This is a genomic window from Dyella sp. PARNA 12/25 (assembly GCF_055702865.1).
Genome location: NZ_JBVQCI010000011.1, coordinates 1 through 112,164 on the forward strand (window position 1 = coordinate 1; position 112,164 = coordinate 112,164).

The window sequence follows — 112,164 nt, forward strand, 5'->3', positions numbered from 1 at the left end:
CGCGACTGGTTCTATCGCTTCCAGTCTGGCACTTGATGCCGAAGACGGAGAGGAGTCCATCTCATTGCTATGGGTCGGAAGCGGACCTTACAGTTGCAGGCCAAACCGGGCGGCGCAATGCCCGTCCGACCCCAAACAAGTGGTTAGAACGCCAGCGGAACACCCTACACTTGCGACCAGCTGACAACGCCGTGCGCTTGCTACACCATGGCAACCACACTCCGACATGGGAGGTGGACGAGATGACCATCACCGACTGGGTCAGTTATGCGGGTTTGGTGGGAGGTTTGGTCGGCACCGTTACCGGGTGTTTGGCCTACCGGCGCACCGCCCAGCTCAAAAAGTTGGATCTGCGCCTGGAGCTTCGAAAGGCTGATACCGACCTCCGCAACCTAGTGAGCGACCTGAGAGATCTTATCCGCCGCGCCACTGCGTTACTCGAGCGCGTGGCGGCCGGCAAGCTCAGCTACGCGGAAGCCATGGAGCGGTGGCAGGCGTCCGTCGACGCTGACCTCGCCAGGCTGGGCGCCATCGAGGGCGCCCTGCCGACAGCCGAAGTGCCGTACCGTCACAGATCGCCCGAGGCGATCGAATCGCTGCTGGTCCAGCGCCACGAAGCGAGCAGTGAAGTGCTTGCCCTAAAAGCCAAGTACGAAGCGGAACTGAGCGAGGATGGGATCAGAAGCCACTACCGCTTCCGCACGTAGTCATCGCGGCAATCAGTTCACGGTCGCGATGAAGTCGGGGCGCTATGGCCAACCAAGGAGGAGATCTGTATCGACACAAACTCCCCCTTTCATTGCTCTTGGCTTAGGTCCGCTTCGGGTCGGAAGCGGATCTTACGGCTACTGTCCGAAATAGCTGTGAATTAGCCCCACAACCATCTGCCGGTCCTGTTCCGCGCCGGGGGATCGATATTGTTGTGGATCCCGGCTCGCCCAACCATCAACGACCCGGACACCGGCAGCGCAGTCGTCCAGTCTCAGGGCAAAGATGTGCGCACCTGTCCAACTTCGATGGAAGTGCAGCCAGCTGCCCTCGAAATAGATAAACCACCTGTCGTCCATGTCGACCGGGATATGGCCCTCCCTCATTCGATCACCTGTGATGTCCGAGAAAATTTCAGATACCACCAGGGGCTCACGCTTATCGGGCGGCGGCAACGTCTTCCAAGAGGTTCGGGTGGCTTGATCCATTACCTAAGATTCCATACTTAATGACTGCCGCGTTGCTCGGTGTTCGCTCTGGGTCGGAAGCGGACCTTACAACTTTCTCTGCAAATCAAATGGCGTTCGTCGCGAACATCAGGACGATCACCACCAATGGAATGAAGAACAAGAGCACAACGCCGACTGCGCGTCGCTTGGCGGCGTGAAATGCCATTCCCGAGAGCCACACTGAAAACGTCGAGACGGCCAGCCCGACACCCGCTATCAAGGTTGCTCTGGCGTAGTAGGCCGTTTGCAAGTCGCCGGGTGTCGAACTGGCGAAATCTTGTATAGACGCAAAGTACCCGTAGACCATCAACAGCCAGCCCAGCAGGACAAGCATCAAGGCCAAGTTCGCGATGGCGCTCGCTTTCAACGGTACCCCCCCCTTTTTGAAACCCGTTTTGGCTATGCCCCCTTCGGGTCGGAAGCGGACCTAACGAAGGCGCCTAGTGACGCAGGTTGTTGAAGGCGGCAATCGCAACCCATACGACAACAAGCGTTGCAATTCCTACCCATTGGATTCGACCGTGGGATTGTGCGCAATCCTTGCGGGTCGGATAGCGGCCTAGAGTGACCGCAAGCATCACAACGCGGCCCACATGGAAGAGCACGAAGTCCCAGATGATCACCTTGAAGATGAATCTGGCGGTCGCGCCGACTGCGTCCTCGATGGCCTCGCGCATCAATCCCCCTTAAAGAGCTCGCCTCTACGGCGTTGCCACGAACATTATCAGCACTTCCCCGTCTATCCGCCATGTCCGCCTTGGGTCGGAAGCAGACCTTTCGAATTATCACAGGTCAACATGAAGCCACTGCGGGGTGGTTGCGGCGTGGGATAGCCCGCACCTTCTAGGTATCCGTTTCGTCCGCTTCCGGCGTCGCGAGCGTCCTCAGATGACGCTACTAATGCGATCCGACAGGCCAATTCGGCTGCGTATCAGCCGGCAAATCTCCTCACAGTGCCTCTCGATGGCCTCGCCAGTGGGTGGGACCTTATCCAACCATTTGAGGGCCGGATACTTATCGTTTACCAATGCACCGCTGCACATGGCGAGCATTTTGGTCAGTGCCTCATACACCTCGCAATGAAAGAACGGGGCGTTTCGCAAGGTCAGGTCAGCGACTGGCTCAAGCAGTTCAAGCACACGATCCTGATTGAGTTTGATCTCATCCCTTTTCGTCGTGATGGCTGTCAGATTCCGATCATCATCGTCGCCCAACTTTTTGGCCTCATTCGTTAGGTTCCATAGATGCGACCACAGTTCGGTGTAGAGCCCGAATTCCTTTTCGAACTGCTTGCCGTGCGCAAAGGTCAGCCTCGCCGCGTCGAGACGCACTTGCTCAAGTCCCGTCTGGATCTGGCCTTTCGTTTGCTCAAGCCGCGTTTGAATCTGGGCTTTCGTTGCTTCAAGAGCAGCCGACAAGGCGGCGTGCTGGCGCGCGAGCGACCTGGAGTTCAAAAAACCCAGCAGCGCCAGAACCACAACGCCGACGCCCCCGACGCCCAACCGATCCACAACCTCGACGACCAACTCGCCCAGCGACTTAATAGGCATATCGGAGCACTCCGCGGGTTCCAGGTTTGTGTAGCACGGCTCAAGGGCCGGCTCTACCTAGCATTTGGCCGACACACCGACCGGCCACGCGATCACGTGGCTCCTGTGTGACGCAGGCGGGGTCGTTAGTTCGATAGCCGCGGCGAATGCTGCGCCGGGCCTCCTACGAGTCGACCTTGGACCGCTGTTCTGACCGGGGAACCTAGCTTCCGGACGATCGCCCGGCACCACCCTTGCTGTCGAACAGCCAAAAAGAAGGGTGTCCGGCATCCAGTGTGGAGTCGGGCAATAGCTGCCGGGCGAGCCACATGCTGAAACTCGGCTTCGAATGACCGTAATAGCTGAACGAGATTCTGACCTGCCTAAAGGGACCGGTTAGGTCCGCTATGGGTCGGAAGCGGACTTTAGAAAGAGGCATCCCAAAGGGCCTCAGCGGTGGCATTGCCTGGAATTCTCAGGCGGACTGATTTTGCAAAGTCGTCGAAATTTTCAATACCACCTTCGAAAATTCCAACGCGTCGCTTACCCGAGAAAAACTTCAAATTGATCCCATTGTTGAGGCGGTAGTAACTGATGCCGGTTACCGTCATGAGATCGATGCGGCTAAGCCAGACAGCGCCATATCGAATCTCACTTCGTTCTAGCTCGATCCTGTAGAGCTTCAAGTATGTCCAAGCTCCGAGAAACACCGCGCAAAAAGCGCTCGGACCGATGTAAGTAAGAGCACCAGTGCCGGTACGCATGGAGGGAGTTAGGAGAAACATGGCTGGGAGTAAAAAGGCGAAAAGGAGGATCAGCCAAAGCATCCCCTGCGGATAGCGATATACCCTGCCCCCTTCAGCCGAAGGTGCGGCACTCTTCTCTTCCATCGACTCGCGAGCCAGACGTTGGCTATACAAACGCACAGCAATCGCCCCGCCAATGAATGGCGCCAAAGGCGCCAGGCTATATCCAACGTGCATCTGCCCTCCCTTGACAGTAACTAAGGTCCGCTTCGGGTCGGAAGCGGACCTTGCCACGTCTTTAAAAAGCTAGCGCTCTGTCTGCACCGCAACCACTAGACACTCACAGCCACCAACGTCTATCGATTTCCGCCAGACGTTTGTCCTGTTCGGGATAGGCGCAAACTCTCCACGATAGGCCTTGGAAACTAATTCCTTGTGCAAGCTGGGCGTCAACTCGGGCAACACGCCAGGAGGGATGTTGCTGCACCAAGTGGATATAAAACCCTTGAAATTGCTGTGGCTGCCCTGCGCGATGTGGCTGGAGCCTTTGTAAGACACTACATATGTGTAGAACGGCATTTTCTTCCCTTGCCTCTTTGTCCGTTGTCTCGCGAAGGTCCGCTACGGGTCGGAAGCGGACCTTATATCAGACCGTTCCTGGTTGCCCAATGAAAGATTTCCTGGTGGATTGCCGGATCGACTAATATGCCTGCAAGGCTCAAATGTCAGTCAACCATTTCTGCGCCGTGCCCCTCGCCGCCATTGTCGAACCTGGGCATATGGTTGGTTGCCTCAGAGGCGGGGGAGGAGTGATCAAAATCCTTACTGCCAAGCAGTCTTCGCAGCTAGCCCTCGGCGGACTGGCGTACTACCTGTGCGCACGCTTTGGCATGACGCTGTTTTCCCTTCAACCTAGCAATATCACCCTGCTCTGGCTGGCCTCAGGGGTCGGCTTAGTGCTGGTGCTCCGCGTTGGCGCTTTGGCGTTGCCGGTGATTTTTCTTGCCAGCCTGCTGGCAAATTTCCCAGGCATGAGGCATGTCGGCGCGCTCGGGCAGTCCTGGCACGTATTGATTGCCGCTGCCGCCGACACTTTGAGCGCCTTTCTCGCGGCGCGCTTTTTTAACTGGCAGCTACCCCATGGCCTGCAGCGCGCGAGTGACCTGGCGCGCTTCATCTTTTATGTGTGCTTCTTGCCTACCGCAATCAGTGCCACGCTGATTGTCCTCAACCTGGCGTGGGGAAGCTATATCCGATTGGCCGAGATGGCGGGTTTGCTGCGCAATTTGATTCTGTCCGACAGCCTGGGGATATTGCTGATCTACCCCTTGTACCAAGCTTGGCCCGCTCAGGTTCCGCACGGTCGCGAGTGGGGTTGGGTCCTGGCAGCCCTGCTGTTTTGCGGGGTGCTTCTGGCCTTGGACATCGTTGGCGTCAGCGGCTGGTTCTATTTCATCCTGCCGGGTCTGTTGGTCCTGGTCTTCAGGGTGCCGCCGGGCGGCGTCTACCTTGCATTGTTGCTAATCGTGGGGGCGATTGTGGCGCTGAGCGCCGGACAACTTGGGCCCTTTGGTGGCTTTAGCCCTGAGGAAGCGCACTTCAGGCTGCTGAGTTTTGTCTTCGCCACGACCTTTGTCAGCCTCAGTCTGGCCTTGAAATACCATCAGTTGCTTGAGGCCCAGGCGTCTGCGGAGCACTGGTATCGTCAGGCTCTGCGCGATCCATTGACGGGCCTGCTCAACCGTCGCGGCTTTACTCCCTTGCTGGCCAGCGAGCATCAACGAGTCAAACGCAGTCTGCGCCCGAGTGTGCTGGCGCTAATTGATTTGGACCATTTCAAGAAGCTCAACGACCGCTATGGTCATGCGGAAGGCGACCGCGTGCTGCAAGCGCTGGCGCAGGTCTTGAAAGCGCAGTTGCGCGATATCGATAGCCCGGCGCGCGTTGGCGGTGAGGAGTTCGCCGTCTTGTTCCCTGAATCCGATTCCGCGCAAGTGGCAGAAGCGCTGGAGCGAGTCCGGCAGCACCTGGCGGCGCACCCCCTGTGGCTGGGCGGCGAAGCGGTCATTGTGACATTCAGTGCTGGCTACGTGGAGTTCGCTGGTGGAATCGAGGGCATTGAGCAGTTGTTCGAGGCGGCTGATCGAGGCCTGTATGCTGCCAAGGCCGGCGGCCGCAACCGCAGCGTGGCGGCTACCTAGTGTAGAAACTGATACCTGTTGCTATTCCCGGCGTGATTAGCCGCCAGGAAATGCTGGAGATGCTGCAACATCTACTGCAGCCGAAGCGAGGCGAACTCCGGTGTGCATTTTGGCTTGCTTGTAAGGTCCGCTTCGGGTCGGAAGCGGACATTAGAAAGAGGCATCCCAAAGGGCCTCGGCGGTGGCATTGCCTGGAATTCTCAGGCGGACTGATTTTGCAAAGTCGTCGAAATTTTCTATACCACCTTCGAAAATTCCAACGCGTCGCTTACCCGAGAAAAACTTCAGATTGATCCCATTGTTGAGGCGGTAGTAACTGATGCCGGTTACCGTCGTGAGATCGATACGGCTAAGCCAGACAGCGCCATATCGAATCTCACTTCGTTCTAGCTCGATCCTGTAGAGCTTCAAGTATGTCCAAGCTCCGAGAAACACCGCGCAAAAAGCACTCGGACCGATGTAAGCCAGAGCACCAGTGCCGGTACGCATGGAGGGAGTTAGGAGAAACATGGCTGGGAGTAAAAAGGCGAAAAGGAGGATCAGCCAAAGCATCCCCTGCGGATAGCGATATACCCTGACCCCTTCAGGCGAAGGTGCGGCACTCTTCTCTTCCTTCGACTCGCGAGCCAGACGTTGGCTATACAAACGCACAGCAATCGCCCCGCCAATGAATGGCGCCAAAGGCGCCAGGCTATATCCAACGTGCATCCGCCCTCCCTTGACAGTAACTAAGGTCCGCTTCGGGTCGAAAGCAGACGTAAGAATCTCATCGCCCCTTCGGCTTCCAAAGCACCCTTGGCACGTAGGGAACCCGTCCTGTCCCATCATTGACGGTGATGACTTTGTGTCCGAAACACTCCAAAAAGGCCACCATGCAACCGGTGCCGCCGAACGGGTAACTTTGCGGATTGAATAGTAAGTGATGGCTGCGTCCGCGATCCTCGATGGTCATCAAGTCGTACTCGCCATCGGCAAGGGAATCCAGCATAGATCCGAGATCCCACTGCGGCCCTGGAAGCAAGTGGCGTTGACCCGGTGGTGTTCCGAACCACATCGCCGACCATTCCGCTCGCTCCTCTTCCGACGGACTCCAAAAGAACGACCTTTCTGCATCAGTTAGCTGTGCGGAGAACACCGAGTCGTCCAAGGTCGCCCCTCCTTGTTTCGAGGCTCGAATTTGTTCGAACAATACCGTTGTCCTGGCCAGAACGGCGGTGTCGACTGGCACGAATTCGACCGAACAGCAGTCCATTCTCTCCCCCTGTTAGATCCGCTATGGGTAGGAAGCGGACTCTACTGTTGCCACCGTGTAAACAAGGCGGCAAAGAAAGCCGCGCAAACCATAGCGGTGGCCGCGAAAGCATAGACTGGCCAGACCTCTTTACCTCCGTCGGCCGCGTCAACGTAGAGAAGATAGGTTGTGATGACCTGCATTACGGCCAGGATCGCCCCAACCATCCACATTGCGCGACTCGGTGGTGGTAGTGCACTGGTTGCTGAAACAGAAGGGAATTGCCCGACAGACTTCGCCGCCCGGAACAATTTCAGACTGCCAAGTATGGCGAGCAAGCCTGCAGAGCGAATGACGAAGTTGTGCTGGCCCAACAGCAGAGCCGCCACCGCAATCAAAAACAGAGCGATAGCTGACCCATAAAACAACCGTCGCTTGGACGAATCTGCGAATGCCATGGCCGATTACCCCCCCCTGAGGCGTGAATCCGGCAGCGCTCAAAGTGCACGCAATTGGACGATACCGTAACTGTCCGCTTTGGGTTGCGACTTCAGCCGGTCAACGCAACACATTGAAGAAATCGTTTTGCGTGGAATATCAACCTACTACGCGCCAAGGACTGTCCGACTAACGATCCCGCACTGCCAATAAGCTAGATCGCCTCTGCTAGCTCCGACAGGGTGCTGCCCCAGGTGTCCGTTCCAGCTGGGCTTGCTCCCGCGTCCAGCAGCCGCAGAATAATGTCTTCACCCCAGCTGCCAAATACCAGGCTCTCACCTTTGAAGGATTTTGCCCTGGCGTCAGCACCATGTTCTAGCAGGACGTTCAGGAGCTCCAGGTCTTCCACGCCGTACAGTGTCGTTCGTCCCAAACTGTCACGATGGTTGGGATCGGCTCCGTGGGCAAGCAACCGTTCGGCTGTCTGTACAGGCAAAGCTCCGTCGCCATTGCAGGCCTGCGTCAAGTTAGCGAGTGCCGTGCGGTCCTTAGCCTCAGGAGTGGGACCGCTACTGGTGGGCATACCGACGTCGATATCGATGCCGGCGTCGGCCACGGCGTCCACCATCGTCGGAAAACACCCGGCGGCAGACGCTGCAAACAACTCCGCGACGTTGGCCTTTCCTGCCCGATCCAGCCATCCATCTTTAACCACGCGTTTGAATACGTTGAGATGGACTCGCCTCATCGAATAACGGATGAGTGCAACGCCAGCCATCTCTGTTTGCGGTGGTCCGGGATATGGGATGCCTACCGGGGAGTCCAGCGGCGCACCGCGGTCGATCAAGGCGAGAACCATGGATTCGGGTGCCTGCCGCCCCTCCCCAGCCGCCGCTATTTCTGCAGCCTCGGCAGACCGGAAGTTGAATCCCGACTCCTCAAGCCAGGAGATGAGGTCGGCATTGCCCATGATCCAGCGATCCGTGCCAGCGACCTGATCAATGGCATCCTCGAGATTACGAACCGCCTGAGGCATTCCGACTTCAACACCCGAATGGTCCACGACCGTCTTCGTTCGTGCCCCCACTCGCAAGCTGACAACATAAGTTGGATCGTCGACGGACATCTGTCGGTACGAGTGCTTCAGACGCCAGAAGTTAGCCGCATCAAACCGCCTGACCAGCGACGCGACTGCTTCGGGTGGGACCTTGGCCTCGTGCATACCCGGTACGAGAACCCCATTCCAGCGAGACAGTTTCCGATAACCGTTCTCTGGCGTCGTGTCCGCCGTGAACTGCACGCGGCCGTCACCCTGGATCGTCACCTTGTACTCAGGGCACGGACCCAGACATCCTGTCCGCTCCAGGGTGACGAGAACGCCGCCCTTTTCGACAGGCGCCGATTTCAAAGTCCACACGCAAGTCGCCAGTACCCCGACGAAGGTCATTTTGGCAAGGCTGGCAAAATGCCATCGATGGTTCATGACTTGAGTCCCCTCCTTTAAATGCGCGTACAGAGTCTCTCCTGACTCGCCCATTCCATAGACAACCAGCCCATTCCCAGCCCTCTTAGACCCTACGCCTTTAAGGTCCGCTCTGGGTCGGAAGCGGACGTTTCCAGTGCGCCTCAGCCTTCTTGCCTGACGCCTCGACGCCAGATGCCGACGTACAGTACCAGCGAGGTTAACGTGCTTGCGCCGGCCCCGATTAGCGCCCCTTTAAAGAAAAGGCTGGTGTCTTGCGCCGGCCCAAAAAGGTAGTTGCTGATTGCGTAGATAAGCGAAATCGGAACACAGAGAATGAAGAGGATTCCCAGGCCACCGGAGATACTCGCCAAACTATGAAGCTTCGTAGATCGCTCATCTCCAGCTCGAAGTGCGCCTACATTGATCGTGACCATCAACGAGGCGATAGCGAGACAAAGTAGTGATCGCCACATGTCGTTTTGCTCCGAATGCGCTGAGGTCGTGCCAGGTGCGGATTATGTCTGCTTCGGGTCGGAAGCGGACACTCCCAGCATCGCAATCTCTTCAAATGTGAGCAAGCTGGTGTGGCCCATTGCGGGCGGCGAATATCCGTTCGTCGCGGCGGTCCAGGCGCATCAATCGACGGCGACGATTGAATTGCATGACAGCTTCTTGATCTCACCGCTCTTCTTCATCAGATAGCAGTCTTTGGCCGAAACGGTGTATCCGCCTGCAATCTTCTCGAAGCGACCATTGAACACCTTGAACACCAACTCACCAGACAATGTACGCACCACCTCGTCTGGTGCCCCCGGGAGCGCCCGAAACGATGTGATCGATGGAACGGATCCAGACGAAGCGGTTACGAGGTAGGTTCCACCGACGTTACTGCGCATATGCGCCAGCCCGGTGAACACAACCACACCAAATGGCATCCGAAAGATGCCATGCACATTTCTCTTCATGAGGAGATGGGTGGCCCCTTCCTGATCGCGAAACATCAACTCGCCACCAAATTCACCGCGATCGTCGCCCATCAATTGTCCACCAAAGGCGCCCAATCGATATGACGGAACCACATCAATCACTTTGACCACCGGCCCCATTTCACCGAGGCCCTCAATCTGGGTCTGATAGCCGAATGGCGACGTTCGGTCTTCAAAGTGAGACATAGCGGCCGCAGCCGCGCGCTGAGCATCAGCGCGTCGCACCTCTACTTTCTCCTCATGACCCTGGCAGGCGACAAGGGCAAGCGCGAGTAGTGGCAGAACGCGACGTCCAATTTGCAGGGTGAAGCATTGCCTCCGCGCTACTTTCTCACCCATTGACCTTTCCCCTTGGACGCTTGCGAACCACACCCATCGATGTCCGCTTCGGGTCGGAAGCGGACATTGCGGTTAGACCCGATCGAAGTAAAGAACTTAGCCTGAGCGACGCTCCTTGAATGCCTTCACAGTCTCTTTCACGACAACATCACCCAGGCAAGAGCTGATCGCTTGATGTCGAGACGTGGTGCTACTTCTGCGCAGATGATTCGGTAGTGGAGGCTCCCCGCTGAGCGGCTTCGCGCGATTTCGCTTTGAGATAGAACGCCTTTGCAAACAAGCGTTGCATCTCTTCGTTCGACGTATCCTTTTGCACGAAGATGACTTCACCATCACCGGAGACTTGAGCCACGCCATCTGAAGGCTTGGCCAGCATGACGATTTGAAGTGTCGCTGGGTCGTCGTCTCCGTGAAAGCTCTCCACATTGAGCCCGGTTCCATCCACGGCGACGACCTTGGAATGGATGGCTATGTCTTTCATGACAGCTTCAAGATCTTTACTGATCTTTACCTCTTCGGCCGCAATGGCAAAGGTGAAACTGAAGAATATTGCCATGACTACGGCAAGCTTAAGCGCATTACGCATCTTTTCCCCTTTTGGTTCGGATAGGCTCGGCACAACTGTCTGCTTCGGGTCGGTAGCAGACGTTTTGCCTTGTGGGCGGATTTCGGGGTAGTCACGGCTTTTTGCCGAACAAGCGCTGTAGAATTCCCGGTTTAGGTGGGTCCGGATTCTGGCCAGACGATAGAAATCTGCCGCCAATCTTGCCTAGAGTCCGCATGTCATCGTCTTCGGACATACGTCCGGCCAGCACTTCCCGCTCAGTCACGCGCGCCAGCAAGTCCGGCGCTACGTTGCCTTCCTGGTCCACCACTTCGCTAATCAAGAGGAAGTGATAATCCCGTGCTCGTGCCTCGCGCAGCTGTCCCAACTCCTCTGGATTGCTCAGCTGGCTTTCCAGACGATCATTGAGATCACGGTGCAGGTCGAGCAGCTTTGAGCGCATTTCGTCCGTGGTCGCGAGTGCATATTGGGCATGTATCCATTCGCGCACTTCCAGCAGCGTTCTCGGTTCGGACATGGCCTCCTCCCTTCGTGGTCACTTGGACAGCTGCGCGCGATAACTTAGTGGCAATGGCTCAACGAGAGAAATGCTCGATTGATGCCGGCTCGCCGACGAGGAATGGATTGCTCCACTTTGAGCCGATATTTCCTGCGATACCGTGATTCGTCACAACCAGATACGGTCGCCCGGGGAATATAGCCAGAACAATTGCTGGATCGGATAACGTGGTTTTCCGCTCAGTCGTAATGCCACCCGAACGAACCGTTTGGATTCGAGATCCCGTCATCGACTCGCCGACTGTAGCGGTCCACACCTCGCCGTTGTGCTTAAAGACGATTGAGTAGACACGGTCCGCTACATCAGGAACTGCGCATTGCGCAAAGCGTGCAACACTAGCGAAATCACTTTCCAGCGTCTCTTCCGTTGATGCCGGCAAGAAGAACTTTGGCGCGTCGCTCATTAGCTACCTCCATGATTGGCGCTATCGCGACTGCAAATCTCTGATTTAGCGGGACGCTTCACACCGGTTGCGAAATGGCTGCTCTGGGTGGGGAGCGGACGCTAAAGTTGCATGCGGTCGAAACTGTGCCGTTGAACGCTGGAATTAAGCGGTGGCGTAGCCGTCCGCTTGGATGACTGATTAGGCGACGACCGCCAGTTGTACGCCGTAAAATACTAACTTTACGACTAGCCATGTGCCTATGAGGACGGCCCAGCTGATGCCTCGGCGACGCTGCTTATTTAAGGTGTTTTGCAGAAGTGTGAAAACGACGGCACAGACTAGGCCGAAGAACAGGCCAAACGTCAATTGTTGCAACTTGACGTGCAAGAAGTAGCCATCGGGCATTGCGCCATTTGGCCCTGGGCCATCGACAGGAATTACAAGCCCGGCAAGCGCTCCAAAAAGGAGCCAGCGCCACAGGTATGTTCCGAATCGATAGAAAAGACTCGGCGAAGAAACTGTTGTTGATTTCATCGATGTCCCCTCTTGAACTTGCCACTTGCAGCCTACTGCTGGAATTTGGCGGGCGCGGAGCCGTCCACTGGGAAGACTGTTTAAATGCCGACCCAGACCGACACCGCTCTAACCGCCTTTGCGATACCGAATACGGTGGTGCCGGCGCCGAACAGAATGAAGGCGGCAGGTACGCAGCAACCGGCAGCCCTACCAATTTTTCGTTGGCGGCCCGAGCGCGTGAGAGGAATGCCCAGGCTACGAGAAAGCTTTCCCTTGGCACTGGAAAGGCCAATTGCCCGCTTCCACGAAAATGAAAGGCCAGGTATTCCCCGTTTGCGGCCCATGCTTAGCCCTGCATCTAACTCTAAGTAGACCCCAAAAGAGGGGTATTGCACAAAGTATGCGGCCCTGTTCCTGACCGCACAAGCGGCGAATTCCCGCGGCAGAACAGGTACTTGTTAAGAACCTAACCCGTTATGTCTGCTGTGGGTCGAAAGCGGACCTTACGATCAGGTCCAATCCCAGCTAGTGCTGGTGTATTTGGACCCACCAAAAGCCATACGCGAGTACGTAAATTATTGAGAAATAGAACCGGTAGCCCCAAGGGTGTTCCGCGTATTTCAGGACACCGCCTCGCGCAAGCACATCGACTTTCCGTGAATAAAGGCTCGACAGAAACACTTGCAGAGCAAGAAGTATCAGCGTCAGTCCAACTTTGAATTCTATGGACGTCGCGCCAAGCAAAGCCCACGAAAGACCCAGTGTCCCGAACCCCACCAACAGGGATGCAAAGAGAACGAGCTTTGTTACATGCGACATTCTCTGGCCTCTTTTTGGTGTCCGCTTTGGGTCGGAAGCGGACCTTACCCTGCCCATCCTACTGGCAGTTATAGGACGCTGCTGTCTGACTGACCACGACGCGGCAAGACTTGGGATGCCAAGCCCCACGCACTGAAGCCTCGATGTTGGAATCTGGCAACGTACTTTGGACGATGAAGCCGACTTTCGATTGGCCGCGAGAAGGGGCCGGCTTGTCCCAGCCAACGAACTTCCAGCCCTTCGCAGCAGGTAGCTCGTAAAGCACAGGCGTTTCGCCAAGGTCACCCGATGACACCGTGATGAAGAGCCGAACGTCGGGGCAGGAATCCACCCTGCCATCGCATTCGCCGATGAAGTCCGGCGCTACGTAGACGCGTACAAATAGGGGGAGTTCGGAAGCCCGGGACTTCGGAGTTATTTCCTCTGAGAGCCCCAGGACTGTCGCGAGACGAGCGTCCTTAACGGACTTCAGATTAGCGGACAACACGGGTAGCGGCGCCACGGCCAGCGTGGCGAACAAGAGTATGGATTTCACGAATCCCCCGTTACTCAACGACGTCCGCTCCGGGTCGGAAGCGGACATAGGACGGCACTTGTTATCGGTTGGGCAAGCCGCGTTGTGTGCGCTGCGCCCTAATCTTGTCGGCATTTGCAACGTTCCAATCGCGCAAGCCGGCTAGACCCACGCGGAGTTCATTCCACTCCTTCGCGTGCTGCTCTTTCGAAGTAAATTCATTAGGGTGGTCTTTGTCCCAGCCCAGCGCCTTATCGATCTGGGCTGCTAAGGCAATGGGGTCACCACCTGCCCATTCGTTGAGCGCTTTTCCAAGACCTGCGTTGAGTGAAGCCATCAGGGCGGGCTCGCCATCCTCCGGAAGACCGGGGTTCGACAGCAAGTAGAAGCGATATCGCAGTTGGCCGATGTAAAACCAGCGCACTGCGTCATCCTTATGTCCTTCGCTGAATAGCCGCTCCGCATAGACGTAGTACATGGCTGGATGAGCCTTGGGGAGCGCCGCCTCAACCTGGGACTTTGGCAGCACACGCACGTTGTCCGCGTTAAGTGGATCGGCTGCCTGCGCTGCAGAGGGTAAGAAGCCAACAGCAAAGACCATCAAGCAGGCAAGCAAAAAGCGCATGGATCACTCCGTTATAAAGTTGGAATCTCGTAAGTGAAGTGTCCGCTTCGGGTCGGAAGCGGACATCACGCAAATCCTACTTGGCAGTCCGTGGCCTGGCCATGGCTCAGAAGACTTTGATCAGCGCCGGCGATCAGGGCAGCACGTCGAACCGCTTCGCTTGCGCTCAGGCACGCCGGGACGAGACTTCCATACCGCGTAGCAAGTGTTCGGCCAGCACCTTGGCGGTTGCGGCCGGGCGCACGGGGGCCCCGTTTACATGGACTACCCGGGCATGCTGCATCATGGCGCCCACCACGATAATCGCCGCCACCGCTGGATCGACATCGGGCCGAATCCGCCCGGCAGCCTTTTCCCCTTCAATCATCCGTCGCGCCAGCGCGGGAATATTTTGGGTCTGCAGATCCTTCGGCAGCTTGGCCCAGTCCTTGCGCACGTTCTCCACAACGTAGTGAAACGCCTCCGGTACTTCTTCGACCTCTTGTAGCGCGACGGTGAGCCACGACTGCAGTCCGGCCATGGCCGCCGGCGTCGCCAACGTGCCACTGAGGCGCCGGTAGCAGACTTCGAACAATACGGTGGCCAACTCCTCCTTGCTCGCGAAGTGGCGAAAGAGCGCTGGGTTGGTGAAGCCCGTGGCCGCGGCGATGTCGCGAATGCTGACGGAGTCGACACCGTGCGTTGCGAACAGCTTGAGCGCCTGCTCCAGGATCGCGCGTTTTGCGCGGGGGGCGTCTTCAAACTCCGCGAATAGAGCCTTCAACTCAGCCATGGCCAACCTTTGCGGATCATCTTGCCGGGGACCGAGCGATGTTAGCACTTGATAACTAAGTTAGCATTTGCTAACTTTGGCCACACTCGTTGCAACCCAGCCCTCCTGGACCGTCATCCTGAGGAGCATTGGTCCCATGTTTGAAATCAGACTCCAGATAGACCGACCGCCGGAGGTCGTCTTTGCCCATCTCGCCGACATCGAAAGTGCTCCGCGTTGGTACGAAGCCCTCCGGCATGTGGACAACCCGACCGGCAGGCCCGTTGAACGCGGCACACATCTGACCTTTCACCGCCGGATTGTCGGGCTGGAACTCGTCAACGATGTCGAGCTCAGCGAATTCCGCCCCGATAGCTGCATCTGCTTCACGACCAGGGAGGGGCCAACGCCCTTCACCTATCGCTATGACCTGCAGCCAGTCGGCGGCGGTACGGAGCTCACCCTCAAAGGCGAAATCTCGGGCGAGGGCCTGCCTGGCCTGCTCGCTCTGTTCGGCCCGCTGGCCGAGCGATCGTTCGCGCGTGGAATGCGCATCAACCTCGAAGCGCTGAAGCGGTGGATCGAAAGCGCCTGATGGCGTGCCACCTCAAAGCCAAAACCAAAGTCATAGGAGAGTAAAGATGTTCATCGGACACTACGCGCCAGCGCTGGCGACCAAGTCCATGCGCCGCCCCCCGTCATTGGCGGCGGCGTTCATCGCGGTGCAGTGGATGGATTTCGTCTGGTCCGCGCTGATCCTAGCCGGCGTCGAGCACGCCAGCGTCGTCCCGCATGCCATGGCGATGTCGAGCCTTGTGCTCTACGACATGCCCTACGACCACTCGCTGCCCGGCGCACTTGTGCTGTCCGCGATAGGCGCACTGATCTACCGGGTGCTGGACCGCCAATCGGGCTGGGCTGCGGCCATCGTTATCGGGGCGCTCGTCTTCTCCCACTGGGTGCTGGATTTCCTGGTGCACGCACCCGACCTTCTGCTCTACCCGGGCGGACCCAAGGTTGGGCTTGGCTGGTGGAATTCACCGATGCTCGCCATTGGCTCGGAACTGGGCATTCTCATTGTCGGCTTCGGGATCTACCTGTGGAGCACCGTGCCGCGGAACCTAGCGGGCCGTATCGCCCCGTGGGTGACCGCAGCCCTCATGCTTGCCGGTCTTGCGTTCGACAAGCTCGGTCCGCCGCCGGCCAACATCAAGGGCGAAGCCGCGTTTGCGCTCATCGCCTACGTAGCTTTCGCGGCGTTGGCATTCTGGCTGGATGCCGTTCGTCAGCCCGCGCCAGCAACCGCACCGGTAGGCGCTTCCACCTAACCGCTCCCACGCACGTCGAAAAACCTTCAGCGGGTGAGCATATGACACCGGGCGATCAGCGCGCGCCCGGTGGTTAGCACCGCCGATCTCGTCGCTGGCTCTTCCTTCAACGCCACCGGCGCTCCTTTCCGGGCTCGCGGGGAGTGTCTGCTTTGGGTCGGAAGCAGACATTAGCGAACTCGTCTAACAGAGCGCCACAACAACTTCTTGGCGCTCCAACAAAGCCGTCTTGCATGCGGCGACAAGGTCTGTGACGCAATAGAGCCGCCACCCCTTACCCAGGCCCCACTTTGCCTTTACTGGGTCCAAGCCAGCCTTCTCGTCGTCGACCGTCGCGCGTCGCCAATCGTCATGACCAATCTCGCGGATCAGGGCTTCCCTGTAGTCAGCAAGAGCAGGCAAAAGCACTTCCGCCTGGGCCACGCTTATCAAGACAAACTCAGACGCATCAAATCCGGACGTAATGGAAAGCACCAGATCCTCAGGAACACTTCCGAGCGCATGCAAGACAGCTTCAAAGGCTGATCCTGACTTGTCGTCACCCGAAAACGTGCCGCATGAGATATGTAGGCCTGCCATTTTCTCCCCTTTATTGGGTCCGCTTCGGGTCGGAAGCGGACATGGCGGAAAACTCCCATGATCCCGCTACCGCTACCTAATTGGCGCGTGAGCCAAGGCCCACGCTATCCACACAAGATTGACAACAAGAAGCCCGGCATAGCTTGCGAGATTGGCTTGAAATACGGCTCGCCGCACTTGAGTTTTAGGAAGTTGCCGTTGGAAGCGAGCCACGATCGGAGCTTCAATGAAGTACGACGCGAAGAAGAACGGCACAAGAAGTACCAAGGAAGCAACGGGAACCATCCAGTAGAGCTGATCCCCATGGGGAAGCAACCATGGCGCCTGCCACGTTACAGCGAGAAACATGCCCAGAGGCCTTCCGAGTTGATGATAGGTGTCCCCGCCAGTAGCCCATTGCAGAAGAACCAAGGCCACCCAGGTTAGGGGGACGCCAACGATGGTCGATGCGACGTTAGCAGTAGCTGCCGACGTCGCAAGAGAGACTGCCTTCCGCTGCAGCACTCGGCTCAAAACTATCGATTCCAACAAGATTATCGGAATCAGGGCTAGAACCATTGCGGGAAACGTAACGAACAACATAGGCACGCCAGCGTCGGCGTTCGCACTCTCCGCGAAGACTGTCAGTGACACTCCCAGCGCCAAAAGCCGCGCCCTCCAAACTCGATCCATGTTGGCGATCCCTTGTGCGTAGTCCCATTTACACCACGAAATGATGTCCGCTTTGGGTCGGAAGCGGACAGTTCATACCGCCTATTCAAGGTCAATCACGACCAGGCGCGTCGCCTGATCGGGAGGGCCATACCTCTTCGCCACTCGCGCACCCTTCATGAAAGGCGCTGTCGCGAGCACCGGCTTAATCACCTCAAGCAGCCTGTCAGCGTCCTGGCCATACATGTAGAGGTAGCCATCATGTCCATCGGTAGCCACCTCATCACCATCAAGATCCCCAACGCCAGCGCCTTTGATGGCCGCTTCGAGCTTGTCCTCCAAGGCATATAGCGGCTTGAGATCCGTCGAGCCATACCTGAAGTGGACAACAACCTCCTGTTGAGCAGAGCGCGCTTTGTCACCGGCGGATGCAGGGAGCGACAGACTAACCAGCACCCCCACCAGCAATATCCGTATGGCTCTCATTCTGTCTCCAGTGCTGGCTGAAACTCTCGGGACTTTCATGTCGGCGGGCTTTGGCTCAAGTGTCCGCTTCGGGTCGGAAGCGGACCTAAAGCGTGTGCTCAATCAATTCAAACATACATTCAAGAAGACGGGGGCTGCCAAAGCAGCATCTTCTTCTGGTTGTATCTCTTGGCATAACGCAGTGACGTGGCGTTTAGCTCACGCTCCTCCGCAGAGCACGAAGTATCCGTTCCTTCGACAACCCAAAGACCATATCCCGAAGTGTCTGGATTGGTGTCCAGTCCAGGCACCGTAAGTCCAATGCCACTATGGACCCCTAGTAGCCGGTGGTCCCCGTTCTTGCTATCGCGAGCTGCGTCGTCTTCCGCGCTTTCCAGCTTCAACGCCCGCATCGCCGGCAGGTCGCTCTTCGGCATGCAACTGGCAGGATCGACCTTCTGACTACATGCCACCGTAGACAGAACTATCACGCCCACCAAACAGGCGATTCCGGCTTTCATGCTGGTTCTTCCTTGTATGCAAGGTCCGCTTCGGGTCGGAAGCGGACCTTAGGCTCTGCGATCGCTTGGCGTCTCAGCCTTCGCGTACTTTCAGAATATTCGCAAAGCTCATGGAGAAGCCCCGTTGGAATCGGAACCAAGCCGCTATGACCAAATTTTGTTGCCACAATTGGTGAAGCACCAGGACCCACGGCGAGGCGGTGCCACCCGGGCACATGGTCTTCGCTTGCGTGCTGGAGCGTGTCCAATTTCAAATCAAGGATCGATCCTAGACGCAACCCCGATCCGAAGCCGATTCTCAGCATCAGCTGGAGCTCTACGCTCGCCCGAGCATCAGCAAGTTCAAGAACCTGCTTCATCCCCGTGCTTGAAAGTGGCATTACGCCGTCCTCCAAGCCAATGGCGCCGGCGACTGACGCGCTAGGAATCGCCAAGTCGGTTGTCACGACATTGAGTGTGTGCTCAAGCCCAAATCCATTTGACAGCCGGATACCGACCTGACGCTCTGCCCACATTGGCCACGATGTCGACAGCAATCCGTTGTGCATCAACCAGCGGTAAAAGCGGATGACCGTTGACATACGCACTGACGCTGTCGACGCGGCGACTATTCCGCGGTCCCGCATAAGGATTAATTGCCCCCGAAATCGTGTGAGGCAACGCTCGGACATGCGCGCCGGAAAATCCCACCAGTGAACGCTTTCATTCTCGAGCCAATTCGCGTAACCCAGAAGGTGATGCATTGCCGAACGGACTGTTTTGATGTTTCTTGTCTCAGCCAGCTCGAGCGACCAAAGATTCGCCTCGCCCCATGTGCTGTGGTCATCCCAAAACAGCTGAGGTAGTTGTTCTAAAAGTCTTCCTTCAGCGGCCCAGCCGATCTCATGCCCAAGTAAGACCGGCTGTCTTTTAGGCACACGCACGTATTCAAGAGTTGCCATTTGAGCCCCTGCAAGTGATTTCCGGCACCCCCTGATTCCGTGGCACCGCCTCTGGAACGTCTGTTTACAGGCTCCCCCTCGGCCGAACATGTCACCAGTTCACACCTAACGGTTGCGCGGACTTGTAACGCATGTAACGTGTAAACATGGGTTGCCCGGCCAAAAAGGTCTGCAATGTGTGGTCGGGCTCTGCGCTGCTGCAAGATGAACCGCTGGTCGCGCGCATTGTGAAGGCCGTGGTGAATGCGGTGGATGTGCCGGTGACGCTGAAGATCCGCACCGGCTGGGATCGTCAGAACAAGAACGCACTGACTATTGCGAAAATCGCCGAGGACGCAGGCATTGCTGCGCTCGCCGTGCATGGCCGCACGCGTGCCGACAAGTACGAAGGCGAGGCCGAGTACGAAACGATCGCCGCCGTGAAGGCAGCCATCCGCATTCCCGTGCTCGCCAACGGCGACGTGCTCACGCCGCAGCAGGCCAAACACGTACTGGATGCCACCGGCGCCGATGCGGTGATGGTGGGCCGCGGTGCGCAGGGTCGGCCGTGGATCTTCCGCGAGATTGCGCACTACCTCGCCACTGGCGAGACGCTGCCCGAACCGACGCCCGCCGAGGTGTGCGAGATCCTGGTGCACCACCTGGAGCATCTCTACGCCTTCTACGGCGAGCTGCAGGGTGTGCGCATCGCACGCAAGCACCTGGGCTGGTATGCCAAAGATCGCGCTGAGAACGCCGCGTTCCGGCATGTGGTGAACCGTGCGGAATCAGCTACCGATCAGTTGCAGCTGACGCGTGATTATTTCGCAACGCTGGCTGATGGGGCGCGGCTGGCAGCCTGAATACCCGTCCAGGGCCTCCGAATAACTTCGGTGTTTCCTCACCGTCATCCCCGCGAAAGCGGGAGGTGCTTTTCAACAGCCGAATGGCTGGTCATCCAGTGTCTTTCCATCGGAGCGCAAGCCTGAAAGTCGCTGGATCCCCGCTTTCGCGGGGATGACGGTGAGGGGCAACAAAGGGACGTTTGCGGACTAAGGCAAGGGTTCCTAGCCGCTCAGGCGTAAACCCTTGCGCAAAGACCTGAGGCATCATCGGCCTCTCATGGTCCGCCGGTCATGCCGCAGCGATGCCGTCTCGCCTTCCCCGCCCGCGCTTTGCTTTTGCCCGCCATGGCCGGTGGCTATGGATAGGCGTGGCACTGTTGCTTTCCGGCTGCGAGGCCACGCTGTTCGCGGGCCTCAACACCACGGACCAGCACCAGGGCATAAATGAGCAGCAAGGCATCGTGTTCGATGCTGACCACCACCTCGCGCTCGACGTCTACACACCCACCAACGCGGAACACGTACCCGTCGTGGTGTTCTTCTACGGTGGCGACTGGGCACGCGGCGAAAGGGCGTGGTACCGCTTCGTCGGCACGACACTCGCTGCCCATGGCGTAGCCGTAGTGATTCCCGACTACCGCAAAGTGCCGCAGGTGACATTGGCGGGTTTCATGCAGGATGCGGCAGACGCCGTTGCGTGGACGCATGCCCATGCCAGCGATTTTGGTGGTTCCGCTGACGATATGTTCGTGATGGGCCATTCAGCGGGTGGGCAGATCGCAGCGTTGCTGGCCACCGATGCGTCATGGCTCGGTGCGCACGGCATGCACCCGGATGATCTCGCCGGCTTCATTGGTCTGGCTGGTTGTTATGACTTCGTGCCGGTGCCCGCTGAAGACAAGGACATGATCGCCGCGTTCGGCGCGACGCCCGACCAGCAACGCCGGGGACAGCCGGTTTCTTTCGTGCACGGCGCCGAGCCACCCATGTTGCTGTTGCAGGGCGTCGACGATCACGAGGTCGAACCTTCCAACGCCATTTCACTGAATCGCGCGATGGTCTCGCAACATGAAGACGTAACCATGAAGCTCTATCCCGGCCTGGGCCACGAAGCCTTGCTGTTCGCCCTGTCCCGCCCGGTGCGCGACGATGCGCCGACGCTTGGCGACATCCTCGCTTTCATCGAAACGCATCCCATGGCTCAACCGCCAGACAAGACCAGCACCGCCTCGCGCTGATCGCGACCTTCCTTCGACGCGGGTCGGCGTAGGGTTGCCATTGCCATCGCAACTCGAGCGCAGGTTTCCTGCCATGAACAGCATCGTCACCGGCGAGTTTCCGTACATCCACGGCTTTTCTTCGGAAGAACAATCGCGACTGATGCGTCAGGCGCGCATGTTCGAGACCAAAATGTTCAGCAACATTGACTACAGCGAGGCGACACGTTTGCTCGAAGTGGGTAGCGGGGTGGGGGCGCAGACAGAGATCCTGCTGCGCCGCTTTCCCAATTTGCATGTGACCGGCATCGATCGCTCGGCCGCCCAATTGGCCGCAGCGGAAAGGAACCTCGCCGATACCGCCTGGTGCACCGCGCGTTACACGCTGCAGCTGGCCGATGCTACCGACTTGCCTTTTGGCGACCGCAGCTTTGACGCGGCCTATTTGTGCTGGGTGCTGGAACACATGCCCGCACCTGCCCGTGTACTGAGCGAGCTGCGCCGCGTGCTGGCGCCGGGCGCGGTGGTCTATGTGACCGAGGTGCTCAACACATCGTTCTTCCTCGACCCCTACTCGCCCCACCTGCTTCGCTACTGGATGGCCTTCAACGATCATCAGTACGACAGCGGCGGAGATCCCTTCATTGGCGCAAAGCTGGGCAATCTGTTGCTGGCTGGCGGCTATACCAATGTGCAGACCGAGGTGAAAAGCTTCCACCTGGACAACCGCCAGCCCGGTAAGCGCAAGCAGATGATCGAGTTCTGGGAGGAACTGCTGCTGTCGGCGGCCGAGCAACTGGTCGAGACCGGCAGAGTGGATGAAGCAACAGTCACCGGTATGCGGCAGGAGCTCCAGGCCGTGCGCAACGATCCCAACGCCGTTTTCTTTTTTGCATTCGTGCAGGCGCGAGCCACGGTTTATTGAACAGCCGTGGCGGCGAGCACTGGAGCGAGGGCGGCTTCATCCATCTGGCATGAACGCCCTCGCACCAACCCGTGATTTTGTTGCGACGGCGATCAGAGTCTGTATTGCATGCCGAGTGACCACAGCACGCGCGGCTCCAGCTGCAAACCGTTCACGCGGCGATAGATCGGCACCTGCACGAAAGCAAACGCATCAAGCCGCCGCGTGAACTTCACGCCAAGGCCCGGACTGATATAAGCCAGCGTCGCGCCGCTGTTGGCCACATCGGCCTCTGCGCCGCTTTCGCGCTGCTCGCTGTGAAGATTGAGCTGGATTTGCGGCGTGAACATGCCTGCATCGAGATAGCGCAGGCCGAAATTCACGTTGAGCGAATTGCCGGGTCGAAAATGCTCGCGCGAATCCAGCGCGACCTGCGCCATGGCCTGGCCGAAGTAACCGATGGATTCGCTGACGTAGCCGAACTTGTAGATGCCCAACAACGCGTCGGTCGTACCCGTACCCAGCTGCAGGCCACGATCCAGCAGCTGGCCCGCTTGCGGACCCGTGTCGAATTCCTGAGTGAACTTGCCGGTGGGGAGCTTCAGACCGAACTGCAAGCCGATGCCGGCGTCCTCGCTGAAGCCCTGGTAGCGCGCCACCACGCGCAAGTCACCTATACCGCGCGCATCGGAGGTGGAGACGCTGGTATCACCCGCCGCGATCGTCGAATGAAAGCGGTCCGTATACGGCAGCTGTACCGACACCCCCCAATAACGCGAAAAACTATAGTCGGCGCCCAGCAAGGTGGTGCGGTTGATGGTTGTCTGCTGAACTTCCTGATCCGTGGGAAATTGAAAGGACGAATGGCTAACGGTATCCGTGCCGCTCACCAGCTGGGATTGATTGAAGTAATCCTCACGCACGCTGAGGTGCAAGCCGGTCGAGGTCGCGTAACCCTGGCTGGACCAGTCGGAATTGAGCGAACAGCCGCAGGTGGAACAGGCACTCGCAACGCTGGGCACGAGTGTCAGCAGCGCAAGCGCAGCCCCTGCGATCAGGGGTTGCGCCATGCGCAAGGTCGGGCACGCAGCAACGCGCGTGCGGAAAGCAAACAGAGACATAGTTCTTCTCGAATATGGGCAGCACGGAACGACACGACCTGACGTGTCGACGGAATGGATCAGGTGCGTTCGATATCCGGTGGGCCGCGTGGCGCGGCAGCAAGCGATGACAGACGTGTCCAGGGCGGCGCCACTGCCCCGTAGGGCGGCATGGCTGCCAGGGGAGGCAATACGGCAGGCAGCCAGGCGACGCTGGCCAGCGTCGGGCTCTCGCTGAGCAAGCCGCAGTACCCGCACTTGTCCAGCAAATGATCGGGGGCCGATGGCGCTGGTGGGGTCGTGGCGTCGTAAGCGTGGCCGCCACACCAGGGGCCGAGATCGGGCATGGCCCACGCGGCAGGCAGCGTCTGCGAGATCACGGGCGCAACGATGGTCAGCCAAATGGCGGCCGTGGCCAGCCAGGCAATCCACCGACGATGTGTGCGCCAACGTGACACCTTCACCCCTTTGACCGCCAGCCGGGTCGCCCGGCTACGGAACATGGGGATTATGGCGCAATGCGGCGGCATGGGAGCCGCTGCGTCACCTCACCGCGCTCACCCCGACGCCGGGCGTCCCGCGCTTGGCGCCGTTGCGACCCCTCTGGGGTATGCTCCGGCCACCCCGCCAGCGCGCACATGGCCTGGAACCGGCCTTCAGCAGCTCCGTGAGAGAGCCGCAAAGCCGTCCAAATGGCTGAATCGGCATGAAATCGTCATGTCCGGCCACCATGCTGAGGCTGCAAAGCGGGGACACCCCGTGTATCATGCCCCACCTCTTTCATCTTTCTATCCGTAAGGAAGGATATATACCGCGATGAGCAACTTCCTCTTCACCTCCGAGTCGGTTTCCGAAGGCCACCCGGACAAAGTCGCCGACCAGATCTCCGATGCCGTCCTCGATGCGATCATCGCGCAGGATCCGCGCGCGCGCGTGGCCTGCGAAACGATGGTGAAGACGGGCGTGGCCATCGTGGCCGGCGAAATCACCACCAGCGCCTGGATCGACCTGGAAGCGCTGACCCGCAAGGTCATCACCGACATCGGTTATGACTCCTCTGACGTCGGCTTCGACGGCGAGACCTGCGGCGTGCTGAACCTCATCGGCAAGCAGTCGCCGGACATCAACCAGGGCGTGGACCGCAAGAAGCCGGAAGAACAGGGCGCTGGCGACCAGGGCCTGATGTTTGGCTACGCCACCAACGAAACCAAGGACTACATGCCGGCGGCGATCTACTACTCGCATCGCCTCGTCGAGCAGCAGGCCAAGATCCGCAAGAAGAAGAACTCCCCGCTGTCGTGGCTGCGTCCGGACGCCAAGAGCCAGGTCACCCTGCGCTATGAAGACGGCGTGGCAACGGCCATCGACGCCGTGGTGCTTTCGACCCAGCACGATCCGAGCGTGAAGCAGAAGGACCTGATCGAGGCTGTGCGCGAGTACATCCTCAAGCCGGTACTGCCTGCCAAGCTGCTGCACAAGGGCACCAAGTTCCACATCAACCCGACCGGCAAGTTCGTCATCGGCGGCCCGGTGGGCGACTGCGGCCTGACCGGCCGCAAGATCATCGTCGACACTTACGGCGGCTGGGCCCGTCACGGTGGTGGCGCGTTCTCGGGCAAGGATCCGTCCAAGGTCGATCGTTCGGCCGCCTACGCCGCCCGCTATGTGGCCAAGAACATCGTGGCCGCTGGCATCGCCGACCGCTGCGAAGTGCAGGTGAGCTACGCCATCGGCGTGGCCGAGCCGACCTCCATCTCGGTCACCACCTTCGGCACCGGCAAGATTGCTGACGAGAAGATCGAAAAGCTGATCCGCAAGCACTTCGACCTGCGTCCGTACGGCATCATCAAGATGCTCGACCTGGTGCACCCGATGTACCAGCAGACCGCGAGCTACGGCCACTTCGGCCGCACCCCGCAGGAAGTGAAGGGTCCGGACGGCAAGGTCTACACCACGTTCTCGTGGGAGAAGACCGACAAGGCCGAAGCGCTGCGCGCCGATGCCAAGCTGAAGTAAGCCAAGCTTGCTTCATACGAAAAATGGGCCGCGAAAGCGGCCCGTTTTTTTTGGCTCACGTGATGACATCTCATTTGAGACGGCGAGGCTAGATTGCCGCCTCACCCCAGCCATCTCCCCGGAGAGTAGAGGGGGGAGCGACGTTAATCACAGACTCCCATGGCGGCACCGAAGGAGCGCAGCGACGCTCCGCTTTAAGTCCTCTTCGCTATGGCGCGTTGCGGGGTAGCCGCGAGGTATGTCGGACGATCATGTCGATCAGGGCTCCACAACCGCCAAGGCTCTTATTCAGCACGGCGCTATGAGCCCTTGAAGGCCGTTTTCTTTGGGTTACTTTTCTTTTGGGCCAGCAAAAGAAAAGTGACTCGAGCGTCGGCAGACGATCGAAACGCCCGCCGCGTAGGCGGCACGCTGGCCGAATTGCCACAACCAAGCGCAAAGTCGCTGGGCCCCGGCCTACGCCGGGGTGACGGTAGACCTAAAAACTGAGGGGAAGGCCAGTGGCCCCAACGCGCCGAAGGTTTTAAAGACACACTCCCTAAGACATCCCCCGTCTACGTACACCCCAAAAAACAAAAAGGGCCACCTCCCGGCAGCCCTTCATCTTCACCAACGCAATCGCCCCAAACTCACTTATCCGGCGACCCCGCCGAAGCCACCTTCTGGCCGCTGGTCGCCACCTTCTGCGCAGAGCGCGTGGTGGTCGCTGGGCAGGTCGCCGCCTTCTTCTTCTTGGAACAGGTCGCGGTGCTGGCAACCGTATCGGCCTTGCCGCGGCGATGATGGCGACGCGAAGCCGGCGTGGCATCGGCAACCGCGGTCGCCTTGCTGCGACGGCCCTTCACGCCGGTAGCAGGCACTTCACCCGCCTGGGCCACCACATCCATCGGCGTTTCCTGATTGTCGAACCCGTCATCAAGCAAGCGGGCCATCAGTCGATCGCGCGTCGAAGCCGTACGGCCGCCCATCACCACGCTGAAGAGGCGACGGCCGTCTTTTACGGCGGTCGAGGCGAGATTGAAACCCGAAGCGTTGGTGAAACCGGTCTTGAGACCGTCCATGCCCGGGTACTTGTCCATCAGATTGTTGTGACCGCGCACCAGGCGACCGCGGAAGTTGAAGTCCTTGGTCGAGAAATAGTGCGAGAACTGCGGGAAGTCGTGGTACAGCGCCATGGCCAGCTTGCTCATGTCGCGGGCGGTGGTGGTGTCGTCCGGATCAGGCAGGCCCGATGCGTTGGCGAAACGGGTGTTGGACATGCCAAGCAGCTGCGCCTGGGCATTCATCATTTCGACGAAATGACCCTCGGAACCACCGAGGCCCTCGGCCACCACCGTGGCGGCATCGTTGGCCGACTTGGTGATCATGCCGAGCACGCAGTCTTCCACCGCGATGGTCTGGCCGTTGCGCAGATCGAGCTTGGTAGGAGCCTTGGACGCAGCCCATGAAGAAACAGGCAGTTCCTGATCGATCTTCAGCGTGCCGTTCTGCAGCGCCTGGAAGGTGAGGTACAGCGTCATCATCTTGGCAAGCGAGGCCGGATGATTCGCTTCGTCGGCGTTGACGGCGGTGATGACCTGACCGTCCGTTTCATTGACCACGATGGCCGCGTAACCGGCGTGGGCCGCGCCTGCAAAACTGGCGGCAGCACATAGCACCCATGCACAAAGGCTCTGGCGCCAGGTCACTCCCCTGGCCGGCGTAAAGGACTTGATAGCCACCCCGTTTCCTCGCTTCCGGCACGCCGCTCACCCGGCGTTGCAGATCCTGAACTGTGACGCCATTGCTTATGGCATAGACAATACTTGAATTAGCTCACATAAGTCCATGTTTTGATGGACGATAAAACAGTGACGGCGCCATTGGCGCCGCCTGAACGTAAATTTCACAGTGAAAGTTCTGTCTACGTTTCAAGGGAGTTTGCCCGCAAACAGTGATCAGCGAAAGGCTTTTTTGCTGTGAGTTGACACACTTATTCCATGAATTGCTGAGCCGCGAGAGCCGCTTCGCCGACAGCATGGGCAAGGCGCTGCGCGCGCATTCCCCGACCTCGGCGAATCACCCGTCGGTGCGCACAAAATAAAGATCAGATGCTGCGTGCGAAGACGAACGTGGCGGCGCATCCCCTACAATAGGCGGATGTCACTGATCCAACTTCAGCGCGTCGACTTCAGCATCGGCGGCCCTCTCCTGCTCAAAAATGTCGACCTCTCCATCGAGGCGAACGAGCGCGTGTGCATCGTCGGTCGTAACGGCGAAGGCAAATCCACTCTCATGAAGCTCATCGCGGGCGAACTGCACGCCGACGATGGCGAAGTGCGTGTGCAGAACGGCGTCGTGGTAGCACGCATGGCGCAGGAAGTGCCGCAAGACACGTCTGGCAGCGTGTTTGACGTGGTGGCGCAAGGGCTTGGCGATCTCGGCCAATTGCTTGCGCGCTATCACCATCTGCTCGCCGAGGGAGATTTCGACGCACTGGGCGATGTGCAGGCGCAGATCGAAGCGCGCCATGGCTGGGATCTCGACCGCCGTGTCACCGATGTGCTCACTCGTCTGGAATTGCCCGGCGACACCGACTTTGCCGCCCTCTCCGGCGGCATGAAGCGTCGCGTGCTGCTCGCGCAGGCCCTGGTGCGCAAACCGGATGTGCTGCTGCTCGACGAACCCACCAACCATCTCGATATCGAAGCCATCGGCTGGCTGGAAGCGTTCCTTCGCCAGTTCGAAGGCAGCATCATCTTTGTCACGCATGATCGAAGCTTTCTTCGTGCATTGGCCACGCGCATCGTGGAGATCGATCGCGGCCAGCTCACCGATTGGCCGGGCGACTACGACAACTATCTGCGCCGGCGTGAAGAGCGCCTGCACGCCGAAGCGCAAGCGAACGCGCTGTTCGACAAGAAGCTGGCGCAGGAAGAAGTGTGGATTCGCCAGGGCATCAAGGCACGCCGCACCCGCAACGAGGGTCGCGTGCGCGCGCTCAAGGCATTGCGCGTCGAGCGCGGCCAGCGCCGCGAGCTGTCCGGCAACGTCAGAATGACGTTGGCCAATGCGCAGGCCTCGGGCAAGAAGGTGATCGACCTGGAACACGTGCACCAGAGCTACGGCGGGCGCGTGCTGATTGACAACCTGAGCACCACCCTCATGCGCGGCGACCGCGTGGGCATCATCGGCCCCAACGGCGCCGGCAAGAGCACATTGCTCAAGATCATGTTGGGCGAGCTCAAACCGGAACGTGGCCATGCCACCCTCGGCACGGGTATCCAGATCGCGTACTTCGACCAGCATCGCGTGCAGCTCAACAATGAGCTCAACGCACTCGACAACGTGGCCGAAGGCCGCGAGTACATCGAGCTCAACGGCAGCCGCAAGCACATCATCGGCTATCTGCAGGACTTCCTGTTCTCGCCGGAACGCGCACGTGCCCCGATCACCCGGCTTTCCGGCGGCGAACGCAATCGCCTGCTGCTCGCCAAGTTGTTCGCACAGCCATCCAACCTGCTGGTGATGGACGAGCCCACCAACGATCTCGACGTGGAGACGCTGGAGCTGCTCGAAGAACTGCTGACCGAGTATCAGGGCACGCTGTTGCTCGTCTCGCATGACCGCGAGTTCCTGGACAACGTCGTGTCGAGCACGCTGGTGCTTGAGGGCCATGGGCAGGTCGGTGAATACGTGGGTGGCTACAGCGACTGGCTACGCCAGCGTCCGTCGCCCACGGCGGCCACTATCAAAACCGCAGAAATAAAGGCCATCGCCCCAGCGCAAGCAGCAGCGGAAGCCAAACGCAAGCTGAGCTACAAGGATGCACGCGAACTGGAACAACTTCCGGCACGCATCGAAGCGCTTGAGACGGATATCGCGACACGTACGGATGCGATGAACGACCCGGACTTCTTTCGCCAGGACAACGCTGCCGTCATGAAAGCGAACGAGACGCTGGCTGCACTGCAGCGTGATCTTGATGCGGCGTATGCGCGTTGGTCGGAGCTCGACGGGTAATTCCTATCTTGTGGGAGCGCACCTTGTGCGCGACATGCCAACCGCAACAGCTGTCGCGCACAAGGTGCGCTCCCACACAAATGTCGTCGGCAAACAATCAACCGGTGTTTTGCAAACCCTGCGACACACCGTTGACACAGGCCACCAGCGCCGTCAGCAGCGATTCGTCACTTTCACCGCCTTCACGCCACCGCTTGAGCAGATCCACCTGCAACAGACTCATCGGATCGACATAGGGATTGCGCAGGCTTATCGACACGGCCAATCGCGGTTCGTTCTGTAGCAGGCTGTCGCTTCGCTTGAGTCGCATCAGCCAATGGCTCGTACGCTCAAATTCTTCGCGGATCATGTCGAAGAATGGCTCATGCAACGGCCCGGCGAGCTTGGAGAAGGCTTCGGCAATGCCAAGATCGCACTTGGCCAGCACCATCGACACGTCATCGAGCATATTGGCGAGAAATGGCCAGTCGCTGGCCATGTCGGCCATGGCGTCCTCCCCGAACTCGCCCGCACCGAACTCGAGCGCGGTACCCAGGCCATACCAACCGGGCAGGATCGAGCGGCACTGGGTCCACGCGAAAACCCAGGGAATCGCGCGCAGATCCTGCACGCCCCGCATGCTTCTGCGGCGCGATGGACGCGAGCCCAAGGTCATGCGCTCGATCACATCGATGGGTGTAGCAGTGCGAAAATAATCGACAAAGCCTTCGCGATCCACGAACGCACGATAGTGCTGGCGACTGCGCGCCGAGAGCTGACTCATGCGTTCGCGCCAAACATGTTCACGCGGCTCCTCCGTGCGAGGACGCAAAGATGCGCGCAATACCGCCCCCACCGTCTGCTCCAGGTTACGCAATGCCAACGCGCGTATGCCGTATTTGCGATGAATCACCTCGCCCTGCTCGGTGACACGTAATACGCCGGCGACTGATCCACGTGGTGATGACATCAAGGCCGGCGCAACGCGTGCACCGCCACGACTGGCCGAGCCGCCGCGACCATGGAAGAACGAGAGCCTGACACCAGCCGCCGACGCCACCTCCAGCAGCTCCACCTGTGCACGCTGCAAACCCCAGCGCGAGGCCAGCGTGCCACCGTCCTTGCCGCTATCCGAATAGCCCAGCATCACCCATTGCCTGCCACCTCGCGAGGCGAGATGTTCCCGGTATACAGGGTCTGCGAGCAACGCTTGCAGGGTGGCCGGTGCGTTGGCGAGATCGTCGACGGTTTCGAACAGCGGTGCGATATCGAGCGGCACTCCGCCCTCGACCGCCAAGCCGCCGTAACGCGCAAGCGCGAGAACAGCCAATACGTCCGCCGCCGAACGCGCCATGCTGATGATGTAGAGGCCAAGCGCTTCGGCGCCGTAGCATCCTCGCGCTTCACGCAAGGTGGCGAACACGTCGTGCAGCGCCACGACCGCGGTTTCCTCGTTGAGCACGAAGCTTTGTTCACCGCCGGCATACGAGCGCAATCGCATTGCCTTTTCGCCGACTTCACGCGCCGACCACTGATCGTCACCAAGGAGCAGCGCCAGTGCATCGTCATGCACGCGCGAATCCTGGCGCACATCGAGACGGGCGAGATGAAAGCCAAAGGTTCGCACGCGCCAGATCAGGCGCCGCACGGCGTATGCGCCTGCATGCAGGCCGCGATGATCGATCAGGCTGGCGGCGATCAGACGCAGGTCGCCGAGCAACTCGTCGACCGAGGTGTAGCCTTCCGGATGATCGTCGTCATGCGTGGCTTCGAGGCGAGCGCCAATGATGGTCAGCAGGCTGCGGTAAGGCATATCCGCATGGCGCGGGCGTACCTGCGCGGCGGCGCCGGGAAAGCGTACGCGGTAGTCGAACAACCGACGCGCCAGGTCGCTATCGACGTCTACCCGATCCTCGGTCTGGCTCAACAGGCGTGCCAGGCCAGCGATATCTTCGACGTAGTGTTCCAGCACATGTGATCGCTGGGTGGCGAGGCTGGTTGCGATGGTGGCCGCACCCACGTTGGGGTTGCCATCCATGTCACCGCCCACCCAGGTAGCGAAACTCAGCAGACGCGGGATGGGTACCGCCACGCCGTAGACCGTCTGCAACGCATCGGCCAGCGACTCGTACAGCGCCGGCACGATGCGATAGATGGGATTGGCCAGATAAAAGCCGACGTGATGATGCTCGTCCTGCACGCTGGGGCTGATCGGCGAGGCTTCCGCGGTCTGCCAGCCAGCGCTTAGCGCCATGAAGATGCGGTCGTCGTCCTCATTGCGCTCCTGCGGCGTGCGCGTGGGGTCGAAATTATCGACCAGCGCGCGAACGATGGATTGCTCTTTCTCCAGCAGCGAACGGCGCACGGCTTCGGTGGGATGGGCCGTGAAAACCGGCTCCACCTGCAACCGTTCCAGCCACTCGATCAGTTCGGCCGCCTCGACGCCTTGCGCCTTGAGTCGTTGCAGCACATCCAGCAGGGACTCAGGCTGCGGCGCTCCGCCTTCGCGCTGGTAGTCGCGGCGACGGCGGATGCGGTGAATGCGCTCGGCGATGTTGACCGCCTGGAAATAGGTTGCGAATGCGCGCGCCAGCGCTTCGGCGTGGTCAGTCTTGAGTCCAGTGAGCAGTCCAGCGAGCACATCCAGTGACGCGTTCTCCTGCCGGCGCTCGATGGCGGCCAGGCGGATGCGCTCCACTTCGCTTAGGAAACCCGGAGAGATCTGCTCGGCCAGCATGTTGCCGACCAGGGTGCCGAGACGGCGAACGTCTTCGCGCAAAGGCGCGTCGTGCGGGGCGAACTCAGGACTGCGGTGCTGGTTCATCGATGCCACGTTGCCGATGTCTGGACGGCCAAGACTACCCCAAGCGAAACGGTTTTGTGCACTGCCGCATTAGTTTCAGGCGACACCAATGAAAACGGGGCGCCATGCGCCCCGTTTCCTTGTCGCGATGACGGGCGATGTCAGTGGGTGGCCGCAACACCCGCGTTCGCAGGCTTGGCCTGCTTCACATACGTTTCCAGCCAGTTATTCATCTCGGCCAGCATCTGCATGATCGACTCGCGCGCACGGTAGGCATGCGCTTCGTTGGGCAGCAAGACCAGCCGCGAGGTGCCGCCAAGGCCCTTGATGGCGGCGTACATGCGTTCACTTTGAATCGGGAACGTGCCGGAGTTGTTGTCCTGCTCGCCGTGGATCATCAACAGCGCGTCCTTGATGTGGTCGGCATAGTTGAACGGCGACATCGTCTGATAGACGTCCTGCGCCTGCCAGAAGTTGCGCTCCTCCGACTGGAAGCCGAAGGGCGTGAGCGTGCGATTGTAGGCACCGCTACGCGCGATACCGGCCTTGAACAGGCGCGTGTGGGCCAGCAGGTTGGCGGTCATGAACGCCCCATAGGAGTGGCCACCCACCGCGATGCGGTTGCGATCGGCCACGCCACGACGCACCACTTCGTCGACTGCGGCTTCCGCACTCGCCACCAGCTGCGGAATATAGGTGTCGTTCGGCTCCTTGTCGCCCTCGCCCACGATGGGCACCGCGAAGTTATCCAGCACGGTGTAGCCCATGGTCAGGAAGGCCTGCGGGCCCCAATAGCTGATGCGGTTGAAGCGATAGGGCGAATCCTTCACCTGACCTGCCGCGTCGGCCGATTTGAACTCGGCCGGGTAGGCCCACATCAGCATCGGGCGCGGGCCATCCTTTTTGGGGTTGTAGTTCGGCGGCAGATAGAGCGTGGCGGTCAACTCAACGCCGTCCTTGCGCTTGTAACGGATCTGCTCCTTCTTCACGCCCTTGAGTTGCGGCAGTGGATGCGGAAAGTGCGTCAACGCCCGCCAGTTGCCATTGGCAGCAAGATCGCGCACATAGAAGTTGGTCGGCTCCGTGGGTGACTCACGCGAAATCAGCGCACGCTTGCCCTCGTCGTCCAGCAACATCTGCGGCGCTTCGTAGTAAGGCGCCTGTGAGTGGAACAGGCGCGTGCTCTGTCCGCTACGCAGGTTCACCTTGTCGATGAAGGGGCGATCACCTTCCGGCGATGCGCCGTCACCGAGTCGGTAAATGCTTTCACCGTCGGTCGCGACCAGCAGACGCGACTCGCCATGCTCGTCGACCACGGTCGCCGGTGTGCCGGGGTTGTGATAGCGATCTTCCGAGGAGCCTTCGCGCACCAGTGCTGGTGCTTGCGCCGGGTGGTCTGGCGTCACGCGCCACTCCTTCACCTTACGGGTCTTCCACCAGAATTCGTCGATCAGCGCCAGTTCGCCGTTGCCCCAGGTGGCACCGGCATAGCGACTGCCGAGCCTGGCCAGCGTGACCGGTGCCTGGTCGAACGGCGCAGCCTGCATCTGCACGATGTCGCGCACGTCCGCCGACCGCGCCGGATCACCACCATCCTGCGCTTCCGCCCACACCAGTGTGGCGGGCGCATCGGCGCGCCACTCGATGTCGCGCACACCGGCAGGCACCGCATCGTTGCCGGTCGGCAAACCTTCCACCAACGGAAGATGCGCGATGTCCTTCACCAGTTTGCCATCGCGATCGAGCACTTCGATGCGGCGCGGGAAAGCATCCACCGGTACCAGATAAGAGAACGGGCGCTCCACGCGCTGGCGCAGCAGATAGTGGCCATCGGGAGACGCCTTGATCGACAGCGTCAGCGACGGCTCACCGATCGAGGTGACCTTGCCATCCAGACTCACCAGCGCGGTCTGCGAGCGCAGATAGTGTTCGAACAGGCGCGCGTCCTCTTCGTTGCGCAGCAGATCCTGATAGGTACGAATCGCCTTGACGCCAGCGCCCACCTGAGTCTGCTGCGTGTTCGGCCCCGTGGGGATGTCATTGGCGACCGGCGCCGCACCCTGCCCTTCGGGCTGCAGCTGTACCAGCAATTGCTGGCTGTCAGGCATCCAACGGTAGCCGCGACCCGCCACGGTGTTCAGCGGCAGCGTGATCAACCGGCGTGCGGAACGCGCAGCTACGTCGACTACCCACAGTTCATTGCGCCCCTGCTTGGCGTCGACCTGGTTGAAGGCCAGATAGCGCTGGTCCGGCGACCAGCTGGAACTGGCAATCGACAACGGCGCCGGCAAGCCTTGCAGGCGAATCTCCTTGCCGGTTGCCACGTCCATCAACCACAGGTCGCTGCCAAACGCGAAACGGCTTTGCGCGTAGGTGCGTGGATTGATGCGCATGCCGGCCAGCTTCAGTTCGGGCTGCGCCACCACATCAATGCCAGGCAGGGCCGGCGTCTGAGTCAGCGCAAGCAGATCGCGATGCGGACTGATCGAGAGCTGCGGCGGACGCGGCGCATCCACCAGAGCCTGCAAGGGCGCCGGTGGCGTGAGGTAGCCCGTCGCGGGTGCAACTACCTGGCTCGGCGGCGGCTGGTCCGCCATGACCAACGGCGGTACGGCCAGCAACAAGCCGATCAGGGCAAGGCGTCGGAGTGAGATATCCATAGGAGGCAACTACCTGTGTCGTAATACCTTGCGACATTAGCGCCTTGGTCGCCCGCCGACCCCGGCCATCAGTCATGTGCGAGCCGGACCCGACCGGGTCTGAGCCCCGCGAAACGGTCACCGCGTGACGCTATACTGCTTAATCCCGTCGAGGGGCGCTGCGACCGTTGGCTTGCTGAATCCATGCGTGATTCCGCGACCCCGGCCAGGCTCGACGGATTTTCTTTGTAACGGCGCCCGGTTAACGATGCGGCCTGCTGGTCGCAACACCCGGAGCTAAGCCAAATGAACGCAGTCACCAAGGGCCCTGCCCACCAGGACTTCAAAGTCCGCGATATCTCCCTCGCCGACCTCGGCCGCCGCCGCATCCGCATGGCGGAAGAGGAAATGCCGGGCCTGATGCAGATTCGCGCCCGCTACGCCAAGGAAAAGCCGCTGAAGGGCGTACGCTTGTCCGGCTCGCTGCACTGCACGAAGGAAACCGCCGTGCTGGCCGAAACCCTGCGTGAGCTGGGTGCATCCGTGCGCTGGGCCTCCTGCAACATTTTCTCTACCCAGGACGACGTGGCGGCAGCCCTCGCCGCCGGTGGCCTGCCCGTGTTCGCCTGGAAGGGCGAGACGCTGGAGGAATATTGGGAGTGCACGCTCGACATGCTCACCCACCCGGGTGAACTCGGCCCGCAGCTGATCGTGGACGATGGCGGCGACGCCACCCTGTTCATCCACAAGGGTGTGGAACTCGAAGACGGCAGCAACTGGGTCAACACCCCGAGCAGCAACCACGAAGAGCAGGTGATCAAGGATCTGGTCAAGCGCACCGCGTCGGAGCGCCCGGGCTGGTTCAAGAAGATCGCCGCCGAATGGAAGGGTGTTTCCGAAGAGACCACCACCGGCGTGCATCGCCTGTATCAGCTCGCCGAAGCCGGCAAGCTGCTGGTGCCGGCTATCAACGTCAACGACTCGGTGACCAAGTCGAAGTTCGACAATCTGTACGGCTGCCGCGAATCGCTGGCCGACGGCATCAAGCGCGCGACCGACCTGATGGTCGCCGGCAAGGTGGCCGTGGTATGCGGCTATGGCGACGTCGGCAAGGGCTGTGCGCACTCGCTGAAGGGCTTTGGCGCTCGCGTGATCGTCACCGAGATCGACCCGATCAATGCGCTGCAGGCTGCGATGGAAGGCTTCCAGGTCACCACCATCGAAGACACGCTGGGCCTTGGCGACATCTACGTCACCACCACCGGCAACAAGGACATCATCACGCTCGAGCACATGGCGGCGATGAAGAACAACGCGCTGGTGTGCAACATCGGCCACTTCGACAACGAGATCCAGATGGATCGCCTGAACACGGCCAAGGACGTGACGCGCGAAACCATCAAGCCGCAGGTGGATCGCTACACCTTCAGCAAGACGGGCCGCAGCATCTACATGCTGGCCGAAGGCCGTCTGGTGAACCTGGGCTGCGCCCATGGCCACCCGAGCTTCGTGATGTCCAACAGCTTCTCCAACCAGACGCTGGCCCAGCTTGACCTGTGGGCGAACAAGGACAAGTACGAGAACACGGTCTACCGCCTGCCCAAGAAGCTGGACGAAGAAGTGGCTCGCCTGCACCTGGAGCAGATCGGCGTGAAGCTGACCAAGCTCACCCAGGAACAGGCCGACTACATCGGCGTCCCGGTGGAAGGTCCGTACAAGCCGGATCATTACCGCTACTGAGCAACGGGCCAAGCGGCCGATGCATCCAACGAAAAGGCCGCCTCCGGGCGGCCTTTTTTGTTGCTGAACGCTGCGTCGCGCACAGGGTACGCCTCGTCAGGCAAGCACCCTGTGCGCGACCGCGTCCCTCCTCAACGCATGCTCGGCCCGCACCCCATCGCGCCGAGGACACCGTGCAACGCTGGCACGTGCATCAACCATGGCGCCGACAAGGTCATCACACCGGCAAACAGGATAAACAACGCGGCACCGCGCCTCGGACCTGGCCGCTGCAGCCAGCGCCCGACTCGCGCACCCGACCAGGTGAGCGGCAACATCACCGGCAAGGTGCCCAGGCCGAACGCAGCCATGGTCAACGCGCCATTCAACGCGCTCGCCTGCAACCACGCAGCGGCGAGCATCGTGGTGCTCAATCCACAGGGCAGCCACCCCCACAACACGCCTGCCGCCAATCGACGTCCCACGGTATGAGCAGGCAACAAACGCTGCTGCAGCGGTTGCAGGTGACGCCAGAGCTTTGCGCCGGGGCGCCCCAAAAAGTTGAAGCGGCCTTTTCGATCCAACAACCGCAGCGCAGCAATGACCAACACCGCGCCCATCATCACGCGCGCAGTGACGGCAAGCGCATGCCATTCGAACACGCGCAGCAAACCATCACCCACACCACCAACGATCGCGCCAGCCAGCACATATCCAAGTACGCGACCAACGTTGAGCTGCAGCGCGCCACCCCAACCGTTCCGTGGCGACCACGCCGAGAAGCCCGTCGCAATGCCACCGCACATGGCTGCGCAATGCACGCCGCCAAGCAGGCCACTCAAAAGGGCCGCGGAAAGCGCGAGCACATTAATCGGCATCGCAACCTCCGTCCACGCGTTTGCTCGCCACGATGGATGGCGCGTCGTCATGCAGAATGTCCAACGCTGGCGTATCCATATCGTCAAACTGGCCTTTGCGGACCGCCCAGACCAATGAGCCGACGGCCAATGCCAGCAACATCAGGCTGAGCGGAATGAGCATAAGCAGGATGATCATGACGCTTGCCCCTTGGTGGATACGCGCATCAAACGCAACGCATTGGTCGTCACGATCAACGACGAAGCCGCCATGCCCAACGCTGCAACGGCAGGTGTCACTTCGCCGGTGATAGCCAGTGGCAAGGCGAGCAAGTTGTAGCCCACCGCCCAGGCGAAATTCTGGCGGATGATCTTTTGAGTACGACGCGCCAGCTGCACCGCAGCCGGAATGCGCAGCAATGACGGCGCCGTGAGCACCATGTCCGCGGCGCGTTGCGCCAGCGACGCGCCCTCGCCCATCGCAATCGAAACATCGGCGCCAGCAAGCACCGGCGCGTCGTTGAGGCCATCACCCACCATCGCCACGATGCAGCCTTTCGCTTGCAGGTTGCGGACCAGGGTCAGCTTGTCTTCCGATGTCTGCCGCGCATGCGCTGCGCCTATCGCCAGTTGCTTCATCAGGCGCTGAACGGGCTCTTGGCCATCGCCACTGGCCAGATGGACGCGCAGACCAAGCTCGCGCAGCGCTTGCACGGCGTCGGGCGCATGCTCCCTCAGACTTTCCTGCAAGCGGAAGCGCGCGACGGTGTGCGCACCATCGCCCAGCCAAAGCTGGCCGTCATCGTCACGCCCGCAAGCAAATGATGCCTGCCCCAGCCGCCAGACGGTGTCATTCACTCGCCCCGTCAGGCCCTGACCGGCAACAGCGCGCACGTCGGTAGCCCGTAGTGCCGTATGCACGCTGGCGAACGCCGCAGCGATTGGGTGATGACTGTCGCGCTCCAACGCTGCTGCAATCGCCAGAGCGTCGTCAGGTGATCGGCCATCAAATGTCCTTACGTCACCGACCACCAGCTGCACGCGGGTCAGCGTGCCGGTTTTGTCGAACACCACGTCGGTTGCCTTGGCCAGGGAGTCCAACCCCTCCGCCCGAATGGAAAGCACGCCCAGCTTTGCCAGGGCACCATGACTCGCCGCGAGCGCCGCGGGCACAGCCAAAGACAGTGCACAGGGGCAGCTGACAACCAGCAACGCCAAGGTGACTTCAAACGCACGCGAAGGGTCGTGAATTCGCCAGCCGACATAGACCAGCACAGCGACAATCAGCAACGTCCCCACAAACCAGCTGCCCACGCGATCAGCCATACGCGCAATCGGCGGGCGATGCGCCTGCGCCTGCTCAACCAGTCGGGCCAGCTGCGACAAGCGGGTGGAACTGCCAACCTGAGAGACCTCGATACGCGCGGGCGTCTCGCGGCAGATCGTGCCCGCATAAATGGTCGCCCCCTTCAGCCGGCTGACCGGGCGGGATTCGCCCGTGAGCAGGGCTTCTTCGAACGAGGCCTCGTTATCAAGCAGACAACCGTCCGCGGGTACCGCTTCGCCGACAGCGACGCAGGCGATATCACCCATCTGCAATGCAGTCAGCGGTACGGATTCACGACTACCGTCGGCACGCTCGCGCACCGCCAGCGTAGGCCTGGCGCGCGCCAGCGCATCCACCTGTGAACTGGCAATGCGGCGCGCCCGCTGCTCCAGCATGCGCGCCCCCAGCAACAGGAACACGAACATGGCAGCCGCGTCATACCAAACCAGCGCACCGCCACGGACGGTTTCGACGGCGCTCGCCAGGTAGGCAAGCAACGTAGAGCTGGCGATGAGCGTGTCCATGCCAAGATGGCGCTGGCGCAGTTCGCGCCAGCAACCGGAAAGAAACGGCCAACCCGCATAGAACACCACGGGCGTGCACACCAAGAACGTCACCCAACGGAAGAAATCCCGGGTGGAGATGGCCATGTGATGATTGAAGTCGAGGTACAAGGCCTCGGACAACATCATCGTCTGCATGGCGCCGAGTCCGGCTATGCCTAGGCGCAACAGCCAGCGTCGACGCTCGGCAACGCGTTCCCTCTCGCGTGCGGCACCACTGGCCAGATACGGCCGATAGCCAAGCATGGCCAAGCGTTCCAGCAATTGGGACAAGCGAACCTGCGATGGGTCCCATCCGATGCGTATACGCCCGGTGACTGCATTGGCACTGCTGTCGAATACGCCGCTTTCGCGCTGCAGCGCGCGATCGATCAACCAGGCGCAGGCGGCACAGCGCATGCCGTCCGTAAGCAGGGTGATCTCGAGCCCACCCTCGACGGGAAAGGCATGCTCACTCAACAGGTCAGTGCGATCCCAACCGGCGAGATCGGGCGCGTCACCCACACGCATCCCCGCCACGTCGCGAAGACGGTAGTAGTCGCCAAGATCCGACTGCCGAATCCATTCGCCTGCCGCAGCACAACCATGACAACAGAACCCCTGAACCGCCCCGTCGATATCGAGCGACACGGCTCCCTGCGGCAGGGTTTCGCCACAGTGGTAACAGGTCCGCATAGCGGCCCCTGCCATGAAGTCGATTGAGCAGTCCACGATCAGGGCATCAGTCGAATGGAGCGTGCCTGTGCTGACCAATGTCCATGTAGCAACCAGGTGGCGTTATCCGGTGCGAGCTGCACCGTCCATTCGCGGTCGCCATCCAACGACCCCACACCACGCCAGCCGAGTTCACTGGGCGAAAGCTGATAGGTGTGCTCACCACCGACAGCATCCGATGCGATCAGCTTGAGGATCAGCTTGCCGCCACGTGGAAACTCGCCATCCATGGGGACGGCCTCGATCATGTCGCCCTTGGTGCGCAGCACCAGGCCCCGCGTTTCCACTTCGGCGGAGGGCGCGGCATCGGCGGACACCAGCATTCTGCCGACCTTCGTGGTGTTGCGGACGGTCTCCGCATCTTCCTTTCCGGGATGAACGGCGGCGAACAACAGCGCGAAACCGATCACAACTGACGCAAGGGGAAGCCCCACCAGCATCCATACCATCGGCTCACGCCAGGTACTGCGTGTCTGATTCATGGCGTAGGTCCAAAGAAACTACTGTTGATGGTGGTTTCGGCATCGTTGTCGACACCGTGCACCTGAAACTGCACATCGTGACGGCCAGTGACATCCGGCGACGCGCTGACGGTCACCGGCACCGAGACCACTTCACCGCCCTGAGCCTCGACGGTCTTGGGTCCGTCGCGAAGCACTGCACCCTGGATGTCTTTGGCGCGCACATCAATCACGAAATGACGCGCTTGCTGTTCCTTGTTGACCAGCTTCACCGTGTAGCTGTTCTCGATGCGCCCATGAGGCCCCTGGCTGTACATGGCATTGCGGTCACGCAACACCTCGGCGATCAGCGGACTGCGATGGGTGACGCCATAGAACCAACCGCCCATCATGGCCGTCAACAGACAGGCATACACGATGACGCGCGGCCGCAGCACATGCACCGGCTTGTTGTCGATCTGGTTCTGCGTGGTGTAGCGAATCAACCCGTTGGGATAACCCAGCTTGCCCATCACATCGTTGCACGCATCGATGCAGGCGCCACAGGCGATGCATTCGTATTGGAGACCGTTGCGAATGTCGATGCCGGTAGGGCACACCTGCACGCAGATCGTGCAGTCGATGCAGTCACCCAGTTCTTCCAAGGCAAATTTTGGCAAAGGCTCCGCCGACGCGCCCATGTCGGCCAGGGCAATGGTGCCTGCAGCCTGAGCGCGATCGTCAGCCGCCGACGGATGTTGGCTGGCACGGAACACGTAATCGTACGCCGTCACCTTGTCGAGCAGACCGCGCGCACGCGACAACACGCTCTGCAGGCCGCGCTTGCGTGAGCCACGCGGTTCGCCGCGCATGGGGTCGTAGGCGATGATCAGCGTGTTGCGGTCGAACATTGCACTCTGGAAGCGCGCATAGGGGCACATGTACTTGCAGACCTGCTGGCGCAGGAACCCTGCATTGCCCCAGGTGGCAAAGCCATAGAACAGAATCCAGAATGTTTCCCAACCACCCCATTCAAACGGCGTGCGCCGGGCGAGATCGGCGATCGGACTGAAGAAGCCCACGAAGGTGAAGCCCGTCCACAGCGAGAACAGTGCCCACAGCAGGTGCCGGGACCCTTTGCGCAGGATCTTCTCGCGGTTCCAGGGACCGGCATCAAGCTTCATGCGCTTGCTGCGGTCACCCTCGCACAAGCGCTCGATCCACAACGACACTTCGGTCCACACGGTCTGCGGACAGGCATACCCGCAAAACAGGCGCCCGGCCAACGCGGTAAAGAAGAACAGCGCAAGCGCGGCAATGATCAGAAGGGTGGAGAGAAACAGGAAATCCTGAGGAAGAAACATCCACCCGAACACGTGGAACTTACGCGCCGGCAGATCAAGCAACACCGCCTGACGCCCCTGCCAACTCATCCATGGAAACAGATAGAACATCCCCAGCAGCCAGATGACGGCGGCGACACGAAGCCGGTTCAAGGGACCGGCCACGTCCCGGGGATAAACCTTGCGTTCACTGACGTAGTAAGAGCTGCTGCCGTCATCGACCACTTGCAGGGGGATGCGCCGACTCATGATTTGTTACCAGAAGAGAATCCGCGCCTGACCTGCTGAGACGTGCGCAGCAGGATCCACGTGAACAGGCTGGAGGAGGATGTCGCCAGCCAAAATAGAAAGAAGCCCAGGGAGTACCCCTGCACACGGCTCACCTGCAGAGAGGGAAACGTGATGTCCCGTAAGGCTTCGGGGTCGACAATGGCGAAGAACACCGTCGTGATGACGCCAGCGACGAAGAAACTGGGCCAGAGAATGGCGCCGGCGCGCTGCAATGATGCATGCGCCGGCTCTAGTTCTTCTGGAGGTTTTGCAGATTGCGGGCCCACTACTCGGCTACCACCGCGCCAGCGGGCGGCGCGTCCTTGTGCGGAGACAAGGTCCACACATAGGCACCCACCAGTCGTGTACGGGTATCGCCCAATACCGGCTTCCATGCCGGCATGACGCCCTGGCGACCTTCGGTCAGCGTCTTGTGCAGCGATGCCTTGCTGCTTCCGTACAGCCAGTAGCTGTCCGTGAGATCCGGCGCACCCATCACTTGGTTACCCTTGCCCTGCGGACCGTGACATGCGGAGCAGATGCCGGCGAACAACTTTTCACCACGCTCCGCTGCATCCTTCGGCTGATCAGGTATGGACAGCGAGAGCACGTAGGCAATCGTGTCATCCACTGCGGTAGGGCCACCCTGCGCGGTCAACGTCGTTGCCCACGCCGGCATCACCGCATGACGGCCTTCCTGGATGGTTTCCAGCACGCGATTCGGCGTGCCGCCCCAATGCCAGATGTCGTCGGTCAGATCGGGGAACCCAATCGCACCGTGACCGGTCGAGCCGTGACACGCGGCGCAATTGTTGATGAAGATCGCGCGACCAATCGACACCGCACCTGGATCCTTGGCGAGCTGGTCGATCGGCTTGCCGGCGTAGAGCTTGAGCGTATCGTCGAGACGCGCCTCTTCCGCTGCCGTCTCCACTGCCCACTCGGATTTCGAACTCCAGTGGCCGTAGCCCTTCAGAGTGCCCACGCCGTACCACACCAGATAGCCCACCGCGAAGACGAGGGTGATGTAGAACAGATTGATCCACCACTTCGGCAGCGCCTTGTTGTACTCGGTCAGGTCACCGTCCCACACATGCCCGGTTTCATCAGGCTTGGGATCGTTGGGACCGCGCTTGATATTGCCTCGTAACAGCCACAGGCAACCAAGCAGGTTCAGCGCCGTTATGGCGACGACGTACCACGTCCATCCCGAAGTCATGCGGTTCCCTCCTTTTCGTCATCCAGGGGCATCTGTGCAGCCGCATCCAGCGCGGGCTTGTTGCTCGGCCGCCAAAGCCAGATGCACCCCCCGACAAACAACAGCAGCAGTACTGCGGTAATTACGCCTGGCACCATGTCACTCGACTCCCTCTGCCACTTGCATGTCGGTCTGTGACACGTGCGTACCGAGGCTCTGCAAATAGGCCACTACGGCATCAAGCTCGGTCTTGCCTTCAACAACCTTTGGCGCCTCGGCGATCTCGGCATCGGTGTACGGGTCACCGATGCGTTTGAGGGCGCGCATGTGCTGAGCGACTTCGGCGCCATCCAGCTTGTTGTTTTCCAGCCACGAATAGGCCGGCATATTGGATTCAGGCACCACATCGCGCGGGTTATGCAGATGCGCGCGATGCCAGTCGTCGGAGTAACCACGCAGGCCCACGCGGGCCAGGTCAGGCCCGGTGCGCTTGCTGCCCCATTGGAACGGGTGGTCGTAAACCGATTCGCCAGCCAGCGAGTAGTGGCCATAGCGTTCCGTCTCGAAACGCAGCGTGCGCACCATCTGCGAGTGGCAGTTGTAGCAACCCTCGCGGATATAGACGTCGCGCCCGGCCAGCTCCAGAGCGGGATAAGGCTTGATGCCCGGTAGCGGCTTGATGGTTTCGGCCTGGAACATCAGCGGCACGATTTCCGCCAGACCACCGAAGGACACGGCAACCGCGACCAGGATGCCCATCAGGCCAATGTTCTTTTCGATTTTTGCGTGTGTTTGGCTCATGTCTGTTCCCTCAGGCACGCGCATCGGCTGCATCGGGCGGCAGCACGGGTTGGGGTGCCGTGCTGGCAGCCGCCAGGCGGAAGGTCTTGAACACGTTCCAGCCCATGACCAGCATGCCGCTCAGCACGATCACGCCGCCGACGACGCGGAACAGGTAGTAAGGCTTGGTGGCGACGAGCGATTCGACGAACGAGTAGACCAGCGTGCCGTTTTCCGGATCGGTGGCGCGCCACATAAGCCCCTGCATCATGCCCGCGATCCACATGGACGCGATGTAGACCACCAGGCCGATGGTGTGCAGCCAGAAGTGCGTATCGATCAGCTTGATCGAATACATCTTCGGCAAGCCCAGCAGACGCGGCAGCATCGCGTAGATGGAGCCGATGGAGATCATTGCCACCCAGCCGATAGCGCCGGAATGCACGTGTGCGATAGTCCAGTCGGTGTAGTGACTGAGCGAGTTGACCGTCTTGATGGACATCATCGGTCCCTCGAACGTGCTCATCATGTAGAACGAGAGCGAGACGATGAGGAACTTCAGGATCGGGTCGGTGCGCAGCTTGTACCAGACGCCGGACAGCGTGAGGATGCCGTTGATCGCACCACCCCACGACGGCGCCAGCAGCACCAGCGAGAACACCATGCCCAGCGACTGCGCCCAGTCAGGCAGCGCCGTGTATTGCAGGTGATGCGGGCCGGCCCACATGTACACCGCGATCAGCGCCCAGAAGTGCACGATCGACAGGCGATACGAATAGATCGGGCGACCGGCCTGCTTGGGCACGAAGTAATACATCATGCCGAGGAAGGCGGTGGTCAGGAAGAAGCCCACGGCGTTGTGGCCGTACCACCACTGCACCATGGCATCCACCGCACCCGAGTAGACCGAGTACGACTTGAACGCGCCGGCCGGAATGGCAAGGTTGTTGACGATGTGCAGCAACGCGATGGTGATGATGTACGCGCCGAAGAACCAGTTGGCGACGTAGATATGCTTCACCTTGCGCTTGGCGATGGTGCCGAAGTACAGCACCGCGTAGGCGACCCACACGATGGTGATCAGGATGTCGATCGGCCACTCGAGCTCGGCGTACTCCTTGCCCTGGGTGTACCCCAGCGGCAGGCTGATAGCCGCGGCGACGATGACCAGCTGCCATCCCCAGAACACGAACGAGGCCAGCTTGTCGGAAATCAGCCTCGCGTGGCAGGTGCGCTGCACGACGTAAAGGCTGGTGGCGAAAAGTGCCGAACCGCCGAATGCGAAGATCACCGCATTGGTATGCAGCGGACGGAGACGGCCGTAGCTGAGCCACGGCACGTTGAAACTGAGGTCCGGCCAGTACAGCAGGGCGGCGATATAAACGCCGACCAGCATGCCGACCACACCCCAAACCACGGTCATAACGGCGAATTGCCTTACGACCTTATCGCTGTAATTCCCCTCGACGCCTACCATGAGGCCCACTCCTAGGCATGACTAAACGCCAAAAGTTTGGTGGGCACCCCGTAAAACACGATTGATCTAGATCAACGACCACCGAGCGCGGTTTGTCGCAGGTCAAGACTGGAGGCTATGGGCGGATGGCGATTGAGTAACAAATATCTCTATATCGCGAAAAAGAGATATATACTCTCGAAATAGTCAACTCAGGGACCGTTGAGATGCCGTCCATCAGCTTTGAGTTCTTCCCGCCCAAGACCGACGAGCAGCGCGCGCAGCTCGACAACGCCGCCAGGCAGCTCAAATCGCTGTCACCGGAATACGTGTCGGTCACATTTGGCGCGGGCGGCTCTACGCTCAGTTACACCGGCGAAACGGTGCATCGCCTGCATAGCCAACACGGGCTCAATGTGGCGCCGCACCTCTCGTGTGTCGGCGGCACCCGGGCCGAGCTGGCTCAATTGCTGGACGCCTACCGAGCTGCCGGTTATCGGCGCATCGTGGCGCTGCGTGGCGATCTGCCCTCGGGCATGGCCACACCCGGCGATTTCCGCTACGCGGCCGAACTGGTTCGCTTTATCCGCGAGCACTCGGGCGACCACTTCCATATTGAAGTCGCGGCCTACCCGGAAACTCATCCGCAAGCCGACGACGCCCTGGCTGACCTGAGGCACTTCAAAGCCAAAGTGGACGCTGGCGCCAACGGCGCCATCACCCAGTACTTCTTCAATGCCGATGCCTACTTCCGTTTCGTGGAGGATGCGCAGCGCATGGGCGTGCAGGTACCGATCGTGCCGGGCATCATGCCGATCTCCAACTTCTCCCAGCTGAAACGCTTCTCCGACGCCTGCGGCGCCGAAATTCCGCGTTGGATCGTCAAGCGCATGCAGGCGCATGGCGACGACGCTGCCGCCATCCGCGAGCTGGGCGCCGACGTGGTGGCACAGCTTTGTCGCCGACTGCTGGACGGTGGCGCCCCGGGCCTGCACTTCTATACGTTGAACCGGGCCAAAGCGACTCAGGCGATACTCGACCGACTGCACGGTTAACTATCGAGGGCGAGCGTATGCTCGCCCCATGCTGCCACGATGCGCCCTGCTACTGATGCTGTTCCTCTTGTCCGCCAGCGCCGTGGCTCAGGGCGGCATTCATCGTTGCATCGGGCCTGATGGGAATCCGCTGTTTACCGACCAGCCTTGCGCGGCCTTGCAGGCCACGCCGGTGAGCGCGCCAAGCGAATCGACTCCGGCCGCGCAGACTCCAGCCACGGCAGAGCCACCACCGATACTGTGCGCCGCTAGCGTGGCGGAACTCCGCCAAAGCGTGCTGGACGCGTTCGCCAGCCGTAACCCCAATCGACTGGCCGGCCTGATGCTGTGGGGCGGCTACGGGCGCGACGCGGTCGTAGCCGACATCCGCTCTATGAGCGCCCTGATGAAGCAGACTTTGCTGGAGGTAGGAGAGGACGCGGACGATCCGCCCTCTGCTGCTTCCTCCCCCGCTTCCTATCCTGGCGATATGCCGGCGCCAACGCCGCGCACGCCCGCCAACCCACGCATCGTGGTGCGCACCGTTGCCGATGACGGCAGCGGCTCCGCCCACGAAACGCACTTCAACGTGGTGCGCCGATCCGGCTGCCTCTGGCTGCGCAACTGAAGCTGGGCCCCTGCGTCTTGAGAAGCAACTCGCCCCTTCTGGGCGGCCGGTGAAGCCGGTCCAGCTCGCGCCGGGTTATCATGGCGCGATTTTGTCCCCGGAGAATCACCATGGCGCAGCAGTACCCCGACTGGATCTGGCAGAACGGAGCCATCAAACCCTGGCAGGAAGCAACGACCCACGTGATGGCGCATGCGCTGCACTACGGTTCGTCGGTCTTCGAGGGTATTCGCAGCTACGCCACCCCGGATGGCGCCGCCATCTTCCGCCTGACGGACCACCTGAAGCGCCTGTACCAGTCGGCCAAGATCTACGACATGGCCGTGCCCTACACGCAAGACGAGCTCGCGGCAGCATGTCGCGAAGTAGTGCGCCGGAATGGTCTCACCGCCGCCTACCTGCGGCCGGTCGCTTATCGTGGCCTCGGCGGTTTCGGCCTTTCCGCTGAAACCCCGATCGACGTCGCGGTGGCGGCATGGCCGATGGGTCCGTACCTTGGCCCCGAGGCGCTTGAAAACGGCATTGAAGCTTGCGTGTCGAGCTGGCAGCGTTTTGCGCCCAACACCATCCCGGCTGGTGCCAAGGCTGGCGGCAACTACCTTTCCGGTCAGCTGATCGCCCGTGAAGCGCGCCGCCTGGGCTTTGGCGAGGGCATCGCGATGGCGTCCAGCGGCCTGCTCAGCGAGGGTGCCGGCGAGAACCTGTTCCTGGTGTTCGATGGCGTGCTGCATACGACGCCAGCCAGTGCCTCGATCCTCACCGGCATCACGCGCGACACGCTCAAGACGCTGGCGCACGAAGACGGCATCGAGGTGGTGGAGCGCGACATTCCGCGCGAATACCTCTACCTGTGCGATGAGCTGCTGATGTGCGGCACGGCGGCGGAAATCACGCCGATCCGCTCGGTCGACGGCAAGAAGGTCGGCAGCGGCAAGGCCGGTCGCGTTACCCGTCGCCTGCAGGAACTGTTCTTTGGCCTGTTCAACGGCAAGACCAACGACCAGTGGGGTTGGCTGGAGCCGCTCTGAACACCTGACCAGACGGATAGCGGGGCTTCGGCTCCGCTATCTGGAGTCACCGCTTCACTCAGGCGAATACGATGCTGGCAATGGCGCCATTGGTATCGGTGCGCGGACGCATCGACACCTCCCAGCCGTAGAGTTCGCAAAGCCGGCGCACGATAGCCAGGCCCAGGCCGGCGCCGCTACCGCCAGCGCCCTCGCCGCGCACGCCACGCTGGAACAGGCGTTCGGCATCCTCGGGCTTGATGCCCGGGCCGGTATCGATGATTTCGATGCGCTTGTCGCCCACCTCGACCGTCACCGTGCCTTCGAGCGTGTACTTGATGGCATTGCCGATAAGGTTGGTCAGCGCCACCGACAACACGGAAGCCGGTGCATTCACGCTGAGCGGCTGCTTGACCACCAGTTCAATGCCCAACGGCTTGTCACGCATCTGCGGACGCTGGCTCTCGATCACATCGGACGCCACCTTGGCCACTTCCGTGGTTTCGCCACGCGTAGGGCCGCGACGTTCCGCGCGGGAAAGCAGCAGCAGCGCTTCGATCAGCTCCGTCGCCTGACGTGAAGCACGCTCGATACGCTTCAAGCGCTCGCGCAACTTGTCGGTGAGGTCAGGCGAGCCCTGCAGCAACTCGGTGGTGCTGGCGATCACCGCGAGCGGCGTGCGCAACTCATGGCTGACGTCGGAGTTGAATTCGCGGTCGCGCTCCACCATCGCGGTGAGTCGCTGCGAATACTCGTCCAGCGCCAAGGCCAGCTCGCCCACCTCGTCATCAGCAAAATGCGGTGCCAGTGGCTCAGCTTTACCGTTCTTGCGGAAGTCGCGCAAACGACGCGCGAGGTCGCTCACAGGCTTGAGCACCTTGCGCGAGAGCCACACGCCCAGCACCAGCGACAACAAACCAAACAGGAACACGGCGCCGATCACGCTGATCAGCAGCTGCTGCTTGCCCAGCTCTTCGCGCGACACGTCATAACGTAGGAAGCTGATGATGCCGTTCTCACGAAACACGGCCAGCTTGTAGTGATGGCGCTGACCGTCCTTGTCGGTCTCGTAGATGTCGTGCACACCGCTGTCCAGGTTCTGCCAGGTCAACGGTGCCTTATAGAGCGTGCGATCACTGAGCACGGTACCTGTGAGCAAGCGGGAACCGCTCGCTCCGCCGGGGTGCTCATGTGCCTGCTGATTAGCCCACCGCGCATCGTCCAGCAGACTGGCGTTGACCAGCTGGTCTTCCACCCTGCTGCGGATGTTGAGCGCCGCAAAAGCAAACAACGCGCTGAGGCCGAAACCGAACAGCGCGAACGAGACGATCAGGCGAAACCTGAGCTTACGCCTGGACTGCATCCGGTTCGACCATCCGATAACCAATGCCGTGCCGCGTGTGGATCAGCGGCTTGTCGAACGGCTTATCGATCGCGGCGCGCAGACCGTGGATGTGCACGCGCAGCGAATCGCTGTCAGGCAGCTCTTCGCCCCACACGCGCTGCTCCAGATCCTGTCGCGTCACCACCGACGGGCTCGCCTCCATCAGCGCCTGCAACAGCTTCAGGCCGATGGGGTTGAGCTGGATCGACTTGCCTTCGCGGGTCACGGTGAGCGTGTCGAGGTTGTAGGTGAGGTCACCCACCTTGAGCACGCGACTCTGTGGTCCCTTGCCCCGACGCGCCAGCACCTCCAGGCGTGCCGCCAGTTCCTGCAGCGCGAAGGGCTTGGTCATGTAGTCGTCGGCGCCCGACTCAAAGCCTGTGAGCTTTTGCTCCAGGGCGTCGCGCGCGGTCAGCATGAGGATCGGCGTCTGCTTGTGCGCCTCGTGTCGCAGCTTGCGCGCGACATCCAGGCCATCCATGCCCGGCAGGGTCAGATCGAGCACGATCACGTCGAAATCATGCACCACAGCCAGGTGCAGGCCGGTGACGCCATCGCCGGCAAAATCGACCACATGGCCGCGGTCTTCCAGATAATCGCCGATGTTCGTCGCGATATCGCTGTTGTCTTCGATCACCAGTACGCGCATGCGTCCTCCATACGCAGCCGACATAAGGGCCGGCCGTGGCAGCAAGCTTAACAAGCTGCGTCAGGGAAAAGGGGCTCCCGGCATGCACAAAGCTGAACGGGATGGGTCGCAGGCAAGAAAAAAGCCCAGGCAGCCCGACTTATCGTCGCTTTGCCTGGGCCCAAGCTACTGCCCCGATACCGTAATCTGCTGTCACCATACCTTGCGGGAAGTGCCAAGCAAATTGCAGTGGGGCCTTTATAGGGACGCCACAGTTACATGGTGGTTAACCAGTACTCACATGGGCGTTAACCATCCCAGCACTCGTTACTGACCACCCTTCGGCTGGGGGACTTGCTGGATCTTCTGCAGGTACTGCTTTGTCTGGTCGGCATCCGCGTTGATCTGGCGCTGCGTACGGCAAACCGTCTTGGGGATGTTGCTGCCCATCGGCTTGACGTGCTCGCAGATTTCACGATCACCGTCATTGCGAGTCAGAATCGCATTGACCTCTGACTGGTTGTTGTAAAGGTCGAGCTTGGACGCCTGGTCCATCGCATCGACAGTACCGAATCGGTCGTAGAGCGACTGCATATTGCTCAAATCGCGATTCACCGTCGCCTGCTGGTTCTTGTCCACCACGTCAAACCTTCCGCCTGGTGCCATCTGCTGGCGGACGTGATCGGCCACAGCGGCGAACTCGTCCTTGGTGGTTGCCTTGACGTCAGGCTTGGCTTCCTTCGCGCATACGGTCGCCGCTTGCAACAGCATCAACATCGCCGCCGACAACGGCAGCCACTGCTTGTACTTCATCCTTTTTCCTCCGAACCTGCTGCATCCCCCCTCGGGAAGCACCCTGCAGGAGCGCCCAATCGTATGTGCAAGCCGCTACGAGGGCAAAATGCCAGTCGCTTTAATCGACCTGCTGCAAATAACGGCGGCCTTGCGACACCGACAGTCGGGATGTCGATGCAAGCAACCCAATAACGGCGGCCACGGCATCACCCGCGGTGGCCGCCTTGTCACTCATTGCTTGTCTTTCGGCGCCGCTACTGCCTGATTTCTCATGGTGTGGTTCTCAAGGAACGCCTTGGATTGATCGGCGTCCATGTTGATCTCACGTTGAGTGCGGCACACCGTCTTGGGAATGTTGGTCCCCATCGGCTTGACCTGCTGGCAGACTTCACGATCACCGTCATTGCGGGTCAGGATCGCATTGACCTCAGACTGGTTGTTGTAGAGCTCCACTTTGGATGCCTGGTCCATGGCATCGACAGTGCCGAATCGGTCGTACAGCGACTGCATGTTGCTCAGATCGCGACTGACCGTCGCCTGCTGGTTCTTGTCCACCGCGTCGAACCTTCCGCCTGGCGCCATCTGCTGGCGGACGTGATCGGCCACAGCGGCGAACTCGTCCTTGGTACCTGCCTTGACGTCAGGCTTGGCTTCCTTTGCGCATACAGTCGCCACTTGCAACAGCATCAACACCGCCGCCGACAACGGCAGCCAGTATTTGGACTTCATCCTTTTTCCTCCCAACCTGCTGCATCCCCCCTTGGGAAGCACCCTGCAGGAGGGCCGATGCTAGGCGCAAGATTATGCAGAGGTCAAAGTGCCAATCGGTGTAGTCACGTTCAGCAAGCGGCCGCGCCAACTGGCGAGATTCCGTTTTCACTAACCAATTAACGGCGGCCGCATTGCAATTTATTGGACCTTCGCTTTTACAGCCTGAGCCCTCGTTTCGTGGCTCTCAAGGAAGGTCTTCGACTGGTCAGCATCCATGTTGATTTGACGCTGAGTGCGGCACACGGTCTTGGGAATGTTGGTTCCCATCGGCTTGACCTGCTCGCAGATTTCGCGATCACCGTCATTGCGAGTCAGGATCGCATTGACCTCAGACTGCTCGTTGTAGAGCTCCACTTTGGATGCCTGGTCCATGGCATCGACAGTGCCGAATCGGTCGTAGAGCGACTGCATGTTGCTCAGATCACGATTGACCAACGACTGCTGATTCTTGTCCACCGCGTCGAACCTTCCACCTGGACCCATCTGCTGGCGGACGTGATCGGCCACAGCGGCGAATTCGTCCTTGGTACCTGCCTTGACGTCAGGCTTGGCTTCCTTCGCGCATACGGTCGCCACTTGCAACAGCATCAACATCGCCGCCGACAACGGCAGCCAGTGTTTGTACTTCATCCTTTTTTCCTCCCAACCTGCTGCATCCCCCCTCGGGAAGCACCCTGCAGGAGCGCCCGATCCTAGGCGCATGCCATAGAGAGGTCAAAATGCCGATCGGTCTATTCGACCTTCTGCAAGCGACGGCGACCTTGCGGTGCCGGCTGGCGAGATTCCGTTTCGAGTAACCGAATAATGGCCGCCGCCACATCCACCCCGGTGGCCGCCTCGATGCCCTCCAGACCAGGCGAAGCGTTGACTTCCAGGATCAACGGCCCGCGCTTGGAACGCAGCATGTCCACGCCCGCCACCCCCAGCCCCAACGCTGCCGCAGCCTGAACCGCAATGCGACGCTCCTCGGCGCTGAGCGTGGCCGCCTGGGCGGTGCCGCCGCGGTGGAGATTGGCGCGAAATTCGCCTGGACTGGCGTCGCGCTGCATAGCCGCGACCACCTTCTTGCCCACTACGAAACAGCGGAGATCGCTGCCCTTGGCTTCGCCTATGAACTCCTGCACCAGGAAGTTGGCGTAGAGACCGCGAAACGCTTCGATCACGCTTTGCGATGCGCTCTTCTTTTCCGCCAACACCACGCCGGTGCCCTGGCTGCCCTCATTGAGCTTGATGACATGCGGCGGATCGCCAAGCATGGCCAGCACGTCGGCGGTGTCGTCCGGGTTGTCGCCGAACACCGTCGCGGGCATATCCAAGCCCTTGGCGGCAAGGATCTGCAGACTGCGCAGCTTGTCGCGGGCGCGCAGCACGGCGTCGGACGTATTGGGGGTGTACACACCCATCATTTCCAGCTGCCGCAACACCGCCGTGCCATAAAACGTGCTGGTAACGCCGATGCGCGGAATCACCGCGTCGATGCCCTTGAGCGCCTTGCCCTTGTAGCGCAGCGACATGTTGCCGGGCGCAATGCGCACATAGCAGCGCAGGGGGTCGAGCACGCGCACCACATGCCCGCGCTCACGCGCCACGTCGACCAGGCGCTGTGTCGAGTAGAGACGGGTGTTGCGCGAGAGAATTGCAATCTTCATGAAACACCCAGATTGCCAGGCATCACTGGCCGTGGCTGTGAATAGGAAAGGGCCGGATCCACCGCGAACCGCCCGTGCAGCGCCGTGCGACCCAACAGCATGGGAAACAGCATATGGCGCCGATCAGTCAAATTAATGTCGACCTCGAATCGATCGCCCGCCAGCAACACCTCGGTACGAATAAACCATCGCAGCGTGCGGCGGCCACCGGTGTCTGTAACCGCGCGCCGATCGAGCGCCGGGGCCTCGCAAACAACGGCAACACGGTGACGGCCGCCCACACTCACGGCAAAGCGCAACCACGTGTCGCCTTCACGATCGAAGTGCTCCAGCGCATCCACGTGCAATGAGCTGCTGCGCGCGCCGGTATCAAGCTTAGCCTTGAGTAATGGAATGCCTAGAGTCGGCAAAGCAAGCCGCTCTCGCCAGCCGAGGGTGATCACATCCGCCATAAATGCTGGGTTACGTGAAAAAGCTCGGTGGGAGTCGGGGAGTGGAGCGGGTGAAGGGAATCGAACCCTCGTCAGTAGCTTGGGAAGCTACAGCTCTACCATTGAGCTACACCCGCAACGCCGGGCGATGGTAACCCGGGATCGCCGGGTTTTGGAACCCAACACCGGATAAACCATACATGGCGGCCGGCTGAATCATCGGCGCGTTTGACCATCGCGGGTTCTTGCCGACGCCCGCGCCCTCATCCGCATAATGGTGCCGTCGGCGCCGATGCCTCACCAAGCGTTTTTACGGATGACGACAGCGTTTCGCGCAACGACCAGCGCGCTTAGAGCCTGTTCAAGGTCTTCATTCCGGAGAATCCGATGCGTGTGCCTTCTGCTTTCCACCTGTTGCCGCACGTCCGGCGATGGATGGTGGCGGCTCTGTTGATCTGCGCCGCTGGCTTCTCGCAGGCGCAAACCCAGGCGCCACCTGACGACAATGGCGCCGGCGATCCGCCTTCACGCGTGGCGCGCCTGTCCTACCGCACGGGCGATGTGGGCCTGCTGCCTGCCGGCGAAAAAGACTGGGGTGATGCCAGCCTCAACCGTCCCATGACCACCGGCGATCGCCTGTCGACGGGCGACGGGGCGCGCGCCGAGCTGGAGATTGGCGGCGGCACCCTGCGCATCGCTGACGATTCCGACTTCGGCTTCCTGACCCTCAACGACCAGCTGGCTCAGGTGGAGCTGACCAAGGGCACGCTCAATCTGGCCGTACGCGGGTTGGCTGAAGGCCAGAGCTACGAGATCGACACACCGACGGTGGCGCTGGTAGTGGATCAGCCCGGCACCTATCGCGTAGACATCAGCGACAACGGCAAGTCCACGCGTGTCATCGACTTCAACGGCCGCGCCACCGTGTATGGCGAAGCGGGCGCCCAGCGTCAGGTAGCCGCCGGACGCAGCTACGAATTCTCCGACTCGTCGCTCAACAACGTGACAATCAACGACATCGACGGCGGCGACGATTTCGACGCGTGGAGCAACAGCCGCGATCAGCGATATGAACGTCCCGAGTCAAGGCAATACGTCTCCGACGAGGTCGTGGGTTACCAGGACCTCGACCAGTACGGCAGCTGGCAGAACAACCCGGACTACGGCCAGGTCTGGTATCCGGCCAATGTGGCGGTGGATTGGGCTCCCTATCGTGATGGCCACTGGGCCTACGTCGGCCCCTGGGGCTGGACCTGGGTGGACGACTCCCCGTGGGGCTTCGCCCCTTACCACTACGGCCGCTGGGCCCACGTGGGGGATCGCTGGGGCTGGGTGCCCGGCCCGATCGCCGTGCGTCCGGTCTATGCACCGGCACTCGTGGCCTTCGTCGGCGGCGCTGGCTTCAACATGTCGGTGAATGTGGGCAGTGGACCGGTCGGCTGGTTCCCGCTCGGCCCACGCGAGGTCTACAACCCGTGGTATCGCGCCAGCCGCAACTACTACACCAACGTCAATGTCACCAATATCTACGTGCGTAACGATCGCAACGTGGTGATCAACAACATCAACAACCAGTACAACTACTACCACGCCGGACGGCCCATGCCGAACGAGCGCTGGGCCAACCGCGACGTGCCGCATGCCTTCACCGCCATGTCGGGCCAGGATTTTGCCGCCGCCCGCAATGCACAACGCCATATGGTGTCGGTCGATCCGCACCGGTTCGCCACCGCACCGGTGATGCCGCGTGGCATCGACATGCAGCCGTCGCGCGCCAGCTTTGTCCCACCGCGCGCTGCATCCGCCCGCGCTTTGCCCGCAGGCGGATTCCAGCGCGAAGTCGTCGCCCGCACCGCCCCGGCTGCCGCGTTTGCCAATCGCAACCCCAACCCGGCCGGCATGCCACGCGCGGCGCAGGCACCGGGCAACGTACGCATGCTCAATGGTCCAGGCCCCGCGATGCGTGCGGCCAACCCGGACCGGCAGGCTGGCATGCCGGCGATGCAGCAGCAGGCACCATCGATGCGTAACGGCGCCCCCAGCGAGACGCCGCGGCCCTACGGCAGGCCGGACAACGGACAGGCCGCCATGCGCCCAGGCGAACTGCCTTCGGCCCGCTTTGCCCGCCCCTATGCCGATCCCCAACAACAGCCGAACCGCGGCAATAATCAGCCCCGACCGGGCGTGAGCTACATCCCCAATGCCGAAGCGGATCGGACCCGCGGCCCACAGCCGCAGGGTACGCTGCCCAACGTTCCCCGCTTCGAGCAGGCACCGCCGCAACAGGCGCCGCGCCAGCCTGTGAACCAGGACAATGCGGAACGCTACCAGCGCGACAACGCCATGCAGCGCCAGGCCGCGCAACAGCAGGAAATGCAACAACGCCAGGCAATGCAGCAACAGCAGGTGCAGCAGCGCCAAATGCAACAGCAGCAGGCGCAGCAACAGCAAATGCAGCAACGACAGGAGACGCAGCAGCGCGAGGAGGCGCAGCGCCAGGCCATGCAACAGCAACAGGCGGCCCAGCAGCGCCAGGCCATGCAGCAACAGCAAATGCAGCAGCGACAGGAGATGCAGCGCCAGGCGGCGCAGCAGCAACAGGAAGCGCAGCAGCGCCAGGCCATGCAACAACGCCAGGAAATGGAGCAGCGCGCCTACCAGCCACCACAACCCCAGCAGCGACCCGAGAACAGCCAGCCGCGCCCCCAACAGGCCAACCACGACGACCACCGGGCACCGCCGCGCAAGGACGAGCAGCACAACTGAGGCCCCGCAAGGCCTCACCGCCCCAAAGGCCCGGCCATTGCCGGGCCTTTTTCCATCCAGGGGCCGGCATCGACGCCGTCAGCCGCTACAATGGCTGGATGCACATCACGCTCAATGGCAGTCCGCGCGACTGCGCCCCCGCCGCCACCGTCGCCCAGTTGCTCGAAGAAGCCGGTTACGGCCAACGCCGCGTCGCGGTGGAAGTGAACCACGAGATTGTCCCGCGCAGCCTGCACGCCAGCCACGCGCTGGCCGACGGCGACCAGGTTGAGATCGTCCATGCCATCGGTGGCGGTTGATCGCCCCGGCATCCGCTTTCACGCGGCGCCACGCGGCGTCGCCTGCAGACTGAAGACATCCCCATGAACACCAAGACGTTCGACTCCACCGACCCGCTCGTCATCGCCGGCAAAAGCTACGGCTCGCGCCTGCTCACCGGCACCGGCAAGTACAAGGATTTCGACGAAACCCGCCGCGCCACGCAGGCCGCCGCGGCCGAGATCGTCACGCTGGCCATCCGCCGAGTGAACATCGGCCAGGACGCCAGCCAGCCGAACTTGCTCGACGCCTTGCCGCCCCACGAATTCACCCTGCTGCCAAACACCGCCGGCTGCTACAACGCCGTCGAAGCCGTGCGCACCTGCAAGCTCGCACGCGAACTGCTGGACGGCCACAAGCTGGTGAAGCTCGAAGTGCTCGGCGACCAGCGCACGCTGTTCCCCGATGTGGTGGAAACGCTCAAGGCCGCTGAAACGTTGGTGGCCGACGGCTTCGACATCATGGTCTACACCAGCGACGACCCCATTCTCGCCAAGCGCCTGGAAGAGATCGGCTGCGTGGCCGTGATGCCGCTGGCCGCGCCGATCGGCTCGGGCCTGGGCATCCAGAACCGTTACAACCTGCTCGAGATCATCGAAAACGCCAAGGTGCCGATCATCGTCGACGCTGGCGTGGGCACAGCATCGGATGCCGCCATCGCGATGGAACTCGGCTGTGACGGCGTGCTGATGAACACAGCGATTGCCGGCGCGAAAGACCCCGTGTTGATGGCCCACGCAATGAAGCTGGCTATTCAGGCCGGCCGCGCCGCATTCAAGGCCGGCCGCATCCCTCGCAAACGCTTCGCCTCGGCCTCGAGCCCGATCGACGGCACCATTGGTTGACCCCATGAGTGACGAGCACGACAACGACGGCGAACACGAAAACGCCGAGCATCCGCATTTCATGCGTCGCATCCGCAGCTTCGTGCTGCGGGAAGGCCGCATGACGCCTGCACAACAGCGCGCCTTTGACGATCACTGGGCGCGTTTCGGGATCGACTACACCGGCACACCGCAGACATTCAGCGCCCGCTTCGATCGCACGGCGCCGCTGGTGCTGGAAATTGGCTTCGGCAACGGCGAAGCGCTGGCATGGGCGAGCGAACACGACCTCGCGCGTGACTTCATCGGCGTGGAAGTGCATGGCCCCGGTGTCGGCCGACTGATGAACGCACTCGCGGCACGTGACGCGAGCAATGTACGGCTTTACAAGCACGATGCCGTGGAAGTGCTGGAACATGAGATTCCGCCGGGCACGCTTGCCGAGGCGCGGATCTGGTTTCCCGACCCGTGGCACAAGAAGCGTCACAACAAGCGTCGCATCATTCAGCCTGAATTCGTTGCGATGCTTGCTTCGCGCATGGCGCCCAATGGCCTGCTGCACCTGGCCACCGACTGGCAGCCTTATGCCGAGCATATGCTTGAGGTGATGGAAGCAGCACCGGATTGGCGCAATGACCTTGGTGCGGGCCAGTACGCTGAGAAGCCGGACTGGCGCATCGAGACGCATTTTGAGCGGCGTGGGTTGAAGCTCGGGCACGGCGTGTGGGATTTGCTTTATCGCAAGGTGTGAGTTTGCGGTGCTGCGCTCCCTCTCGCCTTCGGGGAGAGGGATGGGATGAGGGGCCACGATGGCCTCAGTACACCCATTCCCAATTCCGAATCTGCTGATGAAGAGCTCGCCCTAAGTCATCACATCGCGAGCACCCACCCCTCACCCCAGCCCTCTCCCCGGAGGGGAGAGGGAGTTAAGAGCAACACCACCGTGCTGCTTTAAGCCCTCTCCGCGATGGCGCGTTGCGGTGTAGCCGTACCGCGCGTCGGGCGATCGTGATGATCCGGGTTTCGCGGACGCCAAGGCTTTTATTAAACACGACGCTACGACAACCTCGCTTTTGAGGCCGTTTTCTTTGGGTTACTTTTCTTTTGGGCCAGCAAAAGAAAAGTGACTCGAGCGTCGGCAGACGATCGAAACGCCCGCCGCGTAGGCGGCACGCTGGCGGAGACATTAGGTCGAGGGCGAAAGTCACTGGATCCCTGCCTTCGCAGGGATGACGGTGAGGGGGAAGGCGACGGTGAGGGGAACACGCGTTCCGTCAAACACCGGCTCAATACCTCAACCCACTCCTGGAGTGGCAGATGGCGTAGGAGGCTCGCACAGTTCCACAGTGTGGAAACGGTTCACCAGCCCACCGCATGACCCGCTTATACTCCCGACTCAAACAGGGACGAGTCATCGCAGCGTGAAGCTTCCACTGCCCATCCAGATCCATCGCCAGGACCCCCGGCAAGGGAACGTGCGCTAGTGGGTCTGACGCTCACCCCCGAAATGATCCTGGTCCTCGGGCTGGTGGGCTTCACCATGCTGATGCTGGTGCTGGAGTGGATCCGCGCCGATATGGTGGCGTTGCTGGTGGTGGTGGTGATCGGCCTCACCGGTCTCATCCCCTCCGAACGCGTGTTCAACGGCTTTGCCGGTAACGCCGTCATCGCGATCATCGCCATCATGATCATGGGCGCGGGCCTGGACCGCGCCGGCGTACTCACCCTCACCGCCAGCTTCGTGATGCGCATGGCGCGCGGCGTTGAGTCGCGGCTTGGCCTCGTCATCAACCTGGTCACCAGTCTGTTCAGTGCGGTGATTCCCAGCCAAGCGCTGGCGGCCCTGATGATTCCCGTGACGAGCCGTCTCGCCGCCCGTACCGGTGTGCCGATCTCTCGGCTGCTATTGCCGATGGCGTTCTGCATTCTTACCGCGACCAACACCACGCTGATTGCCAACTCGCCGCTGATCGTGCTCAACGACCTCGTGGCCAGTGCGAACGCCAACCTACCGGCGGGCGCGCATACGATTCCGAAGTTCGGCCTGTTCAGCGTCACACCGGTGGGCCTGGTGCTCGCGTTGGCCGGCGTGGGCTTCTTCTACTTCTTCGGCAAGAAACTGCTGCCTGAGCGCGAAGATGAGCGCCTGAAAGTCACCCCGGGCCGCACCGAGAGCTATTTTGCGGACACCTACGGCATCGTGGGCGAAACCGCAGAGCTCACGGTGACCGCGGAAAGCCCGCTGGTGGGCATGAGCATTGGCGAAGTGGAGCAACTCTATGGCGCCCCGCTCATCCTCGCTATCAAGAGCGGTAACGACTCACGCATGGCGCCGCCAGCCGATCACGTGATCTGGGTGGGTTCCGTGCTTGGCGTGTTGGGGCCGCGCGAGCAGTTGAGCCATTTCGCCAACAATCAGTTGTGCAAGCTGTCGCCGCGCATGCGCCAGCTGGGCGAGCTGTTCAACCCGACGCGTGCAGGCATTTCCGAGGCGGTGATTCCACCCAGTTCGCGCTTCCTCAAGCAGACGGTGGGTGATCTGCGCCTGCGCAAGCGCTACGGCATTTCGGTATTGGCGGTGAATCGTGGCGATCAGGTGTATCGCGACGACGTGCGCTCGGTGAGTCTGCGGGCCGGCGATACGCTGGTGTTGCATTCGAGTTGGCGCGACCTTGGGCTGGCGACCGAAGACAAGGATCTCGTCGTCGTTACCGACATCCCGAAGGAAGAGCAGCGCCCCGGCAAGATCTGGCAGGCCGTCGGTTTCTTCCTGTTGGCCAAGTGTCTGGCTCTGTTCACTCATCTCGACCTGTCTGTGGCGATGATGACCGGCGCCATCGGCATGCTGCTTACCGGCGTGCTGAACATGGACGAGGCCTATAAGGCGATCAACTGGAAAACCATCTTCGTCACCGCCTGCCTGATTCCGTTGGGCTGGTCGATGGACGCCACCGGCGCCGCGGCGTGGTTGGCGCAAGGCGTGCTGCAGCATCTGGGCCACACCTCGCACTGGGTGCTGCAACTGTCGCTCGCCGTGCTCACGCTGCTGTTCTCGCAAGTGATGTCGAACGTGGGCGCCACCGTGATGATGGTGCCCATCGCCATCAGCGTGGCCGTGGCCACCGGCGGCAACCCGTCGGCGTATGCGCTGATCGTGGCGGTGTCGTCGTCCAACACCTTCCTGCTCAGCTCGGGCCATCCGGCGTTGATGATGGTGGCTGGCCCGGGCGGTTATCGCGGCAAGGATTTCCTGCGCGTCGGCCTGCCGCTCACGGCCATGGTGCTGGTGCTCACCCTGGTGGTGATCAACCTGATGTATCGCTAATCGTCGAGCCAGACTTCCCCATCGGCCACCCGCACACCCACCGAGCGCAAATGCTCACCTCGGCACGGGCCGCCCACGCACAGACCGTCGCTGTCATTGAACGAAGCCCCGTGGGCCGCGCAGATCAGCAGGTTGTCCTTGATGAGGAACTTGCCCGGTGCCCAGTCGAGTCGGCGACCGGCGTGCGGACAGATATTGAGGTAGGCACGCACCGCGTTATCCCGACGCAGCACGATCACGCTCTCTTCACCGTCGCGAAGGGCGGCATCGACGGCAATCGCGCCGCCATCGGGAATGTCGTCCAGTCGGCAAAGCGCCTGGTCGGGAGTTGCTGTATCCATCGTGGCACTTGCCTCTTTGGCCGTAAGGCCCCATCGTTACGCACGTAAGTCGTTGATTTTACCACACGGATTTTTAACACATGCGTTTTTCGCTGCCGATGCCACGTCGCTCTCGCCATCCGCTGGTCCGTGCCCTGTCCCTCCTCGTGGGGTTGGCGGTGGTGGGCGTACTGATGGTGTTTGGTCTGATGGTGGCCGGCGTACTGCTGGTCGGTGGCGCCTTGGTGTTCGCGCTGCGCCAATGGTCGCGTAAGCGCGCCACGATGTCGCCTGCTGGCGCTCACGTGCATCAGCCCGAGGTGATCGAGGGCGAATTCGTGGTGCTGCAGCAGACGCGCCACGCCGCGCGCTGAAGCCAGTGCCCGCGCTGCGAGGCCGCGGCGCAAGAACCGGATGGTGGTGGTGAGGGGGCGGCACTAGGCTGAGCCCATCGCTTCACGGATATCGCCCATGAACGCCCGCCACACCACCGAGTCCACCCTGGAACAGGTCCGCCTGCTGCTGGAGCGCGCCGACGAGGCCCCTACCCTGCAGGCATTGGCCGAGTCCGCCCAACTCAGCCCAAGCCATCTGCAGCGCGCGTTTCGCCGCCGCTACGGCATGAGTCCCGCCGAGTATCACCGCGCACGTCGTTTCGGCCAGCTGAAAACTGCCCTGCGCAACGGCGCCGCCGTGACCGACGCGGTGTATGACGCCGGCTTCGGCTCCGGCAGCCGTGTCTACGAGCACAGTGATCGCCTGCTCGGCATGACACCTGCGAGCTATCGCGCCGGTGGCGCGGGCGCCAGCATCCGTTTCACCACCACGGGAACACCGCTGGGCCGTCTGCTGGTCGCCACCACTACGCGCGGCATTTGCTCGGTCACACTGGGCGATACGGATGCGGAACTCGAAACGCGCCTCGCCGATGAATTCCCTCACGCCGCCCTCGATCGCGTTGATGCAGGGCGCGAAGAGTGGCTGGATGCAGTCATCGCACGCATCGCCAGCGAGCTTGGCTGGAGTGATGCAGCCGCCCCCGATCTGCCGCCGCTGGATGTCGCTGCCACAGCGTTTCAATGGCGTGTCTGGAATGCACTCACCCGGATCCCCAGTGGCGTCACCAAGAGTTATGGCGAGCTGGCCGCCGAATTGGGCATGCCCAAGGCGGCCCGCGCGATTGGCAACGCCTGCGGCAACAACCGGTTGGCGCTGATCGTGCCTTGCCATCGCATCGTGCGCGAAGACGGTTCGCTGGGTGGTTGGCGCTGGGGCGTGGAGCGCAAACGCGAACTGCTGGCCAGCGAACAGGGCAATGACACCGCGCGCAGGAAGCAAGCCGTCGCCGCCTGACCGGGCTCAAGGCTTGAGCGCGTCTCAAGTCTGCCTTGCAAAGGCCTCGCTAGTGGCCCAAACACTTCCGATCTATTGTCATGTCCGCGGTAAACTATGACGAGCATCGACCCCGCGATGCTCCTTCAGCGCTCCCTGCCATGACCGACTCAGCTTCGACATCCGCCGTTGCCGCGGCCCCAGCCCCTGTTGCCGACACCCGCTTGATGGTGCCGTTGGCGATGTTTGCGCTGTACATCATCTGGGGGTCGACCTATCTCGGCATCCGCTACGCGCTGGAAAGCTATCCGCCGTTCCTGCTTGCCGGGGTGCGCTTTCTTGGCGCCGGCATTCTGATGTTCGGATTTCTCCGCTCGCGTGGCGTTGCCATGCCGACAGCACGGCAATGGCGCAATGCTGCCTTCACGGGCGTGTTGTTGCTCGGCTTTGGCAATGGCCTGGTGTGCTTTGCGGAGCAACACGTAAGTTCCGGTATCGCTGCTGTCGCGGTGGCCAGCATGCCGCTGTTCGCGGCGCTGTTCTCCGGCATGTATGGGGAATGGCCCTCGCGCAACGAAACGGTGGGCCTGGTGATCGGCTTCGCTGGCGTGATCGTACTCAACCTGGGTACTGGCCTTTCCGGTTCGCACATCGGCGCCATCGCGCTGCTGGTCGCAGCGGCGAGCTGGGCTTTCGGCGCCACCTGGAGCCGTCGTCAAGATATGCCCGCTGGCCCCATGAACACTGCAGCACAAATGCTGAGCGCCAGCGTAGCCCTGTTGCTGGTCGGCTTCGCCACCGGCGAAAAGCTGCCCGAACACCCCACCATGCGCGCCACGCTGGCGGTGGTGTATCTGGGCTTGTTCGGCTCGATTATCGCCTTCAGCGCCTTTCTCTACGCGCTCAAGCACGCGCGCACCGCGCTGGCGACCAGCTACGCCTACGTGAACCCGCCCGTCGCCGTGCTGTTCGGCGTGATGCTGGTCGGCGAGACCGTGGGGCCGTATGACATCGCCGGCATGGCGATCATCCTGCTTGGCGTGGGCGCTATCGCCTTTGCCCGGCAGAAGCGCGCTCACTAAAGCGCCTACGCTTGCCGAGATAGTCGCCGCGCCTTCACCATGGACCCGATCCTGCATCGGGGCATGCCCATGAATGAAGCGAACGAAGGTCTGATGGCCCGCGCCGCCCTGCGCAGCGCGGCATGGTCGGAGAGGTGGTTCCCGGACGCATGGGTGTTCGCCGCGCTGGGCGTGGTCATCGTGGCACTTGCGGTGCTCGCCTTCGGCGCGACGCCCGCCGTGACCGTGACGGCTTTTGGTGACGGCTTCTGGAGCCTGATCCCCTTCACCATGCAGATGGCGTTTGTGGTGATCGGCGGCTACGTGGTGGCCACCGCGCCGGTGGTAGCCCGCTTTATCGAGCAACTGGCGCGCGTTCCCAAGACCGGCCGCGGTGCGATCTGCTACGTCGGCCTGGTGAGCATGCTCGCCTCGCTGCTCTCCTGGGGCTTCTCGCTGGTATTTGGCGGATTGCTGGTGCGCGCACTGGCACGCCGCAACGATCTGCGCATGGACTATCGCGCCGCGGGCGCAGCGGCTTATCTCGGCCTTGGCGCCGTGTGGGCGATGGGTCTTTCCTCGTCGGCAGCGCAATTGCAGGCCAACCCCAAGAGCATGCCGCCGGGCCTGCTCTACATCACCGGCGTGCTGCCTTTCAGCGAAACCATCTTCCTGTGGCAGTCCATCGTGCTCACTGCGGTATTGATCGTGGTCTCGCTACTGGTTTGCTGGCTTACATCTCCTTCGGATAAGAACGCTCTCACCGCTGCAGATTTCGGCGTAACGGAAACACCGACGCCGGCGCTTCCCCCACGACAGCGCCCGGGCGAATGGCTGGAATACAGCCCGCTATTGTCGATCGTGATCGGCCTGCTTGGCCTCGGTTGGCTCGGCTACGAATTCACCACCAAGCCGGTGGTGGCGGCTATCGCCAACCTCAATACCTATAACTTCCTTTTCCTCACGCTTGGTCTGCTGCTGCACTGGCGACCGCGCAGCTTTCTCAACGCGGTGGCGCGCGCGGTGCCTAGCACTGCAGGCGTGCTTATCCAGTTTCCGCTGTATGGCGGAATCGCCTCGCTGCTGACGCATGCGCCAGGCTTTGGCGACGTGACGCTCTCGCACCGACTGTCTGGCCTGTTTGTGCACATCGCCACCGCCGACACTTTCCCGCTGGTGATGGGTGTCTACTCATCAGTGCTTGGCTTCTTCGTGCCATCGGGCGGCGGCAAGTGGCTGGTGGAGGCACCGTATGTGATGCAGGCAGCGAACGATCTGCATGTGCACCTGGGTTGGGCGGTGCAGGTGTACAACGCGGCTGAAGCGCTGCCCAACCTGATCAACCCATTCTGGATGCTGCCCCTGCTAGGTGTGCTGGGGCTGAAAGCACGCGATGTCGTGGGCTTCACCTTCATGCAACTGCTGGTGCATGTGCCACTGGTGCTGGGCTTGCTGTGGGCGCTGGGTCTCACGTTGACTTACATGCCACCGGTGATGCCCTAACACTGAGGAAACCTAGTCGCGCACAGGGTGCGCTCCCACCTGGTGATCGCAACACAGTGGGAGCGCACCCTGTGCGCGACAGGGGCGCGGCCATGCCGCGCCCCTCAACCACTTACAGTTCGCGCAATGCCGTGGTCACCGGCAACCGCGCCGCGCGCATGGCCGGATAGATGCCACCGATAAAGCCGATGGCCAAGGCCCATTTAAGCCCGGTCCATAGCAGCGCCGGCGTGACGCGCAATTCAAAGCTGAGCTTGCCGACCGTACCGGCCGCCAGCGTTGACGCGCTGTAGCCGTTGAACAGCAACCATGCGATCAGTCCGCCAAGCACGCCACCGATCAACGCCAGCAGCATTGTCTCCAGCATCACCGCCACCACCACCGGTAATCCGCGGAAACCGATGGCACGCAGCGTGGCGATTTCGCGGGCACGCGATGCCACGGCAGCGAACATGGTGTTGAGCGCACCGAACATGGCGCCGATCGCCATGATCAGGCCGACGGTGATGCCGATGCCCTTGATCACCTTGCTCATGCCCTCGGACTGCTTGGCGAAGTAGTCGAGCGTGGTGCTCACATCCACCTTCAGCTGCGGATTGCCATCCAACTCGGCCTTGAACGCGTCATAGGCTTTAGGGTCGGTGAGCCGCACCACCACCGATGCACGGCTGCTGCCTCGGCGGTAAGTATCGGCTACCACGCTGGCGTCGCCCCACACTTCCGAGTCCATCGCGTCACCGGAGGAGAACACACCCACGACGTTCCATTGCTGGCTGCCGAGACGGACGGTGTGGCCCGGTGCCAGATCCGCGAACTGTTTTGCGGCACCCTTGCCGACAATCAGCTCACGCATGCCCGGCTGGAAGTTGCGCCCTTCGACGATTTTTACGTTGGGTCGCACCGCCCAGGCTTGTTCGCTCACACCACGCACCTGCACGCTACCCTCGTCATCCGCTTTGCCACCCTTGAGCGGCAAATTGGCGGCAACCACCAGCTCCGGCGATGCGATGGGTTGCCCCTTGGCATCCTTGGCGATACCTGGCGCCTGCGGGATCAACGTCACGCTGTCGTGATCGAGTACTGACATCACTTCCGAGGCGGAAGAGCCACGCATCACGATCGCCGTATCGGGACTGCCCGTGCTGCGCAGGGTTTCGGAGTAGCCCTCACCCATGGCGAGCAGTGCCACCAACACGCCGACGACGCCCGCAATGCCAATCACGATCACCGCGGATGAACCGATGCGCTGACCCAGCGTGCTGACGCCAACGCTGGTGACCGACGCAGCCTGCTGCCCGCGACGGGTAAAAACCATCCAGCCAGCAAACAGCAGCACAAGGGCCAGAACACCCTGCCAGGGCAAGGCGATCCACGCCACCAGCACAACGACAATAAGGATGAGCAACGCAAAGTTGATAAGAAAGTTCATAGTGGGCTCCTTAGCGTCCTGCCAGCGCGTCAACGATGTTCAGACGCATGGCGCGCAGTGCCGGCAGGGCACCCACCAGCAATCCGATCACCACCATCAGCACCAACCCCAATACCCAACTGCTGGCGCCCACACTCGGCAGGTTCAGCATGCCGCCGCTGTTTGCACTCACGGCCGGAATGATCAGGCTGGCCAGCCCAAGGCCTATGACGCCACCAAGCAACAGCAGCAGTACCGACTCAGCCAGCACGATGCCAAGCACCGCATGATTGGAGAAGCCGATCGTCTTGAGCACAGCCAGCTCGCTGGTCCGCTCGCGTACTGCCTGCATCATGGTGTTGCCCGACAGCAGCAGCAGCGTGAAGAACACCGCGCCCATAATGGAGCCGACAATCAGGCCGATATCGGCAAGCTGCTTCATCCAGTTGGCGGTGGCCGCCTGCTCGGTTTGCGTGCGCGTTTCATGGTCGGAGTTGGCCGAGATGGCATCGATGGCCTTGGCCACGCGATCCGCCTGGTTCACATCGGTCACACGTGTCACGTACCAACCCACCGTGCCGCGATTGAACGGCGTGGTTTCGTCGAAGTACTTCCAGTGCAATAGCAGCAACTGGTCGTAGAAGCCGCTGGCTTTCTTGTCCTTCGAGTGCATGATACCCATGACGTCGAAGGTCCAGTTCTTGCTGCCCTGGTGGTTGGGGAAGATGGTGGACTGCATCGGAATCTTGTCGCCCACTTTCCACCCAAAACGCTGCGCCAGCTTCTCGCCCACCAGCACACCCGTGCGAGTGTCATCGAATGCCTTGCGCTCGGCGGGGCTGACCTCGATCTCCGGATAGAGGTCGATGTAGTTCGGTTCCACCGCGAAACTGAAGACCTGATTGTGCGGATCCTGGTAGGCGCCGCCAAACCAATTGGCGTACGTCACCAGCTTTACGCCTGGCACCTGCGCAATCTGCGACTCGAGCGATTGCGGCAAGGTCTGGATGAAGGACAGTTTCGAGCCGGTCTGCAAACGCTGCGCGCCGTTGGCGCTCTGGCCTGCCTGGTTGAACGAGGTACGCACAGCGTCGAGCATGCCGAACAGCAGGAACGCGGCGATGATCGAGACCAGCGTCAAGATGGTGCGGGCTTTGCGCCGGAACAGCGCCGCCCAGATGAGATGGAGATATTTCATCGTCGCATCCTCACGCTATCGCCTGTTCGACCAGGGTGCCCTTGTCCAGATGCAATGTGTGATTGGCGTACTCGGCGGCCTTGGGGTCGTGCGTCACCATCACAATGGTCTTGCCGTGCTCGCGGTTGAGTACGCGCAGCAGCCCGAGGACTTCTTCAGCGGACTGACGGTCCAGGTCGCCGGTGGGCTCGTCGCACACCAGCAGAGTGGGGTCGGAAACGATGGCTCGCGCTATCGCCACGCGCTGCTGCTGACCGCCCGACAGCTCGCTGGGCTTGTGCGAAGCGCGTTCGCCAAGTCCTACCAGCTCCAGTGCAATGCTGGCGTTCTTGCGGCGCTGCGCGGCGGACAGTTTGGTTAGCAGCAGCGGCAGTTCAACGTTGCGCTGCGCCGACAGCATCGGCATCAGGTTGTAGAACTGGAACACGAAGCCGACGTGCGAGGCACGCCACTTCGCCAGCGCACCGCCGCTCAGCTGATCCAGCCGCTGGCCAGCCACCGTGATGGAACCGCCGGTGGGCGTATCCAGACCACCGATAAGGTTGAGCAAGGTGGTCTTGCCCGAACCGGAGGGCCCCATCAACGCCAGGAAGTCACCTTCGGCGATGTCGAGGTTGATGTGATGCAGCACTTCCACTTTCTGCCTGCCGCGCTCGTATACCTTCGAGAGGTCGCGGGTTTCGATCAATGTGTTCATGCCTGAGCTCCTGAATCGTTGTCCCTGGCATCGCCGTTCGCGATGCGCCCAATCACGCGATGTGCTTCACCATCATTTCGACTTGGCCGGCGACGCGACGCGCGTGCCGTCCTGCAATACCGCTGGCGGCGACACCACCACCGTCTCACCCATCTGTATACCGGCAGGCACTAGCCGCTGATCGCCGAACTTCGATGCCGCCGGCGACACTGTGCGCTGCTGCGCGACATCGCCGGACACGACGAACACGACGTCGTGTCCGTCACGCTGCACGATGGCAGACGAAGGCACCAGCACGCCCTTCGGCACCTGCGCTTCCTCGTGCGACTGCTTCTGCTCCAAGAACGACACGCGCACGCCCATATCGGGCACGATCCGCGAGTCCTTGTGCTCCAACGCCACGCGCACCTTCACCGTGGCCTTGCCGCGATCCGCCGCCGGCACGATGGCGATCACATGCGCGGGGATCTTCCAGTCGGGGTAGGCATCCAGCACGGCTTCGGCAGGCATGTTCGGCTTCACGCGACCGATGTACGCCTCGTTGACGTCCACGTCCACCTCCAGCGAATCCATGTCTACCACGGTGCCGATGCCGGTGCGGGTGAAGCCACCGCCTGCGGAGAACGGCGACACGATCTCACCGACCTGTGCGTCCTTGGTGGTTACCACGCCATCGAAGGGTGATCGAATCACGCAATAGCCGAAGTTGACCTCTGCCGCCGCAACCTGTGCGTCGGCCGACGCCGCATTGCGCTGCTGCGACACCAGCTGGGCGCGCGTGCTGTCGACCAGGGTGCGCGACTGCTCAGCAATCTGTTTGGCTACCAGGCCTTTGACCGCCAGCTCTTCATTGCGCACGGCGTCGCGCTGATTCTGCGCAAGCTGCACCTGGTATTGGGTTACCAAGGCATGCGTGGCCGCTGCCTGGGTGCGCGCAGCATCCAGCGCCGCCTTGTATTGTGCATCGTCGAGACGGGCCACGATCTGTCCTTGCTTGACGTGGTCGCCTTCCTCGATCAGCACCTGCGTTAGCGTGCCGGTAATCTGGGCCGATACCGTGGCCTGTCGCCGAGCAGTCACATAACCCGTTGCCTGCAGCACCGCACCGGCCGACGCGTTGCTCGCCGGCGATTGCGCTTGAGCGGTTTGCACCTCGACGGCGCGCTTGCCCATCAGCATCCAGCCACCCAGGCCCGCCAGCACCACCACGACCAGCACGCCGGCCACGATCCAGGGCCAGCGCCCTGCTCCGTGCCCATGCTCCTCGCGCTGGTGTTTCTCGATGCGTAGTTCCTTCAGCAAATCCGAATTCGCCACAAGCTCTCCCTGCCGGCCCGTCGCCGGTCCTACGTTGCGGTACACGATGCTGGAGCGGCCTTGCCGCCGCCAGAGGCCCGCATCAGTCGTCGGCGATGACAGCTGTCATCTTCGCGGGCCAAGTCGGCCCGGTTTTACCTCCAAGCCTCGGCCGAGGATAGCTGACGTGACAACCGACTGGCCCGTGCCGCTGGCAGTGATACTCTTTCCCGATGTCATATGCCATCGCACCTCCCGTGGTTCCGAGCCTGCCCATCATCGGCAGCGATCAGCGCTTCCCTGTCCGGCGCATCTTCTGCATCGGGCGCAACTACGCTGAACATGCCCGAGAGATGGGCGCCACGGTGGACAAGGACACCCCATTGTTCTTCTGCAAGCCGGCGGATGCCGTGGTGACCGACGGCGCGGACGTGCCGTTCCCGCAGGCCACGCAGGATCTGCACCACGAGGTGGAAATGGTGCTGGCGCTGGGTGGCGGTGGACGCGATATCCCGGTCGAGCGGGCCGCGTCGCTGATCTGGGGCTATGGCGTGGGGTTGGACCTGACCCGTCGCGATCTGCAGGCCGTTGCCAAAGCCAAGAGCCACCCATGGGATGTGGCCAAGGCGTTCGATCATTCGGCACCGGTATCGGCCTTGCGCCCTGCCAGCCAGGTGAAGCTGGATGCTGACACCACGCTGACACTCAGCATCAACGATCAGCAGCGTCAGCAGGGCCGACTGGGCGATATGGTGCACGGCGTGGCGGAGATCATCGCCATTCTGTCGACGCTGTTCGAGCTGAAAGCGGGTGACCTTATTTTTACCGGCACACCCGCGGGCGTGTCGGCGCTGCATCGTGGCGATCGCTTCCATGCTGAACTCGCAGGCATCGCGACGTTGGAAGGTCAGGTCGCGTAGGCATCGCAAGAGTTTGCCGCCCTTCTCTCTGTTTGGCGTTGCCCTGTTACTCTTACGGCGTCCGGGGGCAACGCTAGGGAGTGAAGCATGAGCATGCTTAAAGAGTTCAAAGAATTTGCCATGCGTGGCAACGTGATCGACCTCGCCGTCGGCGTGGTGATCGGCGGTGCATTCGGCAAGATCGTCACCTCATTGGTCGAACAGATCATCATGCCGCCGATCGGCTATATCACCGGCGGCATCGACTTCTCGCAGATGAAGTGGGTGCTCAAGCCGGCCGACAATACCGATCCGGCCCATAAAGTGGCCGAAGTGGCTATTGGTTACGGCAACTTCATCAATACCCTGATTCAGTTCCTCATCATTGCCTTTGCGATCTTCCTGGTGGTCAAGGCCATCAACAAGCTCACTCGCCGCCAGGAGGCCGCGCCTGCGCCGCCGGCAGCGGATGTAGTGCTGCTTACCGAGATCCGCGACTTGCTGAAGTCGCAAAACCAGAAGTAAGCGTTGAGGAACAACGCGCGAATGAGGCGCCGGTGGGCGCCTTTTTCGTTTCATGTGTTCTCGGTCTGCCTCACCATGACTTCTGGCCTAAGCAGCCGCATGAGGGCACGCCATAATCGTCGTTTCCGCCCGAGGAGTTTCCCCATGCGCCGCCTGCCTCTCTCCCTGCTCGCCGCCAGCCTGATGCTTGCCATCGGCACGGCAAACGCAGCGACCCAGACCACCATCCCCGCCGCAGCCGTAAAGACGGCCGAACAGCTGCGCGACAAGGCGATGAACGACAATACGGGCTATGAGATCGTGTCGTCGCTGACCACCGAAGTGGGCGCACGTATCGCCGGTAGCCCCGCCGATGAGCGTGGTCGCGAATGGGCGATCGCCAAGTTCAAGGCGCTTGGCTTCGACAAGGTCTTTACCGAGCAGGTGACCTATCCGCTGTGGGAACGCCGCAGCGAACACGCCGAGATTGTCTCGCCGTTTCCGCAGACGCTGGACCTGATCGCACTGGGTTACTCGGCCGGCACGCCGAAGGGCGGCCTCACCGCTCAGGTGGTGAGGTTCGACAGCCTTGATGCGCTGAAGGCGGCCGACCCCGCCAGCGTGAAGGGCAAGATCGTGTTTGTGGACGCGCACATGGAGCGCCACAAGGATGGCCATGACTACGCGATCGGTTCGTCTGTCCGCGTGGGTGGTCCCGTCATCGCCTCAAAGATGGGCGCCGCCGCCTTCCTGCTGCGCTCGGCCGGTACCGACGCCAACAGCCGCACGCCTCATACCGGCGTGACCGGCATCAGGGATCCCAAGGAAGCCATTCCGGCCGCCGCCCTCTCTAACCCCGATGCCGATCAGCTGACGCGCGTGCTGGCTTATGGCAAGCCTGTCAGCGTGAAGCTGGATCTCGATTGCGGCATCGTCGGCTCCTACACCGGCGCCAACGTGATTGGTGAAATCACCGGCAAGAAGCATCCGGAGCAAGTGGTCGCCATCGGTGGCCATCTGGATTCGTGGGATCCGGGCACCGGCGCCATCGATGACGGCGCTGGCGTAGCCATCGCCATGGCTGCCGGCAAGCTGATTCACGACATGCCGCAGCGCCCCGACCGCACCATCCGCGTGATTGCGTTTGCCAATGAAGAGATGGGCCTGTGGGGCGGTCGCGCGTACGCCGACAAGCATGGCGCAGAGGTGGCCAAGTTCCAGCTCGGTACGGAATCGGACTTTGGTGCACGCAAGGTGTGGCGCATGAGCGCCAGCGTGAAGCCCGAAGCGCGCGGCGCCATCGAGCAGATCGCCAAGGTGTTGGCCCCCATCGGCGTCGACTATGACGCCAAGATGCCGGGCGGCGGCGGCTCCGACCTCTCGCAGATGCATGCGAAGGGTATGGCCGCGCTGTCGCTGACGCAGGACGGCACCGACTACTTCGACTATCACCACACCGCCAACGACACGTTGGACAAGATCGATCCGAAGGAGCTGGCACAGAACGTGGCTGTGTACGCCACGTTCTCCTACATGGCCGCGCAGGCGGATGGCGATTTCGGCTCGAAGCCAGGCGCATTCGCGAACGACGGCGCGGGGGAGTAACTCCTGGCGTCATGAGGAAAAAGGGCGGCCATTGGCCGCCCTTTTTTTGTGCCTCATCTGCAAAGCACTTTGTAGCAGCGCACTTGTGCGCGACAAGCCAGCGAAACGGAAAGGTCAAACGCTGCGGTCGCGCACAAGTGCGCTCCTACAGCAAGCTCAATGCGCGGTTTCTGCACCGCCCACTCGGCGCTTGCGCGAGAAGCGCTCGTGCAGGCGATCGAGGTACAGGTAGATCACTGGAGTCAGGTACAGGGTGAGTACCTGCGAAACGAGCAGGCCGCCAACCACCGCCAGACCTAGCGGGCGACGCGTTTCCGCACCCGCGCCAAGGCCAAGGGCAATCGGCAGTGTGCCGGCAAATGCAGCCATGGTGGTCATCATGATGGGGCGGAAACGCACGTGGCAGGCTTCGACAATCGCCAACGCGGGCGCCATGCCCTCACCACGCTGCTTTTCCAAGGCAAAGTCGATCATCATGATTGCGTTCTTCTTGACGATGCCAATCAGCATCACGATGCCTACGAAGGAGAACAGATCGAGCGGCGCGCGGAAGATCATCAGTGTGAGCAGTGCACCCACCGCAGCGGACGGCAGACCCGAGAGAATCGTCAGCGGGTGAATGAAGCTCTCATACAGAATGCCGAGCACCAGATAGATCACGAACACCGCCAGCACCAGCAACAAGCCCATGCCCTGCATGGAGTCCTGGAATGCCTGCGCCGTGCCCTGCACGCTGCCAGTGATCGAAGGCGGCAGGTTGATCTGCTTCATCGCGCCATCGATGCTGGCCACGGCCTCACTGAGGCTCACGCCCGGCGCGAGGTTGAACGACACCGTTACCGCCGGAATCTGCCCCTGATGGTTTACGGTGAGTGCCTGCGGCTTGCGTTCGAAGCTTGCCACGGCATTGAGCGGCACCAGCGTGCCGCTGTCCGACGTCACATAGATCTGCGATAGCACATCCGGATCATTCTGCAAGGCGTAGTCCACCTGCAGGATCACCCAGTACTGCGATGACGCGCCGTAAATGGTGGAGATCTGACTGGCGCCAAACGCCGAGCCCAGCGCCCGTTGCACCTGCTCCATGCTCAGGCCCAGCGTGCCGAGTTTATCGCGATCCACATTGACGACCATCGAAGGACCATTGAGGTCCAGGTCACTGGTGACGTCCTGGAAGCCGTGCAACCTGGAGAACGCCTGCATCACCTTGCCCGACCAGCTGTACAACGCCTCCGTGTCGATGGACTGCAAGGTGTATTGGTACTGCGCCTTCGATTGACGGCCACCGACCTGGATGGACGGCGGATTCTGAATATAGGCGCGAATACCCGGAATCTGCGCGAACTTCTTGCGCAGCTCCTGAATGATGCCGTTGGGGTCCAGTGATCGTTCGCTGGCTGGCTTCAGTCGAAGCATCAACGAACCATTGTTGGTGGTGGTGCGCGCACCGCCCGCCCCCACCGACGACATGTAACCCTCGATGTTGGGGTCTTCGGCGACGATCTTTGCCAAAGCCTGCTGGCGCGCCGCCATGCTCGCCACCGACGTGTCGTCCGGCCCTTCGACGTTCACATTGAGCTGCCCCGAATCGCCGGCGGGAATGAAATCCTTGTCCACCACCATGAAGAGCAGGCCGGTAAGCAGAAGGCTGCCGAGGAACGCGCCAAGAATCGTGCGGGGGTGGTTCACCGCCCATCCCAATGTGTGCACGTAGCCACGACGCACGCGCTCGAAGCCCGCATCAAACCAGAGCACGACCCGTGCTTTTTTCTCATGCTCGGCATGACGAAGGAAGCGACTGCACAGCATCGGGGTGAGCGTGATCGACACGAAACCCGAGATCAGGATGGCGACACTCAGGGTTACTGCAAACTCATGGAACAACCGGCCAACGATGCCGCCCATGAACATGACCGGCAGGAACACGGCCACCAGCGAGAGCGTCATGGAAAAGATCGTGAAGCCAATTTCGCTGGCACCCTTGAGCGACGCCTCGTACGGGTCCATGCCCGCCTCCACGTGACGCACGATGTTCTCGAGCATCACGATGGCATCGTCCACCACGAAGCCGACCACCAGGGTCAACGCCAGCAACGAAAGGTTGTCGAGGCTGTAGCCCAGGGCGAACATCGCGCCAAATGTGCCGACAATGGAGACCGGCAGAGCGAGGCCGGGAATCAGCGTTGCCGATGCGTTACCCAGGAACAGGTAGATCACCAGTACCACCAGCACGCCGGCCAGCAGCAGGGTGAACTGCACATCGTCCACCGAAGCGCGAATCGACTCCGAGCGATCGTAAAGCACGGCCAGCTTGATCGATGGCGGCAGCGTCGCCTCGAAGGTCGGCAACACGGCGCGAACGCGATCGATGGTCGCCACGGTGTTGGAACCCGGCTGGCGCTGAATGGCGAGCACGATCGCGCGCTCGCCGTTGTACCAGCTGGCCACCTGATCGTTCTGTACGCTGTCTTCAGCCTTGCCCAGATCGGACAGCCGCACCGGCGCGCCATCGCGATAGGCCACGATGATGTGGTTGTAGAGATTGGCGCGTTGCAGTTGGCCGTCCGAACGGATCTGCAGCAACTGCCGGTTGCCGTTAAGCGACCCGGTGGCGAGATTGACGTTGGCGCCCGCGACCGCGTTCTGCACGGTATCGATGCCGATGCCACTGGCAGCCAGCTTCTGCGGATCGACGCTGATGCGCACCGCGTACTTCTGCGCGCCGTACACGCTCACCTGCGCTACGCCGTCGATCATTGACAGGCGCTGCGCCAGCTGCGTCTCGGCATAATCGTCCACCACCGACAACGGCTGGGTTTTCGAGCGCAGGGTGAGAAAGAGTATGGGGGCGTCAGCCGGATTGACCTTGCGATAGGTCGGCGGCGTGGGCATGTTGGTGGGCAACTGGCGTTGCGCCGATGAGATGGCTGCCTGCACATCCTGCGCCGCGCCATCGATATTGCGATTCAACTCGAACGTCAGCGTGATCGAGGTGGAGCCCAGCGCACTGGTCGAGGTCATCGACTGGATGCCAGCAATGGTGGATAGCTGGTTCTCCAGCGGTGTAGCCACTGCGGTCGCCATCGTCTCCGGCGCTGCACCCGGCAGGCTGGCATTCACCGTGATGGTGGGGAAGTCGACATTCGGCAGTTCATTGACTGGCAGCTTCGGATACGCCGCGATGCCGAACACCAGCAACGCGACCATCAGCAAGGTGGTCATCACCGGGCGCCGGATACAGAGAGCGGGCAGATTCATGCGCTACGTGTCCAGGCTCAACCGTTGTCCGTGACGACGTTCACGTGCGTGCCGTCTGCCAGCAGCAGCTGGCCATCGGTCACCACTTGCTCGCTGCCGGTGAGTCCCTTCTCGATCACGATCTGGGCGCCACTGCTGGGGCCGGCAGTGACCATCCGCTGCTGCACCGTGCCATCTGCATTGACGACGAAGACGAAGCTGCCCAAGGGGGAGTTCTGCAGGGCGACCACGGGCACCGTCACCACGTTGCTGAGACGCGTGGTGGGCAGCACGACCTCAACGAACTGGCCGGGCGTCAGCTCATCACCGCTGTTGGCATAACGCGCCTTGAGCTGGATGGTGCTGGTGGCGGCATCCACCGCGTTGTTGATGAATTCCAGCTCGGCCTGCATCGGCGCTTGCTTGGTGCCGGGAATGCTCACCGTCACGGGCACCGCTTGGCGCGCCATGCTGTCCTTGATGCCGGCCAAGCCGGTTTCAGGGATCGAGAACGTGACGCGGATGGGGCGAATCTGGTTCAGCACGACGATGGACGTGTCATTCGCCGTCACCTGCGCGCCCGGATAAATCAGCGGCGCACCAGCGATGCTGTCGAACGGCGCCTGGATCTGTGCGTAACTCAACTGCGTGCGTGCCAGCTCCACCGCCGCCTTATCGGCTTTCACCGACGCGGAGTAAACACCTTCATTGGCCTTGTAGCTGTCGTAGTCGGCCTGCGCCACATAACCCTTGCCCATCAGTGGCTGGTAGCGCTTGAGTACGGTGCGGGCGTTGTCCAGCTGGGCCTGATCCTTGGCGAGATTCCCTAGCGCCTGATCAAGCTGCGCCTGCAACAGGCTGGGGTCGATGCGGACGATGGTGTCGCCCTGCTTGACGTGTCCGCCAGGAGTAAACATCAGCTTTTCCAGCTGACCGCTGACGCGCGCCTGCACATTGACGCTGGAGAATGCCTCGGCGCGCCCGATGACCTTCAGGTGGAGATCCAGATCGCCACGATGGGCACTCGCTACCTTCACCGGCACTGACACCGCAGCGACCGGACTCTTCGCTGATGCGCGCTCACGGCCGCGGAACAGCGGCACTGCCACCACCACGGCGACAAGCAGCACTGCGAGCATGACGAACTTCTTACGGGACGAGCGCTGCATGATTTCTCCAACCGTCGACAGCAAGCACGATGCCCGCCATGCGTCGGGATGCCACGAATTCGACTGCAATGTAGGTTTAGGGATGCGCCGCCCTGGCTCCACTCCGGTGCGCCGCACCGGGCATTGTGAAGCAGGGGGCACGCATGACCCGCACGACCGACAGCACTTGGCAAAAGGCTGGGCGTCGGGCAGGCGTTATAGGAATCGCAACATAGTGTGGCCGCACGATGACGCGCATCTGCCAGAGGCCACATAGGAGGGGTGAAGCGCAAGAAACGCGCCGGTCGCTCAGGCCTCGCTTTCGTCGCCAGCGGCGCTGCCATCCAAGGCCTGCAGGTTTTCCTTGATGCGGTTGAGCACATCCATCGCCTGCTGCAATTCCGTCAGCTCGATCCCGCGCGTGGCGTCCTTGCGCAGCCCCTTGCCGATCAATTCCATATCGGCGATGACGGCGCGGGCCTGATCGGTGACGTACAAACGCCAGGCGCGGCGATCCTTGGGATCGGGACGACGTTCGACAAACCCTGCGGCCTGCAATCGATCGATGACGCGACCTACGGCGATCGGCTCCATTTCCAGCTGCTCGGCGAGCTCCGTCTGGCGCAACCCTTCGCGGTAATAGAGCATTTTGGTGGCCCGCCATTGCGCACGGGTCAACCCGAATTTCACGGCGCGTCTGTCGAAGTGCTTGCGAAACAGCAAGGTCACGTCATTGAGCAGATAGCCGAAGGAGATGTCTTCCACCTTAGTCATAGCTGTCAGGTCTGGTTGTACGTGCCAAGTTTAGGAGCCCGCGCCATGCCGACTCCCCGCGCGAAGATCGAGGACATACTTCAGGGCCAAGCATACGTCGCAATATCTTGCGGATCCAATACCTATGCACATTGAGCTCATCACTGCTGACATCACCCGCCTCAAGGCAGACGCCATCGTCAATGCCGCCAACGTCAGCCTGCTTGGCGGCGGCGGCGTGGATGGTGCCATCCACCGTGCCGCAGGCCCCGGGCTACTGCAAGCCTGCCGCGCCTTGCCGGAGGTCAGCCCCGGGGTGCGCTGCCCCACCGGCGAAGCTCGCATCACGCCGGGATTCAGCCTGCCCGCCCGCTACGTGATCCATACCGTCGGCCCGATCTGGCGCGGTGGCGAACAGGGGGAGCCAGACCTGCTAGCCAGCTGTTATCGGCAAAGCCTGCTGCTGGCCTATGAGCATGGATTGGGCTCCGTGGCGTTTCCGGCGATCAGCTGCGGCGTGTTCGGCTACCCGCCGCAGCTGGCGGCCCCCTTGGCACTGCGTAGCCTCAGAAGCGTAGAGCATGGAGCGACGCCGATGCAGGTGCTGCTGTGCAGTTTCGACGACACGATGGCAGCGATCTGGCGATCCGCTCTCACGGATGCAGGTTGAATGGATAGAGCGCCGGTAGTGGTGAGGTGTTGGATGCGGCCTCACCCTGCCGCCATACAAAACCATCGCGGAAAGCCGCTGCCAAACGGTCACCCAGCCCCGATTCGTTGGCACCGGCATAGTGGCTGCGTTGCAGGGCGGCAATGGCATCCGGCTGCGTCCCGGGTGCCAGGGCGGCAGCCAACTCACTCAGATTCTGCAGTTGCGGTCGCTCGGCGCGCGCCCATGCCAGCAACGTGCCGGCCTGGCCAGCCACATCCGCGCCGCGCGCTGCGGCCAGAAAGACAGTGCGCAACCGGGACACTGTGGACTTAGCGTCTGTCGATGACGCCGCGGCGCGGGCAAGCGGCTGCCGACGACGCCACCACAGCCACGCGAGCAGGCTAATCACCCACAGGCACAGGCTGCCGATGGCCATCCAGCGCCAGGGCGTACGGGCGCTGGCACCAGGCAGCGCTGCTATCGGCGCCGAAGGCGCAACGCTCGGCTGTGCCGCCGTAGCGGGCGTTGCCGGAGTCACGCTTGGCGCACCGATGGCGGGCAGCACGGTGAACGTTTGTGCCGGAATGCGCGCCACCTCGAGACTGTCGCTCACCACATTCCACCAGGTGAGGGTGGTTTCGGGAATGGTCAGCGTCCCCGCCCGGCTCGGCACAATGGCGAAACCCTGCTGACGCCGCCCCACCTGCCACTGCCCTTCGATGCGCGTGCCCTCGACCGGCTTGTCCGGATACACGGTGGCGCCTTCAAGCGTGGGCAGACTCAGCGCCGGCAGCGCCTCGTAAGGCAGGCCCGTCGCCTGCAGGCTCATCACCAGATTGACCGGCATCCCCACGCGTAGTTCGCCCTGGGCCGGGCCGCCATCGAGGTGCAATGCAAGGTCACGCGCAGGTAGCCATGCTCCTTTGGAAGCCTGCGTGGGTGCGGGCCGCACATCGATGGATACGGGCGGCGAGGATGCCGACAGGGGTGTCCCATTGCCGAAGAAGGCATCGGGCTCCGCGAGATTGACCATCTCCCCCTGGAACGCCACAGGCGGTATCACCAGTCGGCCCACGCGTTGCGGCGTCACCGCATAGCGGCGTTCGATGACGTTGTAGCGCCGACCGCCGCGTTCCGCTTGATAGTTGACCTCTTCGCCCAGACGACGGACTTCCACGCCCGCCAGCTGTGGATCTTCCAGTGCGCCACTGGAGAGGTTGGCGACAAAGAAAAGCCGCACGGTATAAACCAACTGCTGTCCAACATAGCTGCTGGCCGGATCGATGCTTGCCTCGAGAAAGACGTCTTTACGTCCGGCTGCTGCGTCCGCTGGATTGGGGGCGACTACCTCCAGCTGTATTGGCGCAGTCGTGCCGCCTGCGAATGACAGGGCAGGAATCTGCAGAGTGCCCGCGTGCAATGGCCGCAAGGCCACGCCCACCGTGACCTGAGACGAGCGCTTGCCGTTGACAATGCTGAGACTGGTATTGCTGGAGCTGCCCAGCACGGCGAAGTCCTGCGACAGCGGCCGCAGGTCCGGCGCCTGCACCATGCCGCTGCCTTCGGCACGCAGATTGAGTGTCACCGTTTCGCCCAGCTCCACCTGCGTTCGATCCAACGTCGCCCGCACTTCAGCGGCTAGCGTCGACATCGGCCACAGACACAGCACAAAGCACCAGAAAATCAGCAGGCGACGCAGGCTCACGGCGAATCATCCTCCGCCGGCGCGCCACCGTGACGCTGCCGGTATTCGAGATCAAACTTGCGTCGCAGCAGTGCACCCGGGTCATCCGGCACACGCTGCAAAGCCTGGCGCACGTCCGCTGGCAATTTCGACTGGGCATCGTCCGCGGCGATGGCACCCAGTTCGTGCGTGGTGGGCTGCCGTTTCGAGCCGGGCTTGCCCAGCGCCTGGTCCATCTGCTTTTGCAGTGCTTCTTGGGCCTGTTGCGCACGAGCGCGCTCTTCGGCTTGCTCTTGAGGTGTTTGCGGCTTAGTCCCCGACGATGCATCGGCCTGCTGACCCGGCGTCTGCTGCTCGCCTTGCGCGTCCTTCTCGTTACCGTTGCCTTGCGCGTCGCCGTGCGCCTGCTGGGACGGCTTGCCCTCGCCGTCGTTCTGCTGCGAGCCGTTCTGCTGCTGGGCGGATTGTCCCTGCGAATCCTTGGGAGGCGTGGTCGACGGCCCCTGCCCCGACTTGTTCTTGTCGTTGCGCGCCCCGCCGCTCTGAGGCTGCTGCTGTGGTTGTTGACGCATCCAATCTTCCACCGCTTTGCGATTGGCTAGCGCATCGGCGTTGGCGGGATTCGCTTTGAGCGCGCGGTCGTAAGCGTCGAGCGCCGCCTGGTAGTTGCCTTGCTTGGCCAGCGCATTGCCTAGGTTGTACTGCGCGTCCGTACCCGGCAGATCGTGCAGCGCGGCGCCAGCCGCTGCATAGTCGCCCGCGCGATAGGCAGCAGCACCACGCAACGCCGGATCACGCGCCAGCTGCTGCGCTTGTTTGGCATTGCCTTGCGCAAGTGCCGCGGCGGCCTGCTGATCGGGGCGACGCCACAGATCGCTCCAGCTGCCAGCGCGTGCGTTGCCCGGCACGCCCGGAAGCAGGGCCAGCGCCAGCACTATCAGCCAGCCCCGGCGAAACGACATCGCGGCGAGCGGCAGCAAGGGCAGGAGCAGCCAAGGCCCACGATCCTGCCACTCATCACCATGCAGGTCCGCTGCCAACGTCGCGTTGCCATCGGTACTGAGTTCGGCGCGCAGCGCGTCGATATCGCGGCGATCATCCGTCATGGGAACAAAGCGCCCGCCACCCGCCTCGGCGAGTGCGCGCAGGCTCTGATCGTCTCGCCGCGCCATGGTCAGATCGCCTTGCGCGTCGCGTTGAAAGCTTTGGTCCGAGAGTGGCACCGGCCCGCCCTGTGGCGTACCCACGCCCAACACGGAAACGCGCACACCTGCCTCGCGCGCTTTGCTCGCCGCTGCGCTTGCGGCGGCATCTACCGTATCGGTCACCAACACCAACGAGCCACCGCCGACCTTTGCGTCGCGAATCAGGGTCACGCCGCGCTCGATCGCCTGTGCCGCGTTGTCACCATCCACCGGCATGGTGTCGGGCGCCAGCGCATCGAGCAGATCGTTGAGGCTGGACGCATCGGTAGTCAGCGGCGCAACCACAAAAGCCTCACCCGCATAGGCCACCAACCCATTGAGTCCATCGTGATTGGCGGCCAACAGATCACGTACCTTGTAGCGCGCACGATCGATGCGACTCGGCGCCACATCGCGCAGCCAGCATGCGCTGGGAAAGCGAAATCGCCACGACTTGTGCCGCGCGCTTGGCATAAAGCGGCTGGGCGACATGACTCCAGGTCGGGCCTGCCATGGCTAACGTCGCCAGCAACCATCCGGCCGCCAGCAGCAACACCGGACCACGGCGACGCGGCTCGTTGCCCTGCAGCAGATGAGGCAACAGCTCGGCATCGACCAGTCGCGCGAGTGCCTCACGTGCGCCGCTTCGACGCGAGGCGAAGGCGAGCAGCAAAGGAAGCGCCAACGAAGCAAGCAACCACCAAGGCCGCAGAAAGTGAAACTGCTGCAGCGCCTCGCTCATGCCACCATCTCCAGGCGCCGCGTACGTGGTGCCATCGCCACCAACCACGCCAGCACCGCCAGCGCCAGGGGCCAACGGAACCATTCATGGCGCGGCCGCAGCGAAGGGCCTTGCTGCGGCATCGGCTCCAGCGCATCGATGGCTCGATACGCATCGGCCAACTGTTGGGCATCGGTCGCACGGAAATAGTGGCCACCGGTTTGTGTGGCCATGGCGCGCAGCATGCCTTCGTCCAGATCTTCCGAAGGATTGACGATGTGTGAGCCGAACAGGTCGGGTACCGTCATCTCGGTGGCGCCGATGCCGATGGTGTAGATACGCACACCGGCCGCCTTGGCAGCGCGTGCAGCATCCAGCGGCGCAATGTTGCCGGCGTTGTTCACGCCGTCCGTCAACAGCACCACGACACGCGCCTGCTCCGGCAAACCGGCGAGGCGCTTTACCGCCACCGCAATGGCATCACCGATCGCCGTTTCGGTGCCGGCCAGACCCACCGCAGCACCTTGCAGCTGAGCGCGCACGGCATTCAGATCGTAGGTCAGCGGCGTGACCAGAAACGCACGACTACCGAACATGATCAGCCCCATCTCATCGCCACTGCGGCGCGCGATGAAATCACCCGCAATCGCTTCCACCGCGCCAAAGCGGCTGACGGGTCGACCGCCCAGCTCCATGTCGTTGGTACGCATGCTGCCCGACAGATCGACGGCCAGCATCAAGGCGCGTCCGCTGCGCTGCTGCGCTTGCGGCGGACCCACCCATTGCGGACGCGATGCCGCCACCAGCAGACATACCCAGGCAAGCACCAGCGCCCATGTACGCCATTCGCTTCCGTTACGGCGCTCAGCAACTTCCAGGTGCAGTCCAGGATGTGGCAAGTGCAGCGCCTCGCCGGGCTGTGCGGGTCGCAGCCACCAGCGCAACAGCCACGGCAAAGGCAGCAGCAGGAACACCCAGGGCCATGCGAACTCAGGCATGACCGGACTCCGTTGCCGTGCGAGCTACTGACGCCGGAGAGATGGTGTTGGCCTTGATGCGACGGCGCCATGCGACGATCAACCAGCGCCGTGTCGCCTCCACGGCCGCATCGATATCAAAGGATGCCGTGGGCCGATACAAGGCTGTTTCCAATGCCACCAGTGTTTCCACGGTACGTGCATCGACAGGTACCGACGCCAGCGTTTGTCGCCAATCTTCACCGTGTTGGCGAATGGCGGTTGCATCGAGTCGTCGCGCCGCCCGCCGGAGCAGTTGATGCAAGCCTGCAGCTAGCTCCTGTGGTTTCCCCTGCGCGTGCGCAGCCAACGAATCCAGTTCCGCCAGCATGGCTTGCTCAGCGCTCTGTCGCCGTTGCCGTCTGCGCCACCACCAGAACAAGCCGATAGCAGCGACCAATACGAGCACGGCCACCATCCACCAGCCAGGTGCCGGTGGCCACCACGCTGGCGAAGGAGGGAGATGAATGTCTCGCAGATTCGGCCCTGCCGCGGGCGGCGACGTGTTGGACACTGCCATCATCGGCGTACTCCCGGCGCCAACAGCGACATTACAGCATCGAGCGGATCGTTGGCCGTATCGATAGTAACGTGCGGCAGGCCCAGACTTTGCGCCATCGCATTAAGTTTGCTCTGCCCTGCGCCGAGACGCTGTTGAAACTCACGTCGCTGACGTTCACCAAACAGTACGACATCGCGTCGCACGCCTTCGTGCTCAAGAGGATAGCGTCCCGGTGGCGGAAGCCCCAATTCCAATGCATCGGCGACCACCAGCACGCGGACACCCGCCTTGCCAGCGAGATCAAGCAGGCGGCCACGCGCCGCGTCGTCGCAACTCAGACCATCGCTGATCAGCACGACCCGATTGGCGCCGTGCATGAGGCGCGTAGCGCGAAGCAAAGCCTCGGATAAAGGCTCGCGCGGCGATGACAGCTGGCGGGCATCCCACTCGGCAAGCGCACCACAAACCGCCAGGGCGCCGCGCGTGCCAAGCTGGGGGCGAAGCAGGCGTTCGCCGCTACCGAATTCCATCAAGCCAACGCGCTCACCGGCCCGCACCGCGTACCAGGCAGCCAGCGCCGCAGCGCGTGCTGCCTGCACCGATTTCAGGCGCACGCGAGTACCGAAGCGCATGCTTTCATGGGTATCGAGCAGGATCAGCAGGCGTCCTTCGCGTTCCTCCTGGAATAGCTTGGTATGCAACTTTCCACTGCGGGCGGTAAGTCGCCAGTCGAGGCGGCGCACATCGTCGCCGGGTTGGTAGACGCGCGATTCGGCGTAGTCCATGCCACGACCGTACAGGCGGCTGGACTGCTGGCCCGCGTGCATCGCTCGGCTTTCGAGCCGCGGCAGGGCCGCTTTGGCCACGCGGCTGCGCAATGCCACCAACTCGGCGAGACGAACGCGAACGCGCCCGTCACCCTCGTTCCTTTGATTCGGCACAGCACTCACGGGAGCGGCACGAGATCCAGCACACGACGGATGACCTGGTCACTGCGCACACCTTCCGCCTCGGCCTCATAACTGAGCAGCACGCGATGACGCAGCACTTCATACGCAATCGCGTGCACGTCTTCGGGCAAGGTGTAATCGCGCCCTGCCAGCCAGGCGTGCGCGCGTGCGCAACGATCCAGGGCGATGGTGCCTCGCGGACTGGCCCCCCACGCGATCCAGCGCTTCAGCTCTGGGCCATAGGCACCAGGGTTGCGCGTCGCCAGCACAAGTTGCGTCAGGTACTCCTCGAGAGCCGGTGCCATGTGGACCGCGAGCACAGCATCGCGCGCACTGAACACATCTGCCTGGCTCAGAGTTGCCCTGGCGGCAGGCACCGGATGCAGGCTGCGTCGCGCCTGTTCGCGCGCGAGCTTGAGAATGGCAAGCTCGGCATCGGCATCCGGATAACCGATGGTCACGTGCATCACGAAGCGATCGAGCTGAGCCTCCGGCAACGCGAAGGTGCCTTCCTGCTCGATGGGATTCTGCGTGGCCATCACCATGAACAACTCAGGCAGGTGCCAGGTGCTGCGCCCCACGGTGATCTGGCGTTCGGCCATGGCTTCGAGCAGCGCCGACTGCACCTTGGCCGGTGCGCGGTTGATCTCATCGGCCAACACGATGTTGTGGAACAGCGGTCCGCGCTCGAACTCGAAATTGCCCGACTGCGGGCGAAAGATGTCGGTACCCGTCAGGTCGGCCGGCAACAAATCGGGGGTGAACTGGACGCGGTGAAAATCGGCCTCAATGCAACCGGCCAGCGCCTTCACCACGGTCGTCTTGGCCAAGCCCGGCGCCCCCTCGACCAGCAAATGCCCGTCGGCGAGCAAGGCCACCAACAGGCAATCGATCAGATGCGGCTGGCCAATGACGCCGCGCTGCAGCTCATCACGAACGTGTAGAAAAGCCTGCTGCAGGCGTGACGCGGGCTGGGGCTCGGGCATGTCCATCGGGTATTCCGTCATGGTTTGGCGCTATCACAGACCGTGAAGTGTCCCAGAAGTTTAATGCCCATGACTTCCGGCCCCCAAAACACCCACTGGCTGCGACCGATTCAGACATGAAAAAGGGCGGCCTGGGCCGCCCTTTTTCGTCTTGCTGGCGAGACCGCTTACTGCAGGCTCTCGCTGAGGATGCGCGGCGTCACGAAGATCAACAGCTCCGCCTTGTTGCTTTCGCGCTGAGTGCTGCGGAACAGGATGCCCACGCCCGGAATATCGCCCAGGCCCGGCACCTTCGAGGCGGAGTTCTGCTTGGTGATTTCGTAGATGCCGCCGAGCACCACGGTCTGTCCGTTATCGACCAACACCGAGGTGTTGATCTCACGCGTATCGATCGTGGGTACCTGGCCACTGCCCGGCACGGTGATATAGCCAGCCAGCGCGTCCTTCTTCACATTGATCATCAGGTACACGCGGTTGTCCGAAGTGATCGTCGGCGTGACCTTCAGCTCCAGCACCGCGTCCTTGAACGCCACGGTGGCGGTGCCGCTGCCACTCGCGCCGGTCGCGCTGTTCTGATAGGTGACGTAGCCGATTTCCTGACCCTGACGGATGACCGCTTCCTGCTGGTTGGCGGTAATGACGCGCGGGCTGGAGATCACTTCACTGCGGCCTTCGGTCTGCCCTGCCTGCAGCTCCAGGTCGATGGCGTAGTTCTTGCCCAGGATACCGAGCGCAAAGCTGCTCGTAGCGGGATCGACCGTCGGCAGGTTTACGTTGATACCACTGGCCGTACCCTTGCCGCTGGATGTGCCGCCCGTCGAAAGCTGCTGCTGACTCGGATTGGTAATCTTGCCCTGCAGGCCGAACTTGGCACCCAGCTCACGCGTGAAGGTGTCCGTGGCGATCACGATGCGCGACTCGATCAGCACCTGCTGCACCGGACGGTCGAGCACGGAGATCAGTTCGCGCAGCTCACGGATCTTCTGCGGGTTGTCGTTGATCAACAGCGTGTTGGTGCGCTCGTCGAACGACACGCTGCCACGAGCGGACAGGAATCCGCGAGAGGCCTTATTCGCACCGGCGGCGCCGCCGCCACCGCTGTTAGATGCAGACAGGCTACCCTGCGTCAGCAACTTGGCGATGTCCTTGGCCTTGCCATAGCTGATCGGCACGTAGTCGGTCACCAGCTCGGCATTGTCTTCCGCCTTGACACGGGCATCGGCAATGCTTTCCTCGTACTTGGCCAGCTCTTCCTGCGGCGCAATCCAGATCACATTGCCATTGCGACGCTTGTCGAGACTCTTGGCGCGCAGCACGACGTCCAGCGCCTGATCCCACGGCACATTGACCAGACGCAGGGTCACGCTGCCACCCACCGTATCCGACGCCACCAGGTTCAGGCCGGAGATATCAGCCAGCAGCTGCAGCGCCGAGCGCACCGGGATGTCCTGGAAGTTGAAGGTCACACGATTGCCGTTGTAGACCGGATCCTGACCCTTCGTCAGCTTCGGATCACCGCCCTTGGCGTCCTTCTTCTTGGGCGCAATTTCGACCACGTACTGGTTGCCACTCTGGTAGGCCGAGGTTTCCACCTCACCCTTGGTGCTGATTTCCATACGCGCGCCGCCGCGCACCCCCGCCTTGGTCGCGATGGTCTGCACCGGCGTGGCGAAGTCGAGTACGTCAAGGCGCTGAGCGAGATTGCTCGGCAGGGTGGCGTGGTCGATATCCACCACGACCTTGTCGCCCTGATGCTTCATGTCGGCACTGGCACCCGCACCGCTGAAATCAATCAGCACACGGCCTTCGCCATTCGGGCCACGGCGGAAGTCGATGTTGGACACCGAGGGGCCATTGGCCATCGAAGGCAGCGCCTTGGAAGGATCAATGGTCGCGGCTGTCGTCGTGGTCTGGGCATCGGTACCGTTGTTCACGGTCAGCACCAGGCTGTTGCCTTCGACGCGCGAGCGATACGTGGATTCACGCACCAGCTCCACCACCACGCGGGTCCGGCCGCCGGCCGCCACCGCTGACACGCCGGTAGTCGCCCCCTTGCCGATGTCGAGATGACGCGGCGCGGCGTTATCAGTGTCGGCAAAGTCGACCGCAATGCGCGGCGGATTACCGGTAGAGAAGATCTTCGGCTCCGGAACCGGCCCCTGGGCGAAATTGAGGTGCAGCTCGACACGGCCACCTGGCAGCGTGTCGAAGCTGATGTCCTTCAGGGTGCTGGTCGCGGCAGCCGCGGCGTTCGACCAGGCTGCGCCCAGCGTCAGCAGGCCTACCACCATATAACGGCTAGCCTGGCGCATGACACGGCCCCGAACAGTTTTGAGTTGCTTGGTCATTGCATCAGCCCCTGTTTCTTATTTCTCGCTGAGCGCGATGCTGGCGGAACGTTCCATCCAGCCACCATTGCCGTTGGATACCAGTTCCACCAGGTCGATGTGGTCCTCGCCAATCGCGGTGACCCGACCGTAGTTCTGGCCCATGTATTCGTTGCGGTGAACGCGATGGATCACGCCCCCCGGATCCTTCACCAGTACTTCCATGCCTGCGCCTGCACCCACGGTGCCGACCATCTTCAGGCTGTCCAGCGCGAACATTTCCAGCGGTTCCTTGGACCGGTTCTGGTCCGGACGGGGGCCCGCATTGGCGCCGTCCTGCTGCAACTCGGCGGTGCTCGGAGAGAACGGATCTCGACGTTCCTGATCGTTGTATTGAAAGGTCTCAAACGTCTTGATGACCGGCAACGGCGGAATCGGCGCACCCTTCTTTTGCTTTTCCTGCGCGACCCACTGGTGCAGATCGTCCTGCCCGCTGCAACCGGCCAGCGTCAGCATGGCGCAGCACACCAGCAAGGCTTTCACCGTGGTGGCGGGCCTGATGGCAACCCTCTTGCTCATTTCTGGCCCCCTGTCTTTGCCGGCGCCTTGCCCGTAGCCGACTTGGCGTTGGCGGCCTTGGCCTCAGCGCTCTCGTCTTCTTCCAGATAACGGTAGGTCTTGACCGTGCCCTGCAGCACCAGCATGCCACCGGTGGCAATACCAGTTTTGGCGTCCTTGCTCTTCGGCGTCAGCGACACATCGTGCATGGTCAGGATCACCACGCGCGGCAGCGAGGCCACACCGCTGATGAAGGTGCCGAACTGGTGGTACGTACCCACCATGCGCAGCTGAATCGGCTTCTCGGCGTAAAAGTCCTTCGGCGACTCCGCACCCGGCTGGAACAGCTCGGTTTCCAGGCCCGCTGAAAGTGCCGTCTGTGAAATGTCCACCAACAGCTCGGGCATTTCGGTCTTGCTGGGCAGCTGGCGCAGCAGCTGGCGCAGCATGTCCTGCATTTCGTCAAGCTGCTGCTGCAGAGTCTCCAGATTGACCGACTTGGCCTGCTTCTGGGAGAACTCCTGCTTCAGCTGCTCTTCCTTGGCTGCCGCGGTGTTGAGATCGTCCTGCTGGTCGCTGATTTTCAGACGCCAGCCCAGGAACACGACAAGTCCAAACACGAGTGTGCAAAAGAACACCTTGATCGAGATCGGCCAACCACCGATGTTGTTGCGATCGAGGTTCCGCAGGTCATTGAGGAACTTCATGGCTTCGCTCCTCTATTGCCTGCAGGGCTGGTGGGCTTGCTAGCCCCAGCCGTGGTGGCGGCGGTGGCCGGCTTGGCCGGCTGCGAAGCACCGGACGCCGCTGGTGCCACCGGGGCCGCTGCCGGGCTCTGCGCCGTCGAGCTGGACGCTGCCGGCAAGATCGGTGAGTGGTCGTCGTCGACACCCTCACCGTCCTCAGTGGACTTGGGCCGGCTCAATGCCACGTCCAGGCCAAAGGCGTATGGCATACGGCTATCGCCATGCGTGTTCTCGGTCTTGCGCAGATCCGCATGACCCATCCACTGCGACCCCTCGATATTGCGCATGTACTCGGCCACGCTGGCGTTGGACTGGGCCACGCCTTCCAGCGTCATCGATTCACCGACCTGCTTGAGTCCGCCCAGGCGCGCGCTGGCCGGAATGGTCTTCACCAGCTCATCGAACAAATGGACCATCTGCGAGCGATTGGCCTGCAGCTGCTCGATGATCTGCTTGCGTGCCAGCAAGCGTTGGCGGACCTTTTCCAGGTCCTTGATCTTGGCGATGCGCTCATCGAGCTGTTTGATCTCGCCTTGCAGATAGGTATTGCGATCGTTCTGGGTATCGATGCGCTCGCCCATCCAGACCGACCACAACAGCAGCACCAGCACCGCTGCGACAAAGGCGGCGGCCAGCTGCATGAAGAACTCGCGCTCGCGCTGCTTGCGGCGCTCGGTGCGCCACGGAAGTAAGTTGATGTGTGCCATCAGTCAAAGCTCCTCAGCGCGAGGCCGACCGCAATCATCAATGCGGGGGCGTCCTGTGCCAGCGACTGGGCCTGCACGCGAGGCGACAGCGACATGCGCGCCAGCGGATTGGCCACCACGCACGACACGCCGAGCTGCTGCTCGAGCATCTGGCCAATGCCTTCGATGGAGGCGCATCCGCCGGCCAGTACCACCTGGTCGACCTTGCTGTACTCGCTGCCTGCGAAGAAGAACTGCAGCAGGCGACTGATCTGCTGAACCAGCGAATCCTTGAAGGGTTCCAGCGCCTCGTTCTCGTAGGAGTCCGGCAGGCCACCCTTGCGCTTGGCGCGGCCCGCCTCCTCGTAGGAGAGGCCGTAGCGGCGCATGATCTCGTCGGTGAGCTGCTTGCCACCGAACACCTGCTCGCGCGAGTAGATGGTGCGCTGATTGCGCAGCACCGACAGGGTGGTCATGGTGGCGCCAATGTCGACCACGGCGACCAGCGCATCGCGGCCGACGTTCAGCTGATCGGCCACCATCGCGAAGGCGTTCTCCATCGCGAAGGCTTCGACATCGACCACCTTGGCGGATAGCCCACCAAGATCGAGCGCGGCGACGCGCATGTCCACGTTCTCGGTGCGCGAGGCAGCGAGCAGCACATTGTTCATTTCAGGGTTGTCGCGCACCGGACCGAGCACCTCGTAATCGAGGCTCACTTCTTCGATCGGGTACGGGATGTACTGGTTGGCCTCGACCTGGATCTGGCCTTCGAGATCATCCTCGGACAACTCGCTTGGCATCGGAATGATGCGCGTGATCACGGCCGAACCGGCCACGGCCGCCGCCGCGTGCTTGAGCTTGGAGCCCGAGCGCGCCAACGCACGACGAATGGCCTCGCCCACCGCCTCGACTTCGACGATGTTCTTTTCGACCACTGCATTGGGGGGCAGTGGCTCGACCGCGTAGTGTTCCACGCGATAGCGACCGCCGGCCTGACTGAGCTGCAGCAGCTTGACGGCAGTCGAACTGATATCGACGCCAACAAGCGGCGGCTTCTTGGGTGTAAAGAGCCCCACGATTTTCCCCCTTGCCCCTGGGCGCCCGTGCCTTGGAGTGGCACAGTGCGCGTCGGCATTTAATCCAAAAATTAACGTATTGGCAACGGCCTACGAGCTTTTTCTCGACTCATTCGCGTGACGGCATCCACAGGTTGGGCGAATGGGCCGGTGGCCTGTTTTTTGCTGTGACGTACTCGGTTCATGCCGTGGATACTGCTACATCTATACTCTGTCTTGTTTTGACTCAAGTCTCGCAAACACCCAAACCATGCAAATTCTCACGCGGTTCCTGCGCTGGATCCTGATCCTGGCCTTCACGGGTTTGCTGCTGGGTTTTGCAGCGATAGGCGTGGCCTACTGGCTTGTTTCCCCTCGTCTTCCTTCGGTGGCCGTGCTCAAGGACTACCATATGCAGGTGCCCCTCAGGGTGCTCTCTGCGGATGGCAAGCTGATTGCGAGCTTCGGCGAGACCCGCCGCATCCCCGTGGCCATCAGCGGGGTTCCCGACCGCCTTAAGCACGCCGTGCTGGCTGCGGAGGACGCCGGCTTCTACCAGCACCCTGGCGTGGACTGGCACGGTATCGCCCGTGCCGGCTGGCACGTCATCGTCTCGGGTGGCGACAAGGGCCCGGGCGGCTCGACCATCACCCAGCAGGTGGCGCGCAACTTCTTCCTGAGTCCCGAGAAGCTGTATTCGCGCAAGATCACCGAGATCTTCATCGCCCTGCGCATGGAGAGCGAGCTGACCAAGGACCAGATCCTTGAGCTCTACCTCAACAAGATGTTCCTGGGCCACCGCTCCTACGGCGTGGCCGCGGCTGCCTCCTATTACTACGGCAAGACGCTGGACCAGCTGACGGTGGCCGAAAGCGCCACCCTGGCCTCCACCTTCCAGCTGCCCTCGGTGGTCAACCCGCTGAACAACCCCAAGCGCATGATGGCCCGCCGCAACTGGGTGCTTGGCCAGATGCTGGAGAACCACTACATCAGCAAGGCGGAGTACGAGCAGGCGATCGCCGAGTCGAACAACGCCTCGCCGCATGAGCCGCCGATCGAGGTCGATGCGCCCTATCTGGCCGAAATGGTCCGCCTGCAGGTGCTCGACCGGCTGGGCAACGATGCCCTGACGGAGGGCTACGTGGTGAAGACCACCATCCAGAGCAGCCGCCAGCAGGCGGCCGTCGACGCAGTGCGCTCCGGCCTGGTCGAGTACGACCGCCGCCATGGCTGGCGTGGCCCTGAAGCCCACCAGGAGCTGGCCGCCGATGCCAGCACAGAGGATTTCGAGCGCGCCCTGGCCGGCTACACCGACATCTCCGGCATGCAGCCGGGCATCGTGACCGAGGTGTCTGGCAATGAGGCAAGCATCAACCTGGCCAGCCGCGAGCCGGTGAAGCTGGGCTTCGAGGCCGTCAGCTGGGCACGCCCACGCATTGACGATACCCGCGTTGGCGCGACGCCGAAGAACGTGGCCAGCGTGCTCAAGCGCGGCGACATCGTGCGCCTGTCGCGCGATGAGAAGGGCCAGTGGCAATTGACCCAGATCCCCGCAGCACAGGCAGCCCTGACCTCGGTCAACCCGGAGGACGGCTCGCTGCAGGCACTGGTGGGCGGCTTCAACTTCCTGCGCAGCAAGTTCAATCGTGCGGTGATGGCTGCCCGCCAGCCCGGCTCCAGCTTCAAGCCGTTCATCTACTCGGCGGCCTTTGAGCGCGGCTTTACACCGGCCTCCATCGTCAATGACGCCCCGATCTCTTTGCCCGACCCGTCCCGCCCGGGCGGCCTGTGGACGCCATCCAACGACGACGACAAGTTCGACGGTCCCATTCCCCTGCGCGAAGCGCTGGTGAAATCCAAGAACCTGGTGTCGGTGCGCCTGCTGGATGCCATCGGCGTGCGCTTTGCGCGCGACTACATCACCCGCTTCGGCTTCAGCCTCGACTCGCTGCCCCCCAACCTGTCGATGGCGCTGGGTACCGCCTCGGTGTCGCCGATGAGCATGGCCCGCGGTTACGCCGTGTTTGCCAACGGCGGCTATCTGGTGACGCCGTACTTCATCAGCGAAATCGATGATCGCGACGGCAAGCCCGTGTATCAGGCCAACCCCGCACGCGCGTGCCGCACGTGCGCCGAGCGCCTGCTCGACACCCGCCCGCCCGGCCCGCCACCGGCAGGCACCACGGCGGCGCCCGCCAACGCCGTTGCCGCGGCGGCAACGGCCGGTGGTCCTGCGGCGCCCAACAGCGTAGGCGGGGTCGGCGACGCTGTGCTCCCTGCGGACGCCCACGGCGACGGCGCGCACCCGCCCGTACTGGCCCCACAGGTCATCGACGGTCGCAACGTCTACCTGATCACTTCACTGATGCAGGACGTGATCAAGCGCGGCACCGGCGCTGCCGCCATGGCCCTGGGTCGTGACGACCTGGCCGGCAAGACCGGCTCCACCAATGATCACCGCGACGCGTGGTTCTCCGGCTTCAACGGCACCCTGGTGACCACCGTCTGGGTGGGCTTTGACGATTTCAGCTCGCTCGGCAAGGGTGAGTTCGGCGCCAAGGCGGCCTTGCCGATCTGGATGTCGTATATGGGTGCCACCCTGAAGGATCAGCCGTCGGCTACGCTGCCGATGCCGCCAGGCATTTCGACGGTGCAGATCAATGGCAAGTCCGAAATAATGAAGGTCGAAGATGTGGACCGCATGAGACAGCAGGCCAATCAAGAACAGGAGGACCAGGATCAGCAGCACGCCTACGACATCTTCTAATCGTCGGCAGCGCGGATCTTCTCTGTTGTCCGTTCTGCCGCCCGCGCCCGCCATGTCGGGCGTTAGATCGCCGGAGGAATGAGGCATGGCACGAGGTCAGCACCATCGAATCCACGCGCAGGACCGTCTTCAGCGCAACCGTCTGCGCGTCGCCCAGGAGGCGGCGCGATTGATGAGCGAACACGGCATCCGCGATTTCCACCACGCCAAGGTCAAAGCCGCCGAGCGGCTGGGCATCGTCGATGCGCAGGCCTTGCCGCGCAACAACGAGATCGAGGAAGCGTTGCGCGAGCATCAGCGCATCTTCCACGCCGAAACCCAACCTCAACTGCTACAAGAGCGACGCGAAGCGGCCGTAGAGGCCATGCGCTTCCTCGATCGCTTTGAACCACGCTTGGTCGGTGCAGTGCTCGAAGGCACCGCCGATGCACATTCGGCGGTATGCCTGCATGTGTTCAGCGACACGCCCGAGTCCGTAGTGCTGTTTCTGCAGGAGCGCGGTGTACCCCTGACACAGCAAACGCGTCGCCTGCGTATCACCCGTGACGAGCAGGCCGAGTACGCGGTACTGCTATTCGCCGCCGATGGCCTGCCCTTCGACATCACCGTGCTGCCGCTCGACTCGCTGCGGCAACCACCACTGGATCGCATGGACGAGAAGCCTATGCGACGCGCCTCTTTGGCAGCCGTTGAAGAATTACTTTCGGAAGCAGAGAACGACGACGAGTTCGAGCGCATGTTGTCGTCGGCACTGAAGTGAGCTCAGGAGTGAGTAAAGACAAGTGAGAAGTTTAAGAGAGCTGCTTTCTCTCACTCCTCACTTCTATTTTCCAGGCTCCCAATAAAAAACGCCCCGGCATGCCGGGGCGTTTTTCTGTACGAAGCCTACAACGCTTAGCGCTTGTCCGCTGGCGTGTAGTCACGCACATTGGCGCCGGTGTAGATCTGGCGCGGACGGCCGATGCGAGCACCTGGGGTTTCGTGCTGCTCGATCCAGTGCGAAATCCAGCCGGCGGTACGGGCGATGGCGAACATCACCGTGAACATCTCGGTCGGGATACCCAGCGCCTTGTAGATGATGCCCGAATAGAAGTCGACGTTCGGGTACAGCTTGCGCTCGACGAAGTAGTCGTCCTTCAGCGCCGCCTCTTCCAGCTTCATCGCCACATCGAGCAGCGGGTCATTGATGCCCAGCTCGTTCAGCACCTTGTGGGTCATCTCGCGGATGATCTTGGCGCGCGGGTCGAAGTTCTTGTACACGCGGTGGCCGAAGCCCATCAGGCGGAAGTTGTCGTTCTTGTCCTTCGCGCGCTTGACGGCGGTTTCGACCTTGTCGGCTGTTCCGATCTCTTCCAGCATCTTCAGCACGGCTTCGTTTGCACCACCGTGCGCCGGGCCCCACAGCGCCGTGATACCGGCAGCCACGGAGGCGTACGGGTTGGCGCCGGTCGAACCGACCAGACGCACCGTCGAGGTGGAAGCGTTCTGCTCGTGGTCGGCGTGCAGGATGAACAGTAGATCCAGTGCCTTGGCAGCCACCGGGCTCAGCTCCAGCGGTTCGCTTGGCACTTCGAACATCATGTGCAGGAAGCGATCGACGTACTCGAGGTTGTTGCGCGGATAGCGGAACGGCCAGCCGATCGAGTAGCGGTAGCAGGCGGCGGCGATGGTCGGCATCTTGGCGATCAGGCGGATCGCGGCCAGCTTGCGGTCTTCCGGATTATCGACGTCGATGTCGTCGTGGTAGAAGGCCGACAGCGAAGCCACCGAGGCGGCCAGCATGGCCATCGGGTGCGCGTCGTGGTGGAAGCCCTTGAAGAAGTCCTTCAGGGACTCATGCATCATCGTGTGATGCGTGATCTGATGTTCGAACTGGGCGAATTCCGTTTTGGTCGGCAGCTCGCCATTGAGCAGCAGGTAAGACGTCTCGAGGAAGCTCGACTTCTCCGCCAGCTGCTCGATCGGGTAACCGCGGTAAAGCAGCACGCCCTCGTCACCGTCGATATAGGTGATGGCGCTCTTGGTGCTTGCGGTGCTGCCGTAACCCGGGTCGTAGGTGAAATGGCCCGTGTCCTTGTACAGCGTTCCGATGTCGATGCATGCGGGACCCAGAGTGCCGCTGAGCAGAGGCAGTTCACTGCTGCGGTTGGTCGACTCATCCACCAACTTGACGATCTTGGAATCGGACACGGAAAACCTCCTTCACGAAATGTCGTCGCCAACGTATCGCCCCTATGGACGATGCCGGCGAGGTAGGGTTGATGTCGCAGCGGGGAAGACTGCGACACCTCGCCGCTCATTATCGCATATCGCCTTACCAACATGCCCTAGCGGATGGTCGGATGGCACGCGCAAAAAAACACGGGGCGAGCCATGCTCGCCCCGTGTGATATGCATGCGAACGCTGCGTGGCCGCAGCGTTACAACAAGCGTGTCGCGCGATTACTTCTGCGCGTAGCGCTTGCGGAACTTGTCGACGCGACCACCGGTGTCCAGCGTCTTCTGCTTGCCGGTGTAGAACGGATGGGAGTGGCTCGAGATATCCACCTTGATCAGCGGGTACTCGTTACCGTCTTCCCACTTGACGGTTTCCTTGGTGGCGATCGTCGAACGCGTCAGGAACGCGAAGTCCGACGACAGGTCCTGGAACACCACCGGGCGATAATTCGGATGGATATCGGGCTTCATGACTGACTCAAAGCGGCGGGTGAAAAGAGCGGCATTTTAACCACCATTCCCGCCCATTGGCAAGTCCATCAGTCACTTGGGCCGCTCAGGCCGCTTTCGAGGTCGTTTCAGGCCCCCAATGCGCCTCGCACCAAGGCCCCAAAACGCTCCTGATCCACCGCCATGACGATGCGCGCGTTGGCCGGACGACCAAGCCGGGACGTCCAATCCACCACTGTGGCGCCACGAGTAAGACGACCATCCAGCTCCACCGCCACATGACGCTCTTCGGCGCGCGTAACGATAGCCGGATCGATCGCCACCGCCATCGCCAACGCATCAGCAGCGATCACGCCGTGCCGACCGCGCTTGGCATTGAACGCACGTGCCGTGCCAAACACCTGCGCGAAGAATGTCGCGCGCTGATCGCCAGCAGCTAGCCAGGCGTTGAACGCCTCGTCATCGAACGCATGGCGAAGCACTACTTCCCAATCAACCAGATCGAACTTCGGAAACGCTTCGAACACGACATGTGCCGCTTCCGGATCAAAACCGATATTGAACTCGGCAGGAATCTTGCCGGTGTTGCCGAGCCCGGTGACGGCGCCACCCATGATCACCAACCGCTTCACACGCTGCGGCAAGGTGGGGTCGAGGCGCACTGCAAGCGCCAGATTGGTGAGCGGCCCCAGGGCCACCAGGGTGAGATCAGGCTGTTCGTGCGTCATGCGCAGGATGGCCTGCACCGCGTGCTCATCGGAGGCCATCGCCTTGGGCTCGGGAAAACCGACATCACCCAGGCCATCCGCACCGTGCACGTGCACGGCATCTTCCTCAGGCATGCGGACCAGCGGCGTCGGACACCCCGGGAACACCGGCGTGTTCATCCCCACCAGATCCACCAGCGTCCGCGCATTGCGTACCGTGTGGGCTAGGCCGACGTTGCCCGCCGCAATCGTCAGCCCGCTGACGCGCGCATGTTGGTGCGCCATCAGGATGGCGAGCGCGTCATCCACGCCCGGGTCGGTATCAATCAAGAGTTGCGGCTTGCTCATGATGCGTCGTCGTTGTGTTTGAACAGCCAAGCATAAGAGCTTGCGACGCGCGGGCAAACCCCAAAACAGCTAGGCATGGGCGTAACGGGCCGCTCCGCCAATCCAGCGCACAACGAGCTGCTCGGTCTGCTGCGGATAGTGCGCCAGCAATTGTGCCCCTACTTCCTGCACCGCCGGCAGCAGGTGCGCGTCCCGCGCGAGATCGGCGATGCGGAAACTCAGCTGCCCCGTCTGGCGCGTACCCAGTACTTCGCCGGGGCCGCGCAGCTCCAGATCTTTCTCAGCGATACGGAAGCCATCGTTGGTTTCGCGCATCACCTGCAGGCGCTCCTGCGCCAGCTGCCCCAGCGGCGGCTGATACAACAACACGCAGTTGGAGGCGATCGCGCCGCGCCCCACCCGGCCACGCAACTGATGCAACTGGGCAAGACCCAGCCGCTCGCTGTTTTCGATCACCATCAGGCTGGCGTTCGGCACATCGACACCCACCTCGATCACCGTAGTGGCGACCAGCACCGACAATTCGCCAGCCTTGAACGCATCCATGACGGCCTGCTTTTCCTTGGGCTTCATGCGCCCGTGGATCAGGCCAATACGGCAATCCGCCAGCGCCACAGACAGCTCTGTATGTGCCACCTCGGCCGCCTGCGCTCGCAGCTGCTCCGACTCCTCGATCAGCGTGCAGACCCAATAGACCTGCCGCCCTTCCAGGCATGCCGCATGGATACGGTCGATGACTTCGGCACGACGCGCGTTGGAAATGGCGATGGTCTGCACGGGCGTGCGCCCCGGCGGTAACTCGTCGATGGCAGACACGTCGAGATCGGCATAGGCGCTCATCGCCAACGTGCGTGGAATCGGTGTGGCCGTGAGCACCAGCTGATGTGGCACCAGCCCGGTGTTGTGATCCGCTCCCTTGTCGCGCAGCGCCAGGCGCTGCTGCACACCAAATCGATGTTGCTCGTCGACAATGACCAGCCCCAGCTGCGCGAACGCCACACCCTCCTGCATCAACGCGTGCGTACCAATAACGACCTGCGCTCCTGCCGCGACGCGCTGCAGAGCCTGCTGACGCGCCTTGCCCGCCACCTTGCCGGCCAGCCACGCCACTTCGATACCCAATGGTGTGAGCCAATGACGGAAGTGATGCAGATGCTGCTCGGCCAGCAACTCCGTGGGCGCCATCAGAGCCACTTGATAACCCGACTCGACCGCAGCCAACGCAGCGAGCGCCGCCACAATGGTTTTGCCACTGCCCACATCCCCCTGCACCAGCCGCAACATGGGCTGAGGCTGCGCAATATCGCTGGCGATTTCCGACGTGACACGCTGCTGGGCGCCAGTGAGACCGAACGGCAGGCTGGTCAGCAATTGCTTCCTCAGCGCGCCAGTGCCGCTCAGTCCTGGCGCATGGCGACGACGCACCGCCGCGCGCATGCGCTTGAGGCTCAGGTGCTGGGTCAGCAACTCTTCAAAGGCGAGCCGCTGCTGCGCGGGATGACGCCCCGTGGTGAGCTGCCCCAAGTGCGCATCCGGCGGTGGCCGGTGCACGTATAGCAGGGCATCGCGCAGCGAGGTCAAACCATGCGCCTTGCACAGCGCCGGCGGTATTAGCTCCAGCTGCGCATCAGGCGGCAAAAGGGCCAGCGCTTTTGCAATCACACCGGCAAGCCGCTTCTGGCCCAGACCTTCGGTGGTCGGATACACCGGCGTCAGCAGCTCGTCCACCGTGACAGGCTCATCGCCGGTCAGCCGCCGGTACTGCGGATGCACCATCTCCAGTCCATGCGTACCCTGGCGCACTTCGCCGTAGCAGAGCAGACGCGCACCGGATTGGAGCTGATCCGCCTGACTGCGATTGAAATGGAAGAAGCGCAGCTGCAGGGTTTGATGCGAGTCATCGCCAATCGCCACTTTCAGCTGCGGGCGATAGCGAAAGCCGCGCTCGACCGCCTCGATAATTCCTTCTACCTGTGCGCGATCCCCCGGCCGCAGGTCGGCGATCGGCGTGACACGGGTTTTGTCTTCGTAACGAAGCGGCAGGTGAAACCAGAGATCCTGCACACGCTCAAGGCCCAGCTTGGCCAGTGACTCGGCGAGCGCGGGGCCCACACCTGCCAGCACCGATACCGGCGTAGCGCCGGGATCGGTCAAAGGGGCAGCAGAGACGCGGGGGCTACTTGGTGGCATCAGCCAAGCCTAACCGGACGCGCAGCCAGCGGCTGCGACGTCAAATGATCAGTCAAGCACCATGACGGCATCGACTTCCACGTTGGCCATCTTCGGCAACGCGGACACTTCGATGGTGGAGCGCGCCGGATACGGCGCCTTGAAGTACTCAGCCATCACTTCGTTGACGATCGCGAAATGCGCCAGATTGGTGACGTAGATGCCCACGCGGACAATCTTGTCCAGCGACCCGCCCGCTGCTTCCGCCACTGCCGTGAGGTTGTCGAAAACCCGACGGGTTTCTGCCGCAATGCTGCCCTCCACCATCGTCCCAGTCGCCGGATCGAGCGGGATCTGGCCGGAGAAGTACACCGTGTTGCCGGCACGCACGGCCTGCGAATACGGGCCGATGGCCGAAGGTGCCTTGTCGGTAGCGATGATCTGGCGAGTCATGGGAAAGCCTCGTGGTTGCTCAGGCCTGCCAGTCTAAAGCGAGAAGTGAGTGAAGAGGAGTGTGAAGTAAGAGGAAGAGCTTTTGTCTTATCTCACCTCTCACTCCTCTCCACTCACTCCTACCCTACAGCGGATAGCGATAGGCGCCGCTGACGACGCCAGTGCGGCGTACGCGCCGGATGACGTCGGCCAAATGTTTGCGGTTTTTTACTTCCAGCGCGAACAGCAGGGTAGCGGCGGCGGCGTCTCGCTCGACGTATTCCACGTTCTCGATATTCGAGTTGGCGGCGGCAATCGCGGCTGCCACGGTAGCCAGCACACCCGGACGATTGATGACCTCGATACGCAGCTCGGCACGGTAGTCGCCCTGCACATCGTGATCCCATTCGATCGCCACGCAGCGTTCCGGCGACTTGCGCAATTCCACTACGTTCGGGCACTCCACCCGGTGAACGACGATGCCCTTGCCCGACGAGAGATAACCGATGATCTCGTCGCCCGGCAGCGGGTGACAGCAATTGCCAAAACTGAGCACGCCACGCTCGGCACCGGTGATGCGAATCTTCTCGGCGATATGCGGCGACTGCTGCACATCCGTGGCTTTCTTGCCGCGCGCTGCCACCAGCTGGCTCGCCACCAGATGCGGCATGCGATTGCCCAGGGCGATATCGGAAAGTAGTTCTTCGAGGCGCTTGAGCTTGGACGTTTCGAGGAAGCGATCAAGCACCGCCGGCGGAATCGCATCGAGGCTGGTACCCAGCGCATCGAGGGCGCGGTCAAGCATCCGATGTCCGAAATCTACCGCATCTTCATGCTGCAGATGCTTCAGGTATTGGCGAATCGCCGTACGCGCCTTGCCGGTAACCACCGACTCCAGCCAGGCCGGATTCGGCAGCGCCGAAGGCGCGGTGATGATCTCCACCAGCTGACCCGACTCCAATCGCGTACGCAGCGGCAGCAGCTTCTTGTCCACGCGGGCCGCCACGGCGTGATCGCCCACGTCGGTGTGCACCGCATAAGCGAAGTCGAGCGCGGTGGCGTTGCGCGGCAATGCGAGAATGTCGCCACGTGGCGTGAACAGATAGACCTCGTCCGGGAATAGGTCGATCTTGACGTTCTCGATGAACTCAGACGACGACGCCGTGTTCGCCTGACTGTCGGCCAGCGAGGAAAGCCATTCGCGGGCGCGCGCCTGTGCACTGTTCGCCGGGCCCGAATCGGTCTTGTAGGCCCAGTGCGCAGCCACGCCGCGCTCGGCCACCGAGTCCATCTCCGCCGTACGAATCTGCACCTCGATCGGCGCGCCGAACGGCCCGAGCAGCACGGTGTGCAGCGACTGGTAACCGTTGGCCTTGGGGATGGCAATGAAATCCTTGAAGCGCCGATCCACCGGCTTGTACAGCCCGTGCACTGCACCGAGCGCCATGTAGCAGCTCATTGCGGAATCGACCACGACGCGGAAGCCGTACACGTCCATCAACTGGGCGAAGCTCTTGTGCTCGTTGCGCATCTTCGAATAGATGCTCCACGGCGACTTGATGCGACCCACCACCTTGGCAGTGAGATGCTCCGCGGTCAGGCGCGTGGACAGCGCCGCCTCGATCTTGCCCATCGCCTCGCGACGGTTGCCCAGCGCGGCGCGAATGCGCTCACTGATGACGCGGTAGCGATCGGGATAGAGCGCGCGGAAGCCCAGATCCTGCAGCTCCGCCTTGGCCTTGTTCATGCCCAGGCGTTGCGCGATCGGCGCGTAGATCTCCAGCGTTTCGCGCGCGATGCGGCGGCGCGACGGGGCATCTTTGGCGCCGAGCGTGCGCATGTTGTGCAGACGATCGGCGAGCTTGATCAGGATGACGCGCAGGTCGCGCGCCATCGCCAGCAGCATCTTGCGGAAACTCTCCGCATCAGCCTCCTGGCGGCTGCTGAAGCGCATCTTGTCCAGCTTGGTGACACCATCAACGAGCTCGGCCACCGTTTCGCCAAACTCGTCTGCGAGCTCAACGCGGCTCAGCGCAGTGTCTTCCAGGGTGTCATGCAGGATCGCCGCGATGATGGTCTCGGCGTCCAGCCCCAGCTCGGCCAGAATGCCGGCCACCGCCACGGGATGGGTGATATAGGGCTCACCGCTCTTGCGGGCCTGGCCCTCGTGCGCCACCGCGCCCACCTGGTAGGCGCGTATCACGCGGGCCACTTGCGGTTCGGGCAGGTAGGCCACGCGCTCTTTCAAGGCCAGCACGTACGGCGGCAGCGTCGACGAATCCGTGGATGAGGAGTCCGTGACGGCCGGCATGGATGTTCGGTCCCCGCTCAGGCGACCGCCTCGCGTCGTTTGAAGGAAGCGAGGGAGGCGGCGTAACGCTCGCAGCGCAAAGCGCCGGACAAGCCGGCGCCAGTGAGCTGCTGACTACAGCCGCCACCGTCCATCAGTCGTCACCGCCCTTGGAAAGGTCGTCATCGACTTCGGCAGCGGCCCACTCCAGCGCCTCGCGCTCGGCACGCTCGCGCTCGGCCTTATCGATCTCGTCGATGGTGGCCTGGTCGATGCGACGGTCGGCGATTTCGCGCAAGGCGAGCACGGTCGGCTTGTCATGATCGGGATGGACTGCCGGCTCGGCACCCTTGGCGAGCTGGCGGGCGCGCTTGGTCGCCATCAGCACCAGTTCGAAGCGGTTGTCGACCACCTGCAGGCAGTCCTCGACGGTAATGCGTGCCATCTGAAATCCTTAAAGAATAAAGCGACTTATCACCTGTCAGTGTAGCCATCGGCCGCTTTGCTGGCAATGCAGCAAGACGTAGAATGCCCGGTTCATGCGGCCTGCAGCCCGGCTCCGAGAGACTGGCAGGCCTGTACATAATAAAAAACCAACAAGTACAATATTCCTCTTACCCCTGCCCCAGGACAGTCGCCACCTATGCCGTCCTCCCTCCGTACCCTTGTTCTGCGCAGCCTGCCGCTGGTGGCGCTGGCCTTGCTGACTGGCTGCACCATCGCCAAGCCTCGCACCGACGATCCGTACGAGACGATGAACCGCAAGGTTTACGCCTTCAACGACTCGCTGGACAAGGCAGTGATCCGACCGGTAGCGGTGGGTTATCGCAAAGTGACCACCCCGGGCATGCGCAGGGGCGTGAGCGACTTCTTCACCAACATCCGCCTGCCGATCTCAGTGGCCAATGACCTGCTGCAGGCGCGGCCCAAGGACGCCGTGGTGGGTAGCGGACGCTTTTTGGTCAATCTGACACTGGGCATCGGTGGGTTCTTCGACCCGGCCAGCCAACTCGGCATACCCCTGAACGAGACCGACTTCGGCATCACCCTGGCGCGCTGGGGCATCCCGGACGGCCCGTACCTGGTGTTGCCGTTCCTCGGCCCCACCACCGGCCGCGACGTGTGGCGCCTGCCGGTGGACGGTTACTTCTTCGACCCGATGAGCTACTTCGCGCGCAACAACCACTACGAGTACGGCCAGGAATACCTGCCGCAGGTGCTGTATCTGGTGACGCTGCGCTCCAGTGCGATCGATGCGGAGAGCTTCCTCAACTCGGCCTACGACCCATACGCCTTCCTGCGCGACGCCTATCGCCAGCAGCGCATCTACCAGATCTACGAAGGCAACCCACCGACCGAAGTGATCGAGCAACTGCAGGGCCTGAAGGACCAGAATTTCGACCCGGACAAACTGCTGGAGGAACAGCAGGACTGGGAAAACAAGAAGCAACAGCCTGCGCAGAATCCGAATCCGCCAGAGCAGCACAAGGACTGAGCAAACGCTCAGCACCGACGAAAAAGGGGCCACAAGGCCCCTTTTTCATGCATGATGACGAAGACGGATCGTCAGGCCATCAGCTCTTCCACCTCGCACACACTGGCAAGCAGATGCATGCCCTCCGGCATGTTGCTCACACTCAGCCGGCGGCCTCGCTCGGCCGCCTGAGCCAGCACCGCCAACACGCAGGCAAGGCCTGCGCTGTCACTGCGGGTAAGTCCGGACAAATCCAGCGTGGTGCGACCGTCGCGCGCCACGGCAGCATTGATGACCTCCAGCGCGGCTGCCGCGTTGGCAAATGTCATCGTGCCGGAGACGCGCACGCTGCCGGCGGCGCCGTCATCCACCTGAGGTGGCGTCGTGCCTGAGGTGGCCATCACGGCGAAGCCTTGGTGTCCTTTTCCATCGATTCCAGCGCCTTGTCACCCTGGGTTTCCAGATTGGTGATCAGCTTATCCATGCCCACCTTGCGGATTTCGGAATCGACCTGGTTGCGATAGTTGGTGATGTAGGAAATGCCTTCGATGATCACGTCGTAGGCCTTCCAGCTGCCATCGCGATCCTTGCGGAACGCGTAGTCGACCGCCACGGTCTTGCCGTCATCCAGCGTCACCTGGCTGCGCACAATGGTGCGCTTTTCATTCAGGTCGCCGCTGAACGGCAGCACCTTCACGCGGCCTCGGGTGTAATCCAGCAGGCCCTCGGCATAACGATGGGTGATGGAGTTGTAGAACGCCTTGGCGAAGCGGGCGCGCTGCTCGGGCGTAGCCTCGCGAGCGTGCTGGCCGAGCACCAAAATCGACGCATAGTCGATGTCGAAGTGCGGCAGAAACACGCTGTCGATCACACCGATCAGCTTCTCGTGGTTGTTCTTCAGTTCCTGCTGATGGCCATCAATGGCCTTGCCAAGCTGATCGGAGATACCTTGAACCACCTGGACAGGCGTTAGCGTGGCGTCCGCCGAGGCGGCGGTGCTCTGGGCGAAAGCGGGCGCGGCGATCACGCTGCCGAAGGCGATAGCGGTGGCAAGGGCCAGACTGCGCAACATGGGGGAAACTCCTGAACGGTATCTTGAGGGAATATCGGTACGCGTCGCGTCAGATCAATGCTTGCCGCCAGTATCAGCCTTGCTGCTACTGGCATCCTTCTTGTCGCTGGACGAGCCGCTGACCAGGAACTTGCCGATGAGATCCTCGATCTGCAGCGCCGACTGAGTCAGCACCAGTTCGTCACCGTCCTTGAGCATGTCAGGCGAGCCGCCGGGCTGGATCGCAACGTACTGCGTGCCGATCAAACCACTGGTGAACACCGCGGCGGCCGAGTCATCGGGGATTTGGCTGTAACGCTTGTCGATGGTCAGCGTCACCTCGGCATCCAGCTTGACCGGGTCAGCCCTGATCGACTGCACGCTGCCAATGGCCACGCCGGCCATCTTCACCGGGGCGCCCGCCGATAGTGCGCCGATATTGGTGAAGCGCGCCTTGACCTGGTAGCTGCCGGACAAGTTGTCCGCCGCGCCGCCCGCACCGAAGAACTTGCCGAGCATCTCTTCCAGCTGCTGCGCCGGGCGCGTACGCGCCAGCGTCTCGCCGTCAGCCACGGGCTTCTTGGAGCTGCCGTACTGGATGCCCACGTACTGGTCGCCCAGCAGACCGCTGGTGAAGATGGTGGCGACCGAATCGTCAGGAATCTGGCTGTACTTTTTGTCGATGGCCAGCGTGACTTCGGCGGTTTCCCTGCCCGGATCGAGCACGATAGCCTGCACCTGGCCGACGCGCACGCCCGCCACTTTCACCGGCGCGCGCTCCTTGAGCTGGCCGATATTGGCGAAGTGCGCCTCGACGGTGTAGCTCGGGCCACGGCTGGTATTGGCCACCGACGTGGTCTGGGTGGCGAGATAGCCCAACGCAGCAAAGCCAAGCACGATGAACAGGCCGGTGCCGACGGCATAGGATTGTCTCTGGCTCACGGCACGATCCTCAATGAATAGGTGGTAGATACGTTGATGTCAGTGCGCATATCGGTCGTCACATCAGGAACGCGGTGAGCACGAAATCGAGCGCAAGAATGGCAATGGACGAAGCGACTACGGTGCGTGTCGTGGCATACGCCACGCCCTCGCTGGTGGGCGGTGTGGTGTAACCCTGGAATACAGCGATGAGCGACACCACCGTGCCGAACACCACGCTCTTCCACAGCACGCCGTTGATCACGTCCTTCACCACCTCGACGGTGGCGGTCATGTTCGACCAGAAGGTGCCGTTGTCGATGCCCAGCCAGCTGACGCCCACCAGGTGACCGCCAAAGATACCCAGCGCGCAGAACACGCAGCACAGCAGCGGCATCGCAATGATGCCGGCCAGGAAACGGGGCACGGCCACATAGGCAATCGGGTCGACCGCCATCATCTCCATCGCGGCGATCTGATCGGTGGCGCGCATCAGGCCGATCTCGGCGGTGACCGAGGTACCTGCGCGCCCCGCAAACAGCAGCGCCGTCACCACCGGGCCCAGCTCGCGATAAATGGCCAGCGCCACCACCGTACCGGTGGCCGAGGTACCGCCGAAGATCGACAGTACGTCGTACAACTGCAGCCCCAGCACCATGCCGACGAACAGGCCGCAGACCATGATGATGATCAGGCTCATCGCGCCGACGAACCACAGCTGGCGCACCGTCTCGCGGATATGCCGCATGCTGCGCGGGATTGCCACCAGCATGCGCAGCAGGAAGAGGCCGCAGTCGCCAATCTGAGACAGCGAACGCAGCACGATGTTTTCGGAGCCTGTCCTCATGGTCGCGCTCATGCGCCACTCCCTGGAAAACCAAGCGACGCACCAAGGTCGCCGGCCGGATACTGGAACGGCACCGGGCCATCCGCCTCGCCACCGAAGAACTGGCGCGTCCACGGCGAACCGTCGTCGGCAATCGTCTTCGGATCGCCCTGCGCTACGACCTTGCCGTTGGCGATCAGGTAGATGTGATCGGCCACCTGCTTGATCGCCTCCAGCTCATGCGCCACCAGCACACTGGTGATACCCAGCGTCTGATTGAGCGTGCGGATCAGCTTGAGCACCTGATTGAGCGCAATAGGATCGAGGCCGACAAACGGCTCGTCATAAAGAATCAGCATCGGGTCGAACACAATGGCGCGCGCCAGCGCCACACGGCGCGCCATGCCACCCGAGAGCTCCGATGGCATCAAAGCCGACGCACCACGCAGCCCCACAGCCTGCAGCTTGGTCAACACGATGTTGCGAATCAGCACTTCCGGCAGCTTCGTATGCTGACGCAGCGGAAAGGCCACGTTCTCGAACACGTCGAAATCGGTGAGCAAGGCGGAGTTCTGGAACAGATAGCCGATGCGCTCGCGCAGCTCGAACAGCTTGTCGCGCGACAGCGCCGGCACGTTGTTACCGTCTACCCACACCTCGCCGGAGTTACCGCGCATCTGGCCGGTAATGTGCTTGAGCAGCGTGGTTTTGCCGGTACCGCTGGGGCCCATGATGGCGGTGATCTTGCCGCGCGGAATGTCCATATCCAGCGCGTCGAACACCTTCTTGCCATTGAGCACCGTGGTCAGGCCACGGACACGCACCAGGGTGCTGTCATCGGGCTTGGCGCTAACGGAGTCGGTCATGAGCTAGGGCTGCGGCTTGGGAAAGCGCCCAAGTTAGCTGAATACGGGATTGAAGGCCATGCGCCGAACGTCCCGGCGCTCAGGAACCGCTAACGAAACAATACCTTGCGATCCGCGCACGTTCTGGTGGGAGCGCACCCTGTGCGCGACGAACCGCAAAGGATGGGGTTACTGCCCGACCCAATGACCCGCAAAGGTCGGAAACCAGAGGCGCTGCCGTGCTCCGCGGTCGCGCACAGGGTGCGCTCCCACCGATGCAGCCCAGGCTGTTTAGGCCAGCAATTCGGCGATCAATGCCTCGTGCCGCTGCCATTGCAGCGCAGTGCGCTGACGCACGGCATGAACGATCGCCTGTAGGTCGCCGAGGGCAACGTCGAAGTCGTCATTGACGATGATGTAGTCGAACTCATGCGCGTGGGCGATTTCTTCGCGCGAATTGTGCAGGCGGCGCGCAATCACTTCGGGGCTGTCCGAACCACGGCCACGCAGGCGGCGTTCCAGTTCGGGGCGCGACGGCGGCAAGATGAACACGCTTACGCAATCGGGCTTGGTCTTGCGGATCTGGCGTGCGCCCTGCCAGTCGATTTCCAGCAGCACGTCACGCCCTTGCGTCAGCAGCGTGTTCACCGTGGTGCGTGACGTACCGTAAAGATTGCCGTGCACTTCGGCATGCTCGAGGAAGATGCCTTCGGCAATCTCGCGCTCGAATTCCGCGCGCTCCACGAAGTAGTAATGCCGGCCATAAAGCTCGCCCGGACGGGGCGGGCGCGTGGTGTGCGAGATCGACAACGAGATGGCCGGCTCGCGCTCCAGCAGCGCATTGACCAGGGTGGATTTGCCCGCACCCGAGGGCGCGGCCACCACGAACAAGGTGCCTTCGACGCTCGGGGGCTGGGACGCTTCGGTGTTCATTCGATGTTCTGCACTTGTTCGCGCATCTGCTCGATCAGCACCTTCAGCTCCACAGCGGCGTTGGTGCTGCGCGCATCGACGGCTTTGGAGCCAAGCGTATTGGCCTCGCGATTGAACTCCTGCATCAGGAAGTCCAGGCGACGGCCGATCGGCTCCTTGGTGCCGAGCACGCGGCGCGTCTCGCCGATATGCGTGCTGAGGCGGTCGAGCTCCTCGTCCACGTCGCTGCGGGTGATCTGCAGCACCAGTTCCTGCTCCAGGCGGCCGGGATCCGCGGGCTGCTTGATGTCGGCCAGGCGGGATTCAAGGCGGGCGCGCAAGCCCTCGCGAATCTGCGGCATGAAGCTGCGCACGTCCGCCACGATGCGCTCGATCGCATCGAGGCGATCTTTCAGCAGCTCGGCCAGCTTGGCGCCTTCACGCTCGCGGGTGGCTGTGAGCGCATCCAGGGCGCGGTCCAGCACATCCAGCAGCGCCGCCTGCAACACCTCGGGGTCCACTTCGGCCTGCTGCAGCACGCCGGGGAAGCGCAACAGCTCGGTAAACTCGATGTTCATGCGCGGAAAACGCGCTTCCAGATCCAGCGCCAGCTCAGACAGGCGGGCCAGGGTGCCGGCGTTCACCTGCAGCGATTCGCCACGCGACTCACCGCGCAAACGCACGGTGATATCCACCTTGCCGCGCGAAAGGCGGGCCGCGATGCGCTCACGCAAGGCTGATTCGAACACGCGCAGCTCGTCCGGCAGGCGCGGGCTCAGCTCCAGGTAGCGATGATTAACCGTGCGCAGTTCGCAGCTGAGCGAGCCGGCGGGACCGGTCGTCTCGGCGGAGGCGTAAGCCGTCATGCTGCGGATCATGGGGGAACCTGCGTGTCTGGAAAGGGCGCAATGGTAAACTTTCCCGCCCTGGCTTGCCCAATCCTAAGGCCTGCACCCGATGACCTCCCCCAGCCGCCCCAGTGGCCGCGCCAGCGACCAGCTGCGCACCGTCACCATTGAACGTCACTACACCCTCCACGCCGAAGGCTCGGTGCTGATCAGCTTTGGCGATACCCGCGTGCTGTGCACCGCCAGCATCGAAGACCGTGTGCCGCCGTGGCTACGTGGCAAGGGTGAAGGCTGGATCACCGCCGAGTACGGCATGCTGCCCCGCGCCACCCATACCCGCATGCAGCGTGAAGCAGCGCGTGGTGGCCAGGGTGGCCGCACCATGGAAATCCAGCGTCTGATCGGCCGCAGCTTGCGCGCCTGCGTGGACCGCCAGGCCCTGGGTGAACGCGTCATCACGCTGGACTGCGACGTGCTGCAGGCCGACGGCGGCACCCGTACGGCAGCCATTACCGGCGCCTACGTGGCCCTGGTCGATGCGGTGAACCTGCTGATGAAGCGCGAGAACCTTCGCCGCAACCCGGTGGTGGGCGCCGTCGCCGCCGTGTCCGTGGGCATCTACCAGGGCATGCCGGTGCTCGACCTCGACTATGCCGAGGATTCGAGCTGCGACACCGACATGAACGTGGTGATGAATGACGGCGGCGGCTTCATCGAGGTACAGGGCACCGCGGAAGGCCATGCGTTCCGTCGCGACGAGATGGATACCCTGCTCGGTCTGGCCGAGAAGGGTATCGGCGAACTGGTCGCCGCCCAGCGCGCCGCGCTCGAGCAGGCCTGATCTTGCCGATGTTCCGTACTTGCCTGCCCTGCCCCAGTGATCTGGAATCCGTGCTCGCCGTGCATCGCGCGGCTTTCGGGCGCGACGACGAAGCGGAGCTGGTGCGTCGCTTGTGCAAGGCCGGCGACAACGCCTGCGAGCTGATGGCCGAAACCGAAACGGATGTGATCGGGCACGTGATGTACTCACCCTGCCGTGTCGAACAAGGCGACGACGGCCGCGTGCTTGGCCTCGCACCGGTGGCTGTGTTGCCGGCATGGCAGGGGCAAGGCGTGGGTACGGCTCTCGTCAAGGAGTCGCTCGATGCCATGCGCGCCGAAGGGCGCGTGCGTGCCGTCGTTGTCCTTGGCGAGCCCGGCTATTACGCGCGTTTCGGGTTTACCCCCGCATCGAGCGCCGGGTTGCACGATATCTACGGCGGCGGCGATGCCTTCATGGTGTTGGCGCTGCGGCCCGGTGGGCTGGACGGTTACCAGGGCCGTGTCGATTACGCCCCCGCTTTTGACCTTCTTACGGATTGACCGATGACACGTATCGTTCTGGCCAGCAGCAACCCCGGCAAGCTGACCGAGTTCAACGCACTCCTGGCCGACAGCGGACTCAGCTTCGTGGCGCAGTCGGCGTACGATGTCAGTGACATCGAAGAAACCGGTCTCACCTTCGTGGAGAACGCGCTGCTCAAGGCTCGCCACGCGTCGCGCATCAGCGGCCTGCCCGCGCTGGCCGACGATTCGGGCTTGTGCGTCGAGCATCTGCGCGGTGCGCCGGGCCTGTATTCCGCGCGCTACAGCGGACGCCATGGCGACAATGCCGCCAACAATGCACGCCTGTTGCGTGAACTGGACGGCGTGCCGACCGAACAGCGCGGAGCGTTCTTCATCTGCGTACTGGTGTTGCTGCAGCATGCCGATGATCCGGCACCGCTGATCGCCGAAGGTCGCTGGCATGGACACGTACTCACCGAAGAGCGTGGCACGCACGGCTTCGGCTACGACCCGCTGTTTCTCCCCGAGGGCGAAACGGTGAGCGCCGCCGAGCTGGCGCCCGGTCTGAAGAATCGCATCAGTCACCGCGGGCGGGCGCTGGCTCAGCTGCGCGCCAGCCTGGAAACACCGCACTCCTGAGCGTTATGTCATGCCCCTGATCGCGCCACCGCTGTCGCTATACGTCCACATGCCGTGGTGCGTGAAGAAGTGCCCGTACTGTGATTTCAATTCGCATGGCCTGCGCGGCGAGCCGCCGCCGTACGCGTCGTACGTCGATGCGCTGCTTGCCGACCTTGACGCCGACCTGCGCGATTTTGGCGCTGCCGCTAGCGGACGTTCGGTGCACAGCATCTTTTTCGGTGGCGGCACACCCAGCCTGTTCGCCCCCGAACTGATCGACCGCTTTCTCGAAGGTGTGCGTGCACGCCTGCCATTGGTCGACCGGGCTGAAATCACCCTCGAAACCAATCCAGGCACGGTCGAACATGGCCGTTTCGACGGCTACCTGGCGGCCGGCGTCAATCGGCTATCGTTCGGCATCCAGAGCTTCGATGATGAGAAGCTGCGGCGACTGGGCCGCATCCACTCGGCCAACGAAGCCGAAGCGGCGGTGAAGTCCGCCCAGGATGCTGGCTACGCCAATATCAACCTCGACCTGATGTACGCCCTGCCCGAGCAAACTCTGCAAGGTGCCGAGGCGGATGTCGCGCGCGCCATCGCACTGCAGCCAACGCATATCTCGCATTACCAGCTCACGCTGGAGCCGAACACCGCTTTCGCCGCCAACCCACCTCCGCTGCCCGATGACGATCACGCGTGGGCCATGCAGGAGAGCTGCGAGCAGCAGTTGGCCGCGGAAGGCTATGGCCAGTACGAGATATCGGCCTATGCGCAAGCCGACCGCCGTTGCGCGCACAACCTCAACTACTGGCGCTTTGGCGACTACCTGGGCATCGGCGCCGGTGCG

The 112,164-nt window shown here is 62.0% G+C and carries 108 protein-coding genes, 1 tRNA gene, 1 pseudogene and 1 riboswitch (1 of these 111 only partly in view); of the genes and pseudogenes, 33 read left to right on the forward strand and 77 right to left on the reverse strand.

The features are described 5' to 3' along the window. The first annotated feature begins 242 nt into the window (after nt 1-242). Nucleotides 243-707: a hypothetical protein gene (locus AC0GUR_RS17840; protein WP_472878850.1), complete on the forward strand. Its 465-nt coding sequence runs from the start codon at nt 243-245 to the stop codon at nt 705-707. Between the two features lie 138 nt (nt 708-845). Here the strand turns inward: AC0GUR_RS17840 and AC0GUR_RS17845 are convergent, their stop codons facing one another. The 5 genes from AC0GUR_RS17845 to AC0GUR_RS17865 form a co-directional block, all read right to left on the reverse strand. Further along, nucleotides 846-1,196: a hypothetical protein gene (locus tag AC0GUR_RS17845; protein WP_472878851.1), complete on the reverse strand. Its 351-nt coding sequence runs from the start codon at nt 1,194-1,196 to the stop codon at nt 846-848. Nucleotides 1,197-1,281: 85 nt separating this feature from the next. Then, nucleotides 1,282-1,584, reverse strand: a complete 303-nt coding sequence (locus tag AC0GUR_RS17850; protein ID WP_472878852.1) for a hypothetical protein — start codon at nt 1,582-1,584, stop codon at nt 1,282-1,284. Between the two features lie 73 nt (nt 1,585-1,657). Then, the gene (locus AC0GUR_RS17855; RefSeq protein ID WP_472878853.1) at nt 1,658-1,894 is read right to left on the reverse strand and encodes a hypothetical protein; all 237 of its coding nucleotides are present in this window, start codon (nt 1,892-1,894) and stop codon (nt 1,658-1,660) included. Between the two features lie 207 nt (nt 1,895-2,101). Further along, a complete protein-coding gene (locus tag AC0GUR_RS17860; protein ID WP_472878854.1) occupies nt 2,102-2,767 on the reverse strand; it encodes a hypothetical protein in 666 nt (221 codons plus the stop codon). Nucleotides 2,768-3,171: 404 nt separating this feature from the next. Continuing rightward, nucleotides 3,172-3,729, reverse strand: coding sequence for a hypothetical protein (locus AC0GUR_RS17865; RefSeq protein WP_472878855.1), 558 nt, complete (start codon nt 3,727-3,729; stop codon nt 3,172-3,174). Between the two features lie 572 nt (nt 3,730-4,301). Between AC0GUR_RS17865 and AC0GUR_RS17870 the strand changes: the two genes are divergently transcribed. Next, on the forward strand, nt 4,302-5,693 hold the full coding sequence (locus AC0GUR_RS17870; protein WP_472878856.1) for a sensor domain-containing diguanylate cyclase: 1,392 nt from the start codon (nt 4,302-4,304) through the stop codon (nt 5,691-5,693). A 150-nt stretch (nt 5,694-5,843) separates the two neighbouring features. Here the strand turns inward: AC0GUR_RS17870 and AC0GUR_RS17875 are convergent, their stop codons facing one another. The 11 genes from AC0GUR_RS17875 to AC0GUR_RS17925 form a co-directional block, all read right to left on the reverse strand. Further along, nucleotides 5,844-6,401 carry a hypothetical protein gene (locus AC0GUR_RS17875; protein WP_472878857.1) on the reverse strand — a complete coding sequence of 186 codons (558 nt, stop codon included), beginning with the start codon at nt 6,399-6,401 and terminating at the stop codon, nt 5,844-5,846. Between the two features lie 58 nt (nt 6,402-6,459). Further along, nucleotides 6,460-6,945: a hypothetical protein gene (locus AC0GUR_RS17880; RefSeq protein ID WP_472878858.1), complete on the reverse strand. Its 486-nt coding sequence runs from the start codon at nt 6,943-6,945 to the stop codon at nt 6,460-6,462. Between the two features lie 41 nt (nt 6,946-6,986). After that, on the reverse strand, nt 6,987-7,382 hold the full coding sequence (locus AC0GUR_RS17885) for a hypothetical protein (protein ID WP_472878859.1): 396 nt from the start codon (nt 7,380-7,382) through the stop codon (nt 6,987-6,989). 194 nt (nt 7,383-7,576) lie between these two features. Then, entirely contained in the window at nt 7,577-8,845 is a 1,269-nt protein-coding gene (locus AC0GUR_RS17890; protein ID WP_472878860.1) for a DUF6438 domain-containing protein, read from the reverse strand. A 617-nt stretch (nt 8,846-9,462) separates the two neighbouring features. Beyond that, nucleotides 9,463-10,152, reverse strand: coding sequence for a hypothetical protein (locus AC0GUR_RS17895; protein WP_472878861.1), 690 nt, complete (start codon nt 10,150-10,152; stop codon nt 9,463-9,465). Nucleotides 10,153-10,342: 190 nt separating this feature from the next. Next, nucleotides 10,343-10,738 (reverse strand): hypothetical protein, encoded by a 396-nt coding sequence (locus tag AC0GUR_RS17900; RefSeq protein WP_472878862.1) that lies wholly within the window; start codon nt 10,736-10,738, stop codon nt 10,343-10,345. A gap of 91 nt (nt 10,739-10,829) precedes the next feature. Further along, the gene (locus AC0GUR_RS17905; RefSeq protein WP_472878863.1) at nt 10,830-11,234 is read right to left on the reverse strand and encodes a hypothetical protein; all 405 of its coding nucleotides are present in this window, start codon (nt 11,232-11,234) and stop codon (nt 10,830-10,832) included. 58 nt (nt 11,235-11,292) lie between these two features. Continuing rightward, the gene (locus AC0GUR_RS17910) at nt 11,293-11,679 is read right to left on the reverse strand and encodes a hypothetical protein (RefSeq protein ID WP_472878864.1); all 387 of its coding nucleotides are present in this window, start codon (nt 11,677-11,679) and stop codon (nt 11,293-11,295) included. Between the two features lie 180 nt (nt 11,680-11,859). After that, nucleotides 11,860-12,195, reverse strand: a complete 336-nt coding sequence (locus tag AC0GUR_RS17915) for a hypothetical protein (RefSeq protein WP_472878865.1) — start codon at nt 12,193-12,195, stop codon at nt 11,860-11,862. A 1,397-nt stretch (nt 12,196-13,592) separates the two neighbouring features. Beyond that, nucleotides 13,593-14,135, reverse strand: a complete 543-nt coding sequence (locus AC0GUR_RS17920) for a hypothetical protein (protein ID WP_472878866.1) — start codon at nt 14,133-14,135, stop codon at nt 13,593-13,595. Nucleotides 14,136-14,301: 166 nt separating this feature from the next. Further along, entirely contained in the window at nt 14,302-14,907 is a 606-nt protein-coding gene (locus AC0GUR_RS17925; RefSeq protein ID WP_472878867.1) for a TetR/AcrR family transcriptional regulator, read from the reverse strand. 136 nt (nt 14,908-15,043) lie between these two features. On the opposite strand from AC0GUR_RS17925, the gene AC0GUR_RS17930 reads away from it, so the two are divergent. After that, nucleotides 15,044-15,481: an SRPBCC family protein gene (locus AC0GUR_RS17930; RefSeq protein ID WP_472878868.1), complete on the forward strand. Its 438-nt coding sequence runs from the start codon at nt 15,044-15,046 to the stop codon at nt 15,479-15,481. 46 nt (nt 15,482-15,527) lie between these two features. Then, complete coding sequence (locus AC0GUR_RS17935) at nt 15,528-16,214, forward strand: hypothetical protein (protein WP_472878869.1); 687 nt, start codon at nt 15,528-15,530, stop codon at nt 16,212-16,214. Nucleotides 16,215-16,397: 183 nt separating this feature from the next. Here the strand turns inward: AC0GUR_RS17935 and AC0GUR_RS17940 are convergent, their stop codons facing one another. The 4 genes from AC0GUR_RS17940 to AC0GUR_RS17955 all read right to left on the reverse strand — a co-directional run bounded on the left by AC0GUR_RS17940 (nt 16,398) and on the right by AC0GUR_RS17955 (nt 19,371). Further along, nucleotides 16,398-16,793: a hypothetical protein gene (locus tag AC0GUR_RS17940; protein ID WP_472878870.1), complete on the reverse strand. Its 396-nt coding sequence runs from the start codon at nt 16,791-16,793 to the stop codon at nt 16,398-16,400. Nucleotides 16,794-17,546: 753 nt separating this feature from the next. Continuing rightward, the gene (locus AC0GUR_RS17945) at nt 17,547-17,930 is read right to left on the reverse strand and encodes a hypothetical protein (protein WP_472878871.1); all 384 of its coding nucleotides are present in this window, start codon (nt 17,928-17,930) and stop codon (nt 17,547-17,549) included. A 119-nt stretch (nt 17,931-18,049) separates the two neighbouring features. Continuing rightward, a complete protein-coding gene (locus AC0GUR_RS17950; RefSeq protein WP_472878872.1) occupies nt 18,050-18,430 on the reverse strand; it encodes a hypothetical protein in 381 nt (126 codons plus the stop codon). Continuing rightward, nucleotides 18,427-19,371: a hypothetical protein gene (locus tag AC0GUR_RS17955; RefSeq protein ID WP_472878873.1), complete on the reverse strand. Its 945-nt coding sequence runs from the start codon at nt 19,369-19,371 to the stop codon at nt 18,427-18,429. Before AC0GUR_RS17955 ends, AC0GUR_RS17950 begins: the two co-directional genes overlap by 4 nt. Before the next feature lie 140 nt (nt 19,372-19,511). On the opposite strand from AC0GUR_RS17955, the pseudogene dusB reads away from it, so the two are divergent. From dusB to AC0GUR_RS17970, 3 genes and pseudogenes are all read left to right on the forward strand, one after another. Then, nucleotides 19,512-20,213: pseudogene (gene dusB, locus AC0GUR_RS17960) on the forward strand (tRNA dihydrouridine synthase DusB); the annotation flags it as partial. 284 nt (nt 20,214-20,497) lie between these two features. Further along, nucleotides 20,498-21,433, forward strand: a complete 936-nt coding sequence (locus AC0GUR_RS17965) for an alpha/beta hydrolase (protein WP_472878874.1) — start codon at nt 20,498-20,500, stop codon at nt 21,431-21,433. A gap of 73 nt (nt 21,434-21,506) precedes the next feature. Next, nucleotides 21,507-22,337, forward strand: a complete 831-nt coding sequence (locus AC0GUR_RS17970) for a class I SAM-dependent methyltransferase (protein ID WP_472878875.1) — start codon at nt 21,507-21,509, stop codon at nt 22,335-22,337. A gap of 92 nt (nt 22,338-22,429) precedes the next feature. Here the strand turns inward: AC0GUR_RS17970 and AC0GUR_RS17975 are convergent, their stop codons facing one another. Continuing rightward, nucleotides 22,430-23,437: a hypothetical protein gene (locus AC0GUR_RS17975; protein ID WP_472878876.1), complete on the reverse strand. Its 1,008-nt coding sequence runs from the start codon at nt 23,435-23,437 to the stop codon at nt 22,430-22,432. A 59-nt stretch (nt 23,438-23,496) separates the two neighbouring features. Continuing rightward, nucleotides 23,497-23,874 carry a DUF2946 domain-containing protein gene (locus tag AC0GUR_RS17980; RefSeq protein ID WP_472878877.1) on the reverse strand — a complete coding sequence of 126 codons (378 nt, stop codon included), beginning with the start codon at nt 23,872-23,874 and terminating at the stop codon, nt 23,497-23,499. Nucleotides 23,875-24,232: 358 nt separating this feature from the next. On the opposite strand from AC0GUR_RS17980, the gene metK reads away from it, so the two are divergent. Then, the gene (gene metK / locus AC0GUR_RS17985) at nt 24,233-25,432 is read left to right on the forward strand and encodes a methionine adenosyltransferase (protein ID WP_472878878.1); all 1,200 of its coding nucleotides are present in this window, start codon (nt 24,233-24,235) and stop codon (nt 25,430-25,432) included. A 629-nt stretch (nt 25,433-26,061) separates the two neighbouring features. On the opposite strand, the gene AC0GUR_RS17990 is transcribed toward metK, so the two are convergent. Then, nucleotides 26,062-27,153 carry a D-alanyl-D-alanine carboxypeptidase family protein gene (locus AC0GUR_RS17990; RefSeq protein ID WP_472878879.1) on the reverse strand — a complete coding sequence of 364 codons (1,092 nt, stop codon included), beginning with the start codon at nt 27,151-27,153 and terminating at the stop codon, nt 26,062-26,064. A gap of 418 nt (nt 27,154-27,571) precedes the next feature. Here AC0GUR_RS17990 and AC0GUR_RS17995 point away from each other — a divergent pair, with 418 nt between their 5' ends. Further along, on the forward strand, nt 27,572-29,434 hold the full coding sequence (locus AC0GUR_RS17995; protein WP_472878880.1) for an ATP-binding cassette domain-containing protein: 1,863 nt from the start codon (nt 27,572-27,574) through the stop codon (nt 29,432-29,434). Between the two features lie 97 nt (nt 29,435-29,531). Here the strand turns inward: AC0GUR_RS17995 and ppc are convergent, their stop codons facing one another. Continuing rightward, the gene (ppc, locus tag AC0GUR_RS18000) at nt 29,532-32,237 is read right to left on the reverse strand and encodes a phosphoenolpyruvate carboxylase (protein ID WP_472878881.1); all 2,706 of its coding nucleotides are present in this window, start codon (nt 32,235-32,237) and stop codon (nt 29,532-29,534) included. Nucleotides 32,238-32,377: 140 nt separating this feature from the next. Continuing rightward, on the reverse strand, nt 32,378-34,876 hold the full coding sequence (locus AC0GUR_RS18005; RefSeq protein ID WP_472878882.1) for a S9 family peptidase: 2,499 nt from the start codon (nt 34,874-34,876) through the stop codon (nt 32,378-32,380). 144 nt (nt 34,877-35,020) lie between these two features. Further along, nucleotides 35,021-35,122, forward strand: a riboswitch (S-adenosyl-L-homocysteine riboswitch). Nucleotides 35,123-35,161: 39 nt separating this feature from the next. Here AC0GUR_RS18005 and ahcY point away from each other — a divergent pair. Next, a complete protein-coding gene (gene ahcY / locus AC0GUR_RS18010; protein ID WP_472878883.1) occupies nt 35,162-36,595 on the forward strand; it encodes an adenosylhomocysteinase in 1,434 nt (477 codons plus the stop codon). 131 nt (nt 36,596-36,726) lie between these two features. Here the strand turns inward: ahcY and AC0GUR_RS18015 are convergent, their stop codons facing one another. Genes AC0GUR_RS18015 through ccoN form a run of 10 tightly spaced genes read right to left on the reverse strand, consistent with a single transcriptional unit; the run spans nt 36,727 to nt 45,543 of the window. Further along, on the reverse strand, nt 36,727-37,452 hold the full coding sequence (locus AC0GUR_RS18015; protein WP_472878884.1) for a sulfite exporter TauE/SafE family protein: 726 nt from the start codon (nt 37,450-37,452) through the stop codon (nt 36,727-36,729). Next, nucleotides 37,442-37,630 carry a cbb3-type cytochrome oxidase assembly protein CcoS gene (ccoS, locus tag AC0GUR_RS18020; RefSeq protein ID WP_472878885.1) on the reverse strand — a complete coding sequence of 63 codons (189 nt, stop codon included), beginning with the start codon at nt 37,628-37,630 and terminating at the stop codon, nt 37,442-37,444. Before ccoS ends, AC0GUR_RS18015 begins: the two co-directional genes overlap by 11 nt. Beyond that, nucleotides 37,627-39,996 (reverse strand): heavy metal translocating P-type ATPase, encoded by a 2,370-nt coding sequence (locus tag AC0GUR_RS18025; RefSeq protein ID WP_472878886.1) that lies wholly within the window; start codon nt 39,994-39,996, stop codon nt 37,627-37,629. The genes ccoS and AC0GUR_RS18025 overlap by 4 nt, the downstream gene beginning before the upstream one ends. A 38-nt stretch (nt 39,997-40,034) precedes the next feature. Next, nucleotides 40,035-40,517, reverse strand: a complete 483-nt coding sequence (locus AC0GUR_RS18030) for a hypothetical protein (RefSeq protein WP_472878887.1) — start codon at nt 40,515-40,517, stop codon at nt 40,035-40,037. Continuing rightward, nucleotides 40,514-42,067: a 4Fe-4S dicluster domain-containing protein gene (locus tag AC0GUR_RS18035; protein WP_472878888.1), complete on the reverse strand. Its 1,554-nt coding sequence runs from the start codon at nt 42,065-42,067 to the stop codon at nt 40,514-40,516. Before AC0GUR_RS18035 ends, AC0GUR_RS18030 begins: the two co-directional genes overlap by 4 nt. After that, the gene (locus AC0GUR_RS18040; protein WP_472878889.1) at nt 42,064-42,375 is read right to left on the reverse strand and encodes a hypothetical protein; all 312 of its coding nucleotides are present in this window, start codon (nt 42,373-42,375) and stop codon (nt 42,064-42,066) included. The genes AC0GUR_RS18035 and AC0GUR_RS18040 overlap by 4 nt, the downstream gene beginning before the upstream one ends. After that, entirely contained in the window at nt 42,375-43,307 is a 933-nt protein-coding gene (ccoP, locus tag AC0GUR_RS18045; RefSeq protein ID WP_472878890.1) for a cytochrome-c oxidase, cbb3-type subunit III, read from the reverse strand. The genes AC0GUR_RS18040 and ccoP overlap by 1 nt, the downstream gene beginning before the upstream one ends. Continuing rightward, nucleotides 43,304-43,444, reverse strand: a complete 141-nt coding sequence (locus tag AC0GUR_RS18050) for a cbb3-type cytochrome oxidase subunit 3 (protein ID WP_472878891.1) — start codon at nt 43,442-43,444, stop codon at nt 43,304-43,306. The genes ccoP and AC0GUR_RS18050 overlap by 4 nt, the downstream gene beginning before the upstream one ends. Nucleotide 43,445: 1 nt before the next feature. Further along, nucleotides 43,446-44,087: a cytochrome-c oxidase, cbb3-type subunit II gene (gene ccoO, locus AC0GUR_RS18055; protein WP_472878892.1), complete on the reverse strand. Its 642-nt coding sequence runs from the start codon at nt 44,085-44,087 to the stop codon at nt 43,446-43,448. Between the two features lie 10 nt (nt 44,088-44,097). After that, on the reverse strand, nt 44,098-45,543 hold the full coding sequence (ccoN, locus tag AC0GUR_RS18060; RefSeq protein ID WP_472878893.1) for a cytochrome-c oxidase, cbb3-type subunit I: 1,446 nt from the start codon (nt 45,541-45,543) through the stop codon (nt 44,098-44,100). A gap of 206 nt (nt 45,544-45,749) precedes the next feature. Here ccoN and metF point away from each other — a divergent pair, with 206 nt between their 5' ends. The 3 genes from metF (at nt 45,750) to AC0GUR_RS18075 (ending at nt 48,212) form a co-directional block, all read left to right on the forward strand. Further along, entirely contained in the window at nt 45,750-46,577 is an 828-nt protein-coding gene (metF, locus tag AC0GUR_RS18065) for a methylenetetrahydrofolate reductase [NAD(P)H] (protein ID WP_472878894.1), read from the forward strand. Between the two features lie 28 nt (nt 46,578-46,605). Beyond that, nucleotides 46,606-47,184, forward strand: a complete 579-nt coding sequence (locus AC0GUR_RS18070; protein ID WP_472878895.1) for a DUF4124 domain-containing protein — start codon at nt 46,606-46,608, stop codon at nt 47,182-47,184. Between the two features lie 110 nt (nt 47,185-47,294). Continuing rightward, a complete protein-coding gene (locus AC0GUR_RS18075; RefSeq protein WP_472878896.1) occupies nt 47,295-48,212 on the forward strand; it encodes a branched-chain amino acid transaminase in 918 nt (305 codons plus the stop codon). Nucleotides 48,213-48,270: 58 nt separating this feature from the next. On the opposite strand, the gene AC0GUR_RS18080 is transcribed toward AC0GUR_RS18075, so the two are convergent. The 8 genes from AC0GUR_RS18080 to AC0GUR_RS18115 all read right to left on the reverse strand — a co-directional run bounded on the left by AC0GUR_RS18080 (nt 48,271) and on the right by AC0GUR_RS18115 (nt 53,986). Continuing rightward, complete coding sequence (locus AC0GUR_RS18080) at nt 48,271-49,554, reverse strand: sensor histidine kinase (RefSeq protein WP_472878897.1); 1,284 nt, start codon at nt 49,552-49,554, stop codon at nt 48,271-48,273. Next, the gene (locus AC0GUR_RS18085; protein ID WP_046972192.1) at nt 49,538-50,224 is read right to left on the reverse strand and encodes a response regulator transcription factor; all 687 of its coding nucleotides are present in this window, start codon (nt 50,222-50,224) and stop codon (nt 49,538-49,540) included. The genes AC0GUR_RS18080 and AC0GUR_RS18085 overlap by 17 nt, the downstream gene beginning before the upstream one ends. Before the next feature lie 306 nt (nt 50,225-50,530). Beyond that, complete coding sequence (locus AC0GUR_RS18090) at nt 50,531-51,016, reverse strand: hypothetical protein (RefSeq protein WP_472878898.1); 486 nt, start codon at nt 51,014-51,016, stop codon at nt 50,531-50,533. Between the two features lie 213 nt (nt 51,017-51,229). Continuing rightward, nucleotides 51,230-51,727, reverse strand: coding sequence for a hypothetical protein (locus AC0GUR_RS18095; protein ID WP_472878899.1), 498 nt, complete (start codon nt 51,725-51,727; stop codon nt 51,230-51,232). Between the two features lie 180 nt (nt 51,728-51,907). After that, nucleotides 51,908-52,399: a hypothetical protein gene (locus AC0GUR_RS18100; protein WP_472878900.1), complete on the reverse strand. Its 492-nt coding sequence runs from the start codon at nt 52,397-52,399 to the stop codon at nt 51,908-51,910. Nucleotides 52,400-52,500: 101 nt separating this feature from the next. Continuing rightward, on the reverse strand, nt 52,501-53,418 hold the full coding sequence (gene rimK / locus AC0GUR_RS18105; protein WP_472878901.1) for a 30S ribosomal protein S6--L-glutamate ligase: 918 nt from the start codon (nt 53,416-53,418) through the stop codon (nt 52,501-52,503). Then, entirely contained in the window at nt 53,415-53,870 is a 456-nt protein-coding gene (locus tag AC0GUR_RS18110; RefSeq protein ID WP_472878902.1) for an ATP-dependent zinc protease family protein, read from the reverse strand. Before AC0GUR_RS18110 ends, rimK begins: the two co-directional genes overlap by 4 nt. Before the next feature lie 42 nt (nt 53,871-53,912). Next, nucleotides 53,913-53,986 (reverse strand) — tRNA-Gly (locus AC0GUR_RS18115). 250 nt (nt 53,987-54,236) lie between these two features. Between AC0GUR_RS18115 and AC0GUR_RS18120 the strand changes: the two genes are divergently transcribed. The 5 genes from AC0GUR_RS18120 to AC0GUR_RS18140 all read left to right on the forward strand — a co-directional run bounded on the left by AC0GUR_RS18120 (nt 54,237) and on the right by AC0GUR_RS18140 (nt 61,082). Then, complete coding sequence (locus tag AC0GUR_RS18120) at nt 54,237-56,615, forward strand: DUF6600 domain-containing protein (protein WP_472878903.1); 2,379 nt, start codon at nt 54,237-54,239, stop codon at nt 56,613-56,615. Nucleotides 56,616-56,713: 98 nt separating this feature from the next. Further along, nucleotides 56,714-56,914 (forward strand): sulfur carrier protein ThiS, encoded by a 201-nt coding sequence (gene thiS, locus AC0GUR_RS18125; protein ID WP_472878904.1) that lies wholly within the window; start codon nt 56,714-56,716, stop codon nt 56,912-56,914. 63 nt (nt 56,915-56,977) lie between these two features. Further along, nucleotides 56,978-57,778: a thiazole synthase gene (locus tag AC0GUR_RS18130; RefSeq protein ID WP_472878905.1), complete on the forward strand. Its 801-nt coding sequence runs from the start codon at nt 56,978-56,980 to the stop codon at nt 57,776-57,778. A gap of 4 nt (nt 57,779-57,782) precedes the next feature. Continuing rightward, a complete protein-coding gene (gene trmB, locus AC0GUR_RS18135; protein ID WP_472878906.1) occupies nt 57,783-58,508 on the forward strand; it encodes a tRNA (guanosine(46)-N7)-methyltransferase TrmB in 726 nt (241 codons plus the stop codon). A 756-nt stretch (nt 58,509-59,264) separates the two neighbouring features. After that, nucleotides 59,265-61,082 carry an SLC13 family permease gene (locus AC0GUR_RS18140; RefSeq protein ID WP_472878973.1) on the forward strand — a complete coding sequence of 606 codons (1,818 nt, stop codon included), beginning with the start codon at nt 59,265-59,267 and terminating at the stop codon, nt 61,080-61,082. Here AC0GUR_RS18140 and AC0GUR_RS18145 read toward each other — a convergent pair. Then, nucleotides 61,079-61,423, reverse strand: a complete 345-nt coding sequence (locus AC0GUR_RS18145; RefSeq protein ID WP_472878907.1) for a Rieske (2Fe-2S) protein — start codon at nt 61,421-61,423, stop codon at nt 61,079-61,081. The two genes, AC0GUR_RS18140 and AC0GUR_RS18145, sit on opposite strands and share 4 nt — an antisense overlap. Before the next feature lie 80 nt (nt 61,424-61,503). Between AC0GUR_RS18145 and AC0GUR_RS18150 the strand changes: the two genes are divergently transcribed. The 4 genes from AC0GUR_RS18150 to AC0GUR_RS18165 all read left to right on the forward strand — a co-directional run bounded on the left by AC0GUR_RS18150 (nt 61,504) and on the right by AC0GUR_RS18165 (nt 65,298). Then, a complete protein-coding gene (locus AC0GUR_RS18150) occupies nt 61,504-61,776 on the forward strand; it encodes a hypothetical protein (RefSeq protein ID WP_472878908.1) in 273 nt (90 codons plus the stop codon). Nucleotides 61,777-61,873: 97 nt separating this feature from the next. Beyond that, complete coding sequence (locus AC0GUR_RS18155) at nt 61,874-62,755, forward strand: methylated-DNA--[protein]-cysteine S-methyltransferase (protein ID WP_472878909.1); 882 nt, start codon at nt 61,874-61,876, stop codon at nt 62,753-62,755. 140 nt (nt 62,756-62,895) lie between these two features. Then, a complete protein-coding gene (yedA, locus tag AC0GUR_RS18160) occupies nt 62,896-63,816 on the forward strand; it encodes a drug/metabolite exporter YedA (RefSeq protein WP_472878910.1) in 921 nt (306 codons plus the stop codon). 93 nt (nt 63,817-63,909) lie between these two features. Continuing rightward, a complete protein-coding gene (locus AC0GUR_RS18165; RefSeq protein ID WP_472878974.1) occupies nt 63,910-65,298 on the forward strand; it encodes a short-chain fatty acid transporter in 1,389 nt (462 codons plus the stop codon). A gap of 112 nt (nt 65,299-65,410) precedes the next feature. Here the strand turns inward: AC0GUR_RS18165 and AC0GUR_RS18170 are convergent, their stop codons facing one another. From AC0GUR_RS18170 to AC0GUR_RS18185, 4 genes are all read right to left on the reverse strand, one after another. Next, nucleotides 65,411-66,727 (reverse strand): ABC transporter permease, encoded by a 1,317-nt coding sequence (locus AC0GUR_RS18170; RefSeq protein ID WP_472878911.1) that lies wholly within the window; start codon nt 66,725-66,727, stop codon nt 65,411-65,413. 10 nt (nt 66,728-66,737) lie between these two features. Next, nucleotides 66,738-67,904 (reverse strand): ABC transporter permease, encoded by a 1,167-nt coding sequence (locus AC0GUR_RS18175; RefSeq protein ID WP_472878912.1) that lies wholly within the window; start codon nt 67,902-67,904, stop codon nt 66,738-66,740. 10 nt (nt 67,905-67,914) lie between these two features. Continuing rightward, entirely contained in the window at nt 67,915-68,601 is a 687-nt protein-coding gene (locus AC0GUR_RS18180; protein WP_472878913.1) for an ABC transporter ATP-binding protein, read from the reverse strand. A 72-nt stretch (nt 68,602-68,673) separates the two neighbouring features. After that, nucleotides 68,674-69,918 carry an efflux RND transporter periplasmic adaptor subunit gene (locus AC0GUR_RS18185; RefSeq protein WP_472878914.1) on the reverse strand — a complete coding sequence of 415 codons (1,245 nt, stop codon included), beginning with the start codon at nt 69,916-69,918 and terminating at the stop codon, nt 68,674-68,676. Between the two features lie 212 nt (nt 69,919-70,130). Here AC0GUR_RS18185 and AC0GUR_RS18190 point away from each other — a divergent pair, with 212 nt between their 5' ends. The 3 genes from AC0GUR_RS18190 to AC0GUR_RS18200 all read left to right on the forward strand — a co-directional run bounded on the left by AC0GUR_RS18190 (nt 70,131) and on the right by AC0GUR_RS18200 (nt 72,905). Further along, nucleotides 70,131-70,817, forward strand: a complete 687-nt coding sequence (locus AC0GUR_RS18190; RefSeq protein WP_472878915.1) for a fumarylacetoacetate hydrolase family protein — start codon at nt 70,131-70,133, stop codon at nt 70,815-70,817. An 87-nt stretch (nt 70,818-70,904) separates the two neighbouring features. Continuing rightward, the gene (gene mscL / locus AC0GUR_RS18195; protein ID WP_472878916.1) at nt 70,905-71,321 is read left to right on the forward strand and encodes a large-conductance mechanosensitive channel protein MscL; all 417 of its coding nucleotides are present in this window, start codon (nt 70,905-70,907) and stop codon (nt 71,319-71,321) included. Between the two features lie 144 nt (nt 71,322-71,465). Further along, nucleotides 71,466-72,905: a M20/M25/M40 family metallo-hydrolase gene (locus tag AC0GUR_RS18200; protein ID WP_472878917.1), complete on the forward strand. Its 1,440-nt coding sequence runs from the start codon at nt 71,466-71,468 to the stop codon at nt 72,903-72,905. Nucleotides 72,906-73,061: 156 nt separating this feature from the next. On the opposite strand, the gene AC0GUR_RS18205 is transcribed toward AC0GUR_RS18200, so the two are convergent. The 3 genes from AC0GUR_RS18205 to AC0GUR_RS18215 all read right to left on the reverse strand — a co-directional run bounded on the left by AC0GUR_RS18205 (nt 73,062) and on the right by AC0GUR_RS18215 (nt 78,064). Next, nucleotides 73,062-76,163: an efflux RND transporter permease subunit gene (locus AC0GUR_RS18205; RefSeq protein ID WP_472878918.1), complete on the reverse strand. Its 3,102-nt coding sequence runs from the start codon at nt 76,161-76,163 to the stop codon at nt 73,062-73,064. A gap of 17 nt (nt 76,164-76,180) precedes the next feature. After that, entirely contained in the window at nt 76,181-77,311 is a 1,131-nt protein-coding gene (locus AC0GUR_RS18210; protein WP_472878919.1) for an efflux RND transporter periplasmic adaptor subunit, read from the reverse strand. A gap of 288 nt (nt 77,312-77,599) precedes the next feature. After that, nucleotides 77,600-78,064 (reverse strand): MarR family winged helix-turn-helix transcriptional regulator, encoded by a 465-nt coding sequence (locus AC0GUR_RS18215; protein ID WP_472878920.1) that lies wholly within the window; start codon nt 78,062-78,064, stop codon nt 77,600-77,602. A gap of 124 nt (nt 78,065-78,188) precedes the next feature. Here AC0GUR_RS18215 and AC0GUR_RS18220 point away from each other — a divergent pair, with 124 nt between their 5' ends. Further along, nucleotides 78,189-78,713: an O-acetyl-ADP-ribose deacetylase gene (locus AC0GUR_RS18220; protein ID WP_472878921.1), complete on the forward strand. Its 525-nt coding sequence runs from the start codon at nt 78,189-78,191 to the stop codon at nt 78,711-78,713. Here AC0GUR_RS18220 and AC0GUR_RS18225 read toward each other — a convergent pair. The 12 genes from AC0GUR_RS18225 to AC0GUR_RS18280 all read right to left on the reverse strand — a co-directional run bounded on the left by AC0GUR_RS18225 (nt 78,697) and on the right by AC0GUR_RS18280 (nt 91,134). Further along, nucleotides 78,697-80,400 carry a BatD family protein gene (locus tag AC0GUR_RS18225; protein WP_472878922.1) on the reverse strand — a complete coding sequence of 568 codons (1,704 nt, stop codon included), beginning with the start codon at nt 80,398-80,400 and terminating at the stop codon, nt 78,697-78,699. The genes AC0GUR_RS18220 and AC0GUR_RS18225 overlap by 17 nt on opposite strands. Continuing rightward, nucleotides 80,397-81,974 (reverse strand): tetratricopeptide repeat protein, encoded by a 1,578-nt coding sequence (locus tag AC0GUR_RS18230; RefSeq protein ID WP_472878923.1) that lies wholly within the window; start codon nt 81,972-81,974, stop codon nt 80,397-80,399. Before AC0GUR_RS18230 ends, AC0GUR_RS18225 begins: the two co-directional genes overlap by 4 nt. Then, nucleotides 81,931-82,305, reverse strand: a complete 375-nt coding sequence (locus tag AC0GUR_RS18235) for a hypothetical protein (protein ID WP_472878924.1) — start codon at nt 82,303-82,305, stop codon at nt 81,931-81,933. Before AC0GUR_RS18235 ends, AC0GUR_RS18230 begins: the two co-directional genes overlap by 44 nt. Next, nucleotides 82,302-83,282, reverse strand: a complete 981-nt coding sequence (locus AC0GUR_RS18240; RefSeq protein ID WP_472878925.1) for a VWA domain-containing protein — start codon at nt 83,280-83,282, stop codon at nt 82,302-82,304. Before AC0GUR_RS18240 ends, AC0GUR_RS18235 begins: the two co-directional genes overlap by 4 nt. Beyond that, nucleotides 83,275-83,823, reverse strand: a complete 549-nt coding sequence (locus tag AC0GUR_RS18245; protein ID WP_472878926.1) for a DUF4381 domain-containing protein — start codon at nt 83,821-83,823, stop codon at nt 83,275-83,277. The genes AC0GUR_RS18240 and AC0GUR_RS18245 overlap by 8 nt, the downstream gene beginning before the upstream one ends. After that, complete coding sequence (locus AC0GUR_RS18250; protein ID WP_472878927.1) at nt 83,820-84,752, reverse strand: DUF58 domain-containing protein; 933 nt, start codon at nt 84,750-84,752, stop codon at nt 83,820-83,822. The genes AC0GUR_RS18245 and AC0GUR_RS18250 overlap by 4 nt, the downstream gene beginning before the upstream one ends. Then, entirely contained in the window at nt 84,749-85,744 is a 996-nt protein-coding gene (locus AC0GUR_RS18255) for an AAA family ATPase (protein ID WP_472878928.1), read from the reverse strand. Before AC0GUR_RS18255 ends, AC0GUR_RS18250 begins: the two co-directional genes overlap by 4 nt. A gap of 161 nt (nt 85,745-85,905) precedes the next feature. Beyond that, nucleotides 85,906-88,050: a type IV pilus secretin PilQ gene (pilQ, locus tag AC0GUR_RS18260; protein ID WP_472878929.1), complete on the reverse strand. Its 2,145-nt coding sequence runs from the start codon at nt 88,048-88,050 to the stop codon at nt 85,906-85,908. A 54-nt stretch (nt 88,051-88,104) separates the two neighbouring features. After that, the gene (locus AC0GUR_RS18265) at nt 88,105-88,644 is read right to left on the reverse strand and encodes a pilus assembly protein PilP (protein WP_472878930.1); all 540 of its coding nucleotides are present in this window, start codon (nt 88,642-88,644) and stop codon (nt 88,105-88,107) included. Then, on the reverse strand, nt 88,641-89,330 hold the full coding sequence (locus AC0GUR_RS18270) for a type IV pilus inner membrane component PilO (protein WP_472878931.1): 690 nt from the start codon (nt 89,328-89,330) through the stop codon (nt 88,641-88,643). Before AC0GUR_RS18270 ends, AC0GUR_RS18265 begins: the two co-directional genes overlap by 4 nt. Beyond that, on the reverse strand, nt 89,327-90,076 hold the full coding sequence (locus AC0GUR_RS18275; RefSeq protein WP_472878932.1) for a PilN domain-containing protein: 750 nt from the start codon (nt 90,074-90,076) through the stop codon (nt 89,327-89,329). The genes AC0GUR_RS18270 and AC0GUR_RS18275 overlap by 4 nt, the downstream gene beginning before the upstream one ends. Further along, a complete protein-coding gene (locus AC0GUR_RS18280; protein ID WP_472878933.1) occupies nt 90,076-91,134 on the reverse strand; it encodes a pilus assembly protein PilM in 1,059 nt (352 codons plus the stop codon). The genes AC0GUR_RS18275 and AC0GUR_RS18280 overlap by 1 nt, the downstream gene beginning before the upstream one ends. A 250-nt stretch (nt 91,135-91,384) precedes the next feature. Between AC0GUR_RS18280 and AC0GUR_RS18285 the strand changes: the two genes are divergently transcribed. Both AC0GUR_RS18285 and AC0GUR_RS18290 read left to right on the forward strand, forming a co-directional pair. Then, complete coding sequence (locus AC0GUR_RS18285; RefSeq protein ID WP_472878934.1) at nt 91,385-93,880, forward strand: penicillin-binding protein 1A; 2,496 nt, start codon at nt 91,385-91,387, stop codon at nt 93,878-93,880. Nucleotides 93,881-93,965: 85 nt separating this feature from the next. Further along, nucleotides 93,966-94,640 carry a hypothetical protein gene (locus tag AC0GUR_RS18290; RefSeq protein WP_472878935.1) on the forward strand — a complete coding sequence of 225 codons (675 nt, stop codon included), beginning with the start codon at nt 93,966-93,968 and terminating at the stop codon, nt 94,638-94,640. 134 nt (nt 94,641-94,774) lie between these two features. Here the strand turns inward: AC0GUR_RS18290 and AC0GUR_RS18295 are convergent, their stop codons facing one another. From AC0GUR_RS18295 to rpoZ, 7 genes are all read right to left on the reverse strand, one after another. Then, nucleotides 94,775-96,070, reverse strand: a complete 1,296-nt coding sequence (locus AC0GUR_RS18295; RefSeq protein WP_472878936.1) for a citrate synthase — start codon at nt 96,068-96,070, stop codon at nt 94,775-94,777. Nucleotides 96,071-96,322: 252 nt separating this feature from the next. Beyond that, nucleotides 96,323-96,568, reverse strand: a complete 246-nt coding sequence (locus AC0GUR_RS18300; protein WP_019466242.1) for a type B 50S ribosomal protein L31 — start codon at nt 96,566-96,568, stop codon at nt 96,323-96,325. Between the two features lie 107 nt (nt 96,569-96,675). Beyond that, on the reverse strand, nt 96,676-97,602 hold the full coding sequence (locus AC0GUR_RS18305) for a nucleoside hydrolase (RefSeq protein WP_472878937.1): 927 nt from the start codon (nt 97,600-97,602) through the stop codon (nt 96,676-96,678). Nucleotides 97,603-97,671: 69 nt separating this feature from the next. Continuing rightward, nucleotides 97,672-99,792: an ATP-dependent DNA helicase RecG gene (recG, locus tag AC0GUR_RS18310; protein ID WP_472878938.1), complete on the reverse strand. Its 2,121-nt coding sequence runs from the start codon at nt 99,790-99,792 to the stop codon at nt 97,672-97,674. A 48-nt stretch (nt 99,793-99,840) separates the two neighbouring features. Further along, nucleotides 99,841-100,224, reverse strand: coding sequence for a RidA family protein (locus tag AC0GUR_RS18315; RefSeq protein WP_472878939.1), 384 nt, complete (start codon nt 100,222-100,224; stop codon nt 99,841-99,843). A 124-nt stretch (nt 100,225-100,348) separates the two neighbouring features. Continuing rightward, on the reverse strand, nt 100,349-102,514 hold the full coding sequence (locus AC0GUR_RS18320) for a RelA/SpoT family protein (RefSeq protein WP_472878940.1): 2,166 nt from the start codon (nt 102,512-102,514) through the stop codon (nt 100,349-100,351). Nucleotides 102,515-102,647: 133 nt separating this feature from the next. Then, the gene (rpoZ, locus tag AC0GUR_RS18325) at nt 102,648-102,938 is read right to left on the reverse strand and encodes a DNA-directed RNA polymerase subunit omega (protein WP_019466236.1); all 291 of its coding nucleotides are present in this window, start codon (nt 102,936-102,938) and stop codon (nt 102,648-102,650) included. Between the two features lie 198 nt (nt 102,939-103,136). Here rpoZ and AC0GUR_RS18330 point away from each other — a divergent pair, with 198 nt between their 5' ends. Continuing rightward, complete coding sequence (locus tag AC0GUR_RS18330) at nt 103,137-103,988, forward strand: MlaA family lipoprotein (RefSeq protein ID WP_472878941.1); 852 nt, start codon at nt 103,137-103,139, stop codon at nt 103,986-103,988. Between the two features lie 71 nt (nt 103,989-104,059). On the opposite strand, the gene AC0GUR_RS18335 is transcribed toward AC0GUR_RS18330, so the two are convergent. From AC0GUR_RS18335 to AC0GUR_RS18365, 7 genes are all read right to left on the reverse strand, one after another. After that, nucleotides 104,060-104,368 (reverse strand): STAS domain-containing protein, encoded by a 309-nt coding sequence (locus AC0GUR_RS18335; RefSeq protein WP_472878942.1) that lies wholly within the window; start codon nt 104,366-104,368, stop codon nt 104,060-104,062. Further along, complete coding sequence (locus tag AC0GUR_RS18340) at nt 104,368-105,039, reverse strand: MlaC/ttg2D family ABC transporter substrate-binding protein (protein ID WP_472878943.1); 672 nt, start codon at nt 105,037-105,039, stop codon at nt 104,368-104,370. The genes AC0GUR_RS18335 and AC0GUR_RS18340 overlap by 1 nt, the downstream gene beginning before the upstream one ends. Nucleotides 105,040-105,093: 54 nt before the next feature. After that, on the reverse strand, nt 105,094-105,960 hold the full coding sequence (gene mlaD / locus AC0GUR_RS18345; protein WP_472878944.1) for an outer membrane lipid asymmetry maintenance protein MlaD: 867 nt from the start codon (nt 105,958-105,960) through the stop codon (nt 105,094-105,096). Between the two features lie 58 nt (nt 105,961-106,018). Next, nucleotides 106,019-106,798: a lipid asymmetry maintenance ABC transporter permease subunit MlaE gene (gene mlaE / locus AC0GUR_RS18350; RefSeq protein WP_472878945.1), complete on the reverse strand. Its 780-nt coding sequence runs from the start codon at nt 106,796-106,798 to the stop codon at nt 106,019-106,021. Next, on the reverse strand, nt 106,795-107,631 hold the full coding sequence (locus AC0GUR_RS18355) for an ABC transporter ATP-binding protein (protein WP_472878946.1): 837 nt from the start codon (nt 107,629-107,631) through the stop codon (nt 106,795-106,797). Before AC0GUR_RS18355 ends, mlaE begins: the two co-directional genes overlap by 4 nt. A gap of 270 nt (nt 107,632-107,901) precedes the next feature. Continuing rightward, nucleotides 107,902-108,543: a guanylate kinase gene (gmk, locus tag AC0GUR_RS18360; protein ID WP_472878947.1), complete on the reverse strand. Its 642-nt coding sequence runs from the start codon at nt 108,541-108,543 to the stop codon at nt 107,902-107,904. Beyond that, the gene (locus AC0GUR_RS18365; protein WP_472878948.1) at nt 108,540-109,400 is read right to left on the reverse strand and encodes a YicC/YloC family endoribonuclease; all 861 of its coding nucleotides are present in this window, start codon (nt 109,398-109,400) and stop codon (nt 108,540-108,542) included. Before AC0GUR_RS18365 ends, gmk begins: the two co-directional genes overlap by 4 nt. Nucleotides 109,401-109,479: 79 nt before the next feature. Here AC0GUR_RS18365 and rph point away from each other — a divergent pair, with 79 nt between their 5' ends. The 4 genes in view from rph to hemW are tightly spaced (at most 10 nt apart) and all read left to right on the forward strand, a layout consistent with a single transcriptional unit that may run on beyond the window. After that, on the forward strand, nt 109,480-110,211 hold the full coding sequence (gene rph, locus AC0GUR_RS18370) for a ribonuclease PH (RefSeq protein WP_472878949.1): 732 nt from the start codon (nt 109,480-109,482) through the stop codon (nt 110,209-110,211). Between the two features lie 8 nt (nt 110,212-110,219). Beyond that, on the forward strand, nt 110,220-110,732 hold the full coding sequence (locus AC0GUR_RS18375) for a GNAT family N-acetyltransferase (RefSeq protein ID WP_472878950.1): 513 nt from the start codon (nt 110,220-110,222) through the stop codon (nt 110,730-110,732). Nucleotides 110,733-110,735: 3 nt separating this feature from the next. Then, nucleotides 110,736-111,335, forward strand: a complete 600-nt coding sequence (rdgB, locus tag AC0GUR_RS18380; protein WP_472878951.1) for an RdgB/HAM1 family non-canonical purine NTP pyrophosphatase — start codon at nt 110,736-110,738, stop codon at nt 111,333-111,335. Nucleotides 111,336-111,345: 10 nt separating this feature from the next. Continuing rightward, nucleotides 111,346-112,164 carry the 5' portion of a radical SAM family heme chaperone HemW gene (gene hemW / locus AC0GUR_RS18385; protein WP_472878952.1) on the forward strand. 348 nt of this gene lie beyond the right edge of the window, so the window shows 819 of its 1,167 coding nt (coding positions 1-819); the start codon lies at nt 111,346-111,348; its stop codon lies off the right edge, out of view.

What these genes read in the sequence shown, in the direction of transcription:
- AC0GUR_RS17840 (WP_472878850.1), top strand. Translation starts at nt 243, where the DNA reads ATGACCATCACCGACTGGGTCAGTTATGCGGGTTTGGTGGGAGGTTTG.
- AC0GUR_RS17845 (WP_472878851.1), bottom strand. Translation starts at nt 1,196, where the DNA reads ATGGATCAAGCCACCCGAACCTCTTGGAAGACGTTGCCGCCGCCCGAT.
- AC0GUR_RS17855 (WP_472878853.1), bottom strand. Translation starts at nt 1,894, where the DNA reads ATGCGCGAGGCCATCGAGGACGCAGTCGGCGCGACCGCCAGATTCATC.
- AC0GUR_RS17860 (WP_472878854.1), bottom strand. Translation starts at nt 2,767, where the DNA reads ATGCCTATTAAGTCGCTGGGCGAGTTGGTCGTCGAGGTTGTGGATCGG.
- AC0GUR_RS17865 (WP_472878855.1), bottom strand. Translation starts at nt 3,729, where the DNA reads ATGCACGTTGGATATAGCCTGGCGCCTTTGGCGCCATTCATTGGCGGG.
- AC0GUR_RS17875 (WP_472878857.1), bottom strand. Translation starts at nt 6,401, where the DNA reads ATGCACGTTGGATATAGCCTGGCGCCTTTGGCGCCATTCATTGGCGGG.
- AC0GUR_RS17880 (WP_472878858.1), bottom strand. Translation starts at nt 6,945, where the DNA reads ATGGACTGCTGTTCGGTCGAATTCGTGCCAGTCGACACCGCCGTTCTG.
- AC0GUR_RS17885 (WP_472878859.1), bottom strand. Translation starts at nt 7,382, where the DNA reads ATGGCATTCGCAGATTCGTCCAAGCGACGGTTGTTTTATGGGTCAGCT.
- AC0GUR_RS17890 (WP_472878860.1), bottom strand. Translation starts at nt 8,845, where the DNA reads ATGAACCATCGATGGCATTTTGCCAGCCTTGCCAAAATGACCTTCGTC.
- AC0GUR_RS17895 (WP_472878861.1), bottom strand. Translation starts at nt 10,152, where the DNA reads ATGGGTGAGAAAGTAGCGCGGAGGCAATGCTTCACCCTGCAAATTGGA.
- AC0GUR_RS17900 (WP_472878862.1), bottom strand. Translation starts at nt 10,738, where the DNA reads ATGCGTAATGCGCTTAAGCTTGCCGTAGTCATGGCAATATTCTTCAGT.
- AC0GUR_RS17905 (WP_472878863.1), bottom strand. Translation starts at nt 11,234, where the DNA reads ATGTCCGAACCGAGAACGCTGCTGGAAGTGCGCGAATGGATACATGCC.
- AC0GUR_RS17910 (WP_472878864.1), bottom strand. Translation starts at nt 11,679, where the DNA reads ATGAGCGACGCGCCAAAGTTCTTCTTGCCGGCATCAACGGAAGAGACG.
- AC0GUR_RS17915 (WP_472878865.1), bottom strand. Translation starts at nt 12,195, where the DNA reads ATGAAATCAACAACAGTTTCTTCGCCGAGTCTTTTCTATCGATTCGGA.
- AC0GUR_RS17920 (WP_472878866.1), bottom strand. Translation starts at nt 14,135, where the DNA reads ATGCGCTTTTTGCTTGCCTGCTTGATGGTCTTTGCTGTTGGCTTCTTA.
- AC0GUR_RS17925 (WP_472878867.1), bottom strand. Translation starts at nt 14,907, where the DNA reads ATGGCTGAGTTGAAGGCTCTATTCGCGGAGTTTGAAGACGCCCCCCGC.
- AC0GUR_RS17930 (WP_472878868.1), top strand. Translation starts at nt 15,044, where the DNA reads ATGTTTGAAATCAGACTCCAGATAGACCGACCGCCGGAGGTCGTCTTT.
- AC0GUR_RS17935 (WP_472878869.1), top strand. Translation starts at nt 15,528, where the DNA reads ATGTTCATCGGACACTACGCGCCAGCGCTGGCGACCAAGTCCATGCGC.
- AC0GUR_RS17940 (WP_472878870.1), bottom strand. Translation starts at nt 16,793, where the DNA reads ATGGCAGGCCTACATATCTCATGCGGCACGTTTTCGGGTGACGACAAG.
- AC0GUR_RS17945 (WP_472878871.1), bottom strand. Translation starts at nt 17,930, where the DNA reads ATGAGAGCCATACGGATATTGCTGGTGGGGGTGCTGGTTAGTCTGTCG.
- AC0GUR_RS17950 (WP_472878872.1), bottom strand. Translation starts at nt 18,430, where the DNA reads ATGAAAGCCGGAATCGCCTGTTTGGTGGGCGTGATAGTTCTGTCTACG.
- AC0GUR_RS17955 (WP_472878873.1), bottom strand. Translation starts at nt 19,371, where the DNA reads ATGGCAACTCTTGAATACGTGCGTGTGCCTAAAAGACAGCCGGTCTTA.
- AC0GUR_RS17965 (WP_472878874.1), top strand. Translation starts at nt 20,498, where the DNA reads ATGCCGTCTCGCCTTCCCCGCCCGCGCTTTGCTTTTGCCCGCCATGGC.
- AC0GUR_RS17970 (WP_472878875.1), top strand. Translation starts at nt 21,507, where the DNA reads ATGAACAGCATCGTCACCGGCGAGTTTCCGTACATCCACGGCTTTTCT.
- AC0GUR_RS17975 (WP_472878876.1), bottom strand. Translation starts at nt 23,437, where the DNA reads ATGTCTCTGTTTGCTTTCCGCACGCGCGTTGCTGCGTGCCCGACCTTG.
- metK (WP_472878878.1), top strand. Translation starts at nt 24,233, where the DNA reads ATGAGCAACTTCCTCTTCACCTCCGAGTCGGTTTCCGAAGGCCACCCG.
- AC0GUR_RS17995 (WP_472878880.1), top strand. Translation starts at nt 27,572, where the DNA reads ATGTCACTGATCCAACTTCAGCGCGTCGACTTCAGCATCGGCGGCCCT.
- ppc (WP_472878881.1), bottom strand. Translation starts at nt 32,237, where the DNA reads ATGAACCAGCACCGCAGTCCTGAGTTCGCCCCGCACGACGCGCCTTTG.
- AC0GUR_RS18005 (WP_472878882.1), bottom strand. Translation starts at nt 34,876, where the DNA reads ATGGATATCTCACTCCGACGCCTTGCCCTGATCGGCTTGTTGCTGGCC.
- ahcY (WP_472878883.1), top strand. Translation starts at nt 35,162, where the DNA reads ATGAACGCAGTCACCAAGGGCCCTGCCCACCAGGACTTCAAAGTCCGC.
- AC0GUR_RS18015 (WP_472878884.1), bottom strand. Translation starts at nt 37,452, where the DNA reads ATGCCGATTAATGTGCTCGCGCTTTCCGCGGCCCTTTTGAGTGGCCTG.
- ccoS (WP_472878885.1), bottom strand. Translation starts at nt 37,630, where the DNA reads ATGATCATCCTGCTTATGCTCATTCCGCTCAGCCTGATGTTGCTGGCA.
- AC0GUR_RS18025 (WP_472878886.1), bottom strand. Translation starts at nt 39,996, where the DNA reads ATGCGGACCTGTTACCACTGTGGCGAAACCCTGCCGCAGGGAGCCGTG.
- AC0GUR_RS18030 (WP_472878887.1), bottom strand. Translation starts at nt 40,517, where the DNA reads ATGAATCAGACACGCAGTACCTGGCGTGAGCCGATGGTATGGATGCTG.
- AC0GUR_RS18035 (WP_472878888.1), bottom strand. Translation starts at nt 42,067, where the DNA reads ATGAGTCGGCGCATCCCCCTGCAAGTGGTCGATGACGGCAGCAGCTCT.
- ccoP (WP_472878890.1), bottom strand. Translation starts at nt 43,307, where the DNA reads ATGACTTCGGGATGGACGTGGTACGTCGTCGCCATAACGGCGCTGAAC.
- AC0GUR_RS18050 (WP_472878891.1), bottom strand. Translation starts at nt 43,444, where the DNA reads ATGGTGCCAGGCGTAATTACCGCAGTACTGCTGCTGTTGTTTGTCGGG.
- ccoO (WP_472878892.1), bottom strand. Translation starts at nt 44,087, where the DNA reads ATGAGCCAAACACACGCAAAAATCGAAAAGAACATTGGCCTGATGGGC.
- ccoN (WP_472878893.1), bottom strand. Translation starts at nt 45,543, where the DNA reads ATGGTAGGCGTCGAGGGGAATTACAGCGATAAGGTCGTAAGGCAATTC.
- metF (WP_472878894.1), top strand. Translation starts at nt 45,750, where the DNA reads ATGCCGTCCATCAGCTTTGAGTTCTTCCCGCCCAAGACCGACGAGCAG.
- AC0GUR_RS18070 (WP_472878895.1), top strand. Translation starts at nt 46,606, where the DNA reads ATGCTGCCACGATGCGCCCTGCTACTGATGCTGTTCCTCTTGTCCGCC.
- AC0GUR_RS18075 (WP_472878896.1), top strand. Translation starts at nt 47,295, where the DNA reads ATGGCGCAGCAGTACCCCGACTGGATCTGGCAGAACGGAGCCATCAAA.
- AC0GUR_RS18080 (WP_472878897.1), bottom strand. Translation starts at nt 49,554, where the DNA reads ATGCAGTCCAGGCGTAAGCTCAGGTTTCGCCTGATCGTCTCGTTCGCG.
- AC0GUR_RS18085 (WP_046972192.1), bottom strand. Translation starts at nt 50,224, where the DNA reads ATGCGCGTACTGGTGATCGAAGACAACAGCGATATCGCGACGAACATC.
- AC0GUR_RS18090 (WP_472878898.1), bottom strand. Translation starts at nt 51,016, where the DNA reads ATGAAGTACAAGCAGTGGCTGCCGTTGTCGGCGGCGATGTTGATGCTG.
- AC0GUR_RS18095 (WP_472878899.1), bottom strand. Translation starts at nt 51,727, where the DNA reads ATGAAGTCCAAATACTGGCTGCCGTTGTCGGCGGCGGTGTTGATGCTG.
- AC0GUR_RS18100 (WP_472878900.1), bottom strand. Translation starts at nt 52,399, where the DNA reads ATGAAGTACAAACACTGGCTGCCGTTGTCGGCGGCGATGTTGATGCTG.
- rimK (WP_472878901.1), bottom strand. Translation starts at nt 53,418, where the DNA reads ATGAAGATTGCAATTCTCTCGCGCAACACCCGTCTCTACTCGACACAG.
- AC0GUR_RS18110 (WP_472878902.1), bottom strand. Translation starts at nt 53,870, where the DNA reads ATGGCGGATGTGATCACCCTCGGCTGGCGAGAGCGGCTTGCTTTGCCG.
- AC0GUR_RS18120 (WP_472878903.1), top strand. Translation starts at nt 54,237, where the DNA reads ATGCGTGTGCCTTCTGCTTTCCACCTGTTGCCGCACGTCCGGCGATGG.
- thiS (WP_472878904.1), top strand. Translation starts at nt 56,714, where the DNA reads ATGCACATCACGCTCAATGGCAGTCCGCGCGACTGCGCCCCCGCCGCC.
- AC0GUR_RS18130 (WP_472878905.1), top strand. Translation starts at nt 56,978, where the DNA reads ATGAACACCAAGACGTTCGACTCCACCGACCCGCTCGTCATCGCCGGC.
- trmB (WP_472878906.1), top strand. Translation starts at nt 57,783, where the DNA reads ATGAGTGACGAGCACGACAACGACGGCGAACACGAAAACGCCGAGCAT.
- AC0GUR_RS18140 (WP_472878973.1), top strand. Translation starts at nt 59,265, where the DNA reads ATGATCCTGGTCCTCGGGCTGGTGGGCTTCACCATGCTGATGCTGGTG.
- AC0GUR_RS18145 (WP_472878907.1), bottom strand. Translation starts at nt 61,423, where the DNA reads ATGGATACAGCAACTCCCGACCAGGCGCTTTGCCGACTGGACGACATT.
- AC0GUR_RS18150 (WP_472878908.1), top strand. Translation starts at nt 61,504, where the DNA reads ATGCGTTTTTCGCTGCCGATGCCACGTCGCTCTCGCCATCCGCTGGTC.
- AC0GUR_RS18155 (WP_472878909.1), top strand. Translation starts at nt 61,874, where the DNA reads ATGAACGCCCGCCACACCACCGAGTCCACCCTGGAACAGGTCCGCCTG.
- yedA (WP_472878910.1), top strand. Translation starts at nt 62,896, where the DNA reads ATGACCGACTCAGCTTCGACATCCGCCGTTGCCGCGGCCCCAGCCCCT.
- AC0GUR_RS18165 (WP_472878974.1), top strand. Translation starts at nt 63,910, where the DNA reads ATGGCCCGCGCCGCCCTGCGCAGCGCGGCATGGTCGGAGAGGTGGTTC.
- AC0GUR_RS18170 (WP_472878911.1), bottom strand. Translation starts at nt 66,727, where the DNA reads ATGAACTTTCTTATCAACTTTGCGTTGCTCATCCTTATTGTCGTTGTG.
- AC0GUR_RS18175 (WP_472878912.1), bottom strand. Translation starts at nt 67,904, where the DNA reads ATGAAATATCTCCATCTCATCTGGGCGGCGCTGTTCCGGCGCAAAGCC.
- AC0GUR_RS18180 (WP_472878913.1), bottom strand. Translation starts at nt 68,601, where the DNA reads ATGAACACATTGATCGAAACCCGCGACCTCTCGAAGGTATACGAGCGC.
- AC0GUR_RS18190 (WP_472878915.1), top strand. Translation starts at nt 70,131, where the DNA reads ATGTCATATGCCATCGCACCTCCCGTGGTTCCGAGCCTGCCCATCATC.
- mscL (WP_472878916.1), top strand. Translation starts at nt 70,905, where the DNA reads ATGAGCATGCTTAAAGAGTTCAAAGAATTTGCCATGCGTGGCAACGTG.
- AC0GUR_RS18200 (WP_472878917.1), top strand. Translation starts at nt 71,466, where the DNA reads ATGCGCCGCCTGCCTCTCTCCCTGCTCGCCGCCAGCCTGATGCTTGCC.
- AC0GUR_RS18205 (WP_472878918.1), bottom strand. Translation starts at nt 76,163, where the DNA reads ATGAATCTGCCCGCTCTCTGTATCCGGCGCCCGGTGATGACCACCTTG.
- AC0GUR_RS18210 (WP_472878919.1), bottom strand. Translation starts at nt 77,311, where the DNA reads ATGCAGCGCTCGTCCCGTAAGAAGTTCGTCATGCTCGCAGTGCTGCTT.
- AC0GUR_RS18215 (WP_472878920.1), bottom strand. Translation starts at nt 78,064, where the DNA reads ATGACTAAGGTGGAAGACATCTCCTTCGGCTATCTGCTCAATGACGTG.
- AC0GUR_RS18220 (WP_472878921.1), top strand. Translation starts at nt 78,189, where the DNA reads ATGCACATTGAGCTCATCACTGCTGACATCACCCGCCTCAAGGCAGAC.
- AC0GUR_RS18235 (WP_472878924.1), bottom strand. Translation starts at nt 82,305, where the DNA reads ATGAGCGAGGCGCTGCAGCAGTTTCACTTTCTGCGGCCTTGGTGGTTG.
- AC0GUR_RS18240 (WP_472878925.1), bottom strand. Translation starts at nt 83,282, where the DNA reads ATGCCTGAGTTCGCATGGCCCTGGGTGTTCCTGCTGCTGCCTTTGCCG.
- AC0GUR_RS18245 (WP_472878926.1), bottom strand. Translation starts at nt 83,823, where the DNA reads ATGATGGCAGTGTCCAACACGTCGCCGCCCGCGGCAGGGCCGAATCTG.
- AC0GUR_RS18255 (WP_472878928.1), bottom strand. Translation starts at nt 85,744, where the DNA reads ATGGACATGCCCGAGCCCCAGCCCGCGTCACGCCTGCAGCAGGCTTTT.
- pilQ (WP_472878929.1), bottom strand. Translation starts at nt 88,050, where the DNA reads ATGCGCCAGGCTAGCCGTTATATGGTGGTAGGCCTGCTGACGCTGGGC.
- AC0GUR_RS18265 (WP_472878930.1), bottom strand. Translation starts at nt 88,644, where the DNA reads ATGAGCAAGAGGGTTGCCATCAGGCCCGCCACCACGGTGAAAGCCTTG.
- AC0GUR_RS18270 (WP_472878931.1), bottom strand. Translation starts at nt 89,330, where the DNA reads ATGAAGTTCCTCAATGACCTGCGGAACCTCGATCGCAACAACATCGGT.
- AC0GUR_RS18275 (WP_472878932.1), bottom strand. Translation starts at nt 90,076, where the DNA reads ATGGCACACATCAACTTACTTCCGTGGCGCACCGAGCGCCGCAAGCAG.
- AC0GUR_RS18285 (WP_472878934.1), top strand. Translation starts at nt 91,385, where the DNA reads ATGCAAATTCTCACGCGGTTCCTGCGCTGGATCCTGATCCTGGCCTTC.
- AC0GUR_RS18290 (WP_472878935.1), top strand. Translation starts at nt 93,966, where the DNA reads ATGGCACGAGGTCAGCACCATCGAATCCACGCGCAGGACCGTCTTCAG.
- AC0GUR_RS18300 (WP_019466242.1), bottom strand. Translation starts at nt 96,568, where the DNA reads ATGAAGCCCGATATCCATCCGAATTATCGCCCGGTGGTGTTCCAGGAC.
- AC0GUR_RS18305 (WP_472878937.1), bottom strand. Translation starts at nt 97,602, where the DNA reads ATGAGCAAGCCGCAACTCTTGATTGATACCGACCCGGGCGTGGATGAC.
- recG (WP_472878938.1), bottom strand. Translation starts at nt 99,792, where the DNA reads ATGCCACCAAGTAGCCCCCGCGTCTCTGCTGCCCCTTTGACCGATCCC.
- AC0GUR_RS18315 (WP_472878939.1), bottom strand. Translation starts at nt 100,224, where the DNA reads ATGACTCGCCAGATCATCGCTACCGACAAGGCACCTTCGGCCATCGGC.
- AC0GUR_RS18320 (WP_472878940.1), bottom strand. Translation starts at nt 102,514, where the DNA reads ATGCCGGCCGTCACGGACTCCTCATCCACGGATTCGTCGACGCTGCCG.
- rpoZ (WP_019466236.1), bottom strand. Translation starts at nt 102,938, where the DNA reads ATGGCACGCATTACCGTCGAGGACTGCCTGCAGGTGGTCGACAACCGC.
- AC0GUR_RS18330 (WP_472878941.1), top strand. Translation starts at nt 103,137, where the DNA reads ATGCCGTCCTCCCTCCGTACCCTTGTTCTGCGCAGCCTGCCGCTGGTG.
- AC0GUR_RS18335 (WP_472878942.1), bottom strand. Translation starts at nt 104,368, where the DNA reads ATGGCCACCTCAGGCACGACGCCACCTCAGGTGGATGACGGCGCCGCC.
- AC0GUR_RS18340 (WP_472878943.1), bottom strand. Translation starts at nt 105,039, where the DNA reads ATGTTGCGCAGTCTGGCCCTTGCCACCGCTATCGCCTTCGGCAGCGTG.
- mlaE (WP_472878945.1), bottom strand. Translation starts at nt 106,798, where the DNA reads ATGAGCGCGACCATGAGGACAGGCTCCGAAAACATCGTGCTGCGTTCG.
- AC0GUR_RS18355 (WP_472878946.1), bottom strand. Translation starts at nt 107,631, where the DNA reads ATGACCGACTCCGTTAGCGCCAAGCCCGATGACAGCACCCTGGTGCGT.
- gmk (WP_472878947.1), bottom strand. Translation starts at nt 108,543, where the DNA reads ATGAACACCGAAGCGTCCCAGCCCCCGAGCGTCGAAGGCACCTTGTTC.
- AC0GUR_RS18365 (WP_472878948.1), bottom strand. Translation starts at nt 109,400, where the DNA reads ATGATCCGCAGCATGACGGCTTACGCCTCCGCCGAGACGACCGGTCCC.
- rph (WP_472878949.1), top strand. Translation starts at nt 109,480, where the DNA reads ATGACCTCCCCCAGCCGCCCCAGTGGCCGCGCCAGCGACCAGCTGCGC.
- AC0GUR_RS18375 (WP_472878950.1), top strand. Translation starts at nt 110,220, where the DNA reads ATGTTCCGTACTTGCCTGCCCTGCCCCAGTGATCTGGAATCCGTGCTC.
- rdgB (WP_472878951.1), top strand. Translation starts at nt 110,736, where the DNA reads ATGACACGTATCGTTCTGGCCAGCAGCAACCCCGGCAAGCTGACCGAG.